Source organism: Saccharopolyspora tripterygii (assembly GCF_054778355.1).
The window spans coordinates 280460-362351 of sequence record NZ_BAAGZP010000029.1 but is presented as its reverse complement, the minus strand read 5'-3'; the positions used below and the strand labels follow the sequence as shown (position 1 = coordinate 362351).

Annotated in this window: 79 protein-coding genes and 1 riboswitch (1 of these 80 only partly in view); of the genes, 38 read left to right on the top strand and 41 right to left on the bottom strand. The window is 70.6% G+C overall.

The window, feature by feature from the left end; genetic code table 11:
* The 4 genes from ACYVF3_RS23315 to ACYVF3_RS23300 form a co-directional block, all read left to right on the top strand.
* Positions 1-172, top strand: a 172-nt coding sequence (locus tag ACYVF3_RS23315; RefSeq protein WP_461156392.1) for a transaldolase family protein, incomplete at its 5' end; no start/stop codon positions are given.
* A gap of 14 nt (positions 173-186) precedes the next feature.
* Positions 187-444, top strand: a complete 258-nt coding sequence (locus tag ACYVF3_RS23310; RefSeq protein WP_461156378.1) for a hypothetical protein — start codon at positions 187-189, stop codon at positions 442-444.
* A 37-nt stretch (positions 445-481) separates the two neighbouring features.
* Positions 482-1348: an AraC family transcriptional regulator gene (locus ACYVF3_RS23305; RefSeq protein ID WP_461156377.1), complete on the top strand. Its 867-nt coding sequence runs from the start codon at positions 482-484 to the stop codon at positions 1346-1348.
* Positions 1345-1752: a VOC family protein gene (locus ACYVF3_RS23300; RefSeq protein WP_461156376.1), complete on the top strand. Its 408-nt coding sequence runs from the start codon at positions 1345-1347 to the stop codon at positions 1750-1752. Before ACYVF3_RS23305 ends, ACYVF3_RS23300 begins: the two co-directional genes overlap by 4 nt.
* A 115-nt stretch (positions 1753-1867) precedes the next feature.
* Here the strand turns inward: ACYVF3_RS23300 and ACYVF3_RS23295 are convergent, their stop codons facing one another.
* Complete coding sequence (locus ACYVF3_RS23295; RefSeq protein WP_461156375.1) at positions 1868-2086, bottom strand: hypothetical protein; 219 nt, start codon at positions 2084-2086, stop codon at positions 1868-1870.
* Positions 2087-2209: 123 nt separating this feature from the next.
* On the opposite strand from ACYVF3_RS23295, the gene ACYVF3_RS23290 reads away from it, so the two are divergent.
* Both ACYVF3_RS23290 and ACYVF3_RS23285 read left to right on the top strand, forming a co-directional pair.
* Positions 2210-3046, top strand: coding sequence for a helix-turn-helix domain-containing protein (locus ACYVF3_RS23290; protein ID WP_461156374.1), 837 nt, complete (start codon positions 2210-2212; stop codon positions 3044-3046).
* 13 nt (positions 3047-3059) lie between these two features.
* Positions 3060-3263 (top strand): DUF397 domain-containing protein, encoded by a 204-nt coding sequence (locus ACYVF3_RS23285; protein ID WP_461156373.1) that lies wholly within the window; start codon positions 3060-3062, stop codon positions 3261-3263.
* 214 nt (positions 3264-3477) lie between these two features.
* Here ACYVF3_RS23285 and ACYVF3_RS23280 read toward each other — a convergent pair whose 3' ends face one another.
* The 7 genes from ACYVF3_RS23280 to ACYVF3_RS23250 form a co-directional block, all read right to left on the bottom strand.
* Positions 3478-5073 (bottom strand): alkaline phosphatase D family protein, encoded by a 1596-nt coding sequence (locus ACYVF3_RS23280; protein ID WP_461156372.1) that lies wholly within the window; start codon positions 5071-5073, stop codon positions 3478-3480.
* A gap of 120 nt (positions 5074-5193) precedes the next feature.
* A complete protein-coding gene (locus ACYVF3_RS23275) occupies positions 5194-6768 on the bottom strand; it encodes a hypothetical protein (RefSeq protein ID WP_461156371.1) in 1575 nt (524 codons plus the stop codon).
* Positions 6762-7970, bottom strand: coding sequence for a cytochrome P450 (locus ACYVF3_RS23270; RefSeq protein ID WP_461156370.1), 1209 nt, complete (start codon positions 7968-7970; stop codon positions 6762-6764). Before ACYVF3_RS23270 ends, ACYVF3_RS23275 begins: the two co-directional genes overlap by 7 nt.
* A 54-nt stretch (positions 7971-8024) precedes the next feature.
* The gene (locus ACYVF3_RS23265; RefSeq protein ID WP_461156369.1) at positions 8025-9029 is read right to left on the bottom strand and encodes a Gfo/Idh/MocA family protein; all 1005 of its coding nucleotides are present in this window, start codon (positions 9027-9029) and stop codon (positions 8025-8027) included.
* A gap of 55 nt (positions 9030-9084) precedes the next feature.
* Positions 9085-10107, bottom strand: coding sequence for a FecCD family ABC transporter permease (locus tag ACYVF3_RS23260; protein ID WP_461156368.1), 1023 nt, complete (start codon positions 10105-10107; stop codon positions 9085-9087).
* Positions 10104-11093: an ABC transporter substrate-binding protein gene (locus ACYVF3_RS23255; RefSeq protein ID WP_461156367.1), complete on the bottom strand. Its 990-nt coding sequence runs from the start codon at positions 11091-11093 to the stop codon at positions 10104-10106. Before ACYVF3_RS23255 ends, ACYVF3_RS23260 begins: the two co-directional genes overlap by 4 nt.
* A 65-nt stretch (positions 11094-11158) precedes the next feature.
* A riboswitch (cobalamin riboswitch) is annotated at positions 11159-11340 on the bottom strand.
* A 32-nt stretch (positions 11341-11372) separates the two neighbouring features.
* A complete protein-coding gene (locus ACYVF3_RS23250) occupies positions 11373-12143 on the bottom strand; it encodes an SDR family NAD(P)-dependent oxidoreductase (RefSeq protein WP_461156391.1) in 771 nt (256 codons plus the stop codon).
* Positions 12144-12361: 218 nt separating this feature from the next.
* On the opposite strand from ACYVF3_RS23250, the gene ACYVF3_RS23245 reads away from it, so the two are divergent.
* The gene (locus ACYVF3_RS23245; protein WP_461156366.1) at positions 12362-13357 is read left to right on the top strand and encodes an iron-siderophore ABC transporter substrate-binding protein; all 996 of its coding nucleotides are present in this window, start codon (positions 12362-12364) and stop codon (positions 13355-13357) included.
* Between the two features lie 12 nt (positions 13358-13369).
* A complete protein-coding gene (locus ACYVF3_RS23240) occupies positions 13370-13963 on the top strand; it encodes an MSMEG_1061 family FMN-dependent PPOX-type flavoprotein (RefSeq protein ID WP_461156365.1) in 594 nt (197 codons plus the stop codon).
* 425 nt (positions 13964-14388) lie between these two features.
* Here ACYVF3_RS23240 and ACYVF3_RS23235 read toward each other — a convergent pair whose 3' ends face one another.
* Genes ACYVF3_RS23235 through ACYVF3_RS23220 form a run of 4 tightly spaced genes read right to left on the bottom strand, consistent with a single transcriptional unit; the run spans position 14389 to position 17484 of the window.
* Entirely contained in the window at positions 14389-14712 is a 324-nt protein-coding gene (locus tag ACYVF3_RS23235) for a putative quinol monooxygenase (RefSeq protein ID WP_461156364.1), read from the bottom strand.
* Between the two features lie 15 nt (positions 14713-14727).
* Positions 14728-15753 (bottom strand): NAD(P)-dependent alcohol dehydrogenase, encoded by a 1026-nt coding sequence (locus tag ACYVF3_RS23230; protein ID WP_461156363.1) that lies wholly within the window; start codon positions 15751-15753, stop codon positions 14728-14730.
* Positions 15750-16493 (bottom strand): metal-sulfur cluster assembly factor, encoded by a 744-nt coding sequence (locus ACYVF3_RS23225; protein ID WP_461156362.1) that lies wholly within the window; start codon positions 16491-16493, stop codon positions 15750-15752. The genes ACYVF3_RS23230 and ACYVF3_RS23225 overlap by 4 nt, the downstream gene beginning before the upstream one ends.
* The gene (locus ACYVF3_RS23220; RefSeq protein ID WP_461156361.1) at positions 16486-17484 is read right to left on the bottom strand and encodes an amidohydrolase family protein; all 999 of its coding nucleotides are present in this window, start codon (positions 17482-17484) and stop codon (positions 16486-16488) included. Before ACYVF3_RS23220 ends, ACYVF3_RS23225 begins: the two co-directional genes overlap by 8 nt.
* Before the next feature lie 177 nt (positions 17485-17661).
* Here ACYVF3_RS23220 and ACYVF3_RS23215 point away from each other — a divergent pair, with 177 nt between their 5' ends.
* From ACYVF3_RS23215 to ACYVF3_RS23200, 4 genes are all read left to right on the top strand, one after another.
* Positions 17662-19128 carry an AAA-type ATPase lid domain-containing protein gene (locus tag ACYVF3_RS23215; RefSeq protein ID WP_461156360.1) on the top strand — a complete coding sequence of 489 codons (1467 nt, stop codon included), beginning with the start codon at positions 17662-17664 and terminating at the stop codon, positions 19126-19128.
* Between the two features lie 43 nt (positions 19129-19171).
* Positions 19172-19813, top strand: a complete 642-nt coding sequence (locus ACYVF3_RS23210) for a hypothetical protein (RefSeq protein WP_461156359.1) — start codon at positions 19172-19174, stop codon at positions 19811-19813.
* Positions 19814-19901: 88 nt separating this feature from the next.
* Complete coding sequence (locus tag ACYVF3_RS23205) at positions 19902-20900, top strand: zinc-dependent alcohol dehydrogenase (protein ID WP_461156358.1); 999 nt, start codon at positions 19902-19904, stop codon at positions 20898-20900.
* Positions 20897-21751: an SMP-30/gluconolactonase/LRE family protein gene (locus tag ACYVF3_RS23200; RefSeq protein WP_461156357.1), complete on the top strand. Its 855-nt coding sequence runs from the start codon at positions 20897-20899 to the stop codon at positions 21749-21751. Before ACYVF3_RS23205 ends, ACYVF3_RS23200 begins: the two co-directional genes overlap by 4 nt.
* 1 nt (position 21752) lies before the next feature.
* Here the strand turns inward: ACYVF3_RS23200 and ACYVF3_RS23195 are convergent, their stop codons facing one another.
* The 4 genes from ACYVF3_RS23195 to ACYVF3_RS23180 form a co-directional block, all read right to left on the bottom strand.
* Positions 21753-22538, bottom strand: a complete 786-nt coding sequence (locus tag ACYVF3_RS23195) for an NPP1 family protein (protein ID WP_461156356.1) — start codon at positions 22536-22538, stop codon at positions 21753-21755.
* 204 nt (positions 22539-22742) lie between these two features.
* On the bottom strand, positions 22743-23186 hold the full coding sequence (locus ACYVF3_RS23190) for an NUDIX domain-containing protein (protein WP_461156355.1): 444 nt from the start codon (positions 23184-23186) through the stop codon (positions 22743-22745).
* Positions 23183-24049, bottom strand: coding sequence for a flavin reductase family protein (locus ACYVF3_RS23185; RefSeq protein ID WP_461156354.1), 867 nt, complete (start codon positions 24047-24049; stop codon positions 23183-23185). Before ACYVF3_RS23185 ends, ACYVF3_RS23190 begins: the two co-directional genes overlap by 4 nt.
* A 259-nt stretch (positions 24050-24308) precedes the next feature.
* Positions 24309-24932, bottom strand: coding sequence for an MSMEG_1061 family FMN-dependent PPOX-type flavoprotein (locus tag ACYVF3_RS23180; protein WP_461156353.1), 624 nt, complete (start codon positions 24930-24932; stop codon positions 24309-24311).
* Positions 24933-25063: 131 nt separating this feature from the next.
* Between ACYVF3_RS23180 and ACYVF3_RS23175 the strand changes: the two genes are divergently transcribed.
* The 7 genes from ACYVF3_RS23175 to ACYVF3_RS23145 all read left to right on the top strand — a co-directional run bounded on the left by ACYVF3_RS23175 (position 25064) and on the right by ACYVF3_RS23145 (position 31564).
* Positions 25064-25738 (top strand): helix-turn-helix domain-containing protein, encoded by a 675-nt coding sequence (locus ACYVF3_RS23175; RefSeq protein WP_461156390.1) that lies wholly within the window; start codon positions 25064-25066, stop codon positions 25736-25738.
* A gap of 264 nt (positions 25739-26002) precedes the next feature.
* A complete protein-coding gene (locus ACYVF3_RS23170) occupies positions 26003-26791 on the top strand; it encodes an alpha/beta fold hydrolase (RefSeq protein WP_461156352.1) in 789 nt (262 codons plus the stop codon).
* A 90-nt stretch (positions 26792-26881) separates the two neighbouring features.
* Positions 26882-27559, top strand: a complete 678-nt coding sequence (locus tag ACYVF3_RS23165; protein WP_461156351.1) for a GntR family transcriptional regulator — start codon at positions 26882-26884, stop codon at positions 27557-27559.
* A 187-nt stretch (positions 27560-27746) separates the two neighbouring features.
* Complete coding sequence (locus tag ACYVF3_RS23160) at positions 27747-28391, top strand: DJ-1/PfpI family protein (RefSeq protein WP_461156350.1); 645 nt, start codon at positions 27747-27749, stop codon at positions 28389-28391.
* Positions 28392-28508: 117 nt separating this feature from the next.
* Entirely contained in the window at positions 28509-28925 is a 417-nt protein-coding gene (locus tag ACYVF3_RS23155) for a VOC family protein (protein ID WP_461156349.1), read from the top strand.
* 103 nt (positions 28926-29028) lie between these two features.
* Entirely contained in the window at positions 29029-29730 is a 702-nt protein-coding gene (locus ACYVF3_RS23150) for a class I SAM-dependent methyltransferase (RefSeq protein WP_461156348.1), read from the top strand.
* Positions 29731-29926: 196 nt separating this feature from the next.
* On the top strand, positions 29927-31564 hold the full coding sequence (locus ACYVF3_RS23145; RefSeq protein WP_461156347.1) for an FAD-dependent oxidoreductase: 1638 nt from the start codon (positions 29927-29929) through the stop codon (positions 31562-31564).
* A gap of 3 nt (positions 31565-31567) precedes the next feature.
* Here ACYVF3_RS23145 and ACYVF3_RS23140 read toward each other — a convergent pair whose 3' ends face one another.
* On the bottom strand, positions 31568-31834 hold the full coding sequence (locus ACYVF3_RS23140; RefSeq protein ID WP_461156346.1) for a helix-turn-helix transcriptional regulator: 267 nt from the start codon (positions 31832-31834) through the stop codon (positions 31568-31570).
* Positions 31835-31921: 87 nt separating this feature from the next.
* On the opposite strand from ACYVF3_RS23140, the gene map reads away from it, so the two are divergent.
* Both map and ACYVF3_RS23130 read left to right on the top strand, forming a co-directional pair.
* Positions 31922-32686 (top strand): type I methionyl aminopeptidase, encoded by a 765-nt coding sequence (gene map / locus ACYVF3_RS23135; RefSeq protein WP_461156345.1) that lies wholly within the window; start codon positions 31922-31924, stop codon positions 32684-32686.
* A 237-nt stretch (positions 32687-32923) separates the two neighbouring features.
* Positions 32924-33193, top strand: a complete 270-nt coding sequence (locus ACYVF3_RS23130; protein ID WP_461156344.1) for a zinc finger protein — start codon at positions 32924-32926, stop codon at positions 33191-33193.
* A gap of 111 nt (positions 33194-33304) precedes the next feature.
* Here the strand turns inward: ACYVF3_RS23130 and ACYVF3_RS23125 are convergent, their stop codons facing one another.
* Positions 33305-34063 carry a dienelactone hydrolase family protein gene (locus ACYVF3_RS23125; protein ID WP_461156343.1) on the bottom strand — a complete coding sequence of 253 codons (759 nt, stop codon included), beginning with the start codon at positions 34061-34063 and terminating at the stop codon, positions 33305-33307.
* 185 nt (positions 34064-34248) lie between these two features.
* Here ACYVF3_RS23125 and ACYVF3_RS23120 point away from each other — a divergent pair, with 185 nt between their 5' ends.
* The gene (locus tag ACYVF3_RS23120) at positions 34249-34734 is read left to right on the top strand and encodes an SRPBCC family protein (protein ID WP_461156342.1); all 486 of its coding nucleotides are present in this window, start codon (positions 34249-34251) and stop codon (positions 34732-34734) included.
* A gap of 99 nt (positions 34735-34833) precedes the next feature.
* Complete coding sequence (locus ACYVF3_RS23115) at positions 34834-36870, top strand: HelD family protein (protein ID WP_461156341.1); 2037 nt, start codon at positions 34834-34836, stop codon at positions 36868-36870.
* Between the two features lie 19 nt (positions 36871-36889).
* Here the strand turns inward: ACYVF3_RS23115 and ACYVF3_RS23110 are convergent, their stop codons facing one another.
* The 4 genes from ACYVF3_RS23110 to ACYVF3_RS23095 form a co-directional block, all read right to left on the bottom strand.
* Positions 36890-37369, bottom strand: a complete 480-nt coding sequence (locus ACYVF3_RS23110) for a (2Fe-2S)-binding protein (protein WP_461156340.1) — start codon at positions 37367-37369, stop codon at positions 36890-36892.
* The gene (locus ACYVF3_RS23105; RefSeq protein ID WP_461156339.1) at positions 37362-38213 is read right to left on the bottom strand and encodes an FAD binding domain-containing protein; all 852 of its coding nucleotides are present in this window, start codon (positions 38211-38213) and stop codon (positions 37362-37364) included. Before ACYVF3_RS23105 ends, ACYVF3_RS23110 begins: the two co-directional genes overlap by 8 nt.
* Positions 38210-40576 (bottom strand): xanthine dehydrogenase family protein molybdopterin-binding subunit, encoded by a 2367-nt coding sequence (locus tag ACYVF3_RS23100; RefSeq protein ID WP_461156338.1) that lies wholly within the window; start codon positions 40574-40576, stop codon positions 38210-38212. The genes ACYVF3_RS23105 and ACYVF3_RS23100 overlap by 4 nt, the downstream gene beginning before the upstream one ends.
* A 128-nt stretch (positions 40577-40704) precedes the next feature.
* The gene (locus ACYVF3_RS23095) at positions 40705-41880 is read right to left on the bottom strand and encodes an aminotransferase-like domain-containing protein (protein WP_461156337.1); all 1176 of its coding nucleotides are present in this window, start codon (positions 41878-41880) and stop codon (positions 40705-40707) included.
* 263 nt (positions 41881-42143) lie between these two features.
* Between ACYVF3_RS23095 and ACYVF3_RS23090 the strand changes: the two genes are divergently transcribed.
* Together ACYVF3_RS23090 and ACYVF3_RS23085 are read left to right on the top strand one after the other, a co-directional pair.
* Positions 42144-43460, top strand: coding sequence for an MFS transporter (locus ACYVF3_RS23090; RefSeq protein ID WP_461156336.1), 1317 nt, complete (start codon positions 42144-42146; stop codon positions 43458-43460).
* Positions 43457-44881 (top strand): pyridoxal phosphate-dependent decarboxylase family protein, encoded by a 1425-nt coding sequence (locus ACYVF3_RS23085; protein WP_461156335.1) that lies wholly within the window; start codon positions 43457-43459, stop codon positions 44879-44881. Before ACYVF3_RS23090 ends, ACYVF3_RS23085 begins: the two co-directional genes overlap by 4 nt.
* A gap of 7 nt (positions 44882-44888) precedes the next feature.
* Here ACYVF3_RS23085 and ACYVF3_RS23080 read toward each other — a convergent pair whose 3' ends face one another.
* Together ACYVF3_RS23080 and ACYVF3_RS23075 are read right to left on the bottom strand one after the other, a co-directional pair.
* Positions 44889-45038, bottom strand: a complete 150-nt coding sequence (locus tag ACYVF3_RS23080) for a hypothetical protein (RefSeq protein WP_461156334.1) — start codon at positions 45036-45038, stop codon at positions 44889-44891.
* Positions 45039-45440: 402 nt separating this feature from the next.
* Complete coding sequence (locus ACYVF3_RS23075; protein WP_461156333.1) at positions 45441-46364, bottom strand: alpha/beta hydrolase; 924 nt, start codon at positions 46362-46364, stop codon at positions 45441-45443.
* A 138-nt stretch (positions 46365-46502) separates the two neighbouring features.
* Here ACYVF3_RS23075 and ACYVF3_RS23070 point away from each other — a divergent pair, with 138 nt between their 5' ends.
* Positions 46503-47738, top strand: coding sequence for a cytochrome P450 (locus tag ACYVF3_RS23070; RefSeq protein ID WP_461156332.1), 1236 nt, complete (start codon positions 46503-46505; stop codon positions 47736-47738).
* 187 nt (positions 47739-47925) lie between these two features.
* A complete protein-coding gene (locus ACYVF3_RS23065; protein ID WP_461156331.1) occupies positions 47926-48390 on the top strand; it encodes a CAP domain-containing protein in 465 nt (154 codons plus the stop codon).
* Positions 48391-48490: 100 nt separating this feature from the next.
* Here ACYVF3_RS23065 and ACYVF3_RS23060 read toward each other — a convergent pair whose 3' ends face one another.
* The 6 genes from ACYVF3_RS23060 to ACYVF3_RS23035 all read right to left on the bottom strand — a co-directional run bounded on the left by ACYVF3_RS23060 (position 48491) and on the right by ACYVF3_RS23035 (position 55724).
* The gene (locus ACYVF3_RS23060) at positions 48491-50443 is read right to left on the bottom strand and encodes a hypothetical protein (RefSeq protein WP_461156330.1); all 1953 of its coding nucleotides are present in this window, start codon (positions 50441-50443) and stop codon (positions 48491-48493) included.
* A complete protein-coding gene (locus tag ACYVF3_RS23055; RefSeq protein ID WP_461156329.1) occupies positions 50443-51009 on the bottom strand; it encodes a hypothetical protein in 567 nt (188 codons plus the stop codon). Before ACYVF3_RS23055 ends, ACYVF3_RS23060 begins: the two co-directional genes overlap by 1 nt.
* 8 nt (positions 51010-51017) lie before the next feature.
* Positions 51018-51713, bottom strand: coding sequence for a hypothetical protein (locus ACYVF3_RS23050; protein WP_461156328.1), 696 nt, complete (start codon positions 51711-51713; stop codon positions 51018-51020).
* Positions 51714-51991: 278 nt separating this feature from the next.
* Positions 51992-53419: an LCP family protein gene (locus tag ACYVF3_RS23045; RefSeq protein WP_461156327.1), complete on the bottom strand. Its 1428-nt coding sequence runs from the start codon at positions 53417-53419 to the stop codon at positions 51992-51994.
* Between the two features lie 258 nt (positions 53420-53677).
* Positions 53678-54244 (bottom strand): GNAT family N-acetyltransferase, encoded by a 567-nt coding sequence (locus ACYVF3_RS23040; protein WP_461156326.1) that lies wholly within the window; start codon positions 54242-54244, stop codon positions 53678-53680.
* A 184-nt stretch (positions 54245-54428) separates the two neighbouring features.
* Entirely contained in the window at positions 54429-55724 is a 1296-nt protein-coding gene (locus tag ACYVF3_RS23035) for a nickel pincer cofactor-dependent isomerase, group 22 (protein WP_461156325.1), read from the bottom strand.
* A gap of 136 nt (positions 55725-55860) precedes the next feature.
* Between ACYVF3_RS23035 and ACYVF3_RS23030 the strand changes: the two genes are divergently transcribed.
* Positions 55861-56256: a DUF5313 family protein gene (locus tag ACYVF3_RS23030; RefSeq protein ID WP_461156324.1), complete on the top strand. Its 396-nt coding sequence runs from the start codon at positions 55861-55863 to the stop codon at positions 56254-56256.
* Between the two features lie 43 nt (positions 56257-56299).
* Positions 56300-57550: a threonine ammonia-lyase IlvA gene (gene ilvA, locus ACYVF3_RS23025; protein ID WP_461156389.1), complete on the top strand. Its 1251-nt coding sequence runs from the start codon at positions 56300-56302 to the stop codon at positions 57548-57550.
* 375 nt (positions 57551-57925) lie between these two features.
* Here ilvA and ACYVF3_RS23020 read toward each other — a convergent pair whose 3' ends face one another.
* The 4 genes from ACYVF3_RS23020 to ACYVF3_RS23005 form a co-directional block, all read right to left on the bottom strand.
* Positions 57926-59509, bottom strand: coding sequence for an alkaline phosphatase D family protein (locus tag ACYVF3_RS23020; protein ID WP_461156323.1), 1584 nt, complete (start codon positions 59507-59509; stop codon positions 57926-57928).
* A 135-nt stretch (positions 59510-59644) separates the two neighbouring features.
* Positions 59645-60166: a lytic polysaccharide monooxygenase auxiliary activity family 9 protein gene (locus tag ACYVF3_RS23015; protein WP_461156322.1), complete on the bottom strand. Its 522-nt coding sequence runs from the start codon at positions 60164-60166 to the stop codon at positions 59645-59647.
* Between the two features lie 458 nt (positions 60167-60624).
* Positions 60625-62196, bottom strand: coding sequence for a phytoene desaturase family protein (locus ACYVF3_RS23010; RefSeq protein WP_461156321.1), 1572 nt, complete (start codon positions 62194-62196; stop codon positions 60625-60627).
* Between the two features lie 81 nt (positions 62197-62277).
* Complete coding sequence (locus tag ACYVF3_RS23005) at positions 62278-63579, bottom strand: MFS transporter (protein WP_461156320.1); 1302 nt, start codon at positions 63577-63579, stop codon at positions 62278-62280.
* 134 nt (positions 63580-63713) lie between these two features.
* On the opposite strand from ACYVF3_RS23005, the gene ACYVF3_RS23000 reads away from it, so the two are divergent.
* Positions 63714-63902: a hypothetical protein gene (locus ACYVF3_RS23000; protein ID WP_461156319.1), complete on the top strand. Its 189-nt coding sequence runs from the start codon at positions 63714-63716 to the stop codon at positions 63900-63902.
* Between the two features lie 25 nt (positions 63903-63927).
* Here ACYVF3_RS23000 and ACYVF3_RS22995 read toward each other — a convergent pair whose 3' ends face one another.
* The 5 genes from ACYVF3_RS22995 to ACYVF3_RS22975 all read right to left on the bottom strand — a co-directional run bounded on the left by ACYVF3_RS22995 (position 63928) and on the right by ACYVF3_RS22975 (position 70990).
* Complete coding sequence (locus ACYVF3_RS22995; protein WP_461156318.1) at positions 63928-64338, bottom strand: hypothetical protein; 411 nt, start codon at positions 64336-64338, stop codon at positions 63928-63930.
* A gap of 1 nt (position 64339) precedes the next feature.
* On the bottom strand, positions 64340-65746 hold the full coding sequence (locus ACYVF3_RS22990; protein WP_461156317.1) for an Nramp family divalent metal transporter: 1407 nt from the start codon (positions 65744-65746) through the stop codon (positions 64340-64342).
* A 169-nt stretch (positions 65747-65915) separates the two neighbouring features.
* Positions 65916-68048: an acetate--CoA ligase family protein gene (locus tag ACYVF3_RS22985; RefSeq protein ID WP_461156316.1), complete on the bottom strand. Its 2133-nt coding sequence runs from the start codon at positions 68046-68048 to the stop codon at positions 65916-65918.
* 1 nt (position 68049) lies between these two features.
* Complete coding sequence (gene frc, locus ACYVF3_RS22980; RefSeq protein ID WP_461156315.1) at positions 68050-69276, bottom strand: formyl-CoA transferase; 1227 nt, start codon at positions 69274-69276, stop codon at positions 68050-68052.
* Positions 69277-69289: 13 nt separating this feature from the next.
* The gene (locus tag ACYVF3_RS22975; protein WP_461156314.1) at positions 69290-70990 is read right to left on the bottom strand and encodes a thiamine pyrophosphate-binding protein; all 1701 of its coding nucleotides are present in this window, start codon (positions 70988-70990) and stop codon (positions 69290-69292) included.
* A 298-nt stretch (positions 70991-71288) separates the two neighbouring features.
* Here ACYVF3_RS22975 and ACYVF3_RS22970 point away from each other — a divergent pair, with 298 nt between their 5' ends.
* Positions 71289-72296 (top strand): 2-dehydropantoate 2-reductase, encoded by a 1008-nt coding sequence (locus ACYVF3_RS22970; RefSeq protein ID WP_461156313.1) that lies wholly within the window; start codon positions 71289-71291, stop codon positions 72294-72296.
* A 64-nt stretch (positions 72297-72360) separates the two neighbouring features.
* Positions 72361-73500: an acyl-CoA dehydrogenase family protein gene (locus tag ACYVF3_RS22965; protein WP_461156312.1), complete on the top strand. Its 1140-nt coding sequence runs from the start codon at positions 72361-72363 to the stop codon at positions 73498-73500.
* A gap of 419 nt (positions 73501-73919) precedes the next feature.
* Here the strand turns inward: ACYVF3_RS22965 and ACYVF3_RS22960 are convergent, their stop codons facing one another.
* Positions 73920-74606 carry a GntR family transcriptional regulator gene (locus ACYVF3_RS22960; RefSeq protein ID WP_461156311.1) on the bottom strand — a complete coding sequence of 229 codons (687 nt, stop codon included), beginning with the start codon at positions 74604-74606 and terminating at the stop codon, positions 73920-73922.
* 258 nt (positions 74607-74864) lie between these two features.
* Here ACYVF3_RS22960 and ACYVF3_RS22955 point away from each other — a divergent pair, with 258 nt between their 5' ends.
* From ACYVF3_RS22955 to ACYVF3_RS22940, 4 genes are all read left to right on the top strand, one after another.
* Positions 74865-75647 (top strand): hypothetical protein, encoded by a 783-nt coding sequence (locus ACYVF3_RS22955; protein ID WP_461156310.1) that lies wholly within the window; start codon positions 74865-74867, stop codon positions 75645-75647.
* Between the two features lie 60 nt (positions 75648-75707).
* Positions 75708-77051: an amidase gene (locus tag ACYVF3_RS22950; RefSeq protein WP_461156309.1), complete on the top strand. Its 1344-nt coding sequence runs from the start codon at positions 75708-75710 to the stop codon at positions 77049-77051.
* A 68-nt stretch (positions 77052-77119) separates the two neighbouring features.
* On the top strand, positions 77120-78112 hold the full coding sequence (locus tag ACYVF3_RS22945; protein WP_461156308.1) for a PHP domain-containing protein: 993 nt from the start codon (positions 77120-77122) through the stop codon (positions 78110-78112).
* Between the two features lie 70 nt (positions 78113-78182).
* Positions 78183-78668, top strand: coding sequence for a MarR family winged helix-turn-helix transcriptional regulator (locus ACYVF3_RS22940; protein WP_461156307.1), 486 nt, complete (start codon positions 78183-78185; stop codon positions 78666-78668).
* A 15-nt stretch (positions 78669-78683) separates the two neighbouring features.
* Here the strand turns inward: ACYVF3_RS22940 and ACYVF3_RS22935 are convergent, their stop codons facing one another.
* Positions 78684-80543: an ABC transporter ATP-binding protein gene (locus ACYVF3_RS22935; protein WP_461156388.1), complete on the bottom strand. Its 1860-nt coding sequence runs from the start codon at positions 80541-80543 to the stop codon at positions 78684-78686.
* Between the two features lie 309 nt (positions 80544-80852).
* Between ACYVF3_RS22935 and ACYVF3_RS22930 the strand changes: the two genes are divergently transcribed.
* Both ACYVF3_RS22930 and ACYVF3_RS22925 read left to right on the top strand, forming a co-directional pair.
* Positions 80853-81578 carry a GPP34 family phosphoprotein gene (locus ACYVF3_RS22930; RefSeq protein WP_461156306.1) on the top strand — a complete coding sequence of 242 codons (726 nt, stop codon included), beginning with the start codon at positions 80853-80855 and terminating at the stop codon, positions 81576-81578.
* 23 nt (positions 81579-81601) lie between these two features.
* Positions 81602-81892 carry the 5' portion of an APC family permease gene (locus ACYVF3_RS22925; protein ID WP_461156305.1) on the top strand. 1185 nt of this gene lie beyond the right edge of the window, so the window shows 291 of its 1476 coding nt (coding positions 1-291); the start codon lies at positions 81602-81604; its stop codon lies beyond the right edge, outside the window.

The window sequence follows — 81892 nt, the reverse complement described above, 5'->3', positions numbered from 1 at the left end:
CGGCGACCTGGTCTCGGGCAAGGCCGCCGAGTCCCAGCAGGTCTTCGACGACCTCGCCACGGCCGGCATCGACCTCGACGACGTGTTCAAGCACCTGGAGAGCGACGGCGTCGACAAGTTCGAGAAGTCCTGGACCGAACTGCTCGACACCGTCGCGGAACGTCTCGGATAGCCGAGGAGGATCGGATGTCTGACCCGGTGGACGGTTCCACGCCCAGCCCGAACGAGACCGAGCCCGACCCGCAGGACCTGGAGGACCCGGCGAACCTGCAGTCGGCGGAAGACCTCGACGAGGACGAGCTCGGCACCGACCCGCTGGAACGCGGTGTCGAGCCACCCGAGAGCTGGTCGGCCACGACGAAGGACCGCCCCACCCCGCGCGAGGAGCGCGAGGGCCGCTCGTTGGACGAGCGGATCGCCGAGGAACGCCCGGAAACCGATTGAGCGGACGGCTGTCGGTGCCGCGTGGACAATGGCTGACGTGGGCGAGCAGGACGTGGGGGAGTGGCGGTTCGTCGATGGCGGACGGCTGTTGCCCGAGGCCGTCGTCTCGGCGGTGGGCTACAGCTCGAAGCTCGAACGGCCTTGCACGCACCGGGGTCTGCCGTCACCGGCCCTGACCATGGTGCTGACCTTCGACGAGCCGGTCATCTCGGGTTTCGAACCCTCGGGGCAGTACTCCAGCACCAGTCACCTGGTGCTCGGCGGCCTGCACACCCGTCCCGCCTACATCTCCCAGCCGAAGGCGCAGAGCGGCATCCAGCTGGCCGTGCGCCCGCTGGCGTTGCGGCAGCTGTTCGGCCTTCCCGCGTCCGAGCTGCGGGAGCAGGCGATCGACGCGCGCGACGTGCTCGGCGCGGGTGTCGAGCGGTTGCGCGAGCAGCTGGCCGGTCTGCCCACGTGGCCGGAGCGCTTCGCCGCGCTCGGCGCCTACCTCCGCGAGAACACCGCCGAGGTGACCTCGGGCCCACGACCGGAGGTCGTCGAGGCGTGGAAGTGGATCGCCTGGCACCGGGGCACCGGCTCGATGAGCGCGTTGGCCCGCCACGTGCACCTGGGAGAACGCCAGCTGACGTCGGTGTTCAAGGCCGAGCTCGGGGTGTCGCCGAAGGCGGTGTCGAGGCTGATGCGCTTCGAGCACGCGCGCCAGCGCATCGTTCGGGCCGTGAGCGCGGGCGCTCCGCTGGACCTCGCGGCGGTCGCGCACGGCTCCGGCTACTACGACCACTCGCACCTGGTGCGCGACTTCAGGCAGTACGCGGGATCGAGCCCGAGTAGCTGGATCGGGGAGGAGCTCCGAAATCTCCAAGCCGGGGCGGGCCAGCCGGCGGAAGAATTCCCGGTATGACGACGACGAACACGAGGCCCGCACCCACCGTGTGGGCCACCCTCCAAGCGCAGGACGCACCCGGTCTCATCGATTTCCTCGTGGACAAGGTCGGTTTCATCAAGACCGCCGCCTACTCCGATGGAGATCTCATCGCCCACGCCCAGCTCGACTGGCCCGAGGGCGGCGGCATCATGCTCGGCTCGTACAAGCCCGGTCAGGACTGGTCCCGCCAGCCCGGAACGGCGGGGATGTACGTGGTGACCGACGATCCCGACGCGCTCTACCAGCGGCTTCGCGCGAACGGTGTCGAGATGATCCGCGACATCGCCGACCAGGAGTACGGCAACCGCGAGTTCACCATCCGCGACCCGGAGGGCAACCTCTGGTCCTTCGGCTACTACCGAGGCGAACCGCGCCCTTGAGAACTCGCGCGGTCTGCCGGGAGAAGGCGTCTCCACCAGCGCGATGCGTTGGCGGAGACGCCTTCTCATGTCCACGCCCGTGCCGGTCGGGGGCAGGCGGCTCAGGCGCGGTGGTCTAGCGGTTCTTGAGGCGGGAGTTGCACTCGGCGCAGGTGGGGAAGTAGATCCAGTCGACCTCGCTGGGCTTCGCCAGCGCGACGTGTTCCCCGCACACGGAATCGGCCGACGGCAGGCCGTCCCAACGCGGTCCCGGGAAGGCGTGGCGCACGCCGCCGGGAACCTTCTCGTTCGGAACGGGCAGCCAGAAGTGCCGTTGTGCCTGCTCGGTTCGCATCCCCAGTCCTCTCGCTCGTGATCAGCTTGAGTGCAAGGTAGCGAACTGCAATTGCAATCCGCGATTACCCAAACGGGTCATGTGCTTGATCGGCGGGTTCGGCGTGGTGCAAGATCCTGAGCCATGTCGAAGACGTGGCCGGCGGTCCGGCGGGTGCAGGTCGGGTTGATGCTCCGCGCGTTGCGCGACAGGTCGGGCGTGAAGTCCAAGGAGATCAACGAGACGCTCGACTGGTACGTGGGCAAGATCCAGAAGGTCGAGTCCGGCAACCTCACCGTCTCCGCGGCCGAGGTCAACGAGCTCATCCGCCTGTTCGGGGTCGAAGACCAGGACGAGGCCGACCGCCTCCGCGCCCTCGCCAAGGAAGCCCGCCGCCGAGACCAACCCGCCCGCGTCCCCGACTGGGCAGCCACCTACGTCGCCCTCGAAGGCGCAGCCACGGAGATCAAGCACTACGACCCGGAGGTCGTCCCCACGATCTTGCAGACGGAGTTCTACGCGACTGCTGTGCTCTCAAACCCTCTCGATGACAGCCAGAACGTGGAACCGGCTGTGGCCGAGCGCATGGAGCGAGCTGAACGCGCTTTGGGCGATGGTGGGCCGGAAGTGTGGTGCGTGATCGGCGAGGCGGCGCTCTACAGGCAAGTCGGCGGAAGGTCAGTTCTGCGTGATCAACTGCAACACCTGCGCAAGACGGCAGCACGGCCGAACGTGACCTTGCAGATCCTCCCGTTCGAGGCGGGCGAGCACGTCGCCCTCGGATCCTCGTTCCGGCTGCTGCACTTGGAAGAGCCGGAGGCCACGTACGTCTACGTCGAGGCTCTGACGAGCGGCGACTACCTGGACAAGCCCACCCACACCAACCGCTACGTCACGGCTTTCGATAGCCTGCGCATGGTCGCGGCATCCGACCGGGTGACCGTGAAGATGCTGGACCGCAGGATCAAAGAGCTGACCTAGTGGAGTGGTGATCATGTCCCCGACCTCGCCCATCTCAGGCTGGCGCAAGTCGAGCTTCAGCCAGGGGGCTGAGAACTGCGTCGAGGTCGGCCGGACTTCCGATGCCGGTGCGGCCGTGCGGGACACCAAGGACCGCGCTGCCGGTCACTTCACGACCACCGCTCCGCAGTGGCACGCGTTCGTCGCTGCCCTGAAAACCGGTCGCTTCGACCGCTGATCGCGCCCACGAGCAAAGCCCGCCCCGAAACCAGGGCGGGCGTTTCCCGTGCGCGTCCGCACCTCAGGTGGGTGACGTCGTTGCCCTCTCCCAGTTTTAGTCCAAACTAGGCGGACGAAGCGGACATGATCATGGCTCGGTTTGGACTAAAACTGGGACGTGGCGACCACTACCGGGACTCGTGCGAGGCGCTCGGCCTGTCTCCGTGCTGGTCCTAACCCTTCTGGACTCCGGGTTTCTGGTCTTCGACGACGTAGGTGGCGCGGGTCGTCAGCGGTGCGCCCGGCTCCGTCACGTGGGAGACGACCTGGAAGTCGCTCCGCCACCGCTGCTGGTTGACGTTGACCCGGACGTAGCCGCGCTGGCCGTTGATGAACTTCATGTGCGGGTTGGCCTCCAGCAGCCGCGCGGTCTCCTCGGTGGTATCGGCGCCGTCGCCGCCGCTGGAGATGGACGTCCCGACGAACTCGCTGGCCACCGTCGCCGAGTCCGGATCGCTGAAGTCGCGCTTGAGGTCCCACGCGTAGTTCTGGTGCCGGTCACCGGTGATCACCACGAGGTTGCGCACGCCGCTGTCCTGCGCGGCTGCCAGCAGCTGGTCGCGCTCGGCTACGTACCCGTCCCACGGGTCCATGAACACGTCGACCGCCTCGCCCGGGTCTCGGTCGGTCTGGCCCAGCGGTGCCTGGTTCCCGAGCACCTGCCACTGCGCGGCCGAACCGGAGAACCCGTCGAGCACCCAGTCCCGCTGCTGCGCGCCGAGGAGGGTGCGGTCCGGGTCCAGGCGGTCCGAGCAGTCGGCCGAATGCCCGTCGCCGCAGGGCTGGTCGTCCCGGTACTGCCGGGTGTCGATCATCGTGAAGTCCGCGAGGCGGCCGTAGGACAACCGGCGGTGCAGCCGCATGTCCGGACCGGAGGGCGTCTGGGCCTGCCGCAGCGGCAAGTTCTCGTACATGGCCTGGAAAGCGGCGGCCCTGCGCCGGCGGAACTCGGCCGGGTCCTGATCGGGCTCGTCGTCGACCTGAGAGATGTCGCCGGCCCAGTTGTTCTCGACCTCGTGGTCGTCCATCGTCACGATCCACGGGAAGCGCGCGTGCGCGCGCTGCAGCGGCTCCTCGGCCTTGTAGAGCCCGTACTGCAGTCGGTAGCGGGCGAGGTCGAAGGTCTCGGTGTGGAACTTCGGATCAGTCTCCACGCCCCGCTTGTTGTCCTCGGTCCCGTACTCGTAGATGTAGTCGCCGAGGTGCACCACGAGGTCGAGGTCTTCGTCGGCCATGTGGTCGTAGGCGGTGAAGTAGCCGTCCTGCCAAGCCTGGCACGACGCGAACGCGAAGTTCAGCTCGCTCGGGGTGGACGCGGCATCGGGGGTGGTCCTGGTCCTGCCGACCATCGAGATGTCGTCGCCGACCCGGAAGCGGTAGAAGTACTCCCGGTCCGGAGCGAGCCCGCTGATCTCGGGGTGCACCGAGTGGCCCAGCTCGGGGGTCGCCACGACGCTGTCCCTGCGGACGACGTCGGCGAAGCGCTCGTCCGTGGCGACCTCGTACTCGACCCGGACCGGCTGGGCGGGCATGCCGCCGCTGCCGTCCTCGGCGAACGGGTCCGGAGCCAGCCGGGTCCACAGCACGATCCCGTCGGGGACGGGATCGCCGGAGGCCACGCCCAGCGCGAACGGGTTCGCGGCTGCGGCCGGGGCCGCGAACGAGCTCGCGGCGCTCCACGTGCCCGTGCCCAGCAGCACGGCCGCTGATCCTGCCGCTCCGTAGCCGAGGAACCGACGTCGGGAAACGTTCTGCGCGCGTGAGCCCATGGTGCCTCCACCGTTCGAGGATCGATCAACGAAGACGCATTGTTGATCCCCAACGTAGACGACGTCGTTCCCGTTGGTAACCCACAAATGAACGGCGGGTGCGCGTTGCCGTTTGCCAGATCACGTCTGAGCGGGGACGAGTCGCAGGACGGTGCCCTCGCCGTTGGCGGCCAGCAGCAGGGAGCCGTCGGGCCCGGTGGTCAGTCCCGCGAAGGGGCGAGGTCGGGCAGGCGGGAACAGGGTGGGAGCCGGGTCCTGTCTGCTCAGTCCCGGCGGGAGGCCAACCGGCAGGGATTCGGCTTCGGTCCGGGCCTCGCCGGTGTCCAGGTCCACCGACAGGAGGCGCTTGGTGCCGGCGTCGACGACGTGCAGCGAGTTCTCGCGGATCGTGATGCCCTGGGGCTGCTCCAGTCCGTCCACGATGGACACGGGGTGCTCGTCGATCCGGACCACCGCGCCGAGGGTGTCGTCCGAGGCGTAGTAGCGGCCCTCGCCGTCGAGCGCGACGTCGATCGGGTGCGGGAGCTCGGCGATCACCGCGACCGCGTCCGAGTCATCGATGTGGATGACCCGCCCCGCACCGGTTTCCGCGACGAGCAGGCCCGAGTCGGTGACGGCGATCCCGGTGGGTTCGGCGAGACCCTTCGCCCGCAGCCGGACTTCGCGGGTGGCCGGGTCGAAGGTCCGGACGTCGCCGTGCATCGAGGTGATGTGCACGAGCCCGCCGCCCGCCGCCACGCCGTGGCAGGCGCCGCCCGCCACCGGCTGGATCAGCTCGCCGGTGACGAGATCGCCGTCGGCCAGCCGGAAGTGGTCGCCCGCGTAGACCCGCCCGGCCTCGTCGGCGGTCACGCCGAACGGGCCGTTGAGCCCGCGGCCCACGACGGTGCGGGTGCCCAGCGCCTCGACCTCGGTGACCCCGCCGCTGCCGTAGCTGGACACCAGCATCCGGTTCTCCCGGTCGAAGGCCGCGTTGTCCATCCCCGCCACACCGGTCTCGATGATGCTGCGGCGGCCGGTGTCCGGATCGATGCGCGTGACGACGCCCTCGACGCCGCGCGAGAGCACCACCAGCGCTCCGTCGTGGTCGAAGCGCACGGCCACCGGCTCGTGCACGTCGTCGGCCACCTCCTGCGGCGGGCCGCCCTCGGGGGAGACCCGCCAGACCTGGCCGGTCATCATGTGCGGGTAGTACAGCGACCCGTCCGGGCCCTGCTGCATCGCGTTGCCCATCGCCAGCCCATCGGCGAGCACCCGCACCTCGCCGGTGCCGGGCAGCAGCTCGACCAGACGGCCGTTCGGGCGCATCTCGTTGACGAAAAGCCGGTCGCCGACGCAGGTGATCCCGTTCGGCACCCGGATCTCCTGCGACAGCAACGTGAACTCGCCGTCGGGGGAGCGGCGCCACACCCGCTGCGGGGTGATGTCGGCGATGTACATCGCACCGTCCGCGGCGAAGGCGAGGTCGTCAGGCGCCTGGACCGGACCGTCGGCGGGAACGACGATCTCGACCGCACCGGTGCGCACGTCGACGGCGCTGATCTGCCCGGCCAGGAACTGCGCGACGTAGAGCCTGCCGTCCGGGCCGAAGGTGATGCCGTTGGAACCCCACAGCGGGCTCGGCCGGTTGAGCCGGCGCATCTGCCAGAACTCGCTGCGCGCGGTGCCGAACTCGCTGAATCGCGTGCTCACCATGCGACCAGCAGCTCCTCCAGTCCGTAGATGGCGTGGTCGCTGGCCCAGGCCACCTCGTCGTCGGACCCCGCCAGCCGCAGGCTCGGGAACCGTTGGAGCAGCGCCGGGAACGCGATGCGCATCTCCATCCGCGCCAGCGGTGCGCCCAGGCAGTGGTGCAGCCCGTGCCCGAAGCCCAGGTGCGGACCGGCGGGACGGGTGATGTCGAAGCGCTCCGGGTGCTCGACCAGCTCCGAATCCCGGTTCGCCGCAGGAAGGTTGAACGAGACCAGATCACCGCGCCGGATCGTCACCTCGCGGAGGTCGACGTCGCGCGTGGCCATCCGGGGCGAGCCGGAGTTCACCACGCTCAGCCAGCGCATCAGCTCCTCGACCGCGCCCGGCACCGACTCGGGATCGTCGCGCACCACCGCCAGCTGCTCGGGATGGCGCAGCAGCGCGAGGGTGCCGAGGCCGAGCATGTTGGAGGTCGTCTCGTGCCCGGCGACCAGCAGCAGGTTCGCGACGCCGATGAGCTCGGCGTCGCTGAGCTTGTCGTCGTGCTCGCGGATCATCATCCCGATGAGGTCTTCGCCGGGGTCGCGGCGGGCGCGCTGGACCAGGTCGGTCATGTAGGCCTGGGCCTCGCGGCCGAGCTCGGTCTTCTCCTCGACCGACGCGGTGAGGTCGAGCTGCCTGCGGGTGCGCTCCTGGAACTCGTCGCGGTCGGCGCTGGGAACTCCCAGCAGCTCGCAGATCACCAGCGACGGGATCGGCAGCGCGTACTGCGACACCAGGTCCGCCGGGCTGCCGTGCCGTTCCAGCTCGTCGAGGTGCTGATCGACGATCTCGGCGATGCGAGGTTCCAGCCGCCGCATCCGGCGCACGGTGAACTCCGGCGTGAGCATCCTCCGCAGCCGGTTGTGGTCCGGCGGATCCATCGACAGCAGGTTCCCGCTGCCGTCGCCGGAGAGCTGGCGCGGGTCCCTCGCGGAGCTTCCGGCGAGGTCGGCGGCCGTCCATCCGTTGCGAAAACCGGTGGTGTCGCCGAGCATCCGGCGCACGTCCTCGTGCCGGGTCAGCAGCCAGGCGGGAGGTCCGAACGGGGTGGGCACCCGCGCGATCCCGGTGCCGTCGCGCACGGCCTCCACATCAGGTGCCGGTCCGAATCCGGTCCGGCGGCGGCTGACCTCGACGACGGCGGGCTCGATGGCCTCGGGCACGAGCGATCCCCCTTGGGTTAAGTCGTGTGACTTAACCCAAGGTACCGGAACGGCTCAGGCCGGGACCGCACCCCGCTGCTTCACCCGCGTCGCGGTCTCCTGGACGGCTTCGACCAGTCGCGCGGTCTCCCGGGCACCGCGCAGCCACGACCGCTCGATCTCCGGGGTGCGCCCGTCGCGCACCGCCCCGGCGAACGAGGCCAGCGAGTCGCGGAACTGGTGCGAGGCGTCGAGCACGAACTCCTCGCTGTGGTCCTGCTCGTCGAGTCGCAGCACCGGGCGGTGCTCGGCGGGCGGGGTGAACGCGCGCTCCAGGCTCAGGTGCCCGCCATCGCCCCACAACGCGTAGCGCGACCGGTAGGTGTGCTGGAACCCGAACTCCAGATCCGCGAAGATCCCGTTCTCCGACACCAGCAGCGCGTGACCGGCCATGTCCACTCCGGTGTCGGCGTCCACCCGCAGAGTCGCGCCCGCCACGGTCAGCCCGTCACCGAGCAGCAGCTGAGCCGCCCGGATCGGGTACACCCCGACGTCGAGCAGGCATCCGGCGCCCAGCGCGGGGTCGTAGCGGATGTCGCCTGCGGGCGGGGAGGGCACGCCGAACGCCGAGCTGAAGGTGCGCAGCCTGCCCAGCCTCCCGCGCTCGACGAGCTCGCGCACCACCTCGTGCTGCGGGTGGTGCAGGAAGGCGAAGTTCTCGCGCAGCAGGAGCCCGCGCTCGGCCGCCAGCGCGGTGAGGGCCTCGGTCTGCTCGGCCGAGACCGTCATCGGCTTCTCGCACAGCACGTGCTTGCCCGCCCGCAGCGCGCGTTCGGTCCACTCGAAGTGCAGCGAGTTCGGCAGCGACACGTACACCGCGTCGATGTCCGGGGAGTCGATCAGCTGCTCGTAGGTCATGGCGGTTCCGCCGTGCCGGGCGGCGAAGTCCTCGGCCCTGTCCGGGGTCCGGCTGGCCAGGCCCGCCACGGTGGAGCCCTCGATCTCGTCGAGCGCGGGCAGCATCCGTCGTCCGGCGATCCCGGAGCAGCCGAGCACGCCCCACGCCACCTGCTGGTCCATCCCCACTCCTCCGCAGAGTCCGCTCTTGGTCGCAGCGTAGAGGTTTCGCCGACGATCAGGCGGCTCTGCCGCGCCGGGCGAGCAGGACGGCGAAGGCCGGAACTCCGACCAGCGCGGTCATCACGCCGACCGGGACCTCCTGCGGCGCGGCGATGGTGGTCGCCAGGACGTCCACCCACACCAGCAGGATCGCGCCCAGCACCGCGGTGACCGGCAGCAGCGCCCGGTGACGCGGACCCACCAGCAGTCGGGAGGCCTGCGGCAGGACCAGGCCGACGAAACCGATGGCACCCGCAGAGGCGACCAGCGTCGCGGTCAGCAGCGCGGTGGCCACCAGCAGTCCGATCCGCAACCGGTTGACGTTGACGCCCAGCGCGGCCGCGGTGTCGTGGCCCAGCGCGAACGCGTCCAGGGCGCCGGCCCTGGCCAGGCACAGCAGCAGGCAGACCGCGCACACCGCGCCCGAGACCGCCACGTCGTTCCACCGGGCGCCCGACAGCGAGCCCAGCAGCCAGAACAGCACGCCGCGCGTCTGCTCGGCATCGGCCGAGGTGATCACGACGAACGACGTCAGGGCGGAGAACAGCTGCGTGCCCGCGACACCGGCCAGCACCAGATGCGTAGTCGTGCCGCCCGCCAGCGTGCCCAGCATGATCACCAGCGCGAACGCCACCAGGGCCCCGGCGAAGGCGCCCGCGGTCAGCCCGATCGCGCCCGCGCCCAACCCGAGGACCACCACCAGGACGGCACCCGTGGAAGCGCCCGCGGACACGCCCAGCAGGAACGGATCGGCGAGCGGGTTCCGCAGCAGCGACTGCAGCACCGCGCCGCACATCCCCAGTCCCGCACCGCAGATCGCGGCGAGCACCGCGCGCGGTAAGCGCAGCTGCCAGACGATTCCCTGTCCGATCCGCGACACGTCGGTCTCGCCGAGACCCAGCCGCGCTCCCACGACCCCGGCCACGTCGGCCACCGACAGCGGTGCCGGGCCGAGCGTGACCGCCACCGCCATCGACAGGAGCAGCAGCGGGATGCCGCCGAGCACGATCAGCGGAGCGGGCAGGCGTCCAGTCCTCACCGCCGCTCCAGCGCGGCGAGCCGGTCGGCGAGCCGTTCGATGCCGGTGATGGTGCGCATGCTGACGTTCATCTCGGTGCCGGTCATGCCCATCCAGCGGCCCTCGGCGGCAGCGGGCAGCCGTGACACCGCGGGGTCGGTTCGCAGGAAGTGCTGCTTGGCGGCGAGGGAATCGCCTTCGCCGTCGCGGGTCAGGTCGCCGAGCACCAGCAGGTCGGGATCGCGGGCGAGCACGTCCTCCCAGGACACCTGCGGCCACATCGAGCGCACATCGTCGTAGGCGTTGCGCACGCCCAGTGTGCGGGTCATGATCGCCGGAGAGCCCGTCGCGCCTGCCATGTAAGGGGATTCGGTCCGGGCGAACCAGAACAGGACCGAGGTGTCCTGGCTGGGCGCGGCTTTGCGCCGCGCGTTCTCGACGCGCTGCCGCAGCTGCGCCACGAGGTCCTCACCGCGTTGCGGGACGTCGAAGATCATGGCGATCTCGTGCACCTCGCGGTAGATGTCCTCCAGCTCGACCGGCTCGGCCAGCGGCGCTTCCTCGGGCATGCAGTTGGAGGGCGAGAGGTAGGTGGGGACGCCGAGTTCGGCGAAGCGCTCGCGCGAGGCGACGCCCTCGTCGGTGAACACCGCCTGGTACGCGCCCAGCACCACGTCCGGCTCGGTGGCCAGCACCGATTCGAACGACGGGTTGTTGTTGGAAAGCCTCGGGACGCGGGCGTTCTCGTCGGCCAGCGCCGGATCGACCGGGTCGGTCCAGGTCGCGGTGCCGACCATCCGATCGGCCAGGCCCAGGGCGAGCATGATCTCGGTCGTCGACTGGTTCAGGCTCACCGCCCGGCGCGGCGGTTCGGCCACGGAGATCTGCCCGTCGCAGTTGGGCAACGACACCCGGGGTGGAGCGGACTCCGGGGAGGGCGCGGAGCAGGCGGTGATCGCGGTGGCGCAGAGCAGTGTCAAGCCCGTGCGCTTCCAACGTCGTAACACGTGGTGCGGAAATCCTCACCCCAGGCCCGTGCGCGAGACCTGGTCGGCCGATTCCCGGAACCGGGTGCGGTACCGGGGAGCCGGCAGGTCTTCGGGCTCGGGCTCCACCGAGCGAGCCGCCTTCCCGGATCGTGTGCGATCCAGTGGCTCGGGCTCGCTCGTCACCCCTACCGCTGCGCGTCAGCTCCGGCTTCCGACCGGATTCCCATCGGCCACACGTGGCACGACCGGCTCGGCGGTGAGTCTAACCGGGCGCGTGGCGCTCGATCCGAGGGCCGGTCACTGGTGGGTACCGCCGTCGATGCGGATCTCGGTGCCGGTGATGAACGCGCCGTCGTCGGAGGCCAGCATCGCGACCACCCCGGCGACGTGCTCCGGCGGAGCGAATCCGCTGCCCAGCGCGGGGGAGAGCTTGGTGAACAGGTCCCAGTCGGTGTCCTCGGGCAGCTTGTCGGCGGTGGTCTCGGTGATGCCGCTGCGAATCCCGCCGGGCACCAGGGACACCGCGCGCAAGCCCTGCTTGGCGTACTCCAGGGCGATGCTGTGGGTGAACGACTGGATCCCGCCCTTGCTCGCCGCGTAGGCGGCCATGTACGGGTGGGCGAAGTTCGCCGAGGTCGAGCTGAAGTTGATCACCACGCCGCTGCCGGTGGCCAGCAGCGCGGGTAACGCCGCGCGGGTCACCAGGAACGTGCCGGTGAGGTTGACCGCGAGGATCCGGTTCCACAGCTCCAGGGAGCACTCGTGCGTGCGCGCGCTGTGCAACGTCCCCGCGGCGTTGACCAGCACGTCCAGCCCGCCCAGCTGATCGGCCGCTGCGGGGACCGTCGCGTCGACCTCGTCCTCGTCGGAGATGTCCAGCGGCAGGGTTCCCAGCCGGTCGCAGGTGCCCGCGTCGGCGGCGCGCCGTGCCGTCTCCTTCAGCCCTGGCTCGTCGATGTCCGTGGTCAGCACCCGGGCGCCTTCGTCGAGCAGGCGCAGCACGCTCGCCTGGCCGATCCCCGAAGCTCCACCCGTGACGAGCACGCGCTTGCCGTTGAGCCTGTCCATCACCATCGGGTCCTCCCGCACGTCGAAAGCGCCCCGGCGGGGCTCGTGGGGATCAACGCGCGACCACGGCCTGAAGTTGCTCATGAACGAGGCCGGACACCAGCTCCGCCGGCGGACGAATGTGACGAACGTCGATGACGCTGGGGCGTATGGCGGTCTGGACTCCACACGGAGGGTTAGTTAGGTTAGGCGCACTTTAGTAGCTGCGAGGTGTGGAAATGCGCTGGATGCGGACCCTGGGGCTGATCATGGTAGTCCTGCTGGGAATCGCCCTGACCGGTTGCGGTGCGGCCGGTCCCGAGGACAAGCCCGCCGCCGGATCGGCCGACGGGCAGTTCCCGGTGACGATCAAGACCGCGTTCGGTGACGTGACCGTACCGGAGCGTCCGCAGCGCGTCGTCGCGCTCGGCTGGGGCGACGCGGAAACCGCGCTGATGCTCGGGGTTCAACCCGTCGGTGCCGCGGACTGGTTGCCGGTCGGGGGCGACGGGGTCCCGCCGTGGATCCCGGCGGACAAGCGCTACAGCGCGCCGCCGAAGATGCTCGGCACCATGGAGGTCGACATGGAGGCCGTCGCCGCGCTCGAACCGGACCTCATCCTCGACACCCGCGCCAGCGGTGAGAAGGAGCGCTACAACCTGCTCAACCGGCTCGGCGTGCCGGTGGTGAGCATCCCGCCGGGCGGGGAGTCGTACCTGACCACGTGGGACCAGCAGCTCGACATCATCGGCAAGGCGCTGGGCAAGAGCGCCGAGGCGGCGCAGCAGAAGGCCGACCTAGAGGGCAAGTTCCAGCGGGCCGCCGCCGCGAACCCGCAGTTCGCGGGCAAGACCGTGTCGGTCGGCGCGAAGATGGTCAGCTCCTACGGCGCTTACGTCAACGGCGGGTCGCGCCTGGAATTCATGGAGCGCTTGGGATTCCGGCAGTCGCCCGCGGTGCAGGCGTTGGCGGGCGGGAACTTCTTCATCCCCGTCTCGCCGGAACGCATGGACCTGTTCAACGCCGACCTGACGGTGATGTTCCCGATCGGCATCGACGCCGGCGAGATCGACAGGGACCAGATGTTCCAGGCGGTTCCCTCGGTGCGCGAGCAGCGCGCCGTGGTGCTGCACGACGAGCAGGCGACGCAGGCGTTCTCCGCCGGGACGGCCTCGGGGATGTCCTTCGCGGTGGACAAGGTCCTGCCGCTGATCGCGCAGAGCCAGGCGGGCTGAGGAGAACGACGCGTGCCCTCCTGGGACCCGAGTGAGGCCGAGCAGGTCACCTCCGAAGCGCAGCTGCGCGAGATCGTCGAACCACCGCACCCGGTGGTCGCCGAGAAGGTGGTCTCCGGCATCGACGAGCTCAGCCGCCGGTTCATCGAGCAGTCGCGGTTGTTCGTCGTGGCGACCACCGGCGCCGACGGGATGCTCGACGTCTCGCCGCGAGGTGACACCACCCGCAGCGTCGTGGTCTTCGACGACGGCAAGACGCTGGCCTACGCCGAACGTGCCGGGAACCGGCGAATGGACGGGCTGCACAACCTGCTGTGGAACCCGAAGATCGGGATGCTGTTCATGATCCCGGGCGTCAACCACGTGCTGCGCGCGAACGGCACGGCGACGATCGTCTCCTCCGCGCCGTTCATGGCCGACCTCGCGTTGAAGGGTTCGCCTCCGGAACTCGCGGTGGTCGTCAGCGTCGAGGAGCTGTTCGTGCACTGCGGGCGAGCCCTGCTCAAATCCGGCGCGTGGCGGCCCGACACCTGGCCGGTCGGCGTCGAGCAGCTCGGCGTCAGCGAACTCTACGAGTCCCAGCAGACGCTCAAACCCCGGGTGTGACGCCCCGTGACGGCACCGCGAACAGGACGCAGCGCCCCGCCACCATTGAAGGCGGCCGGGCCCCCGGCCGTCCCGGACTCCCACGACGGCCGGGACGGCGACAGCGGTGAGTGACTGCCCGGTGCTCGGAGGATCTCAATTTCGCGCGAAATTGGAGTCACCACCCCGAAAACGTCCCCTGAACTGCGAAGACTCGCCCGAGCACGGGGGAGGATCCCAATTTCGCGCGAAATTGGGATCCGCCCACGCGGCCGGGCGTGTCTGACCAGTTCAGGGCGCTGCCCGGCCCCCAGACGTCCAATTTCGCGCGAAATTGGAAGGGGGCGTTCGGGGCTGCGCGACTGGGGATCTCGACCTGGTCGGGTTCCGAGGTGTGGTTCAGCTCGTCGACCAGGCGCGGGGAGTGCGCGCCCCTCCGGAGCCGGTCAGCCCACCGACATCTCGCCCAGCTCGGACCAGCCGTCCTGGTCGAGCTTGGCGTTGATGATGCGCGGGGTCTCCGCCAGGTAGGGCGGCAGCTCCTCGCGGGCCTTCTGGAAGTGCTCCGAGGTGACGTGCGCCGAACCGGCCTCGTCATCGCGGAACGCCTCGACGAGGACGTACTCGTGGTCGTCGTCGAGGCTGCGGGACCAGTCGAACCACAGGCAACCCGGTTCGGCGCGGGTGGCCTCGGTGAACGATCTGGCGATCTCCGGCCAGCGGTCGGCGTGCTCCGGTGTGATCCGCCACTTCGCGGTGATGAAGATCATGAGCGTTCCTCCTGGTCAGGGGGTCAGGATCGCGCGCCCGCGGATGCGGCCGGCGTCGAGGTCGTCGAGGGCGTCCTGGAAGCGCTCCAGCGGGTACTTGCTGGTGTGCAGGCGGACTTCGCCTCGCGCGGCCAGCACCATCAGCTCGCACAGGTCGTTGTAGGAGCCCACCAGGTTGCCGATGAAGTTGATCTCGGCGGAGATGATGTCGATCGTCGGCACGTCGATGTTCTCGCCGTAGCCGACCACGTGGTAATCCCCTGCGCGGCGCAGCATCCGCACGCCGTCGGAGGTCGCGCCGCCCTCACCGACGAAGTCGATGACGGCCTCCGCGCCGTGCCCACCGGTGAGCTCCTGCACCTGCTCGACGTGCGTGCCGTCGGCCACCACGCCGTGATCGGCGCCGATGTCGACCGCCAGCTCCACCGCCTCCGGGTTGCGGTCGAGCACCACCAGCTCCGCCGCCGAGATGGCCTTGAGCACCTGGATCCCGATGTGGCCGAGCCCTCCCGCGCCGACCACCACGCAGCGGTCGCCGGGACGCAGGGTGCGCGCCGCCTTCGCCGCCGCGTGGTAGGCCGTCAGGCCCGCATCGGCCAGCGCCGCCACGTCCGACGGCTCCAGCGAGTCGTCGATGCGCACCACGCTGCGCGCCGAGGTCTTGAGGTAATCGGCGTAGCCGCCCGCGGTGTCGATGCCCGGGAACAGCGACTGCTCGCAGTGCACGTCGTCGCCGAACCGGCAGGCCCGGCACAGCCCGCAGGTCGCCAGCGGGTGCACGATCACCTTGTCGCCCTCGGAGACGTTGGTGACCGCGTTGCCGACCGCGTGCACCCAGCCCGCGTTCTCGTGCCCGATCGTGTAAGGCAGTGCCACACCGGACTTCTCGGCCCACTGGCCTTCGAGGATGTGGATGTCCGTGCGGCACACGCCCGCGCCGCCGATCTTGACCACCACGTCGAAGGGCCCGGTCGGTTCCGGCACCGGAACCTCGGTCAACCGCATCGGCTCGTGGTAGCCGACCACCTGCACCGCTCTCATCCTGCTCGTCCTCCCGAAGTCATGGCTCGTGAAGTCTGGTCCGCCTCCGAGCCGGGGTAGCGGGTGCGCAGCAACCCGCGGCAGAAGTGCGAGTTGCCCTCGACGGAGATCCGCGTGGCGCGGGCGAACCGCAGCCGGAACGGCACCTGCTCCGGGGTGCACGGCCGGCCCTCGTCGTCGACCAGCACCAGCGCCGACGGCGAGTTGTCGAAACCCACCGCCGCTCGACGGTTCAGCAGCGAGCGCGTCGCCCCGTCGGACGGCAGGTCCGCCACGGTGATCGCGTGCAAGTCCGCCTCGGACAGTTCCGGGCGGTTGGTGAGCAGCGTGGTCAGCGCTCGCTCCATCGCCGCCGCGTGCGCCTTGCGGCGGAACGTCGCGCGCAGCTCCTCCAGGTCCTCGTCCGCCTCGCCGGGGAAGGTGTCCTTGTACCCGGCATCGGCGGCCAGACCGGTGTTGATCAGCTGCGAGTCGTGGTGGTCGTCGAGTTCCACCACCACGGCCGTGACGCCCGGCAGCGCCCGCAGCACGTCCTTGGCGTCGGAGGCCATCAGGTAAGCGAAGTTCGGCGCGCAGAACGAGGTCGGCAACCGCAGGTGCGCCTCGACCTCGCCGGACTCGCCGACCTCCAGCGACCGCACGAACCCCAGGTCGGTGATGGGCTCGTCCAGCTCCGGGTCGATGACCTGGTGCAACGCCTCCCACGCTGCTGCTGCCAGTTCGGCGGCCACCTCAGACACCCGCCTTCTCGGCCACGTCCAGCCGCGCCGGCACCGCGATGTCGTACATGCGGGCCGCGTTGAGGCCGAGTATCTTGCGCTTCTGCTCCACCGTCAGCGGCGCGTACTCGGTCATGTCCGCCGGGATCTGGAAGTCCACGAACCGCTCGACGAGCCACTTCGGCGTCCAGATCGCGTAGTCGCTGGAGAACTGGATGCGGTCCTCGTCCAGCCAGTACAGCAGCTCGCCGATGATCTGCGCGAAGTAGCGCGGACGCGAGTGGATGAAGGGCATCGCCACCGCGAGTCCCGCGTGCACGTTGGGCTCCTGGGTGGCGATCCAGCAGAAGTCCTCCAGGCGCGGCAGACCGCAGTGCTCCACCACGAAGTTCATCTCGGTGAACTCGGTGGCCACCCGGTCCACGTCGGCGACGTCGAAGGCGTCGCGGTCCAGCGGGCGGATCGTCGGGCCCTTGTGGATGTGGACGTTGCGGATCCCCAGCTCCTGGCAGGCCTCCAGGTAGCGGTAGGTCCACGGGTCGTCGAGCTTGTACCCGCGCGAATCGCCCTGCCACTCAGCGGTGTAGAGCTTCACGCCCTTGAGCCCGAAGCGCTCGGCGTCTCGGCGCAGCTGATCCAGCCCCGCTTGCTCGAAACGCGGGTCCCAGCAGTGGTTGTAGGTGAGCTTGTCCGGGTGCTCCTGCGCGAGCGCGAACGCCTCCTCGGTTTGCCCGAAACCGTTGCCGTAGAAGGCGCTCAGCAGTGCGGGCTGGAAGATCGCGTGGTCGACGTAGCCCTCGTCGAACAGGTCCCGCATGAGGCGCTCGCCGCCTTGGTACAGGAAGTCCTCGTAGGGCCAGACCTCGGATTCGGGACTGAGGTTGCGGTGGTAGTCGTAGAAGCAGTCGATGAACTGCTTGCCGTGGATGTTGCGCTGGTTCTCGGCGCGCGCGTCCCAGAGCGCGACGTGGGCATCGAGGATGAAGTAGTCCTCGCCGTCCTTGCTGTACATCGTGAAACCTCCGCTACGTGGCAGCCGTGGCACGTCGGGAGGGAACGGTAGGAGCGGTGGGTGGCTCGCGGGGGTTCCCGGATGTCTCACTTTGAGACAGCGAGGCAGGCGTGGCGCTTGCGCAGTGCGCTTACCCTGGGTCCACCGGCGCAAGGACGCGTCACCAGGAGGTTTGAGATGCACGTTCACCGGAGCGCGCCCGACTCCGCCGCCTGCGCGGCCACCGTCACGCCCAGGGTTCGCGCGTCCTGGCGGCGCAGCGCCGGCTACGGGCTGACGGTCGAGGAGATGCGCCCGGTGTTCACCGGCTCGGTCGACACCGGATCGCTGCTCTACGAGTGCGGCAGCGCCGTGCTGCGGGGGCTGCAGGCAACGCTGGCCAACGAACCGGTGAGCATGATGATCACCGATCCTGAAGGGCTGGTGCTCAGCCGCATCTGCGAGGACGGCACGATCAACCGCTCGCTGGACCGCGTGAACCTGGCCCCCGGCTTCTACTTCGCCGAGGAGAACGCGGGCACCAACGGACTCGGTCTCGCGCTGGCGGATCGGGCCCCGTCGCTGGTGCGCGCCGAGGAGCACTACTGCGCAGGGCTGCGCGGCTACACGTGCGCGGCCGCCCCCGTGCTGGACCCGGTCAGCGGTGGTGTGGCCGGCAGCATCAACCTCACGACCTGGTCGGAGTCGGCCTCGGAACTCCTGCTGGCCCTGGCCCAGTCGGCGGCGGGCAACACCACCGCGCTCATGCTGGCCCGAGGTGCCGGACGCAGCTCGCACCCGATGCCGCGCGGCGAGGTCTTCCGCGTCTACGCCGACCGGATGCGCGCACCGGACGCCTCGGTGCTCACGCCCGGCTGGCGCACCGCCTTCGCCGAGGCGCGCTCGGCGTTCCGCGGTGGCCGGGCGGTCGCGGTGGTCGGCGAGCCCGGCACCGGCAAGACCGCGCTGGCATCCCTGGCCCGACGCGAGCTGCGCCGGGAGCGGGTGCTCAACGTCCGCCCGCCCGCCCCCGACGACGTCGAGGCGTGGCTGGAGCTGTGGACGCCCGAGCTCGGCAAGGACAGCACCTGCGTGATCATCTCCGGGGTCGACCGGCTGCCCGCGTGGGTGATCAGCGAGCTGGCGGCGCGGCTGGCGGAGGTCCGCGTCCACGACGGCATGCAGCCCTACGTCCTGACCGCCGAATCGGCCGGGGACATGCCCGAGGAGCTGCGCAGGCTGGTCGACGCGGTCGTGGAGGTGCCCGCCCTGCGGTTCCGCCCCGACGACGTCCAGCCGCTGGCCCAGCACTTCGCGCGGCAGCGTCGCCGCCGCGATGTCCGGTTCACGCCGCAGGCCGCCCGAGCTCTCGGATCGTTCGACTGGCCGGAGAACGTGCGCCAGTTGCGCCAGGTGGTCCGCGAGGCGGCCAGCCGCACCGATCTGATCGACCTCAACCACCTGCCGCCGGAGGTCTTCACCGGCCCGGGACGGCCGCTCACCAGGTTGGAGGCGGTGGAGCGCGACGAGATCGTCCGCTGCCTCGCCGAGCCGGGCACGACCGTCGGCGAAGCGGCTCGCGAGCTCGGCGTCAGCCGAGCCACGATCTACCGGAAGATGGCCCAGTACCGGATCACCGTCCCCGGACGCGCCTCCCGCACCTGACCGGCCGCTGGGACTGGGCCGATGAGGAAGATCGAGGCCGTTGATGGCGCCGCGCCTGCGTCCCGGGCTGAACCGGCTACGGTGCAGTGCCGTGAGTGACCGGTACTGTTCCGCCGCCTTGACCGTGGCGCGCTCCGCGACGTCGTTGCTCGTGCTGGTCGTGGGAGTCACCGCGCTCGGGTGGTTGTGGGGTACCGAGAACCTTGCCGGACGGTTGCTCGTCGCGGTGGTCTCCTTGCCGTTCATCGGCTTCTACCTGGTGCATTGCAGTGAGCACCTGACACCGCGGCGTTGGACTTGGACAGTCCAGTTCCTGGTCGCTCTGGCGATTCCGGCGTCGGCGTTCGGTGTTCCCTCCTGGCTGTTGATGATCGTCGGAGAGCGCCTCCCCGGGTGTCGTCTGCAATCGGTGGTGGAGACGAAGGACAACCGCGGGCTGCAGTACGAGAACGACTTCTCCTGCGCACCGCACGGGGAACTGACGTACACCTCGCGCGGAGACCCGGCCGGCATTCCTGGCCAGCGCTTGGACATGCTGACCGATCCCAACGGCCTGCTGGCCGCGATGCCGGTCCACGCTGCTCCGAACGGGTTCGCCTGGGTCGCACTGGTGGCCGTGACCGGTGCCCTCGTCGTTGCGGTGGTCGAGTCTCTGTGGAGTCTTGCCAGGACCCGCAGCTCCTGATCCCGGCGTGCGGCGACGCGGACTGGACAGCGGGTGTTCCAGTGAGCAGTCTCGACCTCGGAGGTATCGGAGCGACGAAGGGGAACGGGTGCGCGCGGTTCGGATCGACTCACCTCACCAGCTGCACGTGATCGAGGCCGAACCCGAACCGCCCGAGGACGGCGAAGCCCTGGTCGAGGTGGCCTGGTCCGGGATCTGCGGTTCGGACCTGGAGGTGTTCGACGGGACCCGGCCGCGGAATTTCGTCCGCTACCCGGTCATCCCGGGTCACGAGTGGTCCGGAACGGTCGTCCAGGTGGCGCCCGGTGTGGATCCGGCGCTGGTGGGTCGCAAGGTGGTGGGCGAGGGGTTCCGCAACTGCGGCCGGTGCACGGCGTGCCGCGAGGGGGACACGACCCTGTGCTCGGCCGACTACGACGAAACCGGCTTCACCCAGCCCGGGGCGTGGGCCGAGCGGCTGCGCATCCCCGCGCGTCTGCTGCACCCGTTGCCGGATCAGGCCGACCTGCGGGCCGCCGCCCTGCTGGAACCCGCCGCGTGCATGGCCTCCGCGGTGCTCAAGGCGCAGGTGCAGGTGGGGGAGCGCGTGGCCGTGATCGGCGGCGGAACGCTCGGCATGCTCGCCACCCAGCTGTTCGCGGCCGCCGGCGCGGGCCGGCTCGTGGTGATCGATCCCCGCGCGGAGCGCGCCGAGGTCGCGAAAGACTGCGGCGCAACGGAATTCCGCGCTCCTGAGGACGTCGGGGGCGGCTACGACGTCGTGCTGGAGGCAGCGGGCGCGTCCGGTGCCGGGCTGCTCGCGGTGCGGGCGACCCGGCGAGGCGGGCGCACCGTGCTCACCGGGATCGCGCCCGAGGAGCACGAACCGCTCGTCCCGTCGGACCTGGTGGGCGCGGCGGTCACCGTGCACACCGTGTTCGGGGCGTCCTCGCGGGCGTGGGCGCACGCCGTGCGGGCCTTCGTGACAGGACGGCTGGACCCGGCCGCGCTGATCACCCACGAGTTCCCGATCGAGGAGGCGAAGCGGGCGCTTGAAACCCTCGCCGATCCGTCCGTTCCTGCGGGAAAGGTGTTGTTGCACCCGTGATCGCTCGTGCGGAGCAGGTGACCGGTCCGGTGGCCGGGCACGGTGAAGGCCCGGTGTGGTCCCCGCGCTGGCCGGGTCTGCGCTGGGTGGACATGCTCGCCGGAGACGTCCTCACGCTCGGCCCCACCGGCGAGGTGCGGCGCCGCCACGTCGGCTCGGTCGCAGCGGCGCTGCGACCGAGGGAGGCGGGAGGCGCGGTACTGGCTCTGGAACGCGGTTTCGCGCTGGCCGACGACTCGTTGCAGGAGGTCCGGCCGCTGCCCGAGCTGTGGAGCGGCACCGACGTCCGGATGAACGAGGGAGCCTGCGGGCCCGACGGCGCGTTCTACTGCGGTTCCATGGCCTACGACGAGCGAGTCGGCGCCGGAACCGTGTACCGGCTCACCCCGTGCGGCCGGGTCGAGGTGGCGCTTAACGAGGTCACCATCTCCAACGGTCTCATGTGGACGGAAGACGGAACGCGCGCCTACTACGCCGACACACCGACCCAGCGGGTCGACGTCTTCGACTTCGAGGCGGGAGAACTGGTCGGCAGGCGGCCGTTCGCGCACATCGATCCCGCGGACGGCTCCCCGGACGGGCTCACCGTCGACTCCGAAGGCGGGGTCTGGGTGGCCCTGTGGGGCGGCGGCGCGGTCCGCCACTACGCCCCGGACGGAACGCTGGCCGAGATCGTCGAGGTGCCCGCGCCGAAGGTCACCGCGTGCACCTTCGGCGGCGAGGACCTCGACCGGCTGTTCATCACCACCTCGCAGGTCGGCACCGATCTGCGGGAGCACCCCGGAGCCGGAGCGGTGTTCGCCGCCTGCCCCGGCGTCCGGGGGCTCCCGGTGCGCTCCTACGCGGGATGACTCAGGCGTTGGGGTCGAAGGCGATGCCCTCGGGCTTGGCCTTCTCCAGGTTTCCGTTGAGCGCACCGTCGGTGATCGCCAGGCTGGCGCTGCCGAAGTCGGCCGAGGTGAGCTTGTCGCGCAGCCCGGTGTCGGACCAGTTGTCCCAGCTCACCAGCGCGGGGTACTGCCAGGTGCCGTAGTGGTTCTCCGGCTGCTCGTCGCCGCCCGCCAACCGGAAGCAGTGCGTGCCGGGGCCGTCCTTGTGGTAGACGACCTTCGCGTGGGTGCCGTCCCACTGGACCTCGTTGGCGGGGAAGGTCGAGTAGTCGCCGTGCGCGGAGGTCGAGACGTACTTCGCCTCGTCGTTCTCCACCCACACGATGACGTGCTCCAGGTCGTGGCGGTGCCCGCCCAGCCCGCTGCCGTCGACGGCCTGGTCCTTCTCGAAGTACAGGTCGTAGACGTAGGCGCACCAGCCGTTGTTGCACTTGGAGCGCGAGTAGGAGTTGGTGTTGTCCAGGTCCGACTGGTCGTGGCAGCTGCCGTTGACGGCGCCGGTGGTGTCCAGGCCGGGAGCGATCGTGCCGTCCGAGCCGATCGCCGGGGTCGGGTAGCAGCCGTCACCGTCGTAGTCGAACGCCGGCTGCCACTTGGCGTCCGCCTCGGCGGCGCTGGTGGGCAGCGCGGCGGGCGGATCGGCGGCGGCGATCGCCGGCGGGAGCGCTAAGAGCAGGACCGCGGCACCCGCGACGCCTGCCGTCAACCTCCCGGCCTTGACGCGGCGCTTTCTGTCCACAGTGTTCATGGGGCGAGGGGTTCCTCTCGTCCGAATCCGAAAGTGATTCGATCATAAACAGTTCCGGATCCGGGCAGGAGAAATCCATTTGAACGGAAAGCGATCCGCATCCACTCCGACCTGCGAATTTCCCAGTTGCGCGCCTGGTGTGGCGAATTCCGGCCCCGCGACTGGCAAAACCGCGAAATGGACCGCCGGTGGTGGTGATCGGACCTAGAGGTGCGGTGTCGCGTGCGCGGTGATCAGGTCCCGGTCCTCCGGGCTGATCGGGTGGGTGTCGTGGGCGTTGGTCCAGACGTAGGCGTCGTGCTCGGTGAGCCGCACGCGCTCGCCGGCCACGGTCACCGCCCAGGTGTGCTGCCGGACGTAGCGCCCCTTGCGGTTGGTGTAGTCGAAAGCGGCCAGGTAGCGGGTGACACCGGTGATGTCGAGCCCGGTCTCCTCGCGGACCTCGCGGCGGAGCGCTTCCAGCAGGTCATCGTCGTGCGGTTCGACCTTGCCCCCGGGCATCTCCCACACGCCGCCGCGGAACCCGTGGTCCGGTCGGCGCAGCATGAGAGCCCGGTCGGAGCGCAGAATGAGCGCGCGGACCACCTGCTGCCCGACCCCGTCGGCGGCGTCCCTGGCGACCAGTTGGGCGAGTTGTGCACTGTTCATGAGTCGGCGGCCCCCTCGATCCGTGCGGCTCGTCGACCAGTTTGACGCGGCGTGGGCGAGAACGCTTCCCGATGTGTGGAAATCCTCACGCCAAATCGCGAGGCTCGTTCGGGTTCTCCGATCGCCGGAGGAGACCGCGATCGGCTCCGCTGCCGCGTCGTGCGCTCGCGGACTTCGTCGAGGTGCGTGCGGAGGCAGTCCGCAGCACGTTCGTGATCACCGGATTCCAGCAGGTCGTCACAGGTCCAGCGTGAGCCGAGGTGACAGGCTGCGGGACACGCACGGGTAGAGGCGGCCGTCGGCGGCTCCGATCTCGTCGCGCGGTGCTCGGGACGGCCGTCGAGGCAGCGGACCTCGCAGCTGCCGCAGACACCTTCCCGGCACCCGGCGGCGACGGGGAGACCGGCGAACCGCAGCGCGTCCAGCAGCGACTCGTCGGCCTCGACCGGAACGGTCCGGCCCGACCGGGCGCAGACCGCCTCGAAGGCGGTGTCCGGTTCGAAAGTCCTGGTGCGCGGGCGGAATCGCTCCACGTGCAGCCGGTCGGCCGGGAACACCGCCTCCGCCTCGGCGAGCATCGGTTCCGGCCCGCAGCAGTACACCAGCGCGGCCGGGTCCAGCGCGGCTGCCAGAGCCGGGAGGTCCGGTCGGCCGATCCGGACTCGATCGCCGTGCGCGCGCCGGAGCTCGTCGGCGAACGGCGTCGACCGGCCGGCGAAGGCCAGCGTCGTCGTGGCCCCGGAAGCCGTCGCCGCGCGGAGCATCGGCAGGACGGGCGTGATCCCGATCCCGCCGGCCACGAACAGGTACTCGTGCGCGGGCAGCAGCGGGAAGGTGTTGCGCGGAGCGGAGATGTCCAGCACCTTGCCGGGGCGGAGGTGGTCGTGGACGTACCTCCTCGGCTCAGCCTCTCGCGGCGCACCGCGATCCGGTAGTCCGCGCTGCCCGGTTCGCCGCAGAGCGAGTACTGGCGGGTGAGCCAGTTCGGCAGCGTCACGTCGATGTGCGCTCCCGGTTCCCACGGAGCCAGCGGTCCGGTCGTCCCGCGCAGGGTGAGCGCGGCGACGCCGTCGGCGATGGGGGAGATGTCGTCGATGATGGCCTTCTGCACGGTCGTGCCTCTCAGTAGAGCCGCTGGTAGCCGCGTTCCAGCACGGAGTTGAGGGTGTCGGGGTCGACGTCGATGCCGAACTGGTCGGCCGCGATCTCGCCGGGCGAGGGGATCTCCTCGGCGAGCGCCTGGCTCGCCGGGTCCCACAGCCGCGAGCGCAGCAGCGCCCGGCCGCAGTGCAGGAACGCCTCCTCGACGCGGACCACGATCGCCAGCTCCGGTGTCCGGCCCTGCGCCTGCATCCGCGCCAGCACCTCGGGATCGTCGGTGGCGTAGCCGGAACCGTTGACCCGCGCGGTTTCCCGCAGCCCCGGGATGAGGAACAGCAGTCCCACGCCGGAGCTCGCAGCGAGGTTGGTGACCGAGTCGGCGATCTGGTTGCCCGGCCGGTCGGGAATCGCCAGCGTGACGTCGTCGAGCACTCGCACGAACCCGGGGTGGTCGCCGCGCGGCGAGCAGTCGAGGCCGCCGTCCGCCCCGACGGTGGCCATGGTCAGGAACGGCGAGTGCGCGATGAAGCGGCGTAGGTGCCGGTCCAGCGCGGGCTGCTTCTTGACCTCCATCATCGCGTCCGGTTCGCCGAGACGAGCCCGGACCTCCTCGAACGGGACCTTCCTGGGTGCTTCCGGGTTCATTCCGCCTCCTGCTTCGGACTGGGTGAGGCCGACAGTAGGGTGGCCGGTGTGCGGCAGGTGGCCATCCATGACCGTGATTCGGCCAATCCGATGCTGGTGGTGATCGGCAACCCGAGGTCGACCCGGGTTCGATCGGTGAGCACCGGCACCGGCGGAACATGCTGTGCTGGTCGGAGTCCGGCACCATCGCCCTGCACGTCGGCGACCGCGAATGGCTCGTCCCGCCCAATCAGGGGCTGTGGGTGCCCGCGGGGGTCCTGCACTCGGTCGAGGTCCGCCGTCCGGGCCGGGGCCGGGTCGTGGTGTTCGTCGACGACCACGGACCCACCGACTGGCACGAGCCGACCGGTGTCGCGATCACCCCGCTGGTCGCCGAGCTCATCGTCCACCTCGACGAGAACCGGCAGCGCGGCGCGCTCCGCCACCACGCCGAATCACTGCTGCTGGGGCTCCTGGAAGCCGTTCCCAACACCGTCTTCGACGTCCCGATGCCCACCGACGAGCGCATCCGCGGCATCGCTGCAGCGCTCCTCGACGACCCGGCCGACCCGCGCGACCTCGACGAGTGGGCCTTCGCGGTGAAGGCCGGCGTGCGCACGATCAGTCGCCTGTTCGCCGCGGAGACCGGCATGACCTTCGCCCGGTGGCGCACCAGGGTCCGGATCCGCGCCGCCGTCGAGCACCTGGCCGCAGGTGCCTCGGTCGGCGCCGCCGCCCGAGCCGTCGGCTACCGGAAACCGGCCGCCTTCGCCGAGACCTTCCACCGCCTCACCGGCCAGCACCCGAGCATCTACCGCACCGGCTGAGACGCCGTCGGTCGGTCCGGTCGTGGGTCCGGTTGTCGGTTCGGTCGTGGGTCCGGTTGTCGGTTCGGTTGTGGGTTCGGTTGTGGGTTCGGTTGTGGGGGTGGGGAAGTTTTCATGAAAACTTCCCCACCCCCACAACCGAACCCACGAACACAACCACCCCACTCCGGGCGATCGCGGGGTGAGACGCCGCTCAGAGCAGTGCCGGTAGATCGCGGGTCTGCGTAGGGTCCCTTCTGGACGGTCATCATCGGGAGGGGTCGCATGGCACCCGCACAGGGGTTCGCGCGCGCGAAGGACGGCACGGCACTGGCCTACCAGGTCGCGGGCAGCGGTCCGCCGCTCGTTCTGCTGGCCGGGCAGGCCAACAACCACCACTGGTGGGACGGCGTTCGCGAGGACTTCGAGGGCGCCCACCGGACCGTCACCGTCGACTGCCGGGGCACCGGCGCGAGCGACAAGCCCGACGAGCCCTACTCCACACCGGGTTTCGCGGAGGACGTCGTCGCGGTGCTCGACGAGCTCGGCATCGACTCCGCCGATGTCTACGGCACGTCCATGGGCGGGCGGACCGCGCAGTGGCTGGCGCTCAACCACCCCGGGCGGGTGCGCCGCCTGGTGCTCGGCTGCACCTCACCGGGCGGGGTGCGAGCCGTGGAACGCGACGCCGACGTCCGGCGCTCCCTCGCGCAGGCCGACCCGAGAGCCGTCGGACGGGCCTTGCTCGACCTGATGTACAGCCCGTCGTTCCTGGCCGCGCACGCCGCTCCGCGCACCGTCCTCGGCGACCGCGGCATGCCGCCGCACGCGCGTCGGCACCACCTCGCCGCGAGCAACGGGCACGACGCCTGGGACCGGCTGGACGAGATCCGTTCCCGGACCCTCGTGCTCCACGGCGCGGACGACCGGATGACCCCGGCGACCAACGCCGGGCTCCTGGCCGAGCGCATCCCCGAGGCGGAGGCGCGCGTCCTGCCCGGACTGCGGCACGCCTACTTCATCGAGGGTCGTCCCGAGGTCAGCGAGTTGGTCGAGGACTTCCTCGCGGCCTGAGCTCCTGCCTGGCCGGGCGGGTGCGGCCCCAGGTGGAGCAGGGCGGCTAGACTTGGTGGACAAAATTGTCACCAATCTGGGGCAGGCGACGTGACCACAGCCAATCGGGACGACATCGGCCAGGACTCTCCGGTCGTGGACGCCATCCGCGAGGCCATCACCAGCGGAGACTTCGCCCCGAACCAGCGACTGGTGGAGGCCGAGCTCTCCGAGCAGTTCGGCGTCAGCCGCGCAGCCGTCCGCAACGCGCTCGTGCAGCTGACCACCGAGGGCCTGGTGGAGCGCATCCAGAACCGGGGCGCCCGCGTGCGGGCGGTGTCGCTGCAGGAGGCCATCGAGATCACCGAGGTGCGGATGGTCGTCGAGGGCCTGTGCGCGGCCCGCGCCGCCGCGCGCGCCACCGAGCAGGAGCACGGCGAGCTGCGCGAGATCGGCGAGCAGATGCAGCAGGCCGTGGCGTCCGGCGACGTGCTCGGCTACTCCGAGATCAACAAGCGGCTGCACGCCCTGATCATGAGCATCAGCGGCCAGGAGACCGCGTGCGCGGTGCTCGGGAGGCTGCGCGGGCAGAACGTCCGGCACCAGTTCCGCCTCGCGATGCACCCCGGACGCCCCTCGGTGTCGCTGCCGCAGCACCTGGCCATCATCGAGGCCATCTGCGCGGGCGACGCCGAGGCCGCCGAAGCAACGATGCGTGCACACCTCGGCAGCGTCATCGACACCCTGCCGGAGATCGGCAAGAGCCAGTCGCGGTTCAACACCCCGTGAACGCGGCGCCGCGGTGACGCTCCACCGAGAGCGCTGGCCAGCAGCCGGCGCCGGTCATCGCTGCTCAGGGTGCGCCGACTGCGCGTGCCACCGGTGATCGGGCAGGAAGCGCACGTCGTAGCGCTCGCCCACGGCGTGCAACGCGTGCGGCTCCGCGGGCGGCAACCCGTTGACCCTGGGAGGACAAGTGCAGGTCGCGATCGCGCTGTACGACGAGTTCACGGCGCTCGACGCCATCGGCCCCTACGAAGTGCTGGCGAACCTGCCGGGTGCCGAAGTCGTGCTCGTCGGTGAACGAACCGAGCCGGTGCACAACGGCGCACGGCTGAAGATCGTCCCGGAAGCCACGTTCGACGAGGTGCCGCGTCCAGACATCGTCGTGGTTCCCGGCGGCAACCACCACGCCCAGCTCCCCGACGGGCCGGTGGTCCGCTGGCTGCGACGGGTGGATGCCACGACGACCTGGACCACGTCGGTGTGCACCGGGTCCCTGCTGCTGGGTGCCGCCGGACTGCTGGCGGGGCGCCGGGCGACGTCGCACTGGATCGCGCTCGACCAGCTGCCCGCCTTCGGCGCGACACCCACCGGGCAGCGCGTGGTGTTCGACGGCAAGCACGTGACGGCGGCGGGGGTGTCCTCGGGAATCGACATGGCGTTGGCCCTGGTCGCGCGGATCGCGGGGGAGCAGGTGGCGCAGGGCGTGCAGCTGGGCATCGAGTACGACCCGCAGCCTCCGTTCGACTCCGGAGCCCCGGACAAGGCCCCGCCGGAGGTCCGGGAGTTCGTCGACGCGCGACTGCGCCCCGTGGTCGAGGGCCGGGCCACGGCCTGACGCCATCGGGCTACTGCCAGGAGGTTCCCCGACCGGCGCGGTGTGTGCACCATGGAGTGACACCGCGCCGGGGCGGTCTTCCGCCGCTCTCCCGGCGCAGTTCCCGAGGAGGCTGGCATGGCCGAGTTCCCACCCATCGCGCACGTGGCGATCACCGTGACCGACCTCGAACGCAGCACCCGCTGGTACCGGGCGCTGCTCGGCGCCGAACCGGTTCTCGACGAGGACGAGACCTACGGCGGTTTCCACCACACCGTGTTCGCGCTGCCGGACGGACAGCTGTTCGGTCTGCACACGCATCCGGGCGGGACCAGGGGCGGCGCGTTCGACGAGCACCGGGCCGGACTGGACCACGTGGCGTTCGCCTGCCGCGACCGGGTCGAACTGGAGACCTGGTGCCACCACCTGGACGACCTCGACATCCAGCACGGCGCCATCATCGACGCTCACTACGGATCCGGGGTCCAGTTCCGCGACCCCGACCACATCGCCCTGGAGTTCTTCTGCCAACCGGCCGAGAAGCAGATCGGCTAGCCGACCGGTGCGATCAGCTCCCGAGGGCCGACGCCGGAGTTCTTCGCGATCAGGGGCTTTTGCGAGCAAGCGATGTGAAAGAACGGGTTCTGACGATTCCAGGATGACGGAAGACAGGAGAGCGCCGAGACCTGCGGAGGCGTTCGCCCTCGACGAGGCCGACCCCGCTTTCGCCGGACAGGCGTTGTACTCGACGAAGGTCTTGCGGATCTACGACGCTGTCGTGGTGCACATCTCGAACGCGCTGGTGTGGCGGTGCCCGGCGCGCGCGATCCGCGCGCTCTACGCGCAGCACGTCAGCGATGCCCACCTCGACGTCGGACCGGCGACTGGTTACTACCTGGACCGCAGCGGCTTGCCCGGGGAGAACCCGAGTTTGGCGCTGCTGGACGCCAACCCCGACGTGCTCCGGTTCGCGTCGCACCGGCTGCGCCGGTTCAGCCCGGAGCTCCACGCCGCAGACGTGCTCGCACCGCTCTCCCTGCAGCCGGGCTCGTACGGGTCGATCGGCCTGAGCTACGTGCTGCACTGCCTGCCCGGCGACATCGGGAGCAAGGCGGTGGTGTTCGACCACCTCAAAGCCCTCCTGCGGCCGGGCGGCGTCCTGTTCGGCAGCACGCTCGTCAACGCCGGTGGTCACCACAACCGGGCGGCGCGGGCGATGATGAGCGCCTACAACGCCAAGGGCGTCTTCAGCAACCTCGACGACGACGTGGACGGGCTCGAACAGGCTCTCGCCCAGCGTTTCTCGCAGTTCGAGCTCCGCCACCGGGGCAGCGCGGTCCTGTTCGCGGCCAGGCCGTGAACAGGACCGGAGGGCGCAGCGGAACGAGCGATGTTCGCTTGTCATGCCACCGAGAGAACCAGTGCCCCGAGCTGGGTCTCGATCATGGATCGGGGTATCCCGAGGAGCGGGAGAGAAGCCCTTCCTTGCCGACCCGGCAAAGAACGTTGCTGAATCCTGGAGGGTCGGGCACCTTGGTCCGTGGAGGTGGTCACTGATGGAGAACGAGGGTCTGACCAGGTACGACGTTGTCGTGGTCGGGGGTGGTGCGGCAGGGCTGAACGCCGCGCTGATGCTCGTCCGAGCGCGTCGCAGCGTCCTGGTGGTCGACGGAGGCGAGCCCCGCAACGCTCCGGCCGCCCACATGCACGGGTTCCTCTCGCGCGACGGCGCGGCGCCCGCGGATCTGCTCGCGAGCGGGCGAGGCGAGGTCGAGCACTACGGGGGAGAGATCGTTGCCGCGCAGGTGATCTCGGCGCGCCGGGACGGGTCGGGGTTCGTCGTGGAGCTGAGCGGTGGACGTCGAGCGGCCGCGCGTCGACTGCTGCTGGCCACGGGGCTGCGCGATGAGCTGCCCGACGTGCCTGGACTCGCCGAGCGGTGGGGGCGCGACGTGCTGCACTGCCCGTACTGCCACGGCTGGGAGGTCCGCGACGAACCGATCGGCGTCCTCGCGGCCGGCCCGATGAGCGTGCACCAGGCCCTGCTGTTCCGGCAGTGGAGCGATCGGATCACGTTGCTGCTCAACGGGTCCGAGCCTCCGTCGGAGGAGGAGTCGGAGAAGCTCGCGGCCCGGGGGGTCGACGTCGTCCCGGAACCGGTCGAGGCTCTGGAGGTCGCGGGAGACGAGCTGACCGGAGTCCGGCTCCGGAACGGGCGGGTCGTGGGGCTGCGCGCCGTGGCGGTGGCCTCGCGGATGGTCGCGCGCACCGAGCTCGCCGCCGGGCTGGGGCTCGAACCGGCCGCGCACCCGAGCGGCGGTGAGTACCTGCCTGCCGACGAGAACGGCCGGACGGCCGCTCGGGGAGTGTGGGTTGCCGGCAACACCACCGACCTGCGCGCGACGGTCATCGCATCGGCGGCGGCCGGGGCCGGAACCGGGGCGATGCTGAACATGGATCTGATCGAGGAGGAGACCGGTCGCGCCGTCGCGGCCGCTCGGGACACCTTCAGCGCGGCGGCGGAGAACCGGACTTGCGAGGTGGCGATGGGCGACAGCCGGCACGGTGTGCACCGCGGGGGAGGAGACCACATGAGCGCGGCGGAATGGGACGAGCGCTACGGCGAGCAGGACCGGCTCTTCAGCGGGAACCCCAACGACGTCCTGGTCGCGGAGGTCGCGGGAGTGCAGCCGGGGCAGGCGCTCGACGTGGGCTGCGGTGAAGGCGGCGACGCGATCTGGCTGGCCACGCAGGGGTGGAAGGTCACCGCGACCGACATCTCCCGGATCGCGGTGGAGCGTGGTGCGGCGGCGGCCGCCGAGCACGCACCCGACGTCGCCGCCAACATCGCGTGGGTCCGGGCGGACCTGGCAGACGAGCACCCGCCGGCCGGCTCGTTCGACCTGGTTTCCGCGCAGTACTTCGCGCTGAAGAAGGAGCGGGGTGAGCAGCCGGTGCGCGCGCTGCTGGAGGCCGTCGCTCCCGGTGGGAGGCTGCTCTACGTCGGGCACGACCCGGCGGCGTTCCCGCCGGACGCCGAGTTCGACCCGGACGAGTACGTCCAGCCCACCGACGTCGCCAAGCTCCTCGACGGCGACTGGGTGGTGGAGACGGATGAGACCCGGCCGCGCACCGGTCCGGGCAAGGAGGACCACCCGCACGACGTGGTGCTCAAGGCGCGGCGCGTGCGCTGAGGGTCAGGAGGCGCTGCGCAGGCTCGTTCCACTGCGCCAGACCTCGGCGACCTCGTGCACCGGCAGGTCCAGGGCGTCGCACAGGCCCACCACGGTGCCGAACGCCGGAGTCGGCAGGCGGCCGGACTCGATCTTGCGCAGCGTCTCCGGGGAGATGCCGGCCGCGCGGGCGATCTCGGTCGCGTCGCGGCCCGCCCGGGCTTCCCGCAGCACCTTGCCCACGCGGGCACCGGAGGAAACCTGATCAGGGGTGAGGGGAAGGCGTACCACGCGTCGAAGGTTACGGTGGTATTTAAATACCCGCAAGGTGCTACCGTGGTATTTAAATACCGAAGCTGAGAAGTCGTAGGAGTGCGCGTGATCGAGTTGAAGACCCCGGCCGAGATCGACAAGATGCGCGTCACCGGCGCGTTCGTCGCCGAGATCCTCGCCGAGGTCGGGGACATGGCGGGGGTCGGGGTCAACCTGATGGAGATCGAGCACCACGTGCGCCGGCGGATCGAGGAGCGCGGTGCGAAGTCCTGCTACTGGGACTACGCACCTTCCTTCGGCGAGGGCCCGTTCGGCAACGTCATCTGCCTGTCGGTCAACGACGCCGTGCTGCACGGGCTTCCGCACGACTACGCGCTGCGCGACGGCGACGTCCTCACGGCGGACTTCGCGGTGAGCATCGACGGGTGGGTCGCCGACGCGGCTCGCACCGTGATCGTGGGTGCCGAGCGCGCGGAGGACCGGAGGCTCGTGCGCTGCACGGAGGAGGCGCTGCGAGCGGCGATCGACGTCGCGAAGCCGGGCAACCGGCTCGGTGACATCTCGGCGGCGATCGAGGAGGTCGCCACCGGCCACGGCTACCCGATCAACACCGAGTTCGGCGGGCACGGGCTGGGTCGGACCATGCACGAGGCGCCGCACGTGTCCAACAAGGGCAAGCCCGGACGCGGGCTCAAGCTGCAGCCCGGGCTGACGATCGCGATCGAGCCCTGGTTCGCGCGCACCACCGCTCGCATCGTCACGGACCCGGACGGCTGGACGTTGCGCTCGGCCGACGGCTCGCACACGGCGCACTCCGAGCACACCATCGCGATCACCGCTGACGGGCCGCGAATCCTGACCCTGCCCTGACCGCGCACCACGGCTTCCGTGGCGATGACGGCGCGTAATTGCATCGGTGTCCGCTATAGTCGGAATGCACGATCAGTCTGGTTCTAAAACCGTGAAATTGTCACCGCGAGTGGTGGTCTCGGTTGGTCTCTCGTGCTTGCGGGGAGGTCAACTACTCCGAACGGGTTGCGTGTGAACGCTCGTTGTTCGGGTAGCGTTCAAGATCGTGACGAGCGCGTTCGAGTTGACCGGGGGCGGATGGCCGGGCGTCGAGCCGCGCTCGCGCGAAGCGGTGGCCTGATGTACCGCCCGCACCCGTTCAGCTGGGTCCCCGCCGAGGGGCAGCGGCACGCGACCACCGATCCCAAGCCGCGCCACGGCTACCACGGGGTCACCGTGCGCACTCTGTGCTCGAAGGAGGTCACGGTCGACAACTCCGAGCTCGGATGGCTGTGGCCGACCTGCCCGTCCTGCAACACCCGAGCCCACGAGATCGTCGGAGTCCCGGAAGCAGATCCCGAGGGCTGAAGCGCTCTTTCAGGATCGGTCTGCGTGGCGGTGCACCTGGCGGAACCTGACGAACCCTCCGAAGAACGCCGGTCCCGCCACGGTTCGCGACGGGACCGGCGTCGGTGTCGTTCAGCGCAGGTTGCGGTGGAACAGCTCCAGCAGGGCGTCCCAGTGGCGTTCCGCCCCGGCTTCGTCGTAGGCGGCCGTGTCGGCCTGGGTGTAGCCGTGCGACGCGCCCTCGTAGACCTCGGTCCGGAAGCGGACACCGGATTCGGTGAGCGCTTCGTCGAGCCGCTCGATCTGCTCGGGCGGCAGCGCGTGATCCTGATCGGCGTGGCCGAAGTACAGCTCGGCGGTCACGTGCGGGGCGACCAGGTGCGGGCTGTCCGACTCCTCGGTCGCCAGGTTGCCCCCGTGGAAGCCGCCCATCGCGGCGACCCGCTCCGGGTAGGCCCCGGCCGTCCGCAGCGCCATCACCGCACCCATGCAGTACCCGGTGACGCCCACCGGCTCGTCCGTGGTCAGCGGGCTGCGAGCGAGCCACTCCAGGTAGGCGCCCGCGTCGCGCATCGCGAGTTCCGGCGTGAGCTGCTGCATGATCGGGCCGATGATCTGGAAGAGTTCCGGGCGCTCACCCGGATCGATGAACTCGGGGAGCTCGAACACCGGGGTCCGGCCCGCCCGGTAGAAGAGGTTGGGCACGAGCACGGTGAAACCCTCGGCGGCGAGCCGGTCGGCCATCGCGCGCAGGTGCGGGCGCAAGCCGAAGGCGTCCATGTACAGCAGCACCCCGGGGTGCTTCCCGTCGCCTTCCGGGTGCGTGAGATACGCATCAGCCACACCATCCGGCGTGGTGATGTCCACCTCGGTCCCGCGTGCGGACGTCATGGGCGCATTCCTCCTCCTGGTCGTCGCTCACCCGATCTAAGCATTCGCGGGCCATCGGCGACCAACGGGGAGAAAGCCGATGGGCGCTGTGCCGGAAGTGCCGCGATCACCCGCTCTGGCGGGTTGCGCGCCCGCTCGGCGAGCGCTACCCAGATCTGGGGGATCCGGCTGGGAGGGGAGTGGTCATGCCCGCGTTCGAGGTCATCACCGACGCCGAGGAGCTCACGGTGACGGTCACCGCGGATTTCGAGGCGATGCCCGGTGCTGTGTGGGAGGCGTGGGCCGACCGTCGGAAGCTCGAACGCTGGTGGGCCCGCCCGGGATGGATCGCGGAATTCGAGGACCACGACTTCAGATCCGGCGGTCGAGCCCGCTACCGGCTCGTCGGTCCCGGCGGTGCGCAAGCCCGGGGGTGGTGGCAGATCTGCGCGGTGGACGCGCCGCACCGGTTGGAGTTCGAGGACGGCACCACCGACGAGAACGGCCACCGCGCCACCGAGTTCGGCGTGAGCCACGTGCAGATGAGGCTGGCCGAGCGCGGAACGGGCGCGCGGATGGTGTTGTTGACCACGTTCGCCTCGGTCGACCAGATCGACCAGATGATGTCGGCGGGCGTGGCCGACCACGCCCGCCGGGCCGTCGGCAGGATCGCCGACCTCCTGGGGGAATGACCTGAAGTCCACACCGGACGGCGCGGTGCGACTGGAATTGTCGTCCGCACTCGGGCACTCTGTGCTGGTTGCAAGACCGAGCAGGGGAGCACTGGGGTAGTGAGCGGCGACGAGCTCGAATTAGAGCAGGAGCACCTGACCGAGTTGTACGCCCACGTCGACGCCTCGCGGGAGCAGGCGGCGGCACGGGTCGAATCCGGCGGCGACCCCGACACGGTCGCGGTGTGGCAGGCCGAGCTCTCCCGCCTGGACGGGATCGAGCACGGGTTGTGCTTCGGCCGGCTGGACATGAACGACGGGACCAGCTCCTACATCGGCCGCATCGGCGTGTTCCGAGAATCCGACGACGAGCAGCTGCTGGTCGACTGGCGAGCCCCGCTGGCCCGCGCCTTCTACACCGCCACCGCCGCCGATCCGCAGGGCGTGCGCCGCAGGCGCCGCATCACCACCCGCGGGCGGACCGTCGTGTCCGTCGACGACGAGCTGCTGGACTCGGACGGTTCCGAAGGGCACCTCGTCGGCGAAGCCGCGCTGCTGGCGGCCGTCACCGCGGAGCGCACCGGCCGGATGCGCGAGATCGTCACGACCTTGCAGGCCGAGCAGGACTCCATCATCCGCTCGGCGGAGCGCGGCGTCCTGGTCGTGCAGGGCGGGCCGGGAACCGGCAAGACGGCCGTCGCGCTGCACCGGGTCGCCTACCTGCTCTACACCCACGAGCACCTGCGCAACCGCGGTGTGCTGGTGATCGGGCCGAGCCGGATCTTCCTCGACTACATCGGGCAGGTCTTGCCGGGACTGGGCGAGAACCGGGTCGTGGCCTCCACGATCGCCGAACTCGGCGACGGCGTGGGACTGGCCGAAGAAGACCCGGAGGCCGAGCGCAAGGGATCCGCCCGGATGGCCGAGGAGATCGCGGACGCGGTCCGCTCGCGCGTCCTCGTGCCGGAGGAGCCGGTCGAGGTCGTCTTCGAGGAGCAGCCGCTGTCCCTCGCCGCCGAGTCGTGCCGGCGCGCCGCGGACAAGGCGCGCGAGGCGGGGCTGCCGCACAACCAGGCGCGGCTGGTCTTCCAGAACGAGCTCGTGGGCTCGCTGGCCGATCTGCTCGTCGAGCGGATGGAATCGGTCGTGCTCGACGACGACGGCCGGGCGCTGGACGGGGGCAGCGCGGACGGCAGCCTCGGCGCCGCCGACCTGCGGGCGCTCTCGGCGGCGGGCGTGGTCGTGGACCCGGACGACGCCTCGCCGCGCGAGATGATCGACGCCGCGGACCGCGACGGCCTGCGGGCATCGCTGCTGGCCGACGGGGGGATCGTCGACGCCCTCGACGAGATGTGGCCGGAGCTGGCCGCCGAGGACGTCGTGGCCGAGCTGATCGGCTCCGCTCCGCGGACGACCGCCGACGTGGCGTTGCTCGACGAAGCCGCTGCGCTGCTCGGAACCGGTTCCGGGGCAGGGGTGTTCGGGCACATCGTCATCGACGAGGCCCAGGAGCTCTCGGAGATGCAGTGGCGCATGCTGATGCGCCGCTGCCCGTCGAGGTCCATGACCCTCGTCGGCGACCTGGCCCAGACCGGAACGTCCTCCGGTGCCCGCTCGTGGGGGCAGGTGCTGGCGCCGCACGTGGCCGACCGGTGGCGGCTGGCCGAGCTGACCGTGAACTACCGGACTCCCTCGGAGATCATGGAGGCGACGGTCGACCTGCTCGCGGGCACCGGGTTGCGGCCGCCGAGGTCGGTGCGCTCCTCGGGTGAGGTGCCGTGGCTGGAGCGCGTGTCCGGGGACGCTCTGGGGGAGCTGGTCGGCCAGGTCGCCGCGAAGCACGAGACGGGCCAGCTCGCGGTGATCGCGCCACCCCGCCTGGTGGCCGAGCTGGCCGCGGTGCTCGACGTCCCGCTCCCGGTCGAGCTGACCGAGTGGGTCGTGGTGCTGGAACCGAACCAGGTCAAGGGCTTGGAGTTCGACTCGGTGCTGATCGTCGAGCCCGCGGAGATCCTCGGGGCGGGCGGCTTCGGGCGCAGCGATCTCTACGTGTCGATGACCAGGGCGACCCGGAAGCTGGGCATCGCGTGCGTGGGCGAAGTCCCGGAACCGCTGGCGGGGCTGGAATCTGGCGAGGGCTCCGCGGCGTCGCGCTGAGCTCAGGAGCGCCCGCGCGTCATGCGCGGCCCCACGCCCGGTTCACCGAGTCGACGATGTGCTGGTACCCGGTGCACCGGCAGAGGTTGCCGCCGAGCAGTTCTCGGATCGCGGCGTCGTCCGGGTGGTCCTCGGGTGATGCGGCGGCGAGCGTCACGAGCAAGCCCGGGGTGCAGAAACCGCACTGGAGCCCGTGGCAATCCTTGAACGCCTGCTGCATCGGGCTCAGCCCGTGATCGGGCGTGAGTCCTTCAACGGTGGTGACCTCGGACCCGTCGGCCTGCACGGCCAGCGTGATGCACGCCCGCGCGGGTTCGCCGTCGATGAGCACCGTGCACGCACCGCATATCCCGTGCTCGCAGCCCGCGTGGGTGCCGGTGAGCGCGAGCTCGTCGCGCAGGAAGTCGACGAGCAGGCGCCTGGCGGGCACCGGGCGGCGGAACTCCCGCCCGTTGACCGTCACGGTGATGTCCCGGTTCGCGGTGGGCGTGTCAGCCATGCGGGATCAGCTCCAGAGCTCGCCGGGTGGAGGTGCGCAGGGCGGCCCGGCGGGTCGCCGGATCGGCGTGCACGTCCTGCGGTGGATCGACCGACTCGGCGGCGGCGTCGGCGGCCTCGTGGATCGATGCGGTCGTGAGCGGACGCCCTCGCAGCACGTCCTCGGCCTCGGGGAGGCGGCGCACCGCCCCGGCGATGCCCAGGCCCGCGAGTCGCGCGTCCGCGACCTCGACCCCGTCGAGCACGACCACCGCGGCCAGCCCGGCGAGTGCGAAATCGCCTGCCCGGTGGGCGATCTCGGCGAAGCCGTGGTGCGCTCGCGGGCGAATCGGCCAGCGGGTCTCGGTGATGATCTCGCCAGGTCGCAGCGTCGTCAGGTACGGGGCGAGGAACAGCTCCCCGGCCGGGACACGGCGCGTGCCCTCCGGCCCGGTGGCGATGACCTCGGCGTCGAGGGCGAGGGCCGCGGCGCACAGCTCGGCCGCCGGGTCGGCGTGGGCGAGGGACCCGCCGAGGGTGCCCCGGGTGCGGATCTGGTGGTGCCCGACGTGGCGCGAGGCGTCGGCCAGCAGCGGGCAGGTCTCGGCGACCAGCGCTGAGGTCTCGATCGCGCGCTGGCGGGTGGCGGCGCCGATCACCAGCACCTCGCCGTCCCGGTGCAACCCGGACATGCCGGGCAGGTGGGCGATGTCCACCAGGGTGCTCGGCCGGGCCAGCCGGAAGTTCATCATCGGCACCAGGCTCTGACCGCCGGCGAGCGCCTTCGCGTCCTCGTCAGCGGCCAGGAGCGCGACGGCGTCGGCCACCGTCGCGGGGCGGGCGTAGTCGAACGGCGGTGGTTTCACGCGCGCGCCTCCTCGATCAGCCCGCGCACCACCGGGGGAGTCAGCGGAACGGTGTCGATCCCGGTGACACCGAGCGGTGCGAGGGCGTGCTCGATCGCGCTCGCGATCGCCGCCGGTGGTCCGATGATCCCGGCCTCGCCCGCGCCCTTGACACCGAACGGGGTTTCGGGCGCGGGACCGCCCAGCTCCTCGACCTCCATCACGGGGATCTCGCGCGCGCTCGGCAGCAGGTACTCCATGAACGTCGTCGCCAACGGCTGGCCGTCGTCGTAGGGGAGTTGTTCGTAGAGGGTTCCGCCGATCCCCTGCGCCACCCCGCCGTGGACCTGTCCGGCGACGGTCAGCGGGTTGATGACGCGACCGCAGTCGTGCACGACCGCGTACCGGACCACCTCGACCACGCCCGTCTCGGCGTCGACGCGCACGACGGCGGTGTGGGTGGCGTTGGTGTAGGCCGCGCAGGCGTTCATCTTGCCGTCGGGGCGCGGGACGTGATCGAGACCGGTGGGTTCGTAGACGGCGCGGGCCTCCAGCCCCGGCTCCACCCCGGGCGGCAGCTCGAAGGTCCGGTGCAGCGCCGACTGGGCGACCTGCGCCCAGGTGATCGCGCTGCCCGGGCTCCCCCGGACCTGGAAGCTGCCGTCGACCAGCTCCAGGTCGTCGGGGGAGGCCTCCAGCAGGTGGGCGGCGATGACGGTTCCCTTGCGCCGCAGAACCTCCGAGGCTCGATCGATCGCGCCACCGGCGACCAGCGCGCTGCGGCTCGCCCAGCTGCCGAGGCCGTAGGGCGCGGTGTCGGTGTCGCCCATGACGACCCGCACCTGCTCGATCGGGACCGTCAGCGCCTCGGCGACGAGCGTGGCGACCGTGGTGTGCGCGCCCTGGCCCATCGCCGAGATGCCGACCGCGACCGTGACCCCGCCGTCGGCGTCGAACCGGACGTCCGCGGAGTCCTGGCTGCTCCAGGTCCCGGTGATGGAGAAGGTGGTGGAGGCGACGCCTTCGACGTAGGTGGCGAACCCGAGGCCCAGGTAGGTGCCGGGTGCGGCGACCTCGCGCTCCTCGGCCAGCATCCGCTCGCCCAGCTCCACACCGCGTTCGAAGGCCTCGCGGTGCGTACCCGATTCCAGCCGCGCACCCGAGGCCGTCTCGTAGGGCAGGTCGTCGGGCGCGAGGATCATCCGGCGGCGCAGTTCCAGCGGGTCGACGCCCAGCTCACGACCGATCTTGTCGACGAGCCGCTCGATCGCGAAAGTCCCCTCAGGAGCGCCGAAACCCCGGTAGCCGCCGGTGGGCGTCTTGTTGGTGACCACTCCCTGCACCGCGATCGCCTGGTGCGGGATCCGGTAGGGCCCGCACAACGAACCGACGGCCACGAGGCTGGGCCCGTACCCGGCGGGGAAGATCTCGCCGGAGCCCAGGTCGGTCCGCACCCGGCCGCGCAGCGCGGCGATGGTCCCGTCCTCGCGCACCGCCGCGGCCAGCTCGATCGCGGTGTCCCGGGCGTGGGTCGCGGCGACCATGTGCTCGTGCCGGTCCTCGATCCACCGGACCGGACGGCGCAGCCGCATCGCCAGCCACGGGACGACGTACTCCTCGGGGTAGATCTCGTTCTTCTGCCCGAAACCGCCACCGACGTCGGGCGTGATGACCCGGATGTCGCGCTCCGGCAACCCCAGCACCGCGGAGAGCATGGCCCGCACGACGTACGCGGCCTGGGTCGAGGTCCACACCGTGAGGCGGTCGTCGCGGTACTCGGCCACCACGCCGCGTCCTTCGAGGGGGACGGCGGAATGGCGGTTCGTGGTGAACGTGCCGCTGATGGTGCGGAAGCGCTCGAACGCCGCGTCCACCTCGGCGCTGTCGGGTTGCACGGACAGCAGCAGGTTGTCGCCCCACTCCGGGTACAGCAGCGCGGCGTCCGGCGCCAGGGCCTGCTCGGCGGTGTCCACAGTGGACAGCGACTCCAGTTCGGCTGCGACGAGTTCGGCGCCGTCCTCGGCCAGGTAGCGGTCGTCGGCGACCACGACCGCGAGCGGGCATCCGACGTAGCGCACCCGCTCGCGGGCGAGCGGGAAGTGCCGCACCGGGCGAACCCACGGCATCCGGTCGGGCACCGCGTCGAGGTCGAGGTCCGCTCCGGTGAAAACCGCGTGCACGCCCGGTGAGTCGAGCGCCGCGGACGTGTCCACGTCCCGGATGCGGGCGTGCGGCACGTCGCTGCGCACGAACGCGGCCTCGACCACGCCCGGCAGCACGACGTCGGCGATGAAACGACCGCGTCCGGCGAGCAACCGGTCGTCCTCGACACGTGGTGTGGGCGCGCCCAGCAACGTCGGACGCCCGCCCTGCATCGACTGCATCAGCCCTCCCAGTGGCTCCGCCGCGACGGTCCGGGTGAGGGCGGTCACAACGGATGGCTCAGGGTAGCGTGCTGCAGCCGCGCCGACGTGCGCAATCCACCGGACGGACGGTGCGGCCGACGCCGAGATCAGCCCAGGGCTTTCGCCAACCTGCGCAGCCCTTCGCCGATCGTCTCCGGGGAGAACGTGGTGAACGACAGCCGCATCGTCGCCCGGTCCGGCTCGCTCACCTGGAACGCGGCACCCGGCACGAACGCGACGTCGTGCTGCAGCGCTTCGCGCAGCACCCCGGCGGTGTCGACCTCGCCGGGAAGCCGCACCCAGACGAACATCCCGCCCTCCGGCTCGGTCCACGTGGTGCCGGGCGGGGTGACCGCGCGCAGACCGGTCAGCATCGCGTCACGGCGCTCGCGGTAGGTCTCGCACAGCACGCGCACCCGGGCCGCGAGGTCGGCGGTCGCGAGGTATTCGGCTGCGGCCGCCTGATCGATGGTCGAGGTGTGCAAGTCGGCCGCCTGCTTGAGGATGGTCAGCTGCTGGCGCAGGGATTCGGGCGCGCGAAGCCATCCCACTCGCATGCCCGGGGCGACGATCTTGGAGAAGCTGCCCAGGTAGATCGAGCGGTCCGGCGCCCGCGCGGACAACGGTGTCAGCGGCCGGCCGGTGTAGCGCAGCTCGTGGTACGGATCGTCTTCGACGAGCCAGAAGTCCCGCCGCGCGGCGATCTCGGCGATCCGGTCGCGCCGGGCGTCCGGGACGGTGCGGCCGGTGGGGTTGGAGAAGGTCGGCACCAGGTACAGCAACGACGGCCGCTCCCGCGCGGCGATCCGGTCCAGCGCCTCGGGATCGATGCCCTCGTCGTCGGCGGGCACCGGCACGATCCGGGCCTGCGCGAGTTGGAAGCACTGCACCGCCGAGAGGTAGACGGGTTCCTCGACCAGCACCACCGCCCCGGGGTCCAGCAGTGCGGAGGCGATGAGGCTCAGGCCCTGCTGCGAACCGGTGGTGACGAGCAGGTCATCACCCGTGGTGGGAAGTCCTTGCCCGGTGAGCCGGTCGGCCACGATCTCCCGCAACGCGGGGTCGCCCTCGGTCGGTGAGTACTGCAGGGCGCGGGCGGCGTCGGGTTCGGCGAGCGCTCGCGCGTAGGCGGAGCGCAGGCCCTCGGAGTCGAACAGCTCCGGTGCGGGCAGCCCACCGGCGAACGAGATCACTCCGGGGCGGCGGGTCAGCGCGAGCAGATCGCGCACGGGAGAGCTGGTGACCCCGGTCATCCGGGCAGCACGGGGGAGGGACGCGGACATGGACGCTCCTGGAAACGACGAGGCGAGGGCGAGATGCGGGGCGTCGGGCCGCAGTGTTGCCGCTGGCGCGCCTCGCGGATCGGCTTCGCTGTTCGAGGAGCCTGCGGGCAGCCTAGGACACCGGAGGGGAACGGGCACCCGAATTTGGTGCGGCTCACGCCGCGAACGCCGGACGGTTGCGTAACGAAACAAATCCACGTCGTTCTGAAACCCCCCGGGCGGTGCGATCATGCGACCAGGCGAGCGATTCCGGAGGAACGTCAGTGCCAGAACCCGTCCAGGCAGGGATCGGAACCCGCACCAGGCTCGGCTACTCGTTCGGATCGCTGGTCACCGGCTCCTTCTCCACCGTCCCCGGTCTGCTCCTGCTCCCGTACCTGACCGACACCCTGGGCGTGCCCGGCGCGATCGCCGGTGCCATCGTGCTCGTGCCGAAGATCTGGGACGTGGTGTTCAACCCCATCGCCGGTCGGCTCTCGGACGCCGGGCTGGTGCGCCACGGCAGTCGACGGCCGTTCCTGCTGTTCGGCGGTGTTGGCGTCGCGGTGCTGTTCGCGGGCATCTTCGCCCACCCGGGCTTCGGGCGCACCGCTCTGGACGCCGGGTACGTGATGCTGCTGTACCTGCTGTGCGCCACCGCGTTCGGGCTGTTCCAGGTGCCCTTCAACGCGTTGCCCGCCGAGCTCACCGACTCCCGCGCCGAACGCACCCGGCTCACCAGCTGGCGGATGGGCTTCCTGGCGGTGGCCGTGCTCGTCTCCGGCGGTGGAGCCCCGGGCATCGCCAACGGCATCGGCGGCGTGGCCGGTTACCGGGTGATGGGCGTGGTGATCGGCGCGATCATCCTGCTCGGCGTGGTGATCATGCTGCTGGGGCTGCGCGGGGCGCCGGTGGGCCGATTGCGGCCGGGCGCGCAGCGGTGGCGCGAGCTGGTGAGCACGATGCGCGGATGGCGATCGTTCCGCCGCCTCGTCGTGGTGTACACCGTGCAGGCCCTCGGGCTGGCGACGCTGCTGGCCGGGGTCAACTACGCCTCGCGGTACGTCTTCGGCGACCCGGCGGTGCAGACCTGGCTGTTCGTCGGATTCGTGCTCCCGGCACTGGTGACGATGCCGCTGTGGCCGAGGATCGGCGAGCGGTGGGGGAAGCTCTGGGGCTTCCGCGCCGCCTGCGTCGCCTTCGGCGTGGCCAGCGCGGGTCTGTCGGCCGCCCTGGTGTTACCGGTGGCGGTGTCCTTCGTGTTCGTCGCGCTCGCCGGGGTCGGCTACGCGGGCATCCAGGTCTTCCCGCTGGCGATCATGCCGGACCTGATCACCGCGGAGGAGGAGCGCACCGGTGAGACCAGGGCCGGCGTGGCGGCCGGGGTGTGGACCGGCGCGGAAACCCTCGGAATGGCGCTGGGGCCGGGCCTGTTCGGACTCGTGCTCGGGATGGGCGGCTACGTGTCCGGTGTCGAAGGGGTCGCGCAGCAGTCGGACAGCGCGGTGACCGCGATCCTGCTCGGCTTCTCGCTGTTGCCGGGCGTGCTGGTGATGCTGGGCCTGCCGCTGCTGCGGCGCGATGTGCTGGAGGAACGATGAGCTCCGCGGACGACGTCCTGGCCGATTTGCGCGCGCTGCGCGCCGCCGACCTGCCGACCCACGGCGGACGCACCCTCGCCTACGTCTACGACAGCGGGCTCGACGGGCTCGACGAGCTCTCGGCCGCCGCCCACGCGCTCGCGGCGAGCGCCAACGGCCTTGACCCGACGGCGTTCCCGAGCCTGCTGCGGATGGAGAACGATCTGGTCGCCGCCGCGTCCGAGCTGCTGGGCGGGAATGCGCGCACGGTCGGTTCGGTCACCTCGGGCGGGACCGAGTCCTGCATGCTCGCGGTGCTGGCGGCGCGCGAGGGCAATCCCGGCATCGCGGAACCGGCCATGGTGCTGCCCTCGACCGCGCACGCCGCGTTCCACAAGGCCGCCCACCTGTTCCGGGTGCGGCCGGTGGTGGTTCCCGTGGACCCGGTGACCTTCCGCGCGGATCCCGCCTCGATGGCTTCGGCGATCGACGACGACACGGTGCTCGTGGTCGCCAGCGCGCCTTCGTACGCGCACGGAGTCCTGGACCCGATCGCCGAGATCGCCGCCGACGCGTCCGCGCGCGGAGTGCGGATGCACGTCGACGCCTGCATCGGCGGCTGGGTCCTGCCCTACTTCCGGCGGCTGGGCAGGGAGGTGCCCGAGTTCGGGTTCGCCGTCGACGGGGTCACCAGCGTGTCGGTCGACCTGCACAAGTACGCCTACTGCCCGAAGGGCGCGTCGGTGCTGCTGCACGCCGACGCCGAGCTGCGACGCGGGCACTTCTTCGCCAGCGCGGGGTGGCCCGGCTACACGATGCTGAACTCGACGCTGCAGTCCACCCGTTCCGGCGGTCCGCTCGCCGCGGCGTGGGCGGTGCTGCGCCACGTCGGCGACGACGGTTACCTGGCCCTGGCGCGAGCGGCGCTGGACGCCGTGGAGGCGATGCGAACGGAGATCAGCGCGATCGACGGCCTGCGGCTGGTCGCCGAACCCGATTCGACGCTGCTCGCGCTGACCGCGCAGGACGACGGGATCGACCTGTTCACCGTGGCCGACGAGATGGGCACCCGCGGCTGGTACGTGCAACCGCAGTTCGCCCACGGGGATTCGCCGGTCAACCTCCACCTCACGGTCACCGCGTCGAACCGGGGGAGTGAAGCCGAGTTCGCGGCGGCGCTGCGCGCCTCGGTGTACGCGGCACGGGCAGCCGGGCCGGTGGTGGTCGACGAGGGCATCGCCGCGTTCCTCGCCGACCTCGACCCCGACTCGCTCTCCGAGGAGGAGTTCGGCCACCTGCTGGCGGCGGCGGGCATGGGCGGCGACGCCGGGTTGCCGGACCGGATGGCCGAGATCAACGCGATGCTCACGATCGCCCGCCCACGCCTGCGAGAACGACTCCTGCAGCAATTCCTCGGCATCCTCTACCGCCCGACCGGCTAGGCATGCATCAGGTCCGGGTCAGCCCGGCGCCCCGGTTCCGCGGTGCGATCAACCCCAGCGAGGGGCGCAGCACGAGCAGGGCGATGCCGGTCAGGACGAAAGCGGTCAGAGCAGCACCGGTCCCGGACCCTCCGCTCCCGTTCGCGGTGCCGAGCATCGGCAAATCCCAGTTTTAGGGGTCGTTGCAGAATCACCTTGCTTGGCGGTGCGGGTGGCGGAACCTCACACGCCGTCTGGACTCCGTGCGCCACTCCTGATGTATGCCAATACACGGCGTCGCGGCGTACTCGCCAGACGACGTGTGAGAACCCGCGGCGGTGCCAGCTGAGTCCCACACCTGAAACAGCGGCTCCGCCGCATTCTGAAACGACCCCTTAGTCCAAACCGAGCCATGATCATGTCTGAAATGTCTGCTCAGTTTGGACTAAAACTGGGATTTGCCCGGTATTAGGGGGCTGAAGGCGTGGCCGAAAGCCCCCGACGTGTCTGATTCGGGGGCTCGACATGGACATCACTCTACTGCTGACCGCCCGGCACCATCCCGGGGGATGAGCGGGGCTTAGCGGTCGAAGTGCGCGCGGCGGAGGTGGTCGGCGATGAGGTCGTAGGTCTCGCGGACCAGCGAGCTCTCACCGCCGAGCTGGTCGTAGCCGTGATCGGCGGCGGGCACGTCGTGGTGCTCCAGGAGAACGCCTGCGCGGCGCAGTGATTCGGCGTAGCGCACGCCTTCGGCGCGCAGCAGGTCCAGCTCGGTGGTGATCACCAGCGCCGGTGCCGTCCCGCTCAGGTCCTCGTCGTTCGCGCCGTGCGCCGGGGAGGCGAGCGGATCGGTGCCCAGCGCCCGGTCGGGCAGGTAGGAGTCGTGGAAGACCGCTGCCATCCAGGGCTTGAGGAACGGGGGTTCGTCGCGTCCGCGGACGCGCATCTTCTCGTGGATCGAGGTCACGAGGTCCAGCGAGGGGTAGTGCAGGACCTGCATCGCCAGGTGCGGGCCTCCGGCGTCGCGGGCCTGCCGGGCCACGGCCGTGGCGAGCGATCCGCCCGCGCTGGCGCCTCCGACGCTGAGCCGGTCCGGGTCGACGCCGAGCTCTCCCGCGTGCTCGGCCGCCCAGCGCACCACTTCGAAGCACGCCTTCGGCGGCACCGGGAAGGGATGCCGTGGCGCCAACGGGTAGTCGACGTTGAGCACCGCGACGCGGGCGCGGGCCGCGAGGTAGCGGCACAGCGGGTCGTCCTGCTCGGGGTAGCCGATGATGAAGCCGCCGCCGTGCATGTTGACGTGCAGCGGCGGTGCCTCGCCCTCCTGCGGCAGGTACAGCGTCGCGGGCACCGGGCCGCAGGTCGTGGGCACCTCGATCCGGCGGGTCGTTCCCGCGATCTCGGGGAACCGGTGGTGCCGGCGGCTGTGCGAGGCGAGCGACGAGACGCGCTGGATCACCGTGGCGACCAACCGCGAGACGGCGGGACTTCCGAGCAGGGGCATGGCGATCAAGGTAACCATTCGCGATCGGAGACGGGAGGGGCCGACGGCCCGTCACCGCGGCGAGTTCTTGTCAGCCCTTCGCTCACGTGCGTAACGTCGAGCAACCGGGGGAACGACGTGCGCAGGGGGAACTCTCACGTGAACATCGACGAGGCCGGGCTGACGCTGGCCGATCCGGATGCCTACGCCGACGAGGATCGGTTGCACACGGCGCTGCGGGTGCTGCGCGAGCAGGACCCGGTGCACCGGGTCGACCCGCGACCGGCCTTCAACCCCTTCTGGGCGGTGACCCGGCACGCGGACCTCATCGAGGTGGAGCGGCAGAACGACAAGTTCATCAACGAACCGCGCCCGATCCTGGTGAAGGCCGAGCAGGACCGCCACACCGCCGAGAACGGGCAGGCGCTCCGGACGCTCGTGCACATCGACGACCCGGAGCACAAGCGGATGCGGTCGGTGGTGGCCGACTGGTTCCGGCCCCGCGCGCTGCGCGAGCTCGACGTCGACATCCGCCGACTCGCCAAGCGCTACGTGGACAAGATGGCCGGCCTGGGCGGCGAGTGCGACTTCGTCCGCGAGGTCACGGTCGACTACCCGCTCTACGTGATCTTGTCGCTGCTGGGGCTCCCGGAATCGGACTTCCCCCGGATCCTGCAGCTGACGCAGGAGCTGTTCGGCATCGACGACGCGGAACTGCAGCGCGGACGATCACCGGAGGAGCTGATGCGAGTCCTGCTCGACTTCTTCGACTACTTCAAGCAGATCACCGCGGACCGTAGAGCCAACCCGACCGGTGACCTGGCGTCGACGATCGCCAACGCGCGCATCGACGGCGAGCACCTGTCGGACCTCGACACCGCGTCGCACTACGTCATCATCGCCACCGCCGGTCACGACACCACCAGCTCCACCATCTCGGGTGGGTTGCACGCGCTCGTGGAGCACCCGGAGGAGTTGGAGCGGCTGCGACGAGATCCGGAGCTGATCCCCACGGCGGTGGAGGAGATGATCCGCTGGGTCACCCCGGTCAAGGAGTTCATGCGGACGGCCACGACCGACTACGAGCTGGGCGGCAAGCGCATCGCCGCGGGGGAGTCGCTGCTGCTGTGCTACCCGTCGGCGAACCGCGACGAGGACGTGTTCGACGATCCGTTCCGGTTCGACGTCGGACGTGACCCGAACCGGCACCTGTCGTTCGGCTTCGGCGCCCACGTCTGCCTCGGCGCGACCCTGGCGAGGATGGAGGCGCGGGCGTTCTTCGCCGAGCTGGTGCCGCGCCTCGAACGGGTCGAAGCGGCGGGGGAGCCGCAGTGGAGCGCCACCACGTTCGTCGGCGGCCTCAAGCACCTGCCGCTGCGCTACCGCATCCGGTGAACCGGCGCGGAGTGGCGGACGAGGTGGGGGTGGCAGGACACTGAGGACCCGGGCGCACTGGGTGGGGGCGACCTCGGCCGCTGCTGCCCGGGGGAGTTCGGCCGGAGTAGCGAGATGGTGTGAAGTCCGGTCGCTGCAACGTTTTTGATCAGAAAGCGGTCTTGAGAACTGCCGTACTTTTCGGACCATGACCCCGAAGACGACGCTCTGCGTAGTGGCCGGTGCGCTGCTGATCGGTGCCGGGATGAGCACCGCTGCGGTGTCCATGTCGGCCGATCCGAAACCCCCGGTTCAGGACGAGGTCGTGTCCCTGGTGAACGAGGCGCGGGCTGAAGCCGGCTGCGCCCCGCTCACCGTCGACGACCGGCTGACCAAGGCGGCGACCGAGCACAGCGCGGACATGGCCACGCGCGGCTACTTCAGCCACACCACGCCCGATGGCCGCACGTTCGGCGACCGGTTGCGCGACGCCGGATACCCCTCGCCGGGTGCTGAGAACATCGCCCGCGGCCACACCAGCGCCGACCAGGTGGTCGGGGACTGGATGAAGTCCCGCGGCCACCGCAAGAACATCGTGGACTGCTCGCTGCGCACGATCGGCGTGGGCGTCGAGTACAACGGCCTCTACTGGACCCAGGACTTCGGACGCTGACCTCGGGTAGCCAGGCGCTCCCAACTCGACCGGTGCATCCACTCAGGACAGAACCGGGCTCGAGATCAACAGCGTGCAGCGGGTTCTCGGGAGCGGTTGATCACAGCTCGTGGGGCGTGGAGCGGTTGCCGGTGACGACCCCGACGATCACGAACCGGTCCGCTCCACCGCGCGGCGCCGGGTGCCTCGCCAGCCAGACGAGCTCGTCGACGCGAGCAGACCCGCGCCCGTGCGCGGTCAGGTCCAGCACGAGGAGCTGTCCGAACGGGACGTTCGCGCAACCGTACTCGGCGGCCTGCGCCAGGTGCGCGGCTTCGATGCCGCTGCGGGAGGAGTCGCGCAGCTCGCGCTTGACCTCGGTGACGTAGCGAACCGAACCGAAGGTGGTGGTGACGTCGGCTCGGCCCATCGCCACGTCGGTGGCCTCCACCGACACCAGGCCGCCGAGCTGCCCGGTGACCAGCCACTGGTGGTAATCCCGCTGCAGGTCCGACTCGCGCGGACGCCGATCACGCTCGCGCAGCGCCCGCCGGTAGTCCGCGTCCTTCCACCCCCAGGTCGCCGAGGTCAGGTCGGCACGGCTGAGCAGGAACCGCAGGGTCTGCTCCAGCAGGAGCCCGAACGTGGCCCGCACGTCCCCGGTGAACTCGGGTGAGTCGGCGAGCTGTTCGAGCAGGGTCTCCAGCAGCGGATCGAGCACCGGGTGCGCGGTGCGGGAACGGGTGATCTCGCTGCTGTGCACCACCCCGTCCAGCAGCAGCAGATCCTCGTCGCACAAGTCCGCGCTGAGCCCGGACGCGTGGCGTTCCCCCAGCACCCGCACCAGGGCGGGTGCGAGGCGGTGGGCCCGCGAGGTCGCGGCGCGGTCCTCGGCCTCCGGCGAGCTCCCGGGCTCCGGGAAACCGGGACCACCACCGGTGGGGGTGCGCTCGATGCGGTCCAGCAGCAGGTGCGCGGTACGAGGCGGTACCCGCGGGTTCTCGGTGGCCGAGGCTTCGAGGACGGTCCGGCGCAGTGCGGCGAGTCGCGTGTGGCTGCGCACGATCGCGTTCTCGATCGTCGGCTCGACCACGGCGGCGAGACCCGGTGCGTGGCGCGCGCCGGGCAGCGGTCGCACCGACCGTGCCTGGGTGTAGGCGTCGAGCACCGCGCCGAGCGCCTCCCAGACGTCCATCCAGATCGTCTCCGCCAGCCGGTCCGCCGCCGCGCGCAGCAGCGAGACCAGCCGCCGCCACGTGGATTCGGCCGTGTGGCGCGCGCGCAACCACGACGGGCGGTGCGTGCCGTGCGACCAGGCCGAACGCTGGTCCAACGCCGCGGTGAGCCGATCCGCCGCGTCCGCCAGCCTGCCGCGGTGCTGAGCGGCGAACGCCAGGATCGCGTCGCACGCGGCCGCGTGGGCGCGGGCGTCGTGCCGGGACTGCTCGGCGGAATCGACCGTGGCGAACCGGGAGCGGGCCGCGTTGAGCGCCTCCAGCGCGGTGGTCATCTCGGTCGCGGTCAACGCGGTCCGGAGTTCGTCGCAGCCCAGCTCGTAGGCCGCGTCGACCGCTGCGGAATCTTCGTGGCGCAACCTGTCGAGGGCGTCGCGCAGCGGTGCGGTGATCCCGGGTTCGCCTGCCCACCGGTCCATCGCCGCACCCACGAGGCGGGGCAGTGCTTCGGTGAACTCCTCCGGTCTCCCAGCGGCATCACCGGTGAGCCTGCCCAGCACCGCGAACGGCGCGACCGCGTCGGCGATCGCCAGCCGCAGGGCACCTTCGAGACGGCTCGCGGCGATCAGCGGGTGGCTGTCGACGAGCGGCCCGAGATCGCGCAGCAGCGCGTCGTGCAGCTGCCCCCCGTGGGCTTCGACGACCGGTGGCCAGGCCAGCAGCTCGTCAACGGTCGCGGCCAGCGCCAGCAGGCTGCGCTGCTGCGGCAGACCGTCGATGAACTCGGTGAGCTCGGTGCGTCCTCCCGTGGCGTTGCGGACCGCCGCCCCGGTCAGCGCCTGGGCCATGACCGGCGCGAGCGGACCGGCCGCGACCGCGCCGGGCGGTTGGCGCGGCATCACCGAGGCCCGTCCGCGGAGGGCGAATCGCGCCGGTCGTCTTCCCGTCGTGGCCGCGGCGGTTCTGCGAGCTCGGCGACGAGCTCTGCCAGGGCCACCTCGGCGCTGCGCAGCGCGGCCAGCGCCGTGGTCTCGCTCGCTTCGCTGGCGGCCAGGCGCAGCCGTGCGGCGATCTCCGGCTCGTCGGATTCCGGCGCGGCGGCCGACAGATCGCTGGTGCACACCGCGCACCGGTGCCGCTCGCGCTCCTCGCGCCGCCGCTGCTCGGAGATCGGGGTGTCGCAGCGCGGGCACGAGTGCGGTTCCAGGCCGTGGAACAACACCTGCGCGACCCCTTTCTCCTCGACGTCGTGGAGCGAGCGCTCGTCGGCCTGGCGGCGTTGCATGGCCAACCGGTGGATCTGCTCCAGGTGCTGCCACTCGTGCTCCGCTTCGGTGATGCGGCTCCGCACCCCGGGGTTGGGGGAGTTCCCGCCCGAAGTCAGCAATCCGGCGACCGCTCGGGCGGGGATCCCGGTGACCTCCGAGATCCGCTCGTGCATCGGTGAAGTCCCGCTGCTGCTCATCACACCTCCTACGCCGCGGCCGGTGCGGCCCGCAGCCGTGCCAGCCGGTCGCGGACCCGCTCGGTGATGGTGGCGATCGGTGCACCGCGACGGGTGCTCGCGTACTCGGCCTGGAGGTACTGGCGATCGCGGAGCTGGTTGCCACCGCGCCCGTCGGCGAGGTCGAGCACCAGCCGCACGCGGTCGACGTAGTAGCGGAAGACCGGAGCCCGGGTGATGATCGTGCGGGCCACCCGCCTGCCTCGCGCGAGCAGGAAGTAGTCGTGGCGTCGCGTGTGGCCCACCCGGCCGCGTCGGCGCCGCACGATCAGCCCGGCGCTGCGCAGGACCGCGAGCGCGTCGTCGAGCGGTTCGTAGGCGCCGAAGTGGTGGCGGAGCATCGGGTAGCGGCGGACTTCGGGCTCTTCGGAATCGAGGATCCGGCCGGCGAGCACCAGCAGTTCTGCCTCGGCCGTCCGCTCGTACTCGTTGAGCAGCTCGTCGGCGAGGAAGTCCGGGCTGCGCAGCCAGAAGTCGAGCTTCTGCAACCTGGTCTGACCGGACAGCACGCCGACCGCTTCGGCCAGCGCGGGTTCCGGGGCGGGGGAGGGCAGGGGTTCGGCGGCACCGTCGATCAGCAGCAGCAACCGAACCGCGTCCTGCTCCCGGCTGGTCGTGGGCGTGCTGACCTGGTGGTCTGGCTGGTCACCCTCAACGTTGCGCACGGTCACCGAGCGTGCGGTCCGGCGGGATGGTTCAGCTGTACTGCGAGTCAATGCGAGGTGTCATCTTCGGAACCACTCGGTGCTCCGACTTCTCGCGCAACCCGAATGGCCCAGGCGCCAAGGGCTTCGACATCCGATCGGCGCAACGTCACGACGCTGCGGCCACCGCTCGTGCGTGCACGCTATCGGCGCCTCCTGCGCGGCGCAAGCGATTCCCGGCGCCCGCTCGCTGGTCCCCGCGCAGAGGGCGGACGTTCCGGCCGCCAGGAGTGGGTTGTTCAGTTCACGCAGGGGATTCCGGCCGCGCTGATCGGGTTCTGCGCGGGGGCTTCGGACTCCTGCTGCCGCGCGGTCCCGTCCAGCGCCAGCGCGCCACCGGGGGCGAAGCGCGGGCCGACCGGCGGGTCGTAGTCCGAGCCGATGATCACCTGGATGCGACCGGAGGCCAGCGACGACTGGGATTCCGTCTTCATGCCGCCCAGCTGGGAGGCCACCTCCTGCGCGGCCGCTTCCCCGCCCGGTCCGTAGCGGATCACCGAGGAGCTGCGCTTGCCGGTGTTGCCGACGGTGCCGACTTCGAGGCCCTGGTCGCTGAGCTTGTCCTGGACCCTGGCGGCCAGTCCGGAGGTGCGGGTGCCGTTGAGGACGTCGACCTGGGTCGACACCGGTTCCTCGGCGTTCGAGGTCGGCGGAGGTTCCGGAGGCGGCGAGCCCGCCGCGCCGGGCGGGAGGGTCGCCGACCGCACCGCGGCCTTGACGTCGCTCGGGCTGATCTTGAGGGCTTCGCCGTCGGGCGTGTCGTACGCGGCGTCCTCGATCGGGATGGTGTTGAACTTGATCGCGCCGCCCGCGAGCCCGCGCAGCCGTTCGGCGAACGAGAGCACGTCGGAGTCGTCGCCCAGGTCGAGGACGACGGAGTCCTGCACCGAGTTGATGAGTTCGCGGAGCTTGTTCGGGTTGGCCAGCACGCCGCCGGACAGCGCGGTCTGAGCGAGGCCGGCGAGGAACGCCTGCTGGCGGACCACTCGATCGAGGTCGCCGCGCGGGAGGCCGTGGCGCTGCCGGACGAAGGACAGCGCGTCGGGGCCGGAGATCGTCTGCTGGCCGGCCTTGAAGTCCGCGCCCGAGAACGAGTCGCTGGTCGCGGAGTTCAGGCAGACGGGCACGCCGCCGACGGCTTCGGTGATCTTGGCGAAGCCCAGCAGGTTGACCTCGGCGTAGTGGTCGATGGAGGAGCCGGTGAGGTTCTCCACGGTCCGCAGCAACGTCTTGCGACCGGCTTCGTTGCCCGCCCGGTCCAGCGCCGCGGGGTCGGTCACGCCGCTCTTCTGCTGGCTGAGGACCTCGGTCTCCTTGCCGCGCCCGTACGCCGAGTTGATCTTGTGCTGCCCCTGGCCCGGGATCGAGACGTAGGAGTCCCGGGGGAAGGAGAAGCCGACCGCGCTGGTCCCGTCGTTGGGGATGTGCAGCATGATCACCGTGTCGGTCAACGACGCGTCGTTGGACCCGGCGTGCAGTTCGCGCAGCACCTCTTCGGGCAGCGGGTTGCCGTGGGCGTCGGTGCGGCTGTCCATGCCGACGAGCAGGATGTCGATCGCGCCATCGGCTCCACCGCCTTCGGCGACGTCGCTGGTGGCGAGGCCGTTGAGCAGATGCCGGTAGTTGCTCCAGCCGTACCCGGTGACCAGCAGGATCACCAGCGACATGATGGTCGCGACGGCGCGGGGGCCGAGAGGCTTGCTGCGCCGGCGCGGTGGGAGCGGTCTGACGGGCGGTCGCCCTCTGGGGCGCCGCGGCGGGACCGGATTCCGGGCGGGTGGCGTTGGCAAGGTTCCTCCGTCGGGTGCGCCCCTTGGTTCGGCGCTCGAGCGACTACTCAAGGATTACATCCCGAAACCGCCGTCCGGGCCTGTTGTGATCACCCGATGGCGGACGATTTCACCACGTTACGTGATCTTGCCTGGTCAGTCTTCGGTTTTGCCGCGACTCGCGAATTCCGGCAGATCGCTCTGCCTGACGCGGTAGACCTGCAGCGAGGTCTCGTAGTACTTGGTCGTCTCGCCTACCCAGTCCATCCCGAGGCGCTGGGAGGTGGCGATCGCGCGCGTGTTGTCCGGTCGGGTGAGCGCGAAGATCTCGTCGATGTCGAAGGTGAAAGCCCAGTGCAGCAGGGCGATCGCGGCCTCGGTGGCGTAGCCGTGCCCCCATTCCTCGGGGCGCAGCTGCCAGGTCAGCTCGAGGTCGTGGTCGTGCGGCGGGAGCGTCCGCAGGACCAAGCCGCCCACCACCTGGGAGTCCTCGTGGCGCTGCATCGCGAAGCGGCCCGTCGGCGGGACGAGGTTGGGTTGCGACTCGATCCAGGAGTGCACGACGGCGCGCATCGCGGCCAGGTCGGCGACGTTGGAGATCACCGGGGTCAGCCATTCGGTGACCTCGGGTCGGCCGTAGAGGTCCAGCGCCGCCTGCACGTCGGCGTCGTCAGAGGTCCAGTCCCGGACCAGCAGCCGGTCGGTGGCCAGCGGGAGGTGCATCGTCTTCCCTCGCCTTCCGGGGCCGGCATCCGCGGGCCCCGTGCTGTGGGAGAGCCTTCGCGAATTCTATCCGCTCGACGAACCCGGCATCTATTCGTTACTTATCACTGGGACTTCAGTGCAGATCGAAATCAACCTGACCCGGCGCGTGCGAGCATCGGCCTGGACGTGCTGAAGGACCTGGTCAGTGCACGGGTGGCAGCTTCGGCAGGCGACCGTCGGCGTCGAACTCCCAGGGACGGGGTTCGCCCAAGGCCCGCATGTCCGGGTGCTCGGAGACCTCCTGGGCGTAGGCCTCCGAGACCTCGACGCGCGGCATCGAGAGGGTGTTGCGGATGCGCACCACCTTCGCCGGCCGCTCGTGGGGCCCGCGGGTGAGGTGCAGCGCCGCCAGCAGCGCGTCCCGGTCGGTGGCCAGCGCCATCGGGATGCGCGCACCGTCGGGCACGCCCGAGGTCAGCGAGTTGGTGTAGAACGAGCCGAACTCGATCTGGTCCACGCACCCCTGGGTGGTCAGGTCGGCCAGGCCGAGGCCGCAGGCGTTGCCGTTGGTGTGCTCGGTCAAGCCCAGGACCACGATCCGCTTCACCGGCGTCGCGCGAAACTTGTCGGCGTTGACCGGCGCCCGGCCGGTGATGTTGGGGTCCATGCCCGCACCGCTGATGTCCTTGCCGATCTCGTCGACCACCAGCACGTCGATGTCGGACATGAGCAGCTTCGGCATCAGCGACTTCGCCTCCGCGAGCAGTTCCGCTTCGCGCTCCAGGATGCGCTCGGTCGCCACGAGCTCCAGCCGGGCGACGTCCTCGTAGGCGTTCTCCACCACCGCCACAGCGAACTCGAACGGCATCACCTGCAGCGCAGCCCTCGCGGCGTCGGGGATCAGCGTGTCGAACTTCTCGAACCCGTGCCGGTGCAGCGTCGCAGCGCCCTCGTGCTTGCCGAGGCCGATGGCGATCATCTTCGCCAGGCCGCTCTCGTGGCTGCCGCGGAAATCCGTGTGCGGCTTCACCCTTCCGAGCACGACCACGCTGTCGGCCTGGGCGGCCTCGGCGTCGAAGTGGACCGGGGTGCCGTCGTCGAGCTCGGTGACCACGACCGTCTCCATCGACGAGATCACCGGCGCGCCAACGCTGTCCTCGGTGATCCCGTACTCGGCGAGCACTTGGCGCTGGCCGTCGGCGGTGCCGCCGCCGTGGCTGCCCATCGCGGGCACCACGAACGGCTTCGCGCCGTGCTCGGCCAGCGCGCCGACGAGGGCGATCACGATCCGGTCCAGCTGGGCGATGCCTCTGCTGCCGACCGTCACCGCGATGCGCTTGCCGCTGATCGGGTGCGCTCGGTCGTGCTCGGCGACCTGCGCGCGGAGGGTGCCTTCCAGGTCGTCCACCGACTCGGCGGCGAAGCGCTGCTCGATGGGCAGCATCTTGGGCAGCTCGACGTCCGTGCCGGCCAGCCGGACCTTCTCTACGTTGAACATTCTCTTCTCCGCGCGCCGCGACCAGGGGTTCCGCCTCACCTTGGCACTTCGAACGGGCGCGTTCACCACTCAGCACCCGTTCGCCGAGGGGCCGGTGGAGCGTCACGCCCTCGGTGCCCGGCCTTATCGTGGGGGCATGATTCGGCCCGGTCCCGTGCGGTGGCTGCACTACCAGTTCGGCGGCACGCTGCCCGATCGGTACCGCGACTGGGTCCTGCACGACGCGACCTGCCGGACCTGGGTGCTGCGGGTGCTGATCCGCGGACTGCTGCAGATCGCCCCGCTCGGCCTGGTGCTGTTCCTCGGGCTCGGTTTGCTGGGCGGTGCCTGGCCGATCGCCGCGGGGGCGTTGCTGCTGGGACTGCTGGTGGTGGCCCGGATCGTGCTGACCAGTTCGGTCGACAGCGTGGACAGCCGGCTCGCCAAGTACGGGTTCCCGCCGGGCCACGGTTCTGCAGTGCGCAGGCGGCGGGACGCCGCGGCGGCCGAACGGTACCGGGCCGTGTGGCGCCAGGACCCGCCTGAGAGCTGAGCCACCCGGGCGCCGATGGATTCACCAGCGGCTTTACCATCGCCTGGTGTCCGTTGAGCTCAATCCCGCAGCGATCTTCCGGGCCGGCACCCGTTTGCGACAGGTGGTCCGGCGCACGCCGCTGGAGTCCAGCAGCCGCTTGAGCGCGGAGCTCGGCGTACCGGTCCGCCTCAAGCGCGAGGACCTCCAGGTCTGCCGCTCCTACAAGGTGCGCGGCGCCTACAACCTGATCTCCGGGCTCGACGCCGACGAGCGCGAGCGCGGTGTCGTGTGCGCCAGCGCGGGCAACCACGCGCAGGGGCTCGCCTTCGCCTGCCGCGAGCTGCAGATCAAGGGGCGGGTGTACCTGCCGGGGAACACGCCGCGTCAGAAGCGCAAGCGGATCGCGATCATCGGCGGTGAGTGGGTCGAGCCGGTGATCGTGGGTTCCTCGTTCGACGAGGCCAGCGCCGCTTCCAAGGCGGATGCCGAGCGCACCGGCGCGGTCTACGTGCACCCCTTCGACGACCCGCGCACCATCGCGGGGCAGGGGACCGTCGGGCTGGAGATCGCCGAGCAGCACGACGGCCCGATCGACACCGTGATCGTTCCCGTCGGCGGTGGTGGTCTGGTGGCGGGCATCGTGCTGTGGCTCAAGGAGCACTTCCCGGAGACGCGGGTGGTGGGTGCTGAGCCCGCAGGCGCTGCGAGCATGCGCGCGGCTTTCGACGAAGGCGCCCCGGTGAAGCTGCCCCAGGTCGACACGTTCGTGGACGGCGCTGCGGTCGGCCGGGTCGGCGATCTCGGCTACGAGGTCGCCCGCGACCTGGTCGACGAGCTGGTGGCGGTGCCCGAGGGCGCGGTCTGCACCGAGATGATCGAGCTCTACCAGACCGAGGGCATCATCGCCGAGCCCGCGGGTGCGCTGGCCAGCGCGGCGGCCCGGATGCTCGAGCGGGCGCCGCGCGGTCCGGTGGTGTGCGTGGTCTCCGGTGGCAACAACGACCTGAGCCGCTACGGCGAGGTGGTGGAGCGGTCCCTGCTGCACGAGGGCCTGCGGCACTACTTCCTGGTCACCTTCTCGCAGGAACCGGGAGCGCTGCGGCACTTCCTCGACGACGTGCTCGTCGAGGGGCAGGACATCGTCGCCTTCGAGTACGTCAAGAAGAACAACCGCGAGACCGGTCCGGCGCTGGTCGGCATCGAACTCGACAAGGCCGACGACCTGGACGACCTGCTGACGCGGATGAAGGAATCGCCGTTGCAGATCGAGCAGGTCTCACCCGGATCCCCGCTGTTCTCCTTCCTCGTCTGAGCGGTCTTCGCGGCATCGCGTTGCGTGGCGGCCGCACCTGGTCCCAGTTTTAGTCCAAACCGAGCCATGATCATGTCCGAAATGTCGGCTCAGTTCGGACTAAGGGTTCGTTTCAGAATCGCCTTGCTTGGCGGTGCGGGTAGCGGAACCTCACACGCCGCCTGGGCTCCGTGCGCCGCGACTTATGTATGCCAATACACGGCGTCGCGGCGTACTCACCCAGACGGCGTGTGAGAACCCGCGGCGGTGCGGGCTGAGTCCCACACCTGAAGCAACGGCTTCGCCGCATTCTGAAACGACTCCTAAAACTGGGAACTGCCCACCAGCGCATCTGAGCCCCTGGTGCTCGACGGATGTTCTTGGCGTGGTCGGGTGTCAGGTCAGTTGGCGGACGCAGGTCTCCTGGAGGGTGTCGTCGGTGGTGGCCTCCCAGAGGGTCACCTGGGCGCGGGGGCCGTGGAATTCGAGTTCGGCGATGGCGTTGCCGAAGTACGGCCCGTCGGTCCGGCGCCAGTTCAGCGGCAGCGGTGCGACTCCGGCGCGTTGCGACAGCCGGTCCAGCAGGCGGGCGGGGGTGCGCGACCAGGCGGCGCGCAGCGGTGGGTGGAGGAACGCGGGCGCCTGGTTGTGCAGCGGTGAGCAGGTCAGCTGGGTGATGCGGGAGTTCAGCGGACGCGGGTAGTCGGCCTCGGCGAAGTAGCTGTGGTGGACGTCGCCGGAGAGCACGCTGATCGTCGCGGGTGCGTCGGGACCCGCCGCGCGGTCGCCGATGAGCTGGGCGAGCCGGTCGAAGGAGTCGCGGAACGCCGCCCAGTGCTCCAGATCGCCTGCCTGGCGGAGCTTCTCCGCTCGTTCCGCGTGCGGGCCGGAGCAGGCGCGTTCGTTCCACGACTGCAGGTGGTGCACGGCGTGCGGGAGCAGCCACGGCAGGGAGGACGCCAGCACCAGGTGCGCGCTGTCGGCGGCCGCGACGTCTCGGAGCCAGGCGAACTCGCCGTCCGAGAGCATGGCTCGGTCACCGGTTTCGAGGATGCGGCCGCACCGGGTGTCGAGCACGACCAGTCGCACGCCGCCGAGGTCGCGGGCGTAGCTCCAGCGGACGCCCTTCTCACCGGCCTGCTCGCGGTCGGCGAGGGCGGCCACCTCCCGCAGGACCGGGAGCGCGTCGCCGTGACGGCCGACCTCGCGGACCTCCCGGTAGACGGGATCGGCGGCGAGGACGTCTGGGTCGAGGTTGCCGATGTGCTGGTAGATCCAGTAGGCGATGAGCCCGCCCAGGAGGCGTTCGCGCCACCACGCTTCGCCGGACATCGCGGTGCGCCAGGCGCGCGAGGTGTTCCAGTCGTCCCGGACGTCGTGGTCGTCGAAGATCATCATGCTGGGCAACGTCGACAGCAGCCAGCGCACCGGCGGGTCCCGCCAGGCGTGCCGGTAGAGCAGCGCGTACTCCTCGAAGTTCGCGATCTCGTCGCCGGGTGGCCTGCGCAGGTCGCGGTGCTCGGCGAGCTCGCGGCGCACCTGGGGCGTGGGCTGGTCGGCGTAGACCTGGTCGCCGAGCAGGACCAGCAGGTCCGGCCGCTCGTTCTCCGGTGTTCCGGCGAGGCGGGCGGCGGTGGCGGTCAGCGCGTCGGGCCCGTGCCGGTCGCGGCCCGAGGTCGGCCGGTCGAAGTGGCAGGAGCCGAACAGCGCGGTGAGGCGGTCGGTGCTGGTGACCGGGCGGATGATGCTGGGGGAGTCGTCGGTCGCGGGCCAGACGACGCGGTCGTCCAGGCGGACCTGGTAGGGCGTCGGGCCGCTGACGTGCACGGTAAGCAGGGCGTAGTGGTGGCCGCCCACCTGGAAGGTGCGCTCGGTGGCGTCGAGCACCTGCACGGTGCAAGGCTTTTCGGTCTCCACCCACACGGTGGCGCGGGTCTGGTCGACGTAGCGCAGCAGCGGTCCCAGCACCAACTCGGTCACCGGTCCTGGATACACCACCGGCCGGGCCGGGGAAACTCGGCCGGCGGTGTCCACAGTGGTCCACCAGTGGCGGGCCCGGTGCTCGGGGACCGGGCCCGCCGGTGACGACGTGCGGGAGACGTCGTCGGTGGTGAGTTACTTGGCGGCACCCACGTTGACGTCGATGCAGGCGTAGAACGCGTTGGCGGTGTCGGCGACGTTCCACACCGCGAGCACCTTCTGCGGGCCGCTGAAGCCCGACAGGTCGACGTCGTGCGAGAGCTGCTGCGGCGGCTGCTGGCCACCCTGGTCGAACGAGCCGACCAGCTTGTCGCCGATGTAGTACTCCCAGGTGGTGGTCTTGTGCGCGGCGGTCAGCTTCCAGTTGAACTTGGCCTGGGTGCCGACCGGGGTGGCGGTCCAGCCCTTGGAGTCGTCGTCGAGCTCGGCGTAGCTCTCGTTGCCGCCGCTGCAGCTCTTCAGGCCCTTCGGGCCTTCGACGCTCTGGGGCTCCCAGGTGATCGAGCCGCACTCCACGGTGCCCGCGGCGCACTGGGCCTGGCGGCTCGGCGGCGCCTCGACGTACCCGTGGGCGCTGGCGGTGCCGGCGGGGATCGCGATCAGGAACGGCGCGACGGCGGCGCCGACCATGGCTGCGGAGATCTTGCGGTTGGGCATTGTCAGCTCCTTCGGGGGAGTTCCCCGCAGGGTGAATCGATTCCGAACGGCAGCCTCCGCGGAACGCAGACGCTGTTCGAGAATTCCTGCGGGGAAAGGGATTCGCTGCATTTCTCAGTGGTCTGGACCATAAAGCGGACCACACGCCCAGTCAAGGACGAATGTACCGCGAATCAGCGGCGAAATCTCGGCCATGGCCTTCTGACCTGAGGCAACAACGGTTTTTGTCGGTTGTCCCGAAAATTCCCAGCCGATTTCCCGTTTTTCTTGGCAGATGACACGAAATGATCAACGCGACGCTCGGTTCAGCGGTTCCGGAAGCTGAAAACCCGCCGGACAGAGGGGGTCTCCGCTGCCGATCAAGATCGCCGAAACGGGACTGTGAACGAGTTGTGATTCGTCCCGGTCACTTTCGTGAAAGTCGCGTGGTCAGTGCGAGGTGGCGTGATGACGGTGCGTCAGCGAATCCGCTTGAGGACGGCATTCGCCGCCGCGTACCCGGAACCGCCGCCCATTCCCGGGCCCGGATGCGTCGAGGCCCCGATGTGCCAGAGACCGGGGATCGGTGGTGCGCTGCTCCCCGTCGCCGGAATCGGCCGCCACAGGTAGTTCTGGTCGAGTTCGGTGCTCCCGCCGTAGGGATCGCCCTCCGCGGCGTTGGGGTTGTGCTCGGTGAGCTCGGGCGGGGTGATGATGTCCACCCCGCAGACCTTGTCGTGCAGGCCCGGGGCGTGCGCGTCGAGCCGGTCGAACACCCGTCGCGCGTAGCCCTCGGCGAGTTCCCGGGTCCAGCCCCGGCTGGTGTCGAGCTCGTCGGCCGAATCGCCGACCGGGTGGTGCGGGAGTTCCTGGAGCTGCAGCCACAGCGACGCCGCGCCGCGCGGGACCCGCGTCTCGTCGATCAGGTGCTGGCTGCCCACCACCACGGTGGGCCGGCGCGGCAGGAGACCGGCCTCGGCCTCCGCGCAGGCGATGCCGGTGCTCGACGCGCCGTCGGTGAGGTGGACGATCGGGAAGTTCCCCAGCCGATCGTCGCGCCAGGTCAGCGGTCCGGACAGCGCGACGTGGATCTGCATCGCGGCCCGGCCGTAGCGGAACTGCTCGGCTTGGCGCACCAGCTTCGGCCCGACGGCGCTGGGCGGCAGCAACCGCCCGTAGAGCGCGGAGGGGGTCACCGAGGCCAGCACGCCGTGCCGGGAGCGCAGGACGCGTCCGTTGGCCACGACCCCGATCACGCGGCCGGTGTCGACGAGGATCCGCTCGACCTCGGTGCCGGTGCGGACCTCCACTCCCAGGGCGTCGAGCAGCCCGGCGAACGCTGCCACGAAGTTGCCCGCGCCGCCCTCCACCACGGGTAAGCCGGCGCCGTGCAGACCGGCGGCGAGCAGGCCTGTCATGAGTCCACCCGAGGCGTGGTCGGGCCCGAGTCCGGCGTGCAGCAGCCAGGGCGCGTAGAGGTGGTCGACCTCCGGACCGCGGAATCGGCGGTGCAGGGCGCGGCCGCTGGTGGCGAGCTGTCGCAACCAGCCGTCCGGGTCGCGCACGCCCCCGGTGTTGAGCAGCCTCGCGGCGTGCCGCAGCTGGGAGAAGCGCGTGCCGCTGAGGAAACCCTCGATGGCCGAGAGGTGCTCGCCCGCGGCGTCGAGCATGGACAGATAGTCGTGGCGGTCGGAGTCGTGCTCGAAGGCCTCCACCGTCCTGGCCGGGTCGCGGTGGCTCGTGGTCACGCGGCCGTCGTCGGCGACGCTCGCCGCCGCCCAGGACTCGGTGTTGCGGTAGACCAGCCCGTGCTCGTGCAGCAGCGGTCCGAGGGAGGCGTAGGCCGGGCCCGTCAGGAACAGGGAGTGCCACGAGGAGTAGGTGTCGTGGACGTAGCCGGGCACCGTGCGCTGCTCGGACGCGATGAATCCGCCCAGCCGGTCGTGGCGCTCCAGCAGCAGCACCGATCGACCTCGCCTGGCCAGCTCGGCGGCGGCGACCATGCCGTTGACGCCGGATCCGACGACGATGACATCGCTTTCGGTGCTCATCCGGCCGCCCCTCCCCGAGGCCCGGGGGCCTGTGATCATCCCACCTGACCAGGAGGATCATGGCACTGTAACCTGGACCGATCAAGGCGTCGCGTTGGGAAGGGTTTTCGGGAACCCGGGTCGTTGCAGCAGCCCGACCAGCACCGCCGACCCCAGGGACAGCGCCGCGGCGAGCGTCAGCGCGACCGGCGCGCCCCACGCCGACAGCGCGGTCCAGCCGAGTCCGATGCCCACGACGCCGCTGATCGCCTTCGCGCTGTAGACCACCCCGTGCACCTCGATGCTGCGGCGTTGCCCGAAGCACTCCCGGGCGAGGGCGGCGAACAGCGGGTAGAACGCGCCGCCGCCGGCACCCGCGATCGTCGCGCCCGCCAGCAACCACCCGGTGGAGGCGTTGTCGACGCCGACCAGCAGCACCACCTGGCCGACGGCCTGGATCGTCATCACCCAGCGCAGCGTGCGGCGGCGGCCGAGGTGCGCGGCCACCGGCATCGCCACCGCGCGGCCCGCGCCGTTGGTGGCCACGAACAGAGCGATCGCCGCCACCGGGGACACCGGCGCGGCCAGCAGCGCCAGGAACGCCGCGTCGAACAGCGAGACCGCGGCCGCGCAGAACAAGCACGCCGCGAGGACGGGAAGCGCCGGTGTCCGCAACGCCTCGGTGGCCGAGAACTCCCGCGCGGCAGGCGGGTTCGCCTGCGCCCAGCGCCGGTGGTCGACGTGCGCGGGCCACCAGTCGCGCGGCGGGTCGCTGACGAGCAGGGCGCATCCGGCGACGGCGACCAGCAACACCGGGCCGAAGGCGGCGAGCCCGGTCCGCACGTGCTCGGGTGCGATGGTGAGGGCGATGACGAACGGGGTGGAGCCGTAGGCGAACGCGCCGGTGACCAGCCCGACCCGGGCAGCGGCGTTGTCCGGGAACCACTTCTCGGTGGTGGAGGTGCAGGCCGCGTAGACCAGCCCGGCCCCGGTTCCCCCGAGCAGGGCGTACCCGGCGGTGATCCCGTGGGCGAGGCTGAGAACTCCTGCGGCGCAAAGCGTCCCGCCGATGAGGAGCAGGCTTCTGGGGCCTGTGCGGTCGTTCTGGCGCAGGTGAGCGCAGGGGAGTCCGGTGCCGGCCTGCAGCACCGTCCACGCGGCGAGCGTCCAGCACAGGATCGCCGGTTCGTGGCCGGCGGCGAGCAGCCCCGGGATCGCGGCTCCGAAGGCGTACTGCATGGTCCCCACCAGCAGCATCGGCAACCAGCACGCCCACAGCATCGCCGCGCGGGGCAGTCCGGTGAGCTCGCGCGGCTGCTCTCCGATCCGGTAGCGCCGGCCGTGGTGGTCGTGCGATTCCAGCTTCGGCGTGTGAAGTCCGATCATCGCCCACTTCTCCGGCATGGGATGCACCGTCCGCTCAGCTGGTCCGGGCCGTCCCGGTCGCACGGGTGTCGCTGCTCACATGGACTTCGCGAACCGGACACGAGATCGGCATACTGTATGCAGGAAGTCAGCGCAGGAGGGAGTGAGGGCACATGCGGATCATCGGAACCATCCGGCGCCATCTCGAAAGCATGCCGCGCGGATATGCGGCGGACGGGCGCGTCCTGGGGCTGGCCACGTCCGCCGCCATCCGGTCGGCTCGTCAGCAGGACGGTCGCGGCGGGGCGCGGCCGGAGCCGACGCACGACGACGGGCGGAGCCTCGCCGACGCGCGCGGCTGACCGCCGGAGGTGGTGACCGGTGCGCTCACGTCCCGGCACCACCCCGGACCAGCCTCTCCTGCACCCACACGAACCCGATCGCGAACCCGACGCTGATCAGCGCCTGGTAGACCAGGAACGAGAACGGTTGCGGCGGCAGCGAGAAGCTGTCGCCGACCACCACCCTGGTCCCCACGTCCTGCACCAGCCGCGCCATCGGGAACGCGATCAACCAGTACAGCGCGATGGGCGCGAAAGCACCGCTGCGGAACACGCCGCGCAAGCGCAGCGCGCTGCAACCCGCGCCGAACACCGCCAGCGGCACCGCCAGGAAGAGGCCGCCTGTCACGGCCCATCCCGGCGGTGCTCCGGCGACCAGCGCGAACAGCGCCGCGAACGACCCCGCGACGGTGCCGATGACCATTCCCGGTGCGGTGATCCTCGTCGACTCGGTCATGTCAGCTCACGACCACGCCGAAGCGAACGAGGCTGTAGAAGAGCATCCCGAGGTAGAACACCGCGCCCAAGGAGATGATCAGGTTGCTCCACCACTTGGGGCGGATCGGTTTCGGCAGCATCCGGTTGTTCACCAGCAGCAGCACCACGCAGTAGGCGCCCATCGCGAAGGTGGACAGGAACGCGAGGACGTCGAGGATCGCGCTCGGGCCATCAGCCGGACCGAACAGCAGGATCAGGATCCCGAAGGCGATCACGCCCCACAGGAACGCGGCGTAGAGGCGCGAGATGCCGAAGCGCTTGGCACCGCGCACGAAGTGGTAGGTCATGTCGGCCTGGCCCCGGGAGAACGAGTCGAACAGGCCCAGCGTCGCGTTGAGCCCGATCAAGGCGATGAAACCGAGGAAGACCGTGCCCAGCACGGGAGAACCCGCCGAGGAGAACGCATCGGCCATCGCCGACAGCGCGGCCTCCCGCTCACCGGTCTCGATCAGCGACTTCACGTCCGGGTTCTCCCGCGAGGCCGACTGGGCGAGCACGGTGAAGGAGATCGTCACCAGCATCGTGACGCCCCAGAACAGCAGCAGCGCGTCGAAGGTGACCCAACGCCGCCAGCCCTTCCACTTGGCCATCTCGGCCGGGTCGTCGGTGTCGAACATGAACCCGCGCGAGGGCATGGCCTCTTCCTCGCCCGCGTGCCTGAGGCCGCGGATGCGCGGGATGTGCGCGCCCATCCCGGCGCCGGAATCGCGCAGGTGCAGCGTGTACCACATCTGCTGCATGCCCGACGGGCCTGCGAAGGCGATCGCACCCACCACGACCGGGAACCACTCCGCCGACATCGCCGCCTCCGGGAAGTACCCGAAGTGGAACATCCCGGCGATCGTGCTGGTGAGGTCCTGCAGGTTGCCCACCAGCGAGGCGATCACGGCCGTGCCGACCACCAGCAGACCGATCAGGATCGACAGCACGTTCTCCAGCAGGCTGTAGATCACCTTGGCCATCGTGAAGATGACCCCGACCAGCAGCAGACCCGCGCAACCCGAGACGTACCAGGGGATTCCGGTGATCTGCTCCAGCGCCGCCGCACCGGCCGAGAGGTGGCCGGGCCAGATGTAGACGGCCATCGCGGTGATGAAGAAGAACCACATGAACGGCTTCGCCACGCGCGCCGCACCCGAGAAGATGCTCTCCCCGGTGGCCATCGCGTAGCGCGCCATCTCGAGCATGACCACGGCCTGCAGCGTGACCCCGATCAGGAACAGCCAGCGGATCTCCGGCCCGAAGATCAGCACGAGCCTCGGCCACATGTAGGACTCGCCCATTCCCACACCGAGTGCCACGAGGAACACGGTGGGGCCCAGCAGGTGGATGGACGGCGGTGCGTCGGGCAGCTTTCGGATGGGCATGGGCTCCAGCCCACCCGCCGGCCAGACCCTGCCGTCCGCTTCTAATACCGGTTCTTGATCGTCCCTCCCAGGCGCCTGATCAGCATCCACATCGGACCTCCTTGTCCTCGGGATTTTCCTCGGGAGCTCTGTTCGGCTACCTCGCTCGCGTGTCGGTGGTCGGGTGCGCTCATCCGTCGAGCTTTCCCGCTGCTCTGGCCCACCGGTACTTGGCGGCGAGGACCTCCACGGGCTTCTCGGTGGTGTAGGGGAAGGCGACGATGCCGTGGTCGAAGAGGTAGTCCGCTGCCTTCTCGACCTCCGTGTCGCCCGCCAGCGACACCACGATGGGCTTGTCGATCCCTTCCTCGCGGGCCTCCTCGGCCACGCGGGAAGCCAGTTCGGCGAACACCATCGGCGGGGTGACGATGGTGTGCCAGTACCCCAGGATCAGCGAGTGGATCCGCGGGTCCCGCAACCCGAGCCGGATGGTGGCCTCGTAGGTGCTCGGCGGCTCCCCGCCGGTGATGTCGACCGGGTTGCCCGCCGCGCCGAACGGCGGGATGTAGCGCCGGAACTCCTCGTCGAGGTCCGGCGGGATGTCCATCAGGCTCAGCCCGTTGGCCACGCACGCGTCGGAGAGCAGCACGCCGGAGCCGCCGGCGCCGGTGATGATCACGACGTTCTCCCCCTGCGGCGTGGGCAGGACCGGCAAACCCCGCGCGTACTCCAGCATCTCGTTGAGGCCCGGTGCCCGCACCACGCCCGCTTGGCGCAAAACGTCGTCGTAGACCTTGTCGTTGCCCGCCAGCGCTCCCGTGTGCGAGCTCGCCGCCCGCGCGCCCATGTCGGTGCGGCCTGCCTTGAGCACCACCACCGGCTTCTTCCGGGTGATGCTCTTAGCGGCCCGCACGAACGCCCGCCCGTCCTTGAGGTCCTCCAGGTGCATGGCCACGACGTTGGTGTTGTCGTCGTGCTCGAAGAACGTCAGCAGGTCGTCTTCGTCCACATCGGACTTGTTGCCCAGGCCGACGATCGCCGAGACACCCATCTTCGTGGTGCGGGAGAAGCCGAGGATGGCCATCCCGATGCCGCCGCTCTGCGAGGTCAGCGCCACGCCGCCGCGCACGTCGTAGGGGGTGCAGAAGGTCGCGCACAGGTTCTGCGGGGTGTAGTAGTAACCGTAGATGTTGGGCCCCAGCAGCCGGATCCCGTGCTCGCGGGCGACGGCGACGACCTCCTCCTGCAGCTCGTGGTTTCCGGTCTCGGCGAACCCGGACGGGATCAGCACCGCCGCCGCGACGCCCTTCGCGCCGCACTCCCGCAGCGCCGAGGACACGAACTTCGCCGGCACCGCGAACACCGCGACGTCCACCGGGCCGGGCACGTCGGTGATGCTCGCGTAGGCCTCGCGCCCCATGATCTCGTCGGCCTTGGGGTTGATCGGGTGGATCTCGCCGGCGTAGCCGCCGTTGATCAGGTTCTTCATCACCGAGTTGCCGATCTTGCCGTCCTCGTTGGACGCCCCGATCACCGCGATGCTGCCGGGCATCATCAGCCGCCGCATCGATTCCAGGATCTCCTCGGTCGAGCGCTGCGGCGCGGCCACCGGCTCCTCGGTCTGCAGCACGATCCGCACGTCGGCCGCCGTGGCTCCCGACGGTGTGGCGAAGACCGGGTTGAGGTCCAGCTCGGCGATCTCGGGGAAGTCGTCGACCAGCTGCGACACCCGGCGCAGCACCTCCGCGAGCGCGCGGGCGTCCACCGGTTCGGCGCCGCGCGCACCGCGCAGCACGTCGGCCGCGGCGATGTCGTCGAGCATCGACGCGGCCTCGTCGGCGCTCAGCGGCGCCAACCGGAAGGTGACGTCGGAGAGCACCTCCACCAGCACGCCCCCGAGCCCGAAGGCGACGACCTTGCCGAAGGTGGGATCGGTGGTGGCTCCGACGATCACCTCCTGCCCGCTGACCATCTGCTGCACCTGCACCCCGGAGATCGCGGGGTTCTCCACGTGGGCGTGGGCGTTGGAGAGGATGCGCTGGTATCCGGCGCGCACGTCCTGCTCGCCGCTGACGTCGACGAGCACGCAACCGGCGTCGGTCTTGTGCAGGATGTCCGGCGAGACGATCTTCAACGCCACCGGTCCGCCGAACTCGGCGGCGAGCGCCACCGCCTCGTCCGGGCTGGTGGCCAGGCCCTCCCCGGCGGTGGGGATGCCGTAGGCGTCGCACAGCAGCTTGGCCTCCGGCGCGGTCAGCGCTGCGCGGCCCTCGGACCGCACCGCGTCGAGGACCTCGCGCACGCGGGCACCGTCGTATGCCACTTCAGATCACTCCGTTCGCCTTGAGCTGGGCCAGTTCGGACTCGTCGATGCCCAGCCGGTCCCGGAAGACCTCGGCCGTGTGCTCGCCGAGCAGGGGGGAGCGCTGGACGTGCACGGGGGAGTCGGAGAGCTTGATGGGGCAGCCGACCGTCTTGAACTCGCCGCGATCGGGGTGATCGACGCTGACGATCATGTCGTTGTCGGCGAGCGAGGAGTCCTCGATGATCTCCTTGGTCGACAGGATCGGACCGCACGGAACGTTGTGCTCGTTGAGCGCCGCCAGCACCCTCCACTTGTCGTGACCGAGCGACCACTCCTCGATCAGGCCGAACATCTTGTCCAGCTTGGACAGACGCGCTTCGGGAGTGGCCCAGTCCGGGTCCTCGGTCAGTTCCGGCCGGCCGATCAGGTTCGCGATCGGTGCCCATCCCTGGGGCTGGACGATCACGTAGATGTAGTCGTTGGGGCCGCCCGGGCTGCAGCGCACCGCCCAGCCGGGCTGACCGCCGCCGGAGGCGTTGCCCGAACGCGGCACCTCGTCGCCGAAGTCGCCGTTGGGGTACTCGCGCAGCGGTCCGTGCGCCAGCCGTTGCTGGTCGCGCAGCTTCACCCGGCACAGGTTGAGCACCGCGTGCTGCATGGCCACCGACACCCGCTGGCCCTCCCCGGTGCGCTCGCGCTGCAGGAGCGCGGCGAGGATGCCCGCCACGGTGTGGATCCCGGTGCCGGAGTCACCGATCTGCGCGCCGGTGGCCATCGGCGGCCCGTCCTCCGAGCCGGTCGTGGACATCGACCCGCCCATCGCCTGGGCGACGACCTCGTAGGCCTTGAAGTGGGTGTAGGGGCCGTCACCGAACCCCTTGATGGAGGCGTAGATCAGCTTCGGGTTTATCTCCCGCAGCGTCTCCCAGGTGAACCCCATGCGGTCGACGGTCCCGGGCCCGAAGTTCTCCACCAGCACGTCGGATTCGGCCACGAGCCGGGTGAAGATCTCCTTGCCCGCGTCGCACTTCATGTTCAGCGTGATGCTGCGCTTGTTGCAGTTGAGCATCGTGAAGTAGAGGCTGTCGGCGTCGTCGACGTCGCGCAGCTGCTTGCGGGTGATGTCGCCGGTGGGGGCCTCCAGCTTGACCACGTCGGCCCCGAGCCAGGCCAGGATCTGCGTCGCCGACGGCCCGGACTGCACGTGCGTCATGTCCAGGACTCGCACGCCTTCCAATGCACTCATGACTGGAAACCCCTCACTTGTACATGGTTTGGTTCATCGTTCCGGGGGCGTAGACCTCGGGATCGACCCAGACGTTGATCAGCGACGGCTTGCCGGACTCGCGGGCGCGTTGCAGCGCGGGAGCGATGTCGGCGGGGTCGTGGACCTCTTCGCCGTAACCGCCGAGCATCTGGGCGAACTTGCTGTAGGGGATGTCGCCCAGGGTGTTGCCGACGCGTCCGCGGTCCTCGCCGTACTTGGCGATCTGGCCGTAGCGGATCTGGTTCATCGAGGAGTTGTTGCCGACGATGCCGACGAACGGCAGGTCGAAGCGCACCATCGTCTCGAAGTCCCAGCCGGTGAGGCTGAACGCGCCGTCGCCGAACAGGCACACGACTTCCTTGTCGGGGCAGGCCTTCTTGGCCGCCATCGCGAAGGGCACGCCGACGCCGAGGGTTCCCAGCGGCCCGGGGTCCATCCAGTGGCCGGGTGCCTTGGGCTGGATGACCTGGCCGGAGAAGGTGACGATGTCGCCGCCGTCGCCGATGTAGATCGAGTCCTCGGTGAGGAATTCGTTGATCTCGTGCACCAGCCGGTAGGGGTCGATGGGCGAGGAGTCGGAGTGCTGGCGGCCGAGCCGCTTCTGCAGCGCGGCGTTCTCCACCTCGCGCAGTTCCTGCACCCAGGCCCGGCGGCCGCTGGCGCCGTTGTCGTTGCGCCCGGAGGCTGCCTGCGACAGCGCGGTGAGCACCGCGTCGGCGTCACCGACGATGCCCAGGTCGACGTCGCGGTTGCGGCCGACGGTGCGGTAGTCCAGGTCGATCTGCACCACGGTCGCCTCGGGGGAGAGGCGCTTGCCGTAGCCCATCCGGAAGTCGAACGGCGTGCCCAGGATGATGATCAGGTCGGCCTCGGAGAACGCGTGGCGTCGCGCGAGCTGGAAGTGCAGGGGGTCGCCGGGCGGGAGCGTGCCGCGGCCTGCGCCGTTGCAGAAGGCCGGCAGGTTCAGCTCGCGCACGAGCTTGACCGCCGAGTCCGTCGCGCGGCAGGTCCAGGTCTGGCTGCCCAGCAGGATGCACGGCTTCTCGGCCTTGACCAGCAGGTCGGCCAGCTTCTGCACGGCGTCGGGGTCGCCCGCTGAGCGGGTGGTGGCCCGGTAGCCGCCCGCCTGCGGGATTCTCGCCCGTTCCGCCGGGACCTTGGCGTCGAGAACGTCGCGCGGGATCTCCAGGAACGACGGGCCGGGGGAGCCGTGGAAGCACTCGCGGAAGGCCATCGAGACCATGTCCGCGGCGCGTTCGGTGTGCGGGACCGTGGCGGCGAACTTGGTGATCGGGTTCATCATGTCCACGTGCGGGAGGTCCTGCAGCGACCCCATCTTGTGCTGTGACAGGGCGCCCTGGCCGCCGATGAGCAGCATCGGGCTCTCGGCGCGGAAGGCGTTGGCCACGCCCGTGACCGCGTCGGTGGTGCCGGGTCCGGCTGTGACCACGGCGCATCCGGGCTTGCCGGTGATGCGGGAGTAGCCGTCGGCGGCGTGCGCGGCGACCTGCTCGTGGCGCACGTCGATGACGTCGATGCCTTCGTCGACGCAGCCGTCGTAGATGTCGATGATGTGGCCGCCGCAGAGCGTGAAGATCGTGTCCACGCCTTCGGCTTTGAGCGCCTTGGCGACGAGGTGTCCGCCGGAGATCTGATCGGGTTCGCCTGCGTTGTCGGGTGCCGTCTGGGCCATGCGCTCATCCCCTTTGAAAGGCGCGGCTGCGGTCGTCTCCATACTGCATACCGTATGAGGTACCTATCAGGGATACCGCAGCGAACCGCGGGTGTCCATAGCCGGAGCCGGTCCTCAGCGGCAGGTTTGATCTGTCCGAAGTGGACTTTCGGCGCGCGGTCGTGCCTGGTCGGCACGGTGATCGCGGGGTCGCACGAGGACGGAGGAGAAGGGAGGAATCTTGCCGGACTGGCGACATACTGTATACTGAATGCACCGACACCCGCGTCTGGCCGCACGACCAGAGCGGAGATCCATCGTGAGAGTCGCTGTTGTCGGCGCCGGTGCCATCGGCGCTTACGTGGGCGCCTGCCTGCACAGGGCGGGCGCGAAGGTGAGCCTGCTGGCTCGCGGGGACAACCTGAACGCCCTGCGCGCCCGCGGAGTTCAGGTCTTGAGTCCGCGCGGGGACTTCCGGGTCGCCCCGCACGCCACCGACGATCCGGCCGAGATCGGTCCGGTGGACCACGTCGTCCTCGGCCTGAAGGCGTACTCCTACGCCGGGTGCGGACCACTCGTCCACCCCCTGCTGAAGGAGGACACCACGATCATCGCCGCGCAGAACGGAATTCCGTGGTGGTACTTCCACGGCCTGCGCGGTCCTCTCGAAGGGCACCGCATCGACGCCGTGGACCCCGGCGGAGCCGTCAGCGCCGTCCTGCCGCCGCGCCGCGCGCTGGGCTGCGTGGTCTACGCCGCCACCGAGCTCGACGCCCCCGGAGCGGTGCGGCACCGGGAGGGCACCCGCTTCTCCCTCGGCGAACCCGACGGCAGCGACTCCCGGCGCTGCCGGGAGTTCAGCGAGGCCATGACCGCAGGCGGGCTGAAATGCCCCGTGGAGCAGGACATCCGCAACGACGTCTGGATCAAGCTGATGGGCAACGTCGCCTTCAACCCGATCAGCGCCCTCACCGGAGCGACGCTCGCCGGCATGTGCGGGCACCCCGGAGTGCGGGACCTGGTGGCCACGGTGATGCGCGAATCGCTGGAGATCGCCGCCGCGCTCGGCTGCCACCCCGGCATCGCCGTCGAGCGGCGGCTGGCCGGGGCCGAGCGCACCGGCGAGCACAAGACGTCCACGCTCCAGGACCTGGAACGGGGAAAACCGCTGGAACTGGCGGCGATGCTCACCGCGGTCGTCGAACTGGCCGACCTGGTCGGCGCCGACGCACCGGTGCTGCGGACCGTCAACGCGCTGGGCGACCTGCTCGGACAGCGCGTCGCACCGCGCGAGACCGCCACCGCCGGGCCGATCCCACGGGAGTGAGCATGCTCGACCGCACGCCGCCGGCCCGCCACGCACCCGTGGCAGGCCGGTCCGGATGGTCGCGATGACCACCCGCAACCACCGCGACGCCCTGGAACGCGTCGTGCGCACCACCGTGGAACCGAGCGCCCGAGAAGTCGACGACCGAGGCCGCTTCCCGCGCCAGACCATCGACGCGCTCGGCCGGGCCGGGCTGCTGGGGCTGATCCTCCCGATCCGCCACGGCGGTTCCGGCCGCGGACTCGGCGAAGCCGTCGAGGCGGCCACGCGGGTCGCCCGCGTGTGCGGCTCGACCGCAGCGGTGCTCGCCGCCCACTACGCGGCCACCGCCGTGCTGGCCCGGCACGCCGGAGCGGACCTGCTGCGCGCGATCGCGGCTGGCGAGCACCTGTGCGCGGTGGCGCTCGCCGAATCGGATGCCCGCGGACTCGTGCCGTCCGGGCACGCGGAAGCGGCCGGGGGAGTGGTGTCGCTCTCGGCCCGCAAGAACTGGGTGACCGCGGCAGGCGAAGCCGACAGCTACCTCTGGTCGAGCCCACCCGCGGGTGATCGGGGCGGGATGTCGTTGTGGCTCGTTCCCGCCGAAGCACCGGGGTTGTGCGTGCCCGAGGCCGTCGACGCGGTCGGACTGCGCGGCAGCTCCACCGCCACCATTGTCGCCGACCCGGTGCGCGTCCCGGAGTCGGCGGTGATCGCGAGTGACGGCGGAGGAGCGCAGCCGCTGCTGGAGGTTCTCCTGCCCTGGCTGTGCGCGCTGCAGGCGGCGCTGGCGCTCGGGCTGATGGAAGCCGTGCTGGCGCGCAGCATCGACTGCGTCACCGGCCCGCAACCCTCCTGGTCGCGCTGGCAGGACCCGCCCGCCCGGCGGCCCGAGGTCCGAGCGGACCTCGCTCGCATGAGGACGAAGGTGGACACCGCGCGTCTCGTGCTCACCGACGCCGTGCACCACGGTCGCTACGGCGAGGGTCCCGAACGCCTCCTGCAGGCCCGCGCGCTCGGTGGCGAGAACGCCATGCGGGTGGCCGAACTCGGCATCAAGGTCTGCGGGCAGTACGCCTTCCGGCCCGACTACGGGCTGGAACGGCGGTTCCGGGACGCCCACGCGGCGACCCACGGACAGCTGCCGACCGAAACGGCCTTCGACCAGCTGGCGACGCTGACCTGCCGCGCGCCGCTCCTGCACGGGATGGGCCGGGACGAGTGATCAGCCCGGGGGCCTGGCTGGCATCGGGCAGGAGGAAAGGAAAAGAGCGGCCGCTCCCCACAAGCAGCCGCTCTTCGGTCCCCCTCCCTGAACGGTGACGCCGGCGCCGGTGCGATGAATCCCCCATCACTCATCGAACCGGCGCCCGGCCACCCGAGCGACCGTCGGACGGAGTCAGCCGGACGCTCATGTGCCCCAGGCAGGCGACATGAATACTGCCCGAGTCATCTTTCTCGGGCCTTTCACAGCCGCGAAGTCCGAGCGTGTGGAGTTGATCTACCGCGGTCGGCCCCCGCTGGACGCACCCGAACCGGCTCCGGGGAGGTTGGTCAGTGGTGTGGGGGAAGTTTTCATGAAAACTTCCCCCACACCACAGACCAGACATTCCGGTCACCAAGGGTCCTCGGTGCGGACTGAAACTAGTCCTCGGTGCTCTGGGCGAGGTAGCTCTGGCGGGTGTGCTCGGTGTGCTCGCGCATGAGGCGGGCCGCGGTGTCGGCGTCCTGGGAGGTGATGGCCTCGATGAGCGCGGCGTGCTCGTCCCAGGCCTGCTTGCCCCGGCTCTTGGCGACCGGCGTGTGGTACCAGCGAACCCGGCGGTTGATCTGGGCCGCGAGTTCGTTGAGGACCTTGTTGCCCGACATCTCGGTGATCTTCGCGTGCAGCTCGGCGTTGGCGGCGACGACCGCTTCCACGTCGTCGGCCTTGATGGCGGCGAGCCCGGACTTGTAGATCCGCTTGAGCTCGGCGACACCGTCCTTGGTGGAGTTCAGCGCGGCCAGGCGCGCGGATTCCGCCTCCAGCAGGGTGCGCACCCCCAGGAGCTGGTCGGCCTCTTCCGGAGTGGGGCTGTGCACGAAGGCGCCGTAACCGGGCCGCAGGTCGACCCATTCGTCCTTCTTGAGCCACTGGAGCGCCTCGCGGACCGGCTGGCGGGACACACCGAGCGCTTCGGCGAGCTCCTTCTCGACCAGGTGCTGCCCGGGCTTGAGCTCGCCGGTGATGATCAGTTCGAGGATGGCCTCGTAGACCGTCTCGCGCAGCGGCACCGGTCGCGTCACCTGGCGGGCGGCGATGCCCTCGGACAGTTTCGAGGTCAGGGACATGCGCCTCAGCTCCGCTTGCTCGTACCGACGGTGGCCACGGGCCCGAGCCCGTGGCTTCAGCATACAGTATCCCAGCAGTCCGGACCGGTTCGACGCACGCGGCGGAGCCGGTTCGTCCAGTGTGGACCAGCTGCTGGGCCGAACGGATGGATCACCGGTGTGGTCCTGGACACCACCGCGCCGCCGGGCTACAACCACCGGTGCCAGGCCCGATAGCCGAGGCCTGCGGGGAATCGCTCCCCACTGCCGGAGGCGCCGATGAGCGTGCCCGCGTTACTCCCGTTCGCAGCCCTGGCCGTCCTGCTCGCAGCGGTGGCCGCCGATCTGCTCAGCTCCGCCAGGAGCCGTGCCCCTGCCCGGTACGACCTGCCGGTGGCGGGGGCCGGCGTCCTCTCCGCGCTGCTGGTCGCAGCCGGCCTGGGTGCGGCCGCACCCGAGCGGGCCGTGCCGTTCCTCGCGGCTTGGGGATCGGCGATCGCGCTGACGGTGGACCTGGTCGTCGTGCTGGTCGTGCTGAGCTTCCGGGTGCCGCAGGCGAAGCGGCTGGTGGTGATCGCGGTCGCGACGACCGCGCTGGTCCGGATCGTGCTGGTGGCCACCGGGGTCGGTGCGGTGGCGTGGATCTCGGCGCTGTTCGGGCTGCTCGTGCTGATCCTCGCGTGGTGGCTGTTCCAGCACGGCGAAGCGGGTCTGCCCGAAGCGGGTGCGCTGGCCCTCGGCGCGATCCCCGCTGCGGTGGCCTTCGCCGCGTTCGCCGTCTCGGCCACCGGCGGTGCTTCGGTGCTGGTGCTGTGCGCGAACCTGCTGGCCCTGATCGGGGTGGTCCGGTTGGTGCGGTGGACCGCCCGGGTGTGCGCGCCGATGTCCGACGCCTCGGTCGGGTTCTCCGCGGTCCTGGTGTTCATCGGGGTCAAGTCCCTGCTGACGGGTGCGACCGGGCGGGGACCCGCGCACGACCTTGAGGGAGCGCTGCTGTCCCTGGCGATGACCGCGCTGGTGGCGGCGCTGCTGACGATCACCGCGGTGCGCGAGCGGCGTTGACGGATCCTCGTTCGCGCGCTGAAGATGAGCTCTTCGCTGATCAGCCTGTCGGGAGGCACCGTGAGCACGGGGACGCAGCAGACGACGGGGTTCTTCCGCGGGCGCACCATCGGCGAGCTCGGCGAGCGGCTGCGCACCGGGGAGTTGCGCTGCGCCGACCTCGTCGAGGCCGCCCTCACCGCCATCGACGCGCTGGACGGGGAGGTCAACGCCTTCGTCACCGTCGACGCCGCGGGTGCGCGGCGCGCGGCGGAGAAGGCCGACGCGGAGCTCGCCGACGGCCTCGATCGCGGCCCGCTGCACGGCATCCCGGCCGGGGTCAAGGACATCATCGACGTCGCCGGGTCGCGCACCACGATGGGCTCGGCGCACTTCGCCGAGAACGTGTCCACATCGGATGCCGCGTGCGTGCGGAGCCTCCGGGAGGCCGGCGCGGTGATCATCGGCAAGACCACGACGCACGAGTTCGCCTTCGGCCCCACCGGGGACCGCGCCCACAACGGCGCCTCGCGCAATCCGCACGACACCGGGCGGATGTCGGGCGGATCCAGCGGCGGCAGCGGGGCAGCGGTGGCCGCCGGGATGGTGCCGCTGGCGCTGGGCACCGACACCGGCGGCTCAGTGCGGATTCCCGCGTCGCTGTGCGGCGTCGCCGGGTTCAAGCCCGCCCACGGCGCGGTGCCCACCGACGGGGTCTTCCCGTTGTCGCGAACGCTCGACCACGTCGGCGTGCTGGCGGGCAACGCGGCCGACTGCAGGCTGGGCTACCGGGTTCTGGCCGGGCTGCGGCCGATGCCCCGCCGCGAGAGCGGATCCGAGGTCAGCATCGGCTGGATCCCGCCGGAACTGCTGCACCCCACCGATGCTCGGGTCGCCGGACTCGCTCGTTCAGGGCTGGCTGTGGACGGTCTCGACGTGCGCGAGGTCCGGCCGCGGGGCCTGGACGGGATGCTGCGCGCCTTCGGTGCGATCCAGTTCAGCGAAGCGCACGCCGTGCACGCCGAACGCGTCGCCGACTCGCCGGAGCTGTTCACCGACGACGTGCTGGCGATCCTGCGGCTGGCGGGCGAAACGGCGGGCTGGCAGTACGTCCGGGCGTTGACCGAACGTGACGACTGGCGCGCCGCGGTCGCTGACCTGCTCGCCGAGGTGGAGCTGCTCGCCCTGCCCACGACCTGCGTCGTCGCGCCCGAGGTCGACCAGCGGGAGGTGGACGTCAACGGCACGACGACACCGGTGCGGAGTCCCCTGATCGGCCTCACCCGGCCCTGGAACCTCGCCGGCGTCCCGGCGATCTCGGTGCCCGCCGGAACGGTCGACGGGCTACCCGTCGGCGTGCAGCTGGTCGGCCGACCGGGCCAGGAGGACCTGCTGTTCGCCGTGGCCGACCGCGTCAGCCGCTGATCGCCCTGCTCGTCGCAGCCGGTGTCGCGGCGGTGGCGCCCGGGCGGCTCACCGGCTACCAATGACGGGTGGCTGACGACGCCGCGGTCTCGGCGCTGCGCGAGATCGCCTTCTGGCTGGAGAAGCAGAACGCGCCCACCTACCGGGTGCGGGCGTTCCGGCGCGCGGTCGCGGTCATCTCCGACCTGCCCGACCTCGACCGCCGCGTGGAGTCCGGGAAGCTGACGGACCTGGAGGGCATCGGCCGCACCACCGCAGCGGTCATCACCGAGGCCCACGCCGGTGACACGCCCGGCTACCTGCAGAAGCTGCGCGACGAGGTCGAGATCCCGGAGCACGGCGAGGCCCTGCGCGCGGCGCTGCGCGGCGACTGCCACGCCCATTCCGACTGGTCCGACGGCGGCAGCCCGATCGCCGAGATGGCCGCGGCCGCGCGGTGGCTGGGACACGAGTGGATTGCGCTGACCGACCACTCGCCGCGGCTGACGGTCGCGCGCGGGTTGTCCGCCGAGCGGCTGCGCGAGCAGCTGAAGGTGGTCACCGCGCTCAACCAGGAGCTGGCGCCGTTCCGCATCCTCACCGGCATCGAGGTCGACATCCTCGACGACGGCGCCCTCGACCAGGACGAGGACCTGCTGGCCTCGCTCGACGTGGTGGTGGCCAGCGTGCACTCGCAACTGCGGATGGACGCGGCTGCGATGACCCGCCGCATGGTCGCCGCCGTGCGCAACCCGCACGTCGACGTGCTGGGGCACTGCACCGGGCGGCTCGTCGGCGGCCGCAAGCGACCTCAGTCGACCTTCGACGCACGCGAGGTCTTCACCGCGTGCCAGGACCACGACGTCGCCGTGGAGATCAACTCGCGGCCGGACCGGCTCGACCCGCCGCGTGAACTGCTGGGCCTGGCACGGGATCTGGGCTGCGTCTTCAGCATCGACTCCGACGCCCACGCACCGGGCCAGCTCGCCTGGCTCGACCACGGGTGCGCGCGAGCGGAGGAGTGCGGGATCGGGCCGGACCGCATCATCAACACCCGCTCGGCCGCCGAGATGGCCTCATGAGCGGTTGTGCGAATCGAGCCGCCCCGCCGAGTGACTCGTTGAAGCTTGAACTGCTGTTAGGCTCGGATCCGTGAGTGACACGCGCTGGCTGAGCGATCACGAGCAGCGCGCCTGGCGGAAGCTGGCCGCACTGATGAGCGTGGTGCCGCCCGCTCTGGACGGGCAGCTGCAGCGCGACGCCGGACTGACGATGTTCGGCTACTGGGTGCTGGCGATGCTCTCCGAAGCGCCCGGCAGGCAGCTCCGGATGAGCCACCTCGCGCAGCAGTCCAACGCCTCGGCCTCCCGCGTGTCGCACGTGGTGTCCCGGTTGGAGCAGCAGGGCTTCGTCGCCCGCCGCAAGGCCGAGGCCGACGCGCGCGGCAGCATCGCCGAGCTCACCGAAGCCGGGATGACCAAGGTCGTCGCCTCGGCTCCGGGGCACGTCGAGAAGGTCCGCTCGCTGATCATGGACGGTCTCGGCCCGGAGCAGGTCGAGCTCCTCGACGAGCTGTGCACCGCGCTGCTCGCTCAGGTCGACCCGGACGGGACCCTCTCGGTGGCCCCGCCCGGATGACCAGCGCAGGCGGGGTCAGGCCGCTTCGTCGGCGTCGGACTGCGTCGCGAACTGCGTCCGGTACAGCTCCGCGTAGTGGCCGCCGCGAGCCAGCAGCTCCTCGTGCGTGCCCTCCTCGACGATCGTGCCCTCGTCGATCACCAGGATCCGGTCGGCCTCCCGGATGGTGGCCAGGCGGTGAGCGATCACCAGCGCCGTGCGTCCGGACAGCGCCCCGGCCAGCGCCCGTTGCACGGCCGCCTCGGACTCCGAGTCCAGGTGCGCGGTCGCCTCGTCGAGGACGACGATCGGCGGGGCCTTGAGCAGCAGTCGCGCGATCGCGAGCCGCTGCTTCTCACCGCCGGAGAGCCGGTGTCCGCGATCGCCGACGACCGTGTCCAGCCCGTCCGGCAGCGAGTCGATCAGGTGGCCCAGCTGCGCGGTGCGCAGGGCCTCGATCAGCTCGTGCTCCTCGGCGTCCGGCCGGGCGAAGGCGAGGTTCTCCCGGATGGTGTCGTGGAACAGGTGGGCTTCCTGGGTGACCACGCCGACGTGCTCGTAGAGCGAGGTCAGCGACGCGTCCCGGACGTCGACGCCACCGATGCGCACCGAACCGGTGTCGACGTCGTAGAGCCGCCCGGCCAGGTTGGTGATGGTCGTCTTTCCCGCACCGGAGTGGCCCACCAGTGCGATCGTGTGCCCCGGCTCGGCGCGGAAGCTGATGTCGTGCAGCACCGGGTGCGCGGGGGAGTTGTCCGGTCGCGCCACGGACTCCAGCGAGGCCAGCGAGACCTCGCTGGAGGCGGGGTAGCGGAACGAGACGTGGTCGAACTCGACGTCCGAGGCGCCCGCGGGCAGCTCCCGGGCGTCGGGCTTCTCGGTGATCATCGGCTTGAGGTCGAGGACCTCGAAGACGCGGTCGAAGCTCACGAGCGCGGTCATCACGTCCACGTGCACGTTCGACAGCGCGGTCAGCGGCCCGTAGAGCCGGTTGAGCAGCGTGGCCAGGGCGACCAGGGTGCCCAGCTGGAAGGCGCCGGCCAGGACCAGCCCGCCGCCGAAGCCGTAGACCACCGCGGTGGCCAGGGCCGCCAGCAGCGTCAGCGCCACCACGAACACGCGGCTGTACATGGCCGAGACGATGCCCATGTCGCGGACCTTCTCGGCGCGGCGGGCGAAGCGGTCGGACTCCTCGTCGGCGCGGCCGTAGAGCTTCGCGAGCATCGCCCCTGCGACGCCGAAGCGCTCGGTCATCAGCGAGCTCATCTCCGCGTCGAGCTTCATCTGCTCGCGGGTGATGCGCTGGAGCCTCCGACCCACCCAGCGCACCGGCAGGATGAACAGCGGCAGCAGCACCAGCGAGATCACCGTGATCTGCCAGGACAGCGTGAACATGGTGGCCAGCACCAGCACGAGGCTCAGGACGTTGGACACGACCGATGACAGGGTCGAGGTGAGGGCGCGCTGGGCGCCGATGACGTCGTTGTTGAGCCTGCTGACCAGCGCGCCGGTCTGGGCGCGCACGAAGAAGGCCACCGGCATCCGCTGCACGTGGTCGAAGACCTCGCTGCGCAGGTCGTAGATGAGGCCTTCGCCGAGGCGGGCGGAGTACCAGCGCTGGGCGAGGCTCATGACCGCTTCCGCGACGGCGACGCCGGCGACCGCGAGCGCCAGCCACACCACCAGCGAGAAGTTCCGCGGCACGATGCCGTCGTCGATGATGGCCTTGAACAGCAGCGGGTTGACCACCCCGAGCACGGCGGCCAGCGCCACCAGCACCAGGAACGGCACGATGTCGCGCAGGTAGGGGCGGGCGTATCCGGCGATCCGGCGCAGCAAGCCCGCTGACAGGCGTTGCCGGGTGACTGACTTGTCGCTCGCGAACGAGCGCATCATCGACCAGTTGGAGGCGTCCACTTGGCGGTCCTTCGTGAGGTGGTGGTGTCGAGCGGGTTCGGGCCCTTACATCCTCGGACTTCGTGTTAGGTGGAAGTCAATGCGCCTGTCGGATGTTCCCGCGCGCCGGTAAGCGGAAGGTTTCGCACCACAACGATTCGGCCACATCACACCTCGGGCCGATGCGCGGAACGAGGTTGATCTTGAACTATGAGCGGGCACTGCTCGGCGGGGCCGACTCGAAAGCGCTCCTCGCCAGCGGTGCGGCGGTCTTGGCGACGACGTTCTGGCTGGTGGAGGAGCGAGCACGTGTTGAAGGGCGCGACCCGGAGCGGTCCGATCGTTCCGGATCACCACGGCACGCGACTTCCGCTGCGCATCGCCGACCGGTTCTTCCTCGTCGCGCACGGCGGCGAGGGCCGGATCTCGCCGCGGATCGACCCGGACCTGCTCGCGCTGGGATGCGCCGGAGGTCTGCTGGCCGAGCTCATCGTGGAGGAGGAGATCGCCCTCACCCCCGACGTGCGGCCCAGCGGCGACGGCCGCTGCCCCGACTTCCTGTCGTGGACGGTGCTGCGCGAGGTCCGCCGCGAGTCGGGCCACGACCTGCGCACCTGGCTGGAGTACCTGGCGCAGAACGCGGTGGAGAAGGTGCGCTCCCGGCTGGTACTCGTCGACGTGCTGCGCGAGGTCCCGGTCTCCGGTGGTCTGCGCGGCGGTTCGGCGGCGGCCTGGCGCATCGACGACGCGCAGCACGGGGACGCCACCGCGGTTCTCGAAGAGCTGTTCACCGGTACCGAGACCACCTCCGGCAACGGCGTGATCACCGTGCCCGAGCGGCTCGGCGAGATCACCTTCGCGCTGCTGGCGCGCGAGACCGGGGTGCTGCGCCACACCCGGTTCTCCAAGCAGGTCCTGCGCCAGGGCGAGTTCCGGATGGGGTCCTGGGAGTCGCTGCTGCCCGGCACGTTGCGGAACCTGATCTACGAGATCGCCGCCGCGCGGGGCAAATCCGCGATCACCCCGCGGCACTGAGCACCACCACGAGGAGCGTGAAGTTGCCACCTTCGAAGGTTTCGGCGGCACTGGCCGGATCCAGGATGGGGGTGCTGTCGATCGTGTTCTTCACGGTGGCCGCCGGTGCCCCGGCCACGATCGTCGGCGGCGTGGCGGTGAGCGGGTTCGCGGTCGCCGCCACACCCGGGGTACCGCTCGGCTACGCGGTGATGGCGCTGGTCATCGGTGCGTTCTCGATCGGATACCTGACCATGTCGCGGCACGTCGACAACGCGGGTGCCTTCTACGCCTACATCGCCAAGGGGCTCGGCGGTTCCGCCGGGACCGGGGCC

Coding starts and splice junctions, on each gene's coding strand:
- ACYVF3_RS23310 (WP_461156378.1), top strand. CDS start 187: ATGTCTGACCCGGTGGACGGTTCCACGCCCAGCCCGAACGAGACCGAG.
- ACYVF3_RS23300 (WP_461156376.1), top strand. CDS start 1,345: ATGACGACGACGAACACGAGGCCCGCACCCACCGTGTGGGCCACCCTC.
- ACYVF3_RS23295 (WP_461156375.1), bottom strand. CDS start 2,086: ATGCGAACCGAGCAGGCACAACGGCACTTCTGGCTGCCCGTTCCGAAC.
- ACYVF3_RS23290 (WP_461156374.1), top strand. CDS start 2,210: ATGTCGAAGACGTGGCCGGCGGTCCGGCGGGTGCAGGTCGGGTTGATG.
- ACYVF3_RS23285 (WP_461156373.1), top strand. CDS start 3,060: ATGTCCCCGACCTCGCCCATCTCAGGCTGGCGCAAGTCGAGCTTCAGC.
- ACYVF3_RS23280 (WP_461156372.1), bottom strand. CDS start 5,073: ATGGGCTCACGCGCGCAGAACGTTTCCCGACGTCGGTTCCTCGGCTAC.
- ACYVF3_RS23275 (WP_461156371.1), bottom strand. CDS start 6,768: ATGGTGAGCACGCGATTCAGCGAGTTCGGCACCGCGCGCAGCGAGTTC.
- ACYVF3_RS23265 (WP_461156369.1), bottom strand. CDS start 9,029: ATGGACCAGCAGGTGGCGTGGGGCGTGCTCGGCTGCTCCGGGATCGCC.
- ACYVF3_RS23250 (WP_461156391.1), bottom strand. CDS start 12,143: ATGGACAGGCTCAACGGCAAGCGCGTGCTCGTCACGGGTGGAGCTTCG.
- ACYVF3_RS23245 (WP_461156366.1), top strand. CDS start 12,362: ATGCGCTGGATGCGGACCCTGGGGCTGATCATGGTAGTCCTGCTGGGA.
- ACYVF3_RS23235 (WP_461156364.1), bottom strand. CDS start 14,712: ATGATCTTCATCACCGCGAAGTGGCGGATCACACCGGAGCACGCCGAC.
- ACYVF3_RS23230 (WP_461156363.1), bottom strand. CDS start 15,753: ATGAGAGCGGTGCAGGTGGTCGGCTACCACGAGCCGATGCGGTTGACC.
- ACYVF3_RS23220 (WP_461156361.1), bottom strand. CDS start 17,484: ATGTACAGCAAGGACGGCGAGGACTACTTCATCCTCGATGCCCACGTC.
- ACYVF3_RS23215 (WP_461156360.1), top strand. CDS start 17,662: ATGCACGTTCACCGGAGCGCGCCCGACTCCGCCGCCTGCGCGGCCACC.
- ACYVF3_RS23210 (WP_461156359.1), top strand. CDS start 19,172: ATGGCGCCGCGCCTGCGTCCCGGGCTGAACCGGCTACGGTGCAGTGCC.
- ACYVF3_RS23195 (WP_461156356.1), bottom strand. CDS start 22,538: ATGAACACTGTGGACAGAAAGCGCCGCGTCAAGGCCGGGAGGTTGACG.
- ACYVF3_RS23190 (WP_461156355.1), bottom strand. CDS start 23,186: ATGAACAGTGCACAACTCGCCCAACTGGTCGCCAGGGACGCCGCCGAC.
- ACYVF3_RS23180 (WP_461156353.1), bottom strand. CDS start 24,932: ATGAACCCGGAAGCACCCAGGAAGGTCCCGTTCGAGGAGGTCCGGGCT.
- ACYVF3_RS23170 (WP_461156352.1), top strand. CDS start 26,003: ATGGCACCCGCACAGGGGTTCGCGCGCGCGAAGGACGGCACGGCACTG.
- ACYVF3_RS23155 (WP_461156349.1), top strand. CDS start 28,509: ATGGCCGAGTTCCCACCCATCGCGCACGTGGCGATCACCGTGACCGAC.
- ACYVF3_RS23150 (WP_461156348.1), top strand. CDS start 29,029: ATGACGGAAGACAGGAGAGCGCCGAGACCTGCGGAGGCGTTCGCCCTC.
- ACYVF3_RS23145 (WP_461156347.1), top strand. CDS start 29,927: ATGGAGAACGAGGGTCTGACCAGGTACGACGTTGTCGTGGTCGGGGGT.
- ACYVF3_RS23130 (WP_461156344.1), top strand. CDS start 32,924: ATGGCCGGGCGTCGAGCCGCGCTCGCGCGAAGCGGTGGCCTGATGTAC.
- ACYVF3_RS23125 (WP_461156343.1), bottom strand. CDS start 34,063: ATGACGTCCGCACGCGGGACCGAGGTGGACATCACCACGCCGGATGGT.
- ACYVF3_RS23120 (WP_461156342.1), top strand. CDS start 34,249: ATGCCCGCGTTCGAGGTCATCACCGACGCCGAGGAGCTCACGGTGACG.
- ACYVF3_RS23110 (WP_461156340.1), bottom strand. CDS start 37,369: ATGGCTGACACGCCCACCGCGAACCGGGACATCACCGTGACGGTCAAC.
- ACYVF3_RS23100 (WP_461156338.1), bottom strand. CDS start 40,576: ATGCAGTCGATGCAGGGCGGGCGTCCGACGTTGCTGGGCGCGCCCACA.
- ACYVF3_RS23095 (WP_461156337.1), bottom strand. CDS start 41,880: ATGTCCGCGTCCCTCCCCCGTGCTGCCCGGATGACCGGGGTCACCAGC.
- ACYVF3_RS23085 (WP_461156335.1), top strand. CDS start 43,457: ATGAGCTCCGCGGACGACGTCCTGGCCGATTTGCGCGCGCTGCGCGCC.
- ACYVF3_RS23080 (WP_461156334.1), bottom strand. CDS start 45,038: ATGCTCGGCACCGCGAACGGGAGCGGAGGGTCCGGGACCGGTGCTGCT.
- ACYVF3_RS23075 (WP_461156333.1), bottom strand. CDS start 46,364: ATGCCCCTGCTCGGAAGTCCCGCCGTCTCGCGGTTGGTCGCCACGGTG.
- ACYVF3_RS23065 (WP_461156331.1), top strand. CDS start 47,926: ATGACCCCGAAGACGACGCTCTGCGTAGTGGCCGGTGCGCTGCTGATC.
- ACYVF3_RS23060 (WP_461156330.1), bottom strand. CDS start 50,443: ATGCCGCGCCAACCGCCCGGCGCGGTCGCGGCCGGTCCGCTCGCGCCG.
- ACYVF3_RS23055 (WP_461156329.1), bottom strand. CDS start 51,009: ATGAGCAGCAGCGGGACTTCACCGATGCACGAGCGGATCTCGGAGGTC.
- ACYVF3_RS23045 (WP_461156327.1), bottom strand. CDS start 53,419: ATGTCGCTGGTGATCCTGCTGGTCACCGGGTACGGCTGGAGCAACTAC.
- ACYVF3_RS23040 (WP_461156326.1), bottom strand. CDS start 54,244: ATGCACCTCCCGCTGGCCACCGACCGGCTGCTGGTCCGGGACTGGACC.
- ACYVF3_RS23035 (WP_461156325.1), bottom strand. CDS start 55,724: ATGTTCAACGTAGAGAAGGTCCGGCTGGCCGGCACGGACGTCGAGCTG.
- ACYVF3_RS23030 (WP_461156324.1), top strand. CDS start 55,861: ATGATTCGGCCCGGTCCCGTGCGGTGGCTGCACTACCAGTTCGGCGGC.
- ACYVF3_RS23015 (WP_461156322.1), bottom strand. CDS start 60,166: ATGCCCAACCGCAAGATCTCCGCAGCCATGGTCGGCGCCGCCGTCGCG.
- ACYVF3_RS23010 (WP_461156321.1), bottom strand. CDS start 62,196: ATGAGCACCGAAAGCGATGTCATCGTCGTCGGATCCGGCGTCAACGGC.
- ACYVF3_RS23005 (WP_461156320.1), bottom strand. CDS start 63,579: ATGCCGGAGAAGTGGGCGATGATCGGACTTCACACGCCGAAGCTGGAA.
- ACYVF3_RS23000 (WP_461156319.1), top strand. CDS start 63,714: ATGCGGATCATCGGAACCATCCGGCGCCATCTCGAAAGCATGCCGCGC.
- ACYVF3_RS22995 (WP_461156318.1), bottom strand. CDS start 64,338: ATGACCGAGTCGACGAGGATCACCGCACCGGGAATGGTCATCGGCACC.
- ACYVF3_RS22990 (WP_461156317.1), bottom strand. CDS start 65,746: ATGCCCATCCGAAAGCTGCCCGACGCACCGCCGTCCATCCACCTGCTG.
- frc (WP_461156315.1), bottom strand. CDS start 69,276: ATGAGTGCATTGGAAGGCGTGCGAGTCCTGGACATGACGCACGTGCAG.
- ACYVF3_RS22975 (WP_461156314.1), bottom strand. CDS start 70,990: ATGGCCCAGACGGCACCCGACAACGCAGGCGAACCCGATCAGATCTCC.
- ACYVF3_RS22965 (WP_461156312.1), top strand. CDS start 72,361: ATGACCACCCGCAACCACCGCGACGCCCTGGAACGCGTCGTGCGCACC.
- ACYVF3_RS22960 (WP_461156311.1), bottom strand. CDS start 74,606: ATGTCCCTGACCTCGAAACTGTCCGAGGGCATCGCCGCCCGCCAGGTG.
- ACYVF3_RS22955 (WP_461156310.1), top strand. CDS start 74,865: ATGAGCGTGCCCGCGTTACTCCCGTTCGCAGCCCTGGCCGTCCTGCTC.
- ACYVF3_RS22935 (WP_461156388.1), bottom strand. CDS start 80,543: ATGATGCGCTCGTTCGCGAGCGACAAGTCAGTCACCCGGCAACGCCTG.